General features: G+C 36.2%; 68 protein-coding genes, 6 tRNA genes and 4 pseudogenes (1 of these 78 cut by a window edge). 38 read left to right on the plus strand and 40 right to left on the minus strand.

Annotation, left to right across the window (positions count from 1 at the left end):
- Positions 1-1,122 carry the 5' portion of a Re/Si-specific NAD(P)(+) transhydrogenase subunit alpha gene (gene pntA, locus GYX25_RS08755; protein ID WP_174787195.1) on the minus strand. Its footprint begins 411 nt before the window's first position, so the window shows 1,122 of its 1,533 coding nt (coding positions 1-1,122); its start codon is at positions 1,120-1,122; the stop codon falls past the left edge of the window.
- 316 nt (positions 1,123-1,438) lie between these two features.
- Between pntA and mukF the strand changes: the two genes are divergently transcribed.
- Genes mukF through mukB form a run of 3 tightly spaced genes read left to right on the plus strand, consistent with a single transcriptional unit; the run spans position 1,439 to position 7,957 of the window.
- Positions 1,439-2,761, plus strand: coding sequence for a chromosome partition protein MukF (mukF, locus tag GYX25_RS08760; RefSeq protein ID WP_174787196.1), 1,323 nt, complete (start codon positions 1,439-1,441; stop codon positions 2,759-2,761).
- 43 nt (positions 2,762-2,804) lie between these two features.
- Positions 2,805-3,536: a chromosome partition protein MukE gene (gene mukE / locus GYX25_RS08765; RefSeq protein ID WP_174787221.1), complete on the plus strand. Its 732-nt coding sequence runs from the start codon at positions 2,805-2,807 to the stop codon at positions 3,534-3,536.
- A gap of 2 nt (positions 3,537-3,538) precedes the next feature.
- Positions 3,539-7,957 (plus strand): chromosome partition protein MukB, encoded by a 4,419-nt coding sequence (gene mukB / locus GYX25_RS08770; RefSeq protein WP_174787197.1) that lies wholly within the window; start codon positions 3,539-3,541, stop codon positions 7,955-7,957.
- Between the two features lie 177 nt (positions 7,958-8,134).
- On the opposite strand, the gene GYX25_RS08775 is transcribed toward mukB, so the two are convergent.
- From GYX25_RS08775 to secG, 3 genes are all read right to left on the minus strand, one after another.
- Positions 8,135-8,296, minus strand: coding sequence for a hypothetical protein (locus GYX25_RS08775; RefSeq protein ID WP_174787198.1), 162 nt, complete (start codon positions 8,294-8,296; stop codon positions 8,135-8,137).
- 120 nt (positions 8,297-8,416) lie between these two features.
- A tRNA-Leu gene (locus GYX25_RS08780) sits at positions 8,417-8,502 on the minus strand.
- A 7-nt stretch (positions 8,503-8,509) separates the two neighbouring features.
- On the minus strand, positions 8,510-8,884 hold the full coding sequence (gene secG, locus GYX25_RS11325) for a preprotein translocase subunit SecG (protein WP_091348745.1): 375 nt from the start codon (positions 8,882-8,884) through the stop codon (positions 8,510-8,512).
- Between the two features lie 313 nt (positions 8,885-9,197).
- Here secG and thiI point away from each other — a divergent pair, with 313 nt between their 5' ends.
- The 5 genes from thiI to GYX25_RS08810 all read left to right on the plus strand — a co-directional run bounded on the left by thiI (position 9,198) and on the right by GYX25_RS08810 (position 15,380).
- The gene (gene thiI / locus GYX25_RS08790) at positions 9,198-10,646 is read left to right on the plus strand and encodes a tRNA uracil 4-sulfurtransferase ThiI (RefSeq protein WP_091348748.1); all 1,449 of its coding nucleotides are present in this window, start codon (positions 9,198-9,200) and stop codon (positions 10,644-10,646) included.
- Positions 10,647-10,769: 123 nt separating this feature from the next.
- On the plus strand, positions 10,770-11,492 hold the full coding sequence (locus GYX25_RS08795) for a response regulator (RefSeq protein ID WP_091348751.1): 723 nt from the start codon (positions 10,770-10,772) through the stop codon (positions 11,490-11,492).
- A 28-nt stretch (positions 11,493-11,520) separates the two neighbouring features.
- Complete coding sequence (cpxA, locus tag GYX25_RS08800) at positions 11,521-12,900, plus strand: envelope stress sensor histidine kinase CpxA (protein ID WP_091348754.1); 1,380 nt, start codon at positions 11,521-11,523, stop codon at positions 12,898-12,900.
- An 18-nt stretch (positions 12,901-12,918) separates the two neighbouring features.
- Positions 12,919-13,404 carry a tRNA (uridine(34)/cytosine(34)/5-carboxymethylaminomethyluridine(34)-2'-O)-methyltransferase TrmL gene (trmL, locus tag GYX25_RS08805; protein WP_091348758.1) on the plus strand — a complete coding sequence of 162 codons (486 nt, stop codon included), beginning with the start codon at positions 12,919-12,921 and terminating at the stop codon, positions 13,402-13,404.
- Positions 13,405-13,724: 320 nt separating this feature from the next.
- Positions 13,725-15,380: a hypothetical protein gene (locus tag GYX25_RS08810; protein ID WP_174787199.1), complete on the plus strand. Its 1,656-nt coding sequence runs from the start codon at positions 13,725-13,727 to the stop codon at positions 15,378-15,380.
- Between the two features lie 1,582 nt (positions 15,381-16,962).
- On the opposite strand, the gene GYX25_RS08815 is transcribed toward GYX25_RS08810, so the two are convergent.
- Together GYX25_RS08815 and gltB are read right to left on the minus strand one after the other, a co-directional pair.
- On the minus strand, positions 16,963-18,375 hold the full coding sequence (locus GYX25_RS08815; RefSeq protein ID WP_174787200.1) for an FAD-dependent oxidoreductase: 1,413 nt from the start codon (positions 18,373-18,375) through the stop codon (positions 16,963-16,965).
- A gap of 13 nt (positions 18,376-18,388) precedes the next feature.
- The gene (gltB, locus tag GYX25_RS08820; protein WP_174787201.1) at positions 18,389-22,846 is read right to left on the minus strand and encodes a glutamate synthase large subunit; all 4,458 of its coding nucleotides are present in this window, start codon (positions 22,844-22,846) and stop codon (positions 18,389-18,391) included.
- 378 nt (positions 22,847-23,224) lie between these two features.
- Here gltB and GYX25_RS08825 point away from each other — a divergent pair, with 378 nt between their 5' ends.
- Positions 23,225-24,406 carry an NAD(P)/FAD-dependent oxidoreductase gene (locus tag GYX25_RS08825; protein ID WP_174787202.1) on the plus strand — a complete coding sequence of 394 codons (1,182 nt, stop codon included), beginning with the start codon at positions 23,225-23,227 and terminating at the stop codon, positions 24,404-24,406.
- A gap of 19 nt (positions 24,407-24,425) precedes the next feature.
- On the opposite strand, the gene GYX25_RS08830 is transcribed toward GYX25_RS08825, so the two are convergent.
- Entirely contained in the window at positions 24,426-25,865 is a 1,440-nt protein-coding gene (locus tag GYX25_RS08830; RefSeq protein WP_091348802.1) for a sigma-54 interaction domain-containing protein, read from the minus strand.
- A 257-nt stretch (positions 25,866-26,122) separates the two neighbouring features.
- Here GYX25_RS08830 and lysA point away from each other — a divergent pair, with 257 nt between their 5' ends.
- From lysA to GYX25_RS08850, 4 genes are read left to right on the plus strand one after another with little or no spacing between them, the layout of a single operon-like run.
- Positions 26,123-27,520 carry a diaminopimelate decarboxylase gene (gene lysA / locus GYX25_RS08835; RefSeq protein ID WP_174787203.1) on the plus strand — a complete coding sequence of 466 codons (1,398 nt, stop codon included), beginning with the start codon at positions 26,123-26,125 and terminating at the stop codon, positions 27,518-27,520.
- 52 nt (positions 27,521-27,572) lie between these two features.
- Positions 27,573-28,979: an APC family permease gene (locus GYX25_RS08840; RefSeq protein ID WP_091348808.1), complete on the plus strand. Its 1,407-nt coding sequence runs from the start codon at positions 27,573-27,575 to the stop codon at positions 28,977-28,979.
- Between the two features lie 25 nt (positions 28,980-29,004).
- Complete coding sequence (locus GYX25_RS08845; RefSeq protein ID WP_091348811.1) at positions 29,005-30,111, plus strand: alanine/ornithine racemase family PLP-dependent enzyme; 1,107 nt, start codon at positions 29,005-29,007, stop codon at positions 30,109-30,111.
- Positions 30,112-30,164: 53 nt separating this feature from the next.
- Positions 30,165-31,559 (plus strand): amino acid permease, encoded by a 1,395-nt coding sequence (locus GYX25_RS08850; RefSeq protein ID WP_091348814.1) that lies wholly within the window; start codon positions 30,165-30,167, stop codon positions 31,557-31,559.
- A 76-nt stretch (positions 31,560-31,635) separates the two neighbouring features.
- Here GYX25_RS08850 and GYX25_RS08855 read toward each other — a convergent pair whose 3' ends face one another.
- From GYX25_RS08855 to GYX25_RS08890, 8 genes are all read right to left on the minus strand, one after another.
- Positions 31,636-32,238, minus strand: a complete 603-nt coding sequence (locus GYX25_RS08855; protein WP_091348817.1) for a MarC family protein — start codon at positions 32,236-32,238, stop codon at positions 31,636-31,638.
- A gap of 145 nt (positions 32,239-32,383) precedes the next feature.
- On the minus strand, positions 32,384-32,734 hold the full coding sequence (rplS, locus tag GYX25_RS08860) for a 50S ribosomal protein L19 (RefSeq protein ID WP_034900792.1): 351 nt from the start codon (positions 32,732-32,734) through the stop codon (positions 32,384-32,386).
- Between the two features lie 33 nt (positions 32,735-32,767).
- The gene (gene trmD, locus GYX25_RS08865; RefSeq protein ID WP_174787204.1) at positions 32,768-33,520 is read right to left on the minus strand and encodes a tRNA (guanosine(37)-N1)-methyltransferase TrmD; all 753 of its coding nucleotides are present in this window, start codon (positions 33,518-33,520) and stop codon (positions 32,768-32,770) included.
- Between the two features lie 16 nt (positions 33,521-33,536).
- Positions 33,537-34,067 carry a ribosome maturation factor RimM gene (rimM, locus tag GYX25_RS08870; RefSeq protein WP_091348823.1) on the minus strand — a complete coding sequence of 177 codons (531 nt, stop codon included), beginning with the start codon at positions 34,065-34,067 and terminating at the stop codon, positions 33,537-33,539.
- A 22-nt stretch (positions 34,068-34,089) separates the two neighbouring features.
- Entirely contained in the window at positions 34,090-34,338 is a 249-nt protein-coding gene (rpsP, locus tag GYX25_RS08875) for a 30S ribosomal protein S16 (protein ID WP_034900786.1), read from the minus strand.
- A 226-nt stretch (positions 34,339-34,564) separates the two neighbouring features.
- Positions 34,565-34,867, minus strand: a complete 303-nt coding sequence (locus GYX25_RS08880; RefSeq protein ID WP_091348827.1) for an AtuA-related protein — start codon at positions 34,865-34,867, stop codon at positions 34,565-34,567.
- A 1-nt stretch (position 34,868) separates the two neighbouring features.
- Positions 34,869-36,206, minus strand: a complete 1,338-nt coding sequence (locus GYX25_RS08885; RefSeq protein ID WP_174787205.1) for an acyclic terpene utilization AtuA family protein — start codon at positions 36,204-36,206, stop codon at positions 34,869-34,871.
- A 20-nt stretch (positions 36,207-36,226) separates the two neighbouring features.
- A complete protein-coding gene (locus GYX25_RS08890; RefSeq protein ID WP_091348834.1) occupies positions 36,227-37,537 on the minus strand; it encodes a CitMHS family transporter in 1,311 nt (436 codons plus the stop codon).
- Positions 37,538-37,912: 375 nt separating this feature from the next.
- Between GYX25_RS08890 and GYX25_RS08895 the strand changes: the two genes are divergently transcribed.
- On the plus strand, positions 37,913-38,800 hold the full coding sequence (locus GYX25_RS08895) for a LysR family transcriptional regulator (protein WP_091348837.1): 888 nt from the start codon (positions 37,913-37,915) through the stop codon (positions 38,798-38,800).
- A gap of 22 nt (positions 38,801-38,822) precedes the next feature.
- Here GYX25_RS08895 and GYX25_RS08900 read toward each other — a convergent pair whose 3' ends face one another.
- The 8 genes and pseudogenes from GYX25_RS08900 to aas form a co-directional block, all read right to left on the minus strand.
- Positions 38,823-39,197 carry a DUF956 family protein gene (locus tag GYX25_RS08900; RefSeq protein ID WP_091348841.1) on the minus strand — a complete coding sequence of 125 codons (375 nt, stop codon included), beginning with the start codon at positions 39,195-39,197 and terminating at the stop codon, positions 38,823-38,825.
- 174 nt (positions 39,198-39,371) lie between these two features.
- Positions 39,372-40,283, minus strand: a complete 912-nt coding sequence (locus tag GYX25_RS08905; RefSeq protein WP_091348843.1) for a PTS system mannose/fructose/sorbose family transporter subunit IID — start codon at positions 40,281-40,283, stop codon at positions 39,372-39,374.
- Between the two features lie 16 nt (positions 40,284-40,299).
- A complete protein-coding gene (locus GYX25_RS08910; protein ID WP_091348847.1) occupies positions 40,300-41,100 on the minus strand; it encodes a PTS mannose/fructose/sorbose transporter subunit IIC in 801 nt (266 codons plus the stop codon).
- 21 nt (positions 41,101-41,121) lie between these two features.
- A pseudogene (locus GYX25_RS11430) lies at positions 41,122-41,664 on the minus strand (PTS system mannose/fructose/N-acetylgalactosamine-transporter subunit IIB); the annotation flags it as partial.
- Between the two features lie 56 nt (positions 41,665-41,720).
- Positions 41,721-42,096: pseudogene (locus GYX25_RS11435) on the minus strand (PTS sugar transporter subunit IIA); the annotation flags it as partial.
- A gap of 146 nt (positions 42,097-42,242) precedes the next feature.
- Positions 42,243-43,154 carry an N-acetylmuramic acid 6-phosphate etherase gene (gene murQ / locus GYX25_RS08920; protein ID WP_091348853.1) on the minus strand — a complete coding sequence of 304 codons (912 nt, stop codon included), beginning with the start codon at positions 43,152-43,154 and terminating at the stop codon, positions 42,243-42,245.
- Positions 43,141-44,328, minus strand: coding sequence for a lysophospholipid transporter LplT (gene lplT, locus GYX25_RS08925; RefSeq protein ID WP_174787207.1), 1,188 nt, complete (start codon positions 44,326-44,328; stop codon positions 43,141-43,143). The genes murQ and lplT overlap by 14 nt, the downstream gene beginning before the upstream one ends.
- Positions 44,329-44,343: 15 nt before the next feature.
- A complete protein-coding gene (gene aas, locus GYX25_RS08930; protein WP_174787208.1) occupies positions 44,344-46,485 on the minus strand; it encodes a bifunctional acyl-ACP--phospholipid O-acyltransferase/long-chain-fatty-acid--ACP ligase in 2,142 nt (713 codons plus the stop codon).
- 187 nt (positions 46,486-46,672) lie between these two features.
- Here aas and GYX25_RS08935 point away from each other — a divergent pair, with 187 nt between their 5' ends.
- A complete protein-coding gene (locus GYX25_RS08935) occupies positions 46,673-47,647 on the plus strand; it encodes an ornithine cyclodeaminase family protein (protein WP_091348864.1) in 975 nt (324 codons plus the stop codon).
- 24 nt (positions 47,648-47,671) lie between these two features.
- Here GYX25_RS08935 and gpsA read toward each other — a convergent pair whose 3' ends face one another.
- The 3 genes from gpsA to GYX25_RS08950 are packed head-to-tail and all read right to left on the minus strand — an operon-like array spanning position 47,672 to position 49,674.
- On the minus strand, positions 47,672-48,685 hold the full coding sequence (gpsA, locus tag GYX25_RS08940) for an NAD(P)H-dependent glycerol-3-phosphate dehydrogenase (protein ID WP_180214371.1): 1,014 nt from the start codon (positions 48,683-48,685) through the stop codon (positions 47,672-47,674).
- A gap of 46 nt (positions 48,686-48,731) precedes the next feature.
- Positions 48,732-49,208, minus strand: a complete 477-nt coding sequence (gene secB / locus GYX25_RS08945) for a protein-export chaperone SecB (protein ID WP_091348870.1) — start codon at positions 49,206-49,208, stop codon at positions 48,732-48,734.
- 25 nt (positions 49,209-49,233) lie between these two features.
- Positions 49,234-49,674 (minus strand): rhodanese-like domain-containing protein, encoded by a 441-nt coding sequence (locus GYX25_RS08950; protein WP_091348873.1) that lies wholly within the window; start codon positions 49,672-49,674, stop codon positions 49,234-49,236.
- Between the two features lie 154 nt (positions 49,675-49,828).
- Between GYX25_RS08950 and GYX25_RS08955 the strand changes: the two genes are divergently transcribed.
- The 12 genes from GYX25_RS08955 (at position 49,829) to GYX25_RS09010 (ending at position 63,767) form a co-directional block, all read left to right on the plus strand.
- A complete protein-coding gene (locus GYX25_RS08955) occupies positions 49,829-50,326 on the plus strand; it encodes a DUF4952 domain-containing protein (protein WP_091348876.1) in 498 nt (165 codons plus the stop codon).
- A 301-nt stretch (positions 50,327-50,627) separates the two neighbouring features.
- Positions 50,628-52,037, plus strand: a complete 1,410-nt coding sequence (gene glnA / locus GYX25_RS08960; RefSeq protein ID WP_091348879.1) for a glutamate--ammonia ligase — start codon at positions 50,628-50,630, stop codon at positions 52,035-52,037.
- A 75-nt stretch (positions 52,038-52,112) separates the two neighbouring features.
- On the plus strand, positions 52,113-53,162 hold the full coding sequence (gene glnL, locus GYX25_RS08965) for a nitrogen regulation protein NR(II) (RefSeq protein ID WP_091348883.1): 1,050 nt from the start codon (positions 52,113-52,115) through the stop codon (positions 53,160-53,162).
- 11 nt (positions 53,163-53,173) lie between these two features.
- Positions 53,174-54,628: a nitrogen regulation protein NR(I) gene (glnG, locus tag GYX25_RS08970; protein WP_091348886.1), complete on the plus strand. Its 1,455-nt coding sequence runs from the start codon at positions 53,174-53,176 to the stop codon at positions 54,626-54,628.
- A gap of 231 nt (positions 54,629-54,859) precedes the next feature.
- Positions 54,860-55,801 (plus strand): siderophore ABC transporter substrate-binding protein, encoded by a 942-nt coding sequence (locus tag GYX25_RS08975; protein ID WP_425337791.1) that lies wholly within the window; start codon positions 54,860-54,862, stop codon positions 55,799-55,801.
- A gap of 11 nt (positions 55,802-55,812) precedes the next feature.
- Positions 55,813-56,769 carry an ABC transporter permease gene (locus GYX25_RS08980; protein WP_091349163.1) on the plus strand — a complete coding sequence of 319 codons (957 nt, stop codon included), beginning with the start codon at positions 55,813-55,815 and terminating at the stop codon, positions 56,767-56,769.
- Complete coding sequence (locus tag GYX25_RS08985; RefSeq protein ID WP_091348891.1) at positions 56,759-57,730, plus strand: iron chelate uptake ABC transporter family permease subunit; 972 nt, start codon at positions 56,759-56,761, stop codon at positions 57,728-57,730. The genes GYX25_RS08980 and GYX25_RS08985 overlap by 11 nt, the downstream gene beginning before the upstream one ends.
- Positions 57,727-58,482, plus strand: a complete 756-nt coding sequence (locus GYX25_RS08990) for an iron ABC transporter ATP-binding protein (protein ID WP_091348894.1) — start codon at positions 57,727-57,729, stop codon at positions 58,480-58,482. Before GYX25_RS08985 ends, GYX25_RS08990 begins: the two co-directional genes overlap by 4 nt.
- A 198-nt stretch (positions 58,483-58,680) precedes the next feature.
- The gene (gene cra, locus GYX25_RS08995; protein WP_091348896.1) at positions 58,681-59,688 is read left to right on the plus strand and encodes a catabolite repressor/activator; all 1,008 of its coding nucleotides are present in this window, start codon (positions 58,681-58,683) and stop codon (positions 59,686-59,688) included.
- A 212-nt stretch (positions 59,689-59,900) separates the two neighbouring features.
- A complete protein-coding gene (gene fruB / locus GYX25_RS09000; protein WP_174787209.1) occupies positions 59,901-61,073 on the plus strand; it encodes a fused PTS fructose transporter subunit IIA/HPr protein in 1,173 nt (390 codons plus the stop codon).
- On the plus strand, positions 61,074-62,009 hold the full coding sequence (fruK, locus tag GYX25_RS09005; protein ID WP_174787210.1) for a 1-phosphofructokinase: 936 nt from the start codon (positions 61,074-61,076) through the stop codon (positions 62,007-62,009). It abuts the gene before it with no gap.
- A gap of 9 nt (positions 62,010-62,018) precedes the next feature.
- Complete coding sequence (locus GYX25_RS09010) at positions 62,019-63,767, plus strand: fructose-specific PTS transporter subunit EIIC (RefSeq protein ID WP_174787211.1); 1,749 nt, start codon at positions 62,019-62,021, stop codon at positions 63,765-63,767.
- A gap of 61 nt (positions 63,768-63,828) precedes the next feature.
- On the opposite strand, the gene GYX25_RS09015 is transcribed toward GYX25_RS09010, so the two are convergent.
- The gene (locus tag GYX25_RS09015) at positions 63,829-64,404 is read right to left on the minus strand and encodes an LOG family protein (RefSeq protein WP_091349035.1); all 576 of its coding nucleotides are present in this window, start codon (positions 64,402-64,404) and stop codon (positions 63,829-63,831) included.
- Positions 64,405-64,552: 148 nt separating this feature from the next.
- Between GYX25_RS09015 and GYX25_RS09020 the strand changes: the two genes are divergently transcribed.
- The 4 genes from GYX25_RS09020 to pflA all read left to right on the plus strand — a co-directional run bounded on the left by GYX25_RS09020 (position 64,553) and on the right by pflA (position 69,583).
- Positions 64,553-64,628 (plus strand) — tRNA-Asn (locus GYX25_RS09020).
- Positions 64,629-65,361: 733 nt separating this feature from the next.
- On the plus strand, positions 65,362-66,210 hold the full coding sequence (gene focA, locus GYX25_RS09025; protein ID WP_238786092.1) for a formate transporter FocA: 849 nt from the start codon (positions 65,362-65,364) through the stop codon (positions 66,208-66,210).
- Between the two features lie 68 nt (positions 66,211-66,278).
- Entirely contained in the window at positions 66,279-68,561 is a 2,283-nt protein-coding gene (gene pflB / locus GYX25_RS09030; RefSeq protein WP_091349038.1) for a formate C-acetyltransferase, read from the plus strand.
- Between the two features lie 242 nt (positions 68,562-68,803).
- Positions 68,804-69,583, plus strand: coding sequence for a pyruvate formate lyase 1-activating protein (gene pflA / locus GYX25_RS09035; protein ID WP_238786093.1), 780 nt, complete (start codon positions 68,804-68,806; stop codon positions 69,581-69,583).
- A 51-nt stretch (positions 69,584-69,634) separates the two neighbouring features.
- Here pflA and rarD read toward each other — a convergent pair whose 3' ends face one another.
- The 10 genes from rarD to recA all read right to left on the minus strand — a co-directional run bounded on the left by rarD (position 69,635) and on the right by recA (position 77,257).
- Positions 69,635-70,528 (minus strand): EamA family transporter RarD, encoded by an 894-nt coding sequence (rarD, locus tag GYX25_RS09040; protein WP_174787212.1) that lies wholly within the window; start codon positions 70,526-70,528, stop codon positions 69,635-69,637.
- Between the two features lie 65 nt (positions 70,529-70,593).
- Positions 70,594-71,886 carry a serine--tRNA ligase gene (gene serS / locus GYX25_RS09045; RefSeq protein WP_174787213.1) on the minus strand — a complete coding sequence of 431 codons (1,293 nt, stop codon included), beginning with the start codon at positions 71,884-71,886 and terminating at the stop codon, positions 70,594-70,596.
- A 153-nt stretch (positions 71,887-72,039) separates the two neighbouring features.
- A tRNA-Arg gene (locus tag GYX25_RS09050) sits at positions 72,040-72,116 on the minus strand.
- Positions 72,117-72,136: 20 nt separating this feature from the next.
- A tRNA-Arg gene (locus GYX25_RS09055) sits at positions 72,137-72,213 on the minus strand.
- Between the two features lie 18 nt (positions 72,214-72,231).
- Positions 72,232-72,308: transfer RNA gene (locus GYX25_RS09060), tRNA-Arg, on the minus strand.
- An 18-nt stretch (positions 72,309-72,326) separates the two neighbouring features.
- Positions 72,327-72,419: transfer RNA gene (locus tag GYX25_RS09065), tRNA-Ser, on the minus strand.
- A gap of 129 nt (positions 72,420-72,548) precedes the next feature.
- Positions 72,549-72,743 (minus strand): carbon storage regulator CsrA, encoded by a 195-nt coding sequence (csrA, locus tag GYX25_RS09070; RefSeq protein ID WP_091349048.1) that lies wholly within the window; start codon positions 72,741-72,743, stop codon positions 72,549-72,551.
- Positions 72,744-72,881: 138 nt separating this feature from the next.
- Positions 72,882-75,515, minus strand: a complete 2,634-nt coding sequence (gene alaS, locus GYX25_RS09075) for an alanine--tRNA ligase (RefSeq protein WP_174787214.1) — start codon at positions 75,513-75,515, stop codon at positions 72,882-72,884.
- Positions 75,516-75,711: 196 nt separating this feature from the next.
- On the minus strand, positions 75,712-76,218 hold the full coding sequence (locus GYX25_RS09080; protein WP_167349326.1) for a regulatory protein RecX: 507 nt from the start codon (positions 76,216-76,218) through the stop codon (positions 75,712-75,714).
- On the minus strand, positions 76,211-77,257 hold the full coding sequence (recA, locus tag GYX25_RS09085; protein WP_091349058.1) for a recombinase RecA: 1,047 nt from the start codon (positions 77,255-77,257) through the stop codon (positions 76,211-76,213). Before recA ends, GYX25_RS09080 begins: the two co-directional genes overlap by 8 nt.
- A 487-nt stretch (positions 77,258-77,744) precedes the next feature.
- Here recA and GYX25_RS09090 point away from each other — a divergent pair, with 487 nt between their 5' ends.
- Genes GYX25_RS09090 through GYX25_RS09100 form a run of 3 tightly spaced genes read left to right on the plus strand, consistent with a single transcriptional unit; the run spans position 77,745 to position 81,226 of the window.
- Positions 77,745-78,989 carry a PqiA/YebS family transporter subunit gene (locus GYX25_RS09090; protein WP_091349060.1) on the plus strand — a complete coding sequence of 415 codons (1,245 nt, stop codon included), beginning with the start codon at positions 77,745-77,747 and terminating at the stop codon, positions 78,987-78,989.
- A 15-nt stretch (positions 78,990-79,004) separates the two neighbouring features.
- On the plus strand, positions 79,005-80,642 hold the full coding sequence (pqiB, locus tag GYX25_RS09095; RefSeq protein WP_091349063.1) for an intermembrane transport protein PqiB: 1,638 nt from the start codon (positions 79,005-79,007) through the stop codon (positions 80,640-80,642).
- Positions 80,642-81,226: a PqiC family protein gene (locus GYX25_RS09100; protein ID WP_091349066.1), complete on the plus strand. Its 585-nt coding sequence runs from the start codon at positions 80,642-80,644 to the stop codon at positions 81,224-81,226. The genes pqiB and GYX25_RS09100 overlap by 1 nt, the downstream gene beginning before the upstream one ends.
- Positions 81,227-81,270: 44 nt before the next feature.
- Here GYX25_RS09100 and pabB read toward each other — a convergent pair whose 3' ends face one another.
- Both pabB and GYX25_RS09110 read right to left on the minus strand, forming a co-directional pair.
- Positions 81,271-83,025: an aminodeoxychorismate synthase component I gene (gene pabB / locus GYX25_RS09105; protein WP_174787215.1), complete on the minus strand. Its 1,755-nt coding sequence runs from the start codon at positions 83,023-83,025 to the stop codon at positions 81,271-81,273.
- Position 83,026: 1 nt separating this feature from the next.
- On the minus strand, positions 83,027-83,602 hold the full coding sequence (locus GYX25_RS09110) for an anthranilate synthase component II (protein WP_091349173.1): 576 nt from the start codon (positions 83,600-83,602) through the stop codon (positions 83,027-83,029).
- A gap of 290 nt (positions 83,603-83,892) precedes the next feature.
- Between GYX25_RS09110 and GYX25_RS09115 the strand changes: the two are divergent.
- Positions 83,893-84,303, plus strand: a pseudogene (locus GYX25_RS09115) (bifunctional D-altronate/D-mannonate dehydratase); the annotation flags it as partial.
- A gap of 168 nt (positions 84,304-84,471) precedes the next feature.
- Here the strand turns inward: GYX25_RS09115 and GYX25_RS11440 are convergent.
- Positions 84,472-84,594, minus strand: a pseudogene (locus tag GYX25_RS11440) (IS3 family transposase); the annotation flags it as partial.
- Between the two features lie 280 nt (positions 84,595-84,874).
- Here GYX25_RS11440 and GYX25_RS11445 point away from each other — a divergent pair.
- The 3 genes from GYX25_RS11445 to GYX25_RS09130 are packed head-to-tail and all read left to right on the plus strand — an operon-like array spanning position 84,875 to position 86,456.
- The gene (locus GYX25_RS11445; protein ID WP_446718919.1) at positions 84,875-85,054 is read left to right on the plus strand and encodes a PAAR domain-containing protein; all 180 of its coding nucleotides are present in this window, start codon (positions 84,875-84,877) and stop codon (positions 85,052-85,054) included.
- A gap of 44 nt (positions 85,055-85,098) precedes the next feature.
- Positions 85,099-86,121, plus strand: a complete 1,023-nt coding sequence (locus GYX25_RS11215; protein ID WP_174787216.1) for a DUF4225 domain-containing protein — start codon at positions 85,099-85,101, stop codon at positions 86,119-86,121.
- Positions 86,122-86,135: 14 nt separating this feature from the next.
- The gene (locus GYX25_RS09130; RefSeq protein ID WP_091349089.1) at positions 86,136-86,456 is read left to right on the plus strand and encodes a hypothetical protein; all 321 of its coding nucleotides are present in this window, start codon (positions 86,136-86,138) and stop codon (positions 86,454-86,456) included.
- Positions 86,457-86,639 lie beyond the last annotated feature (183 nt).

Here is an 86,639-nt window from a genome sequence, read left to right on the forward strand (position 1 = left end):
TTGAATTGGTGGTGCTGGCCACGTTATTTCTTTTTCTTTAACCACTGTTACACCACGGATAACAACATCTTCAAAGTTAATATTAATATTGCCATCTTTTTCTTTAGCTAGCAGTTTTAATAAGTTAACAATGTTTGTACCATAAAGTTGTGATGCTTGAGCTGGCATACGATTAGCTAAATCGGTATAGCCAACAATTTTTACATTATTTTCAGTCTCGAAAACTTCGCCCGGTTTAGTTAATTCACAGTTACCGCCAGTTAATGCTGCTAAATCAACAATAACACTACCTGGTTTCATGGATTCAACCATCTCTTTAGAAATAAGTTTTGGTGCCGGTTTTCCCGGAATTAACGCTGTGGTAATAATGATATCTACATCTTTAGCTTGTTCAGCAAATAGCGCCATTTCGGCTTCAATAAAGGCTGCTGACATTTGTTTAGCATAGCCATCGCCAGATCCTGCTTCTTCTTCAAAATCAAGCTCTAAAAAGTCAGCTCCCATACTGTTAATTTGTTCAGCCACTTCAGGGCGAGTGTCAAAAGCACGAACAATCGCACCTAAACTTACTGCAGCACCAATTGCTGCAAGGCCAGCAACACCAGCACCAATAACTAATACTTTGGCAGGAGGGACTTTACCTGCAGCGGTAACTTGACCAGTAAAGAAACGGCCAAATTGGTTTGCAGCTTCAATAACTGAACGATAACCAGCAATATTAGACATTGAACTGAGGGCATCTAAAGATTGTGCACGTGAAATACGAGGCACACAGTCCATTGCCATAACAGTAATATTTTTAGCTGCTAGTTTTTCTAATAATTCTTTGTGTTGCGCTGGGTAAATATAACTGATGAGAGTTAACCCTTCTTTCATTAACACGATTTCATCATCAGTTGGCGCATGAAATTTCAAAATTAAATCATTTTGCCAAATGTCTTGTGTATTTTGGATTGTGGCTCCAGCATCAATAAAAGCTTGGTCTTCAAAATGAGCAGCATGCCCAGCACCTTGTTCTACAGAAACTGTAAAACCAAGTTTTAACAGTTGTCCAACAGTTTGGGGAGTTGCTGCAACTCTAGCTTCATTGGCTAACCGCTCTTTAGGTATACCGATATGCATTTTGTTACATCCTTACGTTAGTTTATATAGAGTATATTAATTTTAGCATAAATAGGTATCAGTGCGAGTAGGGAATCTATTTTTTATGCAAGAAATAAGATTTTAATTTATTTTGATGATATTTATTAATTAATATTATTATAAGTTTATATTTAAGTAGCCAGAATTTTAATAATACAGTTTAATTCTTTCATCGAATTCCATTACAAATTTACTCTATATTGTTATATAATTGACGCTATTTCTGTTTATACCGTAAACAATGGAAGCTCTACGGTATGTTTCGATTTTGTTCTCGTTGAATTGAGGAACTTTTATGATTGATTTTTCCCAATCAGTGCCGGAACTGGTCTCTTGGGCAAAAAAGAATGATTTTTCGATCACTTTGCCAGTTGAAAGGTTAGCTTTTTTATTGGCTATTGCCGTATTAAATAGTGAACGTTTTGATGGCGAAATGACAGAATCTGAATTGATTGATGCTTTTAGGCATGTTTCACAAATTTTTGAACAAAGTGAAGATACCATCACTATACGAGCCAATAATGCAATTAACGATTTAGTGCGTCAGCGTTTTATTACGCGGTTTGCAAGTGAGATGACTGATGGTTTTTCAATTTATCGTTTAACACCATTAGGGATAGGCATTTCTGATTATTATATTCGCCAGCGCGAATTTTCGACATTGCGCTTATCCATTCAATTATCTATTGTTGCGCAGGAATTAAAACGTGCCGCAGATGCAGCTGTCGAAGGCGGTGATGATTTACATTGGCACCGAAATGTCTTTGCTCCGTTAAAATATTCGGTCGCAGAAATTTTTGATAGTATTGATATCACCCAACGTGTCATGGATGAACAGCAAACCGATGTGAAGCAAAATATCTCGGCGTTATTAAGTCAAGATTGGCAGGCCGCAATTACCAGTTGTGAAGGATTACTTACCGAAACATCGCAAACATTGCGCGAGTTACAAGATACTTTAGCCGCTGCTGGCGATAAATTACAAGCCAGTTTACTTTTGATACAAGATGCAACGCTTGATAAACCTGAACTAGATAAAATTAACAACGTAGTCATGGATCTACAAGGTAAGCTTGACCGCATTATTGGTTGGGGACAAAAAGCCATAGATCTTTGGATAGGTTACGATCGACACGTTCATAAATTTATTCGTACAGCTATCGACTTAGATAAAAACCGTGTATTTTCACAACGTTTACGCAAATCGATTCAAGGATATTTTGATTTACCTTGGTCACTGACTTTTGCTAATGCTGAACGCTTACTTGATATGCGTGATGAAGAGTTAGCGTTACATGATGCCGAAGTGACGGGGGAATTACCATCAGAGCTTGAATTTGAAATGATTGAAGAAATTCAAGAACATATTATTGCGCATATTGAACAAAATTTATTGGTTTTTAAACAAGAGAATAAACCACTTGATATGGGTATTGCCATTCGCAGTTATTTAGCTCAGTTCCCACGTGAGCAGCATTTTGATATTGCAAGGTTATTCATTGATCAAGCTATTCGTCTCGGTATTGCCGAAGATGATCTGCTTGGTATTCCTGCTGAATGGAAACTTATTAACGATTATGGAGCTGAGGTGCAAGCACATGTCATCGACAGATACTAAAGATTTAGAAATAGAACAAACGGCTCATCATCTTGATGATGTCATGGGGCGCATTGCGGCAAGTTCTCAGGCGTCCATAGATAAATATATGCCTGTAAAATTGGCGCAAGCGATTGCTAATCCTATTTTTCCAGAATTGGATAGTTTATTACGTTCAGGCCGTCATGTTGGTATTGATGAACTTGATCATCACGCATTTTTAATGGATTTTCAACTTGAGCTTGAACAATTCTACCAACGTTATAATGTTGAATTAATTCGAGCTCCTGAAGGTTTTTTCTATCTTCGACCTCGTTCAACAACATTAATTCCAAGATCTGTTTTATCTGAACTTGATATGCTTGTTGGTAAGGTTCTTTGTTATTTGTATCTAAGCCCTGAACGATTAGCGCACGAAGGTGTTTTTACCCTACAAGAGCTATTTGATGAGCTAGTTTCATTAGCTGACGAAAGTAAACTACTTAAATTAGTGAATCAACGCTCAACGGGGTCAGATTTAGATCGTCAAAAATTATTTGATAAAGTAAAAACGGCGTTAAATCGATTACGACGACTTGGTATGATTTTTTTTATTGTTGGAAACGACAGCTCACGCTTTCGTATTAACGAAGCTATTTTTCGATTTGGGGCTGATGTTCGTAGTGGTGATGATGCGCAAGAAGCCCAATTACGTTTAATCCGAGATGGCGAAGCAATTAAAATTGAATCGACCTTAATCTTAGATAATGATAACAATGAAGAACAAGATGATGATGTTAATGAGGAGATAGAATAAACATGATTGGACACGGCAAATTTCACTCATTAACTCTGATAAACTGGAATGGTTTTTTTGCTCGAACGTTTGAGCTTGATCAGCTAGTTACAACCTTATCTGGTGGTAATGGTGCAGGTAAATCGACCACGATGGCGGCTTTTGTTACAGCATTGATACCCGATTTAACCTTATTACATTTTAGAAACACCACCGAAGCGGGGGCAACATCTGGCTCACGTGATAAAGGTTTGCATGGTAAGTTAAAACCGGGTGTTTGTTATTCAATGCTGGATGTAATTAATTCTCGTAACCAACGAATTATCTGTGGTGTACGTTTACAGCAAGTTGCTGGGCGTGACAAAAAAGTGGATATTAAACCATTTTTACTGCAAGGTTTACCTGTCGTTATTAGTCCTACAGAATTAGTTACTGAACGTTTAAATGATAAACAAGCACGCATTTTATCGTTGCCAGAGTTAAAAGATAAAGTCGAATCAATGGACGGCATTATTTTCAAACAATTTAACTCGATTACTGATTATCACTCAGTTATGTTTGACTTTGGTATATTACCTAAACGTTTACGTTCTTCATCTGATCGTAGTAAATATTATCGCTTAATTGAAGCCTCGCTGTATGGTGGGATTTCAAGTGCGATTACTCGTTCACTACGCGACTATTTATTACCTGAAAATGGTGGTGTACGTAAAGCTTTCCAAGATATGGAAGCGGCACTTCGTGAAAATCGAATGACATTAGAAGCGATTCGAGTTACACAATCCGATCGTGATTTATTTAAACATCTTATTACCGAGTCGACCAATTATGTTGCTGCTGATTATATGCGTCATGCTAACGAACGTCGAGTGCATATTGAATCTGTACTTGGCTTGCGTCGTGATATGTTTAAAACGCAAGATCAGCTTATCAGCAATCAATACCGCCAAATAGAAACGGCGAAAGAACTTAAAGAATATCAAGAATCGCAAAGCGATTTGGAAACTGATTTACAAGCCGCTAATGATCACCTCAACTTAGCACAAACAGCGCTACGTCAACAAGAAAAAATTGACCGCTATCAAGCAGATTTAGATGACTTAAATTTAAAACTTGAAGAACAAAACGAAGTGGTGCTTGAAGCGAATGAACAGTACCAAGTTTACCGTGATCAGGTCAACGAAACAGAGCAAGAAGTTGATGAAATCAAAACACAGTTAGCGGATTATCAGCAAGCACTTGATGTTCAACAAACACGAGCAATTCAATATCAACAGGCTTTACAGGCATTAAAGAATGCTCAGTCATTATGTCAGTTACCAAAACTAGGTATTAGCAATATCGAAGATCACTTTGCCGTGTTTGATGAAAAGCAAAAAGAGATCACCGAACAAGTTCTTGAACTTGAACAAAAATTAAGTATATCTGATGCCGCCATTAATCAATTTGATCGAGCTTATCAATTGGTCGTTAAATTGGTTGGTGATGTAACTCGTAGTGATTCCTTTGTAGCTGCAAAAGAAGCATTAAGACAGTGGCCATCACAATGTTATCAAGCTGAACAAGCGGAACATTTACAGCTGCAACTTGATGAACTAGAACAACGCTTTTTTGAACAAAAAGAAGCGGAATCATTATTAACACAATTTTGTAAACGTATTGGGCGACAAATTAATTATGATGAGCTTGACGAATTAAAACAAGAGATCGAAACCCAGCTAGATGAGAATGCTGAACGGGCTAACGAATCAAGCGAAAAACGTATTGAATTTAGGCAAGAACTTGAGCAAATTCAATCGAAAATTTCCGATTATCGACAAAAAGCACCACTATGGTTAAAAGCTCAAGATGCTCTAATTGCTTTGCAAGAACAAACAGGTGACACATTTACTCACAGCCAAGCTGTAACACAACATATGCAACAGCTGCTTGAACAAGAACGTGTTCTTGTAACTGAACGCGACCAAATCAATTTTAGGCGTAGCCAGCTTGATGTCCAAATCGAACAACTTAATCAACCAAGTGGTGTGGACGATGGGCGTTTAACTTCGTTAGCTGAACGATTTAATGGTGTGCTACTCTCTGAAATCTATGAAGATGTAACCATTGATGATGCACCTTATTTTTCAGCACTCTATGGCCCTGCAAGGCAAGCTATTGTTGTGCCTGATTTATCATTAGTGAAACAGCAATTAGAAACCCTAACGGAAAGTGATGAAGATTATCCTGAAGATATATACTTTATCGAAGGTGATCCTTCATCATTTGATGATAGTGTTTTTGACTGTGAGGAAATGAATAAATCGGTACTAGTCAAAACAGGCGATCGTCAATGGCGATTTTCGAGTTTTCCAAGTGTACCACTATTTGGTCGTGCCGCGCGTGAAGTTCATCTTGAAAAACTATCGGCTGAACGTGATGAATTACATGAACGTTTTGCAACGCTCTCATTTGATTTACAAAAATTACAACGTATTGAGCAAAATGTTGGACAATTTATAGGACAATATCTTGCTGTTGCTTTTGATATCGATCCTGAAGCGGAAGCACAAAAATTAGCGATAAGACGCACCGAAATTGAGCGTCAATTATCATCTCAAGAAAGCATTGATCAGCAAAACCAACAACAAGTTATTAATTGCAAAGAGCAATTAGTTACCGTCAATAAGCTTATTGCTCAGATGCACTTACTTGCAGATGATGATTTAGCTGATCGGGTGGATGAATTACGTGAGCAATTAGTTGTAGCGCAAGAATCTGCGCAATACGTTAGCCGTAATCGAAATACTGTTTCAGAACTTGAACCTTTAGTGGCAGTTTTACAAAGTGATCCCGAACAAAATGAATCGCTTCGTGAACATTACAACACTGTTAAAGCACAACAACAAACGATTCGTCAACAAGTCTTCGCGTTAACTGAAGTCATGCAACGCCGAGCTCATTTTAGTTATGAAGATTCGGCTGGCATGTTGGGCGAAAATAGTGATTTAAATGAAAAATTACGGTCTCGATTAGAAGTAGTTGAAGTCCAAAGAGCTGAAGCGCGTAGCCAGATGCAACAGTATCAAGATAAATACAACCAATATAACCAAACGCTGGCTTCGCTTAAAAGTGCATTTGATACTAAACGCGATATGCTGCAAGAACTACAAAAAGAGATCGAACAAATTGGCGTAAAAGCTGATGCGATCACTGAAGAACGAGCTCGAATTCGCCGTGATGAAATTCATCAAAAATTAAATAATAATCGCCTGCATTGCACATCGCTTGAAAAACAACTAATTATGTGCGAAAGCGAAATGACACAAATGCAAAAACGCCTTACACAAACACTGCGTGATTATAAGCAACTACGTAAGCAAGTTGTTGAAGCCAAAGCAGGGTGGTGTTTAGTATTACGTTTAGTCAAAGAAAACAGTGTTGAACGGCGTTTACACCGTCGGGAGCTGGCTTATTTAAGTGCTGATGAGTTGCGTTCAATGTCGGATAAGGCATTAGGTTCGTTACGTCTGGCTGTTAATGATAATGAACATTTGCGAGATGTATTAAGACTATCAGAAGATCCAAAACGGCCTGAACGTAAAATTCAATTTTACATTGCAGTTTACGCTCACCTACGCGAGCGAATTCGTCAAGATATTGTCAAAACTGATGACCCTATTGAAGCAATTGAACAGATGGAAATAGAATTATCACGTTTGACCGAAGAGCTAACATCCCGTGAGCAACAATTAGCGATTAGCTCAAAAAGTGTGTCTAATATTATTCGTAAAACGATTCAACGTGAGCAAAATCGTATCCGCTTACTTAACCAAGGTTTACAAGCAGTGGCCTTTGGGCAAGTTAACGGTGTACGTTTAAATGTCAATGTTCGTGAAGCCCACTCTTCACTGCTAGTCGCATTGTCTGATGAAAAAAATGAGCATCAAGATCTGTTTAGTAATAATCGCATAACGTTCTCTGAAGCGTTAGCTAAACTCTATCAACGCTTAAATCCACATATTGATATGGGACAACGTACTGCGCAAAATATTGGTGAAGAGCTACTTGATTACCGAAATTACTTAGAAATGGATGTTGAGGTCAATCGAGGTGCTGATGGTTGGTTACGTGCTGAAAGTGGCGCACTATCAACAGGTGAAGCAATTGGTACAGGAATGTCGATTTTACTAATGGTGATTCAAAGTTGGGAAGACGAATCTAAGCGTCTGCGCAACAAAGATATTTCACCGTGTCGTTTATTATTCTTGGACGAAGCTGCTCGACTAGATGCCAAATCTATTGCAACGTTATTTGAGCTTTGTGAACGGCTAGAAATGCAATTAATCATTGCAGCTCCAGAAAACATCAGTCCAGAAAAAGGCACAACCTACAAATTGGTTCGTAAAGTGATCAATAATCATGAGCATGTTCATGTGGTTGGTTTGAAAGGTTTTGCGTAATTTTCTATTATGTTGTAACGTTTTCGCCGACGAATTGTCGGCGAAATTTTATTTTTAACTGCAAGTAGCCTATTAGTATCTTTTTTTACTAAATTATATAAATAAAACGTTATGATAGCTTAAATAAAAGTGACTACTTGGCTAATCTTGCTGATTAGTTTCTTCTCTCTTGTGCCTTTAGGTTCTTTTAATGTTTTTGACATTTTCAGTCGCTATAGACGCCATTTTACTCATAGTATCCCTTAAGATTTTGCCATCATCAGTTTTAAATGATGCAAGTTGTTCTAGTCCATTTTGATCTACTTCAAAATAGATTGCTTCAACATACGAGCTATACATAAAAGGTATTATTACAAGAATTACAAGCTGCTTTAAGTTGCTGAAATAGTCTTCAAGGCTTTTTATTGCTAGATTTGATGTGCTTTGTTCGGTTTAAAAGAGTATTACTGATTATTGATTTGGTGCCGTGGGCGGGACTTGAACCCGCATGCCCTTAGAGCACTACCCCCTCAAGATAGCGTGTCTACCAATTTCACCACCACGGCGCCGTTTTTATTCTGGAATATCTGATGTCGAATTTTGTTGTACAGGCTGAACAAGTGGCGCTGTTACAGGTACTGTATTGTCTTCGTTTGATTGTGTTGTTGCCGGTACAACATCATCAATGAAGTTAAATTCATTGCTTGAAGTTACACTAGGTTTGCTACCTAAGTTTGACAGTAAGATGCTTATCACAAAAAACAAAATGCCTAATATTGTTGTAGCACGGGTTAAAAAATTCCCACTTCCTGAAGAGCCGAATAAAGTTGCCGACGCGCCTGCACCAAAAGATGAGCCCATATCTGCACCTTTGCCTCGTTGTATTAGAACTAATCCAATAATAACAATTGCAATAATTAAATAGCTTATAATTAAAAATTCGTACATTTCAACCTGTCAATTTTATGTGTTATACAACAGAATTTATTGATGCGAAATATTAGCGAAAGACAGACCAACAAGCAAGTAAAATTTAAGATATAATTGATATGTTTTGAGCATTTATCCCTTTAAATAAGTAAAAACACACTGTTTATAGCTTAAAAATTATCTTTTTATATAATGTATTATTGGTTTATAAAAAAATAAACTTATTGATACTTTCTTCATTTTATAATTTTGCTATTTTCCATAATCAATTGTATGTTTTGGAGGAAAACCAGTATAATAGTGCTAAATTTATATAGTTCGCATTGATTTTATGAAATTTATTGTTAAGCTCTTTCCTGAAATTACCATTAAAAGTGATTCTGTCCGTTTACGTTTTATTAAAATATTAACGAGTAATATTCGCAACATTTTAAAGCATCACATTGAAGATGTTGCTGTGGTTCGTCATTGGGATTTTATTGAAGTTCGCCCGAAAGTTGAAAATAGTGAAGCTCAGATCCTTGAGCTATTAACACGTATTCCAGGTATTCATCATATTCTAGCTGTTGACGAGCTTACCTTTGTTGACGTTCATGACATCTTCGAAAAAGCATTAAATTATTATGCACCACTAATTGAGAATAAAACCTTTTGTGTGCGAGTCAAACGCCGAGGAAAACATGACTTTACTTCAATTGATGTTGAACGTTATGTTGGCGGTGGGCTTAATCAACACGTTGTATCGGCTAAAGTGAAATTAACTCAACCAGACATCACCGTTAACCTTGAAATCGACAATGACAAATTACTACTAGTCAAAGGGCGACATGCTGGAATTGGTGGTTTTCCAACAGGTACACAGGAAGATGTGTTGTCGCTTATATCGGGTGGTTTTGATTCTGGTGTATCAAGTTACATGTTAATGCGTCGCGGTAGCAGGGTGCATTATTGCTTTTTTAATCTAGGAGGGAAAACTCACGAAATCGGTGTTAAACAGATGGCTCATTATTTATGGGAGCGATTTGGAAGTTCGCATAAAGTACGTTTTATAGCCATTGACTTTTCTGATGTTGTGGGTGAAATACTTGAAAAGATTGATGATGGGCAAATGGGGGTTATTTTAAAAAGAATGATGATCCGTGCCGCATCGAAAATTGCTCAACGTTATAATGTCGAAGCACTTGTCACAGGCGAAGCATTGGGGCAAGTATCGAGCCAAACACTAACTAATTTACGATTAATTGACAATGTAAGTGACACATTAATTTTACGTCCACTTATCACGCACGATAAAGAAACAATTATCAATCTTGCACGTCAAATAGGCACCGAAGACATTGCTAAAACAATGCCAGAATTTTGTGGTGTCATATCCAAAAGCCCAACGGTTAAAGCTATCAAAGAAAAAATTGAAGCTGAAGAGTTGAATTTTGATTTTGCTGTTTTAGATAAAGCGGTTGAAAATGCTGAAAATATTGATATCCGCGAAATAAAAAAACAAACAGACACCACAATAACATCTGTCGAAACAGTCACAATGCTTAATGCAGATCATGTTGTTATCGACATTCGCTCTCCAGAAGAGCAAGAGGATAATCCACTCATATTGAACGACATTGATATCAAACTTATTCCATTTTATAAGTTAGCAACGCAATTTGGTGATTTGGATCAATCAAAACAATATTTGTTATATTGTGAACGCGGCGTTATGAGTAAATTACAAGCACTTTATCTAATTGACCAAGGTTTTAATAACGTCAAAATATTTCGCACATAAAACTTAACAATAATTTACTATATTATTGGTATTTTTTACATATATAATGGGACGTTATATATGAGTTGTATTGGTTATTAAGGTAAAAAAGTAGCAAAAATGTATTATATAAAGAGGCCTGTAATGAGTAGTAAATTACTTGTAGTTGATGATGATCCAGAAATTGCTTTATTATTACGCGAATTACTTGAATTAGAGGGATATCAAGTTGAAGTAGCTAATAATGGTATTGAAGCTTTAGAAAAGTTTGACAGCACAATAGATCTCATCTTACTTGATATTATGATGCCTGAAATGAATGGACTTAGTGTATTATCTCAACTTAGAAGTAGGTTTACAGTCCCTGTTATATTTTTGACGGCTAAAGATAATGAGTATGATAAAGTTATTGGGCTTGAACTTGGTGCTGATGATTACATCTTAAAACCATTTAATGATAGAGAGCTTATTGCTCGGATCAATGCGCTTTTACGTAGAACCCATTGGGATAATATCGTTGATGATGACTTAGACAAGCAGAATCAATATACTATTGATAAACTGAATGTAAATCGGAAACAACAATCAGTCTATTTTGATAACAAATATATTGAATTAACGGGCACGGAGTTTCAAGTATTGCTTAAACTACTTGAAAACGCAGGTAAAATAATATCGCGCGATACATTAAGTGAAACCGTTTTAGGCAAAGAGTTTATTCCACTTGCTCGATCGATTGATGTTCATGTTTCTAATTTACGAAAAAAACTTCCGCCTAGGAGCGATGGTTTGCCTTGGATTAAAACATTGCGTTCTAAAGGCTATTTATTTGTCATTGATCAAACTGATGATTTGTTGCAAGGATAAGATAATATTTAAATGAAGGTCAGCTAAAATGTGGCTTTTTGATCGCCTAACAATCAGAATTTTTACTATATTTTTGCTGACTATAGTTTTCTTTCTTATGTTAATTATGGTGTTACCGAGTCTTGATTCTCGAAATTTGACTTATTTAGCAAATAAAGATAAAGAAAGCGGTAACCTATTAGCCAACCAAATTGAACGTGATCTTGTTAAAATACCTAAAGATAGCTTTCGGTGGTGGATGCGTTTCATTGTTGTCATGGATAGTCATCAAAAACCAGGGCAATCTTTATTTATTGTTACACCTAATGAACAAATCATTACCGCTGAAACTAAAAACATTGATTTAATTAAAAATTTCAGTGAAAAATCGCATAATGTTGCCGATCCAGCAAGAAAAATCTATGATTCCCAAGAAATTATAGGGCCTTTTTTGCTTCATTATGCTAATGCAGAATATCAACTATATATTTTGCAACAAGCCGCAGATACGCAATCTCAATTTGTTAACTTCATTTTTGATCACCCTTTGCTATTATTAACCTTGACTATGCTTGCAAGTTCTCCGTTTTTGCTTTGGTTATCTTGGAGTATAGCTAAACCAGCAAGGCGTTTAAAACAAGTAGCAGATCAAGTAGCAAAAGGGAATTTACAAGAAAGGCCAGAGCTTGAACAAATCGGATCGTCTGAATATAAAGCAACGGGTGCTAGTTTTAACCACATGTTAAGGGAACTAAAGCGAATGCAAGATGTGCAACAGCGCTTGTTTTCTGACATTTCTCACGAATTACGTACTCCTTTAACTCGCCTACAACTTGCGACCTCATTATTGCGACGTAAACAAGGTGAAAGTAGCGAAGTTGTACGAATTAATAATGAAGCATTAAAACTTGATTCAATGATTGGGGATTTGCTCTTATTGGCAAGACAGCAATATGACAATAACGAAATTAGAGAATTTAATAAAATTAATGTACTATTTAAACAAGTGCTTGATAACGCCGCTTTTGAAGCAGAACAAATAGGAAAAACATTTCTAGTCGCAACCCCGCCGACCAACCAAACCATATTATGCTACCCCATTGCCCTATGTAGCGCGCTTGAAAACGTGATTCGTAATGCATTTCGTTATTCAAATAAAGAAGTTATTATCAATTTTACGGTACAACAACAAAAAATAACCATAACCATCGATGACGACGGCCCTGGTGTTTCAGAAAGTGAACTAGATCAGATTTTTAGACCATTTTATCGCACAAGCGAAGCTCGCGACCGCGAATCAGGCGGAACAGGGCTAGGGCTTGCTATTGTCGCTAATGCCATCATCCGCGATCACGGCACTGTCAAAGCAGAAAAAAGTCACCTTGGTGGACTGAGAATTGTGATAATATTACCAATTCATAAATATTAAAAATAGAAGAGAAAAGTTTTGTCCACACTAGCTTTAAACATCGTTTTATTTGAACCCGAAATTCCAGCCAATACTGGTAACATTATTCGCCTATGTGCTAATACAGGCTTTAACTTACATATTATTGAGCCTATGGGTTTTTTTTGGGACGACAAAAAGTTAAGACGAGCAGGACTTGATTATCAAGAATTTGTGGATGTAAAACGCTACAAAAACTTTAACTGCTTTATGGACGAAAACCAAATAGACCTACAAACTCAACTGTATGCGCTAACCACAAAAGGACAAAAACCACATAGCGAAGTCAATTACAAATCAAATGACTTTTTAATGTTTGGTCCCGAAACCCGAGGTTTACCTGCAACCATACTCGACTTATTACCCCAAAACAAAAAAATACGCATTCCCATGCTAGCAACAAGCCGCAGTATGAATTTATCTAACTCGGTAGCAGTTGTGGTATACGAATCGTGGCGCCAATTAAATTACGTAGGTGCAAAATAAAGTATTCACTTTCAAAAAAACTAATTCCATAAAAAATCGGTCAGGAAAGGTATTGATTTTATTAAAGTTTTTATTTGGTGGTTTTTAGCTAAAAACCACCGCCCAACACCCTCCCCCCAAAGCACACACACATAAGCTGACTCATCCTTTAACAAAACTTTACAAATTTTTAACAAAAAAGGTAGCGCATTATTGGTCAAGCGGTTATAATTTAATCGCTTTCAAAGCAAGGGAGTGCTCATTATTAGAGCAGTCATTTATAAAAAATCGAAATAAAACAAAAATTTACTTGACAGGATGATCGAAATGCGTTACCATTTATGGCATATGGCATATGGCATATGGCCTGCCAAACCTACGCCCTAAAACTTTTTAATTTTCACCGTAGTCGAAATCAGACACAATTCTTATTTTCATCAGCGAGGTCATTTCGCGTAGCGAAATCGGAGACGTTTTCGGTAGGGTTATCGCCGAGGTCAAGGCGTTTACCTCTTCTATTTAAATTTTCAGGTTTACCAAGCTTACCAAGCTTACCAAGCTTATCAGGCTTATCAGGTTTACTCAGTTTACTTAGATTATTTAGATTCCTTAAATCGGCGTTGTTCTTTGCGTTGTTGTTCTTGTTGTCGTATTCACAGAGTTCTGTGGCATTAACGGCTTATACATCAAAATATATCGTGGGTAGTGCGCCATATTTAACATTCGACAATGGTCGAACAAAAGCCACATCAACGGATAAATTGTTGTCAATTCGGTTGCAGGATGGTCAGGTAATCACGCCATCTAGTAATACATCAAGTGCAACAAATCCAATCAGTTTGCCGTACGTTGGGAGTAATTTAAGTCATATAGAAATGATAGTCCCATCATCAACTAATTCAGTGAGTTTAAGTGATTTGGTCACAAGGTATAATTATTGGCGAGATGATGATGGAGATGAGCCGGCTGTAAATGGTGTATCGGGGAGTATATCGGTATCGTTTACGGATAAGGATGGCAATACAGTTAGTCGTAACGAAGCATTAAGTAAATGTAAGGCACCTTATAGGGTAAGATTAAGTAGTACAGGGGGATATTTACAGACCCAGTACGGTGTTCCTAGTAGAACTAGTTTTAGTGGAGCTACGGTGGACTATTATATCAATCCGTATGACAGTGGTCCGGTTGTTTGTCACGCAAGGCCGAATCTTAACCGTGGTACAAGCAATCACGCAGGCCCATCTAACATATGGGACCCTAATAAGGGTTTTTTAACTCAGTCTAACGATTCTGCATCTTACGACTTAAACTTTCCAACTACAGGTGCTGATGGATTGTATTTTGATTTGGACATAGGTGGCGTCGATGCAAGTCAGTTGACGTGGTCTGTTGTCACGAATGGTAATATAACAGCTACGGTGACAAGTGTTACACCTAGTGATAGTTGGATTCCTAGTGTTGATAGGGGAAAAGTTGTCGCACGTGTTAGGTTAAGCGGTCCTAGGGCTGATGATACTCAGATATATTCAGATAATCCTAGTCCTTTAACCGTCCCATCTTTGCCACAGAGATTTGAGTTGGTCGGTAGGGATAGAAGAAGTGGTAATGAGGTGAGGTATGGGTTTGTGTTAAAGCAGTGGTTCGTCAATCGGGGTAATAAAACTGGTTCTCAATCTACCCAATCCACTTGGTGTAGTCGTTTGGGTTATCATTTGCCACAGGTTAAGGATTTAACCAATGCAGTCAGAACTGGTAGTAATCCTATTTCTGGCGCCTTGCCATCCTCATCTGATAATTATTACAAGCGTCACATAGGTGCAGGATTTTTCACGGAGTGGGGCGACATGTACGACTACGCTGATGCGGGCTTCGTCAACAGCTTCTACTGGACAGGCGACGCAACAGGTAGCAATGGGTTCTTTGTCTACTCGTACAACGGCTACGTGTTCAGCGGCAGCGTTTCCTACAGTGATTACGCTGTTTGCACCGCACCTTAGTTTTTAGCGTTTATTCCTTAATCCTTGGGCCGCGGGGGCGGTTATGGTGCCTGAGAGGATAATCTAACAAAGAATAACGCCCCCGCGCAAGTTGGGGCATTTCCCTTAGGGTTGCGCTGTTGCGGCGAAGCCACAATCGCGCCGCCCCCGCCGGCGACGCTGAAAGTGTCGATGGCAATTCTAGTGATTACGCTGTGGTGGTTTAAATTCGTGGTCTATTTATAGTACGGCAAGGTTTCGGACGTTTTGACCTTGGGTGAACAAAATAGCCACAGTGACCACGTCCGAGCAAAGGGAATTAAAGCGAATTCCCTTTGCAATCCCACGCTTTGGCTACAGAATGTGGCCTACGGCTACGCTACTCGTATCATCCTGATACTCGCCTCTTCGAGGCCACCTTCGCTATGCTCAGGTGTTCAAATTTGTTCCAGACAAATTTGTCCGACGCCGCTCGGTCTTAACGCACCGGCTATTATCCGTTCCAGACGGAGAATAGCCTCGCCAAACATCCCTGTTTGGCGTGCTAACCTCACTCTGTTGTCGGCACATTCTGACGCCGGAATAAGACAGACAACATAGCCTTTAGTGTTTTTTTGTGAGTTATTTTTGTGTTAAAAAACAATGCAATTACATCCAAAAAGTGGTCAGGAAAGGTATTGATTTTATTGAAGTTTTTATTTTGCTGTTTTCAAGCTAAATCAATCACTTACACAACCTAAGCAAAGCACCGACATCCAACAAATCAACAAAACGACGAATAGCGCCCTAATAACAGCAATTTAACCGCTCCAAACCCTTTTTTTAACGACAATTTAAAATTAAATAAAATCAATAAATTATAAAACACCTCAAAAAAAGGGTTTTCAAAGATGAAATTGTTGTTTATCTTTATACAGCAAGATTTATCAAATCTTAAGCTCTACCTTAACGCCGTATAGGCGGTTTAGAAATCTTCATTTTCATCTAACAATCTAATGCTATCCCTTAACGCCGTATAGGCGGTTTAGAAAATTTACGAGTTTGTAACTGTTCTTCAACATAGCCTTAACGCCGTGCAGGCGTTTAATTAAAATAAATCATATAATTATAAAAACATAATATCTTCCAAAAAAGATGGTTATGTTGTTTGTTTTATTCCGGCGTCAGAATGTGCCGACAACAGAGCGAGGTCAGCACGCCAAACAGGGATGTTTGGCGAGGCTATGCTTCGCCGGGAGCGAATCATAGCCGGTGCGTCAAGACCGAGCGACGGAGGAGGGCAGCCGTAGGCCACATTCTGCAGCCAAAGCGTGGGTTGTCAGGGAATTCGCTTTAATTCCCTGACTCGGACGTGGTCACTGTAGCTATTTTGTTCACCAACGGTCAAAACGTCCGAAACCACCGCACCCAATCCATCCTATTCACCAAAACAAAAAAGGCCCGATTTTCCGCCCAAAAATCGGTCAGAAAATGTATTGATTTTATTAAAGTTTTTTTGTGTGATTTTTAACCAAAAACCCCAAAACCCCATTAAAAAGCCCGCTTATAACAAGCGGGCTTATACTAATATCTAATTTAATTTTAATTTAAACTACAACAACCTTCAAACTTCCAAATAATTCAAAATACCTTCAGCCGCTTTGCGCCCTTCATTAATCGCCGTTACCACTAAATCCGACCCCCGAACGGCATCGCCACCGGCAAAAATTTTAGCATTACTCGTTTGGTAACCGTTAGCTTCTGGCGCAATGATTCGACCTTGTGCATCAAAATCAACCCCTTGTTCTTCCAACCACGGCATAGCATGTGGCTTAAATCCAAATGCCATTACCACTGCATCGGCAGGGAGGACAAATTCTGAACCTTCAATCATGACTGGCGAACGTCGACCTTTTGCATCGGGCTCGCCAAGCTCGGTTCGGACCATTTTTACGCCTGTCACTTGCCCAGTGCTGTTAATTTCAATGCTTAGTGGTTGTACATTAAATTGAAACTGTGCGCCTTCTTCTTTGGCGTTTTTTACTTCTCGCTTTGAGCCTGGCATATTGGCTTCGTCTCGGCGATAAGCACAAGTGACTTCGCTAGCGCCTTGGCGAATCGAGGTGCGTACACAGTCCATTGCCGTATCACCACCACCAAGCACAACTACACGTTTATTTTTCATGTCAATGTAAGGTGCATCTTGGGTTTGTTGATGTTGCATAAGGTGCTTGGTATTGGCAATTAAAAATGGCAATGCATCGTAAACACCATTTGCATCTTCGTTTTCAAGGCCTGCTCGCATTGATTGATAAGTACCTGCACCAACAAATACGGCATCAAATTCATTGATTAGGTCGGCTAATTGCACGGTTTTGCCTACTTCGGTATTTAGTCTGAATTCAATGCCCATTTCGGTAAATATGCGGCGTCGGTTAATGAGTACTTCTTTGTCTAATTTGAAAGCAGGGATACCAAATGTTAGTAATCCGCCAATTTCAGGGTGACGGTCAAACACCACCGGTGTTACACCATTGCGCACTAATACATCAGCACATGCAAGGCCTGCCGGGCCTGCACCAATAATGGCGACTTTTAGCCCTGTTTGTTCAACATTCGATAGGTTGGGTTTCCATCCCATTTTAAAGGCCTCATCCGTAATATAACGTTCAATATTTCCAATGGTAACCGCACCAAATTCGGCATTTAAGGTGCAAGAGCCTTCACAAAGGCGATCTTGTGGACAGACTCGACCACAAACTTCCGGTAGACTGTTGGTTTGGTGCGAAAGTTCTACCGCTTCTAGAATTTTACCTTCGTTAACCAGTTTTAACCAATTGGGAATATAGTTATGTACAGGGCAGCGCCATTCACAATAAGGATTACCACAAGCCAGACAACGATCGGCTTGTGCTTGTGATTGCGAGGCAGAAAAGCCCTCATAAATTTCAACAAATTCAATTTTGCGGATGTTTAACGATTTTTTAGGCGGATCAACACGTTGTAAATCGATAAACTGATAAACATTTTGACTCATTTTCGTGTTCTCCTTACTGTGCTTGAACGCGCAGTTCTGCCGATGAGCGACTGCGGTGTCCAAGTAGTGCTTTGACATCACTGGATTTTGGTTTGACTAGGGCAAATTGTTTAGCAAAATTGGCCCAATTAGCCAAAATATTTTCGGCTCGTGATGAGTGGGTTAGTTGAGCGTGTTCCATAATTAAACCGCGAAGGTGTTCTTCATGAATGGCGTAATTTGCGACGTTTAGCATTTCGACTAGCTCTTTGTTGATGCGTTTGTGTAGTTCGCCATCTTCATCTAAGATATAAGCAAACCCACCTGTCATACCCGCACCGAAGTTGACCCCTGTTTTTCCAAGTATACAAACAATACCGCCTGTCATATATTCACATCCATTATCACCAATGCCTTCAACAACGCTGATGGCACCGGAATTACGTACGGCAAATCGTTCACCTGCTCGGCCTGCGGCAAATAATTTGCCACCTGTTGCGCCATATAAGCAGGTGTTGCCCGCGATGGTTGCTTCATGACTTAAAAATGCCGAGCCTTGCGGTGGGCGAATGACAATGCGTCCACCAGCCATGCCTTTACCAACATAGTCGTTGGCATCGCCAGTTAGGGTTAGATCTACACCACCAGCATTCCATACACCAAAACTTTGCCCCGCCGTGCCGTTGAAGTTTAGCGAGATCGGATCGGTGACTAAGCCTTGATCGCCATATTTTTGAGCAATATAGCCTGATAGGCTTGTGCCAACCGAGCGATCGGTGTTTTGAATGTCAAAATAGAAGCTTTTGCTTTGACGGTTATCAACAAATTGTTGTGCTTGTGTGAGGATCTCTTTATTGAGTACCCCTTTATCAAATGGTTTGTTATCTTCTATGCAGTAAACCGGTTTGCCTTCAAGTGGGGTGGCGGTTTTTAGCAGTCCAGATAGATCTAGTTTTTGTTGTTTCGCAGTGATGCCATCAAGTTCTAATAATAAATCAGTCCGTCCGATTAAATCGACAATTCGACTTACGCCTAGTTCTGCCATCACTTCCCGTGTATTACGTGCAATAAAGCGGAAGTAGTTCATGGCTTTTTCTGGCAGGCCATGATAGTGCTCGCTACGTAATTTTTCATCTTGTGTTGCAACACCTGTTGCACAGTTATTAAGGTGACAAATACGCAGATATTTACAACCCAATGCGACCATTGGACCAGTTCCAAATCCAAAGCTTTCTGCCCCTAAAATGGCAGCTTTGACAATATCGGTACCGGTTTTTAATCCACCGTCAACTTGTAGACGGATTTTGTGGCGTAATCCATTAGCGACTAAGGATTGTTGTGTTTCAACCAGACCAAGTTCCCAAGGTGAGCCGGCATATTTGACCGATGTTAATGGGCTAGCTCCGGTTCCCCCGTCGTAACCAGAAATGGTGATGAGATCAGCATAAGCTTTAGCAACACCAGTTGCAATGGTTCCAACCCCGGGTTCAGATACTAATTTGACCGAAATCATTGCGTTAGGGTTAATCTGTTTAAGGTCAAAAATAAGTTGTGCCAAGTCTTCAATTGAATAGATGTCGTGATGAGGCGGCGGCGAAATCAATGTGACACCCGGTACCGAAAAACGTAATTTTGCTATATACGGTGTGACTTTATCACCAGGTAGCTGACCACCTTCCCCCGGTTTTGCTCCTTGTGCGACTTTAATTTGAATAACATCAGCACTCATTAAGTAACTTGGCGTTACGCCAAAACGGCCTGATGCAACTTGTTTTATGCGCGAGACTTTTATGGTGTTGTAGCGTGCTGGATCTTCACCGCCTTCACCTGAATTGGAGAAACCACCGAGTGTATTCATGGCTTCGGCAAGCGATTCGTGCGCTTCAGGGCTCAGTGCACCAATTGACATGGCGGCTGAGTCAAAGCGTTTGAATAGCGATTCTTCAGGTTCGACTTGTTCCAGTGGAATAGCTGCATCTTTAGGTGGATTGAGCTTTAATAAATCACGTAATGTGGCAATAGGGCGATTATTAACGATATCAGTATAACGTTTGTAATCGTCATAATTGCCATTATTGACCGCTTTTTGTAGTGATTGTACCACATCTGGGTTATAGGCATGATATTCGCCACCATGGACAAATTTAAGTAGTCCACCTTGTTCTAATGGTTTTCTTTTTAACCATGCACTTTTCGATAAGTTAAATTGGTCTTGTGTAAAATCATCAAAGTTAGCGCCACTAATACGGCTAGTGACACCTTGGAAACAAAGCTCAACCACATCTTTATGTAATCCCACCGCTTCAAACAGTTTTGAGCAGCGATAAGAGGCAACGGTTGATATCCCCATTTTAGACATGATTTTGTATAGGCCTTTGTTGATCCCATTGCGGTAATTAAGAATTGCTTCGCGATAAGATTTATTTATTGTGCCATTATCGACCATTTGACCTAAGGTTTCATAGGCTAAGTAAGGGTAAATTGCTGTTGCTCCAAAACCAAGCAGTACTGCAAATTGATGTGGATCACGACAACTTGCGGTTTCAACAATGATATTGGCATCACAACGTAAATTCTTTTCAACTAAGCGTTGTTGTACAGCACCCACCGCCATTGGTGCCGGAATTGGTAAGCGATCGGCTGCGATGTTTTTATCTGATAAAATCAGTAAGACTGTGCCATTACGCACTTTTGCTTCGGCATCACCACATAATTGTTCAATGGCATCACGTAGGCTGCCATCAATGTCATAAGTGATGTCTAATGTTTCTGATTTGTAGTAACGCGACTCTAACTCGGTTAATTGTTGTAAATCAGAATAAACTAAAACGGGATATTTAAATGCCACGCGATGCGCTTGACCTTCTGCTTCGGCAAATACATTCATTTCTCGGCCGATGCTGGTTGAAAGTGACATAACATGCGCTTCACGTAGTGGATCGATAGGCGGATTTGTGACCTGTGCAAATTTTTGGCGGAAATAGTCATAAATTAAACGAGGTCTACTTGATAATACGGCAAACGGCGTATCATCACCCATTGATCCAGTGGCTTCTTGGCCATTTTCACCGAGTACACGAATGCATTGGTCAAGCTCTTCAGCGCTATAACCAAACTGTTTCTGATAAGTGGCAAGTAACGTATCGTCGTAATTGCGTGAACCAATGTTATCATCAGGTAGGTTTTCAAATGGTATTAGCTGTTTAACATTTTTTGCCATCCATTCTTTATAAGGATGACGTTTTTGTAAATCGTTGTCTGTTTCAGACGATTGTAATATGCGACCTTCTTCGGTATCGATAACTAATAATTCACCCGGGCCAACACGACCTTTAGTGACAACTTCATCAGGTTGATAGTCCCAGATACCAATTTCAGAGGCACAGGTAATAAGTTTGTCTGTCGTTATTACATAACGCGCAGGACGTAATCCATTACGGTCTAAATTACATGCCGCATAACGTCCATCTGACATGACAATACCCGCAGGCCCATCCCAAGGCTCCATATGCATTGAGTTGAAATCGAAAAAGGCACGTAGGTCTTCGTTCATGTCAGGGTTATTTTGCCAAGCAGGAGGTACAAGCAGGCGCATAGCTCGTACAATATCCATCCCACCAACAAGGAATAGCTCTAGCATGTTATCTAATGAACTTGAATCGGAGCCGGTGACATTAACAAACGGTGCGGCATCTTGTAAGTCCGGAATGAGGGGCGTTTTAAATTTGTATGAGCGCGCTTTTGCCCATTGGCGGTTACCTTCGATGGTATTGATTTCACCATTATGCGCCAGATGGCGAAAAGGTTGCGCTAATGGCCAACGTGGCACGGTATTAGTTGAGAACCGTTGATGGAATAAACAAATTGCCGTTTCCATGCGGATATCGGCCAAATCTAAATAGAATCGAGGTAAATCTTTAGGCATACATAAGCCTTTATAGATATTGACCTGATTGGAGAAGCTGCAAACGTAAAATGTGTCGTCTTTCACCCGTTTTTCAATTCGACGACGCACCATATATAAGCGGCGTTCTAAATCGATTTTTGTCCAACCGGCAGGGGCGTTGACAAATACTTGTTCTATTTTGGGTAGTGATGATAATGCTATTTCGCCCAGTACGCTTTTATCAATCGGTACTTCACGCCAACCTAGAATAGATAAGGTTTCTTCAGCGAGTTCTTGTTCAACAATCTCGCGGCTTGCTTGTGCTTCTTTTTCGTCTTGGCTTAAAAACAGCATACCAACGGCATAATTGGTCGCTAATCGCCAACCTGCATCTTGTGCTACTAATCTAAAAAAACGGTCAGGTTTTTGTAATAAAAGGCCGCACCCATCGCCTGTTTTTCCATCAGATAAAATGGCGCCACGGTGTTGCATTCTGGCTAAACCGTGAATTGCTGTACGCACCACTTTATGACTTGGTTGCCCTTCAATGTGAGCAATTAGCCCAAATCCGCAGTTATCTTTTTCATGATGCTGGTTATATAACATATCATTGCCTCTAGTTCATCGCTTTTATAATTTGAGAAAGTATAGGCATTAATCCCATATTGGCTATGAAATTAAAGAAAAATCGTATTTTGGTCAAATAAATATTACTTATAAGTCAATCTTTTAATAACTGTTATTGGCGTTATTAATAAAGCTAATAATGGTAATTATTGCTATGATTTTTAATGGTTTTATAAGTCAATACTAGATTTTGGCAATTTTGGTGGATATTTGGGATATAAGTTCTTTTTCTTTTTTGTTAAAAAGTTTCATTAAAATGTTTATTTTAGTATAAAACATATTGCAAAATTCAATGGCTATTAGTGGTGGTTGTATACTGTTATAATTTATTATCTGTGAATTTTTAATATCTCAATTATGCAAACGAAAATTACAATTGTAGGCGCTGGCGCTGCAGGGCTTTTTTGTGCCGGCTTGCTGGGGCAAAAGGGCTATGATGTTACTGTGATTGATAATGGTAAAAAAGTAGGACGCAAAATTTTAATGTCTGGCGGGGGGAAATGTAATTTTACTAACTTGAATATTGAGGCTAAGCACTATTTGTCCCAAAATCCGCATTTTTGTAAATCGGCATTAAAACGTTATACGCAGTGGGATTTTATTCATTTGGTTAATCAATATCATATCGCTTATCATGAAAAAGATCATGGGCAGTTGTTTTGTGATGATTCAGCTCAACAGATTGTGAATATGTTAGTTAAAGAGTGTCAAAAAGGTGGCGTGAGTTTTATGTTGCAAACGCAACTTAATGATATTGAATCTGATACTGAGAAATTTAAATTACATACTTCAAAAGGTTTAATTGAGAGTGATAAAGTTATTATTGCAACAGGTGGATTATCTATGCCTGCGTTGGGTATGACGTCGGTAGGATATAAAATTGCCGAAAAATTTGATCTGCCGGTTGTTGCTGTAAAGGCTGGCTTAGTGCCTTTTACACTGCATAAACCCTTGTTAGAGGTGCTGTCAACGCTGTCTGGTATTTCGGTGCCGGTTGAAGTGTCGAACTCAAAAATTTGTTTTAAAGATAATTTGTTATTTACTCATCGGGGATTATCGGGTCCTGCCATTTTGCAAATTTCAAGCTATTGGCAAACTGGTGAAGCAATTAAGATTAATTTGTTACCTGATAGACAATTCGAAACGGAATTTAAACCATTACTTGAAGCAAATCGCAATCAAAATATAAAAAATTGTTTAGCGCAGATTTTACCTAAAAGACTCATTGAAGCATTAATACAATTAAATTTAGTGTCTGATTTAACAGTGAAGCAACTTACTCCTAAACAGCAACAAAATCTTTATGATACCTTGACGCAATGGTCCATTGTCCCTAATGGTACGGAAGGATATCGTACTGCCGAGGTAACATTAGGTGGGGTAGGTACTGATGCGTTATCATCAAAAACTATGGAGGCAAAAAAACAGCCCAATCTTTATTTTATTGGCGAAGTCGTTGATGTGTCAGGTTGGCTAGGAGGGTATAATTTTCAATGGGCTTGGAGTAGTGCTTTCGCTTGTGCTCAAGCGTTTGATTGATTGTTTTGGGGTGATTAGATTAATCACTAATTACCCCCATTTGAATATGATATTTTTTGACTTTATATTGTAAAGTTGTGCGTGAAATATTTAATATTTTTGCCGCTGTGATAATTTTACCATTGGCTTGGTTTAAGGCATCAATGATAAGTTGTCGTTCATAGTTTTCTACTTGTTGGGTTAAGTTGTTTCCATTTGGTGATGTGTTTTGTGCTATTTTGTCTGGTTTACTGCTGTTCTCGTCCTGATAAAATGAACTATTGAGGTCAAATAGCTCGTCATCAAGTGTGATATGCTGTAATTCACCGGGTTCGCTTTGTAATACCATACTTCTGACTATTGCATTTTCAAGCATCCTGACATTGCCAGGCCAAGGAGCTGATATTAATTGTTGTAGTGCATGTTCACTGATACCGCTGATGATGATATTTATATCGTTTTTATGTTTATCAATAAAATAGCGCGCTAAAACAGGGATGTCTTCTGTTCTGTCGCGTAAAGCTGGGAGCTTTATTAAACCAACGTTTAATCGATAAAACAGGTCGTTTCTCATTTTTCCTGTTTTTAGTAATTCTGCTGGTGATTCGTTCATCGCTGCAACAATACGAACATCAGAATACATTTCTTTATTACCACCTAGTGGCCAATAGGTTTTTTCCTGTAAGAATCGTAATAATTTGCTTTGCATATCTAAGGGCATGGCGTTTAATTCATCAAGAAATAATGTACCACCATTGGCAAGTTCTAAATAACCTTGTCGAGTTTCTGCACCCGTGAATGCGCCTTTTACTGTACCGAATAATGTGCTCTCAATTAGTGTCGTCGGCAATGCGCTACAATTAAGGGATATGAAGGGTTTTTGTCGGCGTTGACTTGTTTGGTGTATTAAACGGGCAAATAGCTCTTTACCTGTACCTGTTTCACCAACAATTAATACAGGAACATCATTTGCACCTAACACATTGGTTTGATCGATAACCTGTTGCATTTTTTGAGAAACAAAAACGATTTCGGGTAATGGCTGTTCTTTGTTTTGGTATAACTTGCTATTTAGGGTAAATACTTGGTCTTGTAATTGCCTTACAGTAGATAAATTTCGTCCTATTTCTATTGAGCCAATAATTTCTTTATTTGTGTTATAAAGTGGCACAGTTGTGTGCATGTAGTCAACAAGCTTGCCGACATGATTGTAATAGCTTTGGTAATTATCTTGATATTCTTTGCCTTGTTGTAGAGCTTGCAGCATGGTGCTGTCTTCTTTTCTCATCTTTGGATAAACTTTAAGTATGGGTTTACCAATAGCTTGTTCCATCGGATAACCATCTAGTTCTGCACTTTCTTGATTATAATAAATATATTTTCCTTCCTTATTGATAATGGCTATTGGTTGATGGATTAGATCAAAAAAATGTTTAAATATATCTAGCGATTGTAATAATTCAGGATCGATTGTCATGATATTAGTGCCCTTTAATTTTGAATTATTTTTTAGATCTTGCTTAGGTTAATTTAAATCCTTTTCAACTCTCACTGGAATGACGGATTTTTGTCATAAAGATATATTTTACACTATATGACTAGTTTTGTTTATGACGATTGTTTTTTAACTTAATGATTATTATTGTTTTTTTATTTGGCATACTGATTGCATTACAGGTGAGAAGCCATTTTTCTTATTCATTATGTTCTTTTATGTATTAATTAACTGGAGGTCATATGTCTGACTCAATTATGTCAAATTATAACAAAATACGTACAGATCTTGTAACTAAAGATCGTCGTTTTAGTGCTGAAAGTGGCAAACTATGTTTTGATGGTATTAATTTAGAAAAGTTAGCCGAAAAATATCCAACCCCTTTTTATGTGTTTTCTGAAAAGGAAATTGATCGTAATGTGCAAGAAATCAAAAATGCATTTAAAGCGCATCCAAACACAAAAATTTTCTATGCGTCAAAAACCTGTTCTGTAATGGGCGTGCTTAAAGCGATTAAAGATGCCGGTATTTACGCAGAAGCCAACTCAATGTTTGAAGTGCGTAAATGTTTAGAAATCGGTTTTTCTGGTAGCCAAATTGTTTTCAATGGTGTTGTTAAAAAACCTGTGGATTTAGAATTTGCTATCCAAAATGATCTTTATATTATCAACGTAGATAGTTTATATGAACTTGATATTATTGATGAAATATCAAAACGTTTGAAAAAAGTAGCAAATGTTTGTGTGCGTGTTGAGCCAAATGTTCCATCAGCAACTCACGCAGAATTGGTAACGGCTTATCATGCTAAATCAGGTATTGATTTAGAACAAGCAGAAGAGACATGTCGTCGTATTTTGGCAATGCCATATGTTCATTTACGTGGTTTACATATGCATGTTGGTGATCAGGTGCCTGAAGCAGAGCCTTTTGCTAAAGCAACGAAGGTTTTAGTTGATGAATCACGTCGTTTAGAAGAAGTGCTTGGTATTAAATTTGATTTAATCAATGTAGGTGGGGGAATTCCTGTTCCATATAAATATGACGAAGAAAATGGTAATCCATTAGAAGATAATATGTATGCAGGTATTACCGCACAAGATTTTGCTGATGCTGTTATTAATGAAGTGCACAAGTGGCGCACTGATGTTGAAATCTGTATTGAGCCAGGTCGTAAAGTAACAAGCTCTGCTGGTGTTCTTGTAACTGAAGTTGCCTGCGAAAAACGTAAAACTAATTACGATTTAGACGGTAATATTGAAGAACATGTTGAATGGAAATTTGTTGATGCGGGTTATAGTGTTTTATCCGATAGCCAACATTTTGATTGGTTCTTCTATGTTTATAATGCCTCTAAAATTAATGAAACACATGATGAATACATCAAATTGGCAGGTCCTTTATGTGATGGGGGGGACTACTTCCATGTCGGTGTTAAAGGTGAAGAATTCTTAATGCCAAAAGATACTCAAATCGGCGATATTGTTGCTTTCCTTGATGCTGGTGCTTATACCATCGAAAGCCAAACTGTTTATAACAATCGTCCTCGTACCTCTGTTGTAATGATAGATAAAGAGGGTAAAGATCGATTGATTCGCCGCGAGGACACTTACGAAGATATGGTTGGGTACGACATATATTAATCATCAATATCTGGGGCATTTTATGCTCCAGATATTATAAAGTGAGGTTATTATGAGTGATTCTAAAGATTCAAGTTTGCTGGGTATTAAAGACATTGTGTTTATGAATGTCATTGCAATACTGAGTTTACGCCAAATTCCGAATGTTGCTCCATATGGCGCATCAGCAATGGTACTTTGGTTACTTGCCGCATTTTGTTTATTCTTTCCATTAGCAATGGTGTGTGGTGAACTTTCAACCGGCTGGCCAAAAGATGGTGGGATTTTTGTGTGGGTAAAAGAAGCATTTGGTAAACGTATCGGTTGGATTGTTGTTGTTTGTTTTTTGTTTTCTTGTGTGCTTTTCTTCCCATTAATGTTGCAATTTGGTTTTACTGCAATAGGGTATATGTTTAGTGCTGATTTAGCTCAAAACCAAGTATTTATTGGTGTTGGTTCTATGGTTGTATTTTGGATTTTGACACTAATGAATATTAGGGGAATGCAATGGACTAAAATTATCAATAGTGTTAGTGCATGGCTTGGTGTATTTATTCCTGCTGCTATTCTTATTGTTTTAGCTATTGTATGGTTGTTAATGGGTCATCCAATGGCAACGAGCTATAGCCATGTTAGTGATTGGATTCCTGATTTAAGCAGTTGGGATACTATCGTATTTTTATCTAGCATGATGTTTGCGTTCGCAGGTCTTGAAGTGGCACCAATGATTGCTGGGCGGACTCGTGATCCTCAGCGTGATTTTCCAAAAGCGATGTTGGTTTCAGCTGTTGTCATTGTTGGTATTTATATGGTGGGTTCATGGGCAATTAATACGTTGTTACCTGCAGAAGATACCGATATTGTTGCGGGTGTTATGCAGGCGATGGAAGCTGCTGCCAATGAATTACATATGCCTTGGTTATTACCTGTTATGGCAATTTGTTTATTCTTTGGTGCATTAGGACAAATTAACTCGTGGTTAGTAGGCCCTATTTATATGTTACAAGAAGCATCAAAAGAAGATAATTTACTTGGTGAACGTATCGGTCGTTTACACCCAGTATATAAAACCCCTGCTTTTGCTTTAATTATTCAAGCAATTATTGTGACTGTGCTTTGTTTTTCAACGTTTGTGTCACCAAGTATTGCTGCGGCATATTGGATGTTAACAGCACTTACAACAATTTGTTATTTTATTCCGTATTTGGTGATGTTTATTGCGTATTATCGTTTACGCTTTACTCAACCTGATGTACCGCGTAGCTTTAAAATTCCAGGTAAGGTTATGCCAATTGTTTTACCTGCATTAGGTTTTTTATCAACGCTATTTGCTGTAATTTTGGTCTTTATTCCACCAGCCCAAATTGATATGGGGGGATATGTTGAGTATATTGCCAAAATAGTGGGTGGTGCTGTGCTTGCTATTGGTTTAGCTGAGTGGATTTATTATCGAGCACAAAAGCGTAACCGTTTGCAGTAGTAACAATATATAGAGGAGTAAGTATATGTACAAACCTATATTAGAAATTGATTTGCGCAAATTAAGAAATAATGCTCGTGTTGAAAAAGAGTTATTAGCTAAACACGGCATTGAAGTGATGGCTGTTAATAAAGTTTTTGATGGCTGCATAGAAACCGCCAAAGCTGTACTTGACGGAGGTATTGATGTGATTGCCGAGTCAAGAACTTACAATTTAAAAAAATTGAAAGAAGCTTTAAATTGTAAAACATGCTTATTGCGTAGTCCTTGTTTAAGTGAAATTAGTGATGTGGTTAAATATGCTGATATTAGCCTAAATAGCGAAAAGCAAGTTATTCAAGCACTTTCTGATGAAGCAGTTAAGCAACAAAAAGTTCATCAAGTTTTATTGATGGTAGATATGGGGGATTTACGAGAAGGTATTTGGTTTGAACATATTGATGAAATTATTGATATGGTTAAATTAATTCTTTCTTTACCGGGTGTTGAGCTCTATGGGCTTGGCACCAATTTTAACTGCTATGGTACCGTTTTACCAACAGTAAAAAATGGAGTAGACTTTTTACATATTGCGCGTAAAGTAGAAGAGTCTTGTAATATTAAAATTAAATATTTATCGGCAGGTAATTGTACAAGCTACCATCTATTAGATAAAGGTATTTGGCCTGAAGGGTTGAATCACTTAAGAATAGGTGGATTGCATGAGTTTGGTATTGAGTATGTAGATATGAAATATCTGGATGAATTTCACCATTCAAACAAACCTGTTGATAAAGCGTGTAGTAATTTGTATAAATTATATGCGCAAGTTATTGAAGTTAATCGCAAGCCAACGGTTCCTGTTGGTGAGTTAGGTGTAGATGCATTTTTAAACAGTAAAACGTTTGTTGATAACGGTACACGCAAACGAGCACTTCTTGCGTTTGGACGGCAAGATGTACCAGCGGAAAGCTGTGTGCCTATCAATGATAAGATTACTGTTTTAGGGCAAACGAGTGATCATACTATTGTTGATATCGAAGATGTTTCTGAAACATTACATGTCGGTGATGTGATCGGCTTTGAACTTGATTACACAGCCTTACTTATGGCTTGCCAAACAAATGGTGTAGAAAAACGGTTTATTTATTAATTGTGTTAGCTGCTGGGCAACCAGCAGTTTTTATTGATTATTAGGCGGTTTACATGACAACATCAGAATCACAAGAAAGCCCTTATCCCAGTAGTTTAAAGAAAAATTTAAAAAATCGTCACCTTTTGATGATTTCTTTAGGTGGTTCGATTGGTACTGGGTTATTTATCGGTATCGCATCTCCACTGAGTACGGTTGGGCCATTAGGAACCATTATCGCCTATTTAATGGCAGGCTGCATAATGCTTTCAACTATGTTATGTTTAGGCGAGCTTTCTTGTGCATTTCCTCATGCAGGCTCTTTTCAACATTATGCGTTAATGTTTATACCCAATCCAATTTGGAGTTATACAATAGGTTGGTTATATTGGTTAAGTTGGGTGTTATCTATGGCTGCCGATTTGACTGCAGCATCAATGATCGCTAACCAAGTTTTTCCTTCCATTCCTATCTATATTTTTAGCCTTTTCATTTTAGTTATCATTACGTCAGTGCATTTAATTTCAGTTCGTGCATTTGGCGAAAGTGAGTATTGTTTTTCAACGATCAAAGTATTTGCGATTATTGCTTTTATTTGTATTGGTGTTTATTTACTTTATCATCAATATACCCAAACACAGGTATTGCCAACATTCAGAACAGAGAGTGGGTGGTTTCCCAATGGTTTTTTTTCAATTTTTGTTTGTATGACTATTGTAACTTACTCATTTCAAGGCATCGAATTAATTGGGAATGCTGCAGGTGAAGCGCAATCTCCTCAATCAGTATTACCTAAAATTATTACTGGCGTTGCTTTTCGTGTTATTTTATTTTATGTTTTAGCTATTGCCGTTTTAGCACTTGTTTATCCATACGGAACAGTACATGATGAAATTAGCCCGTTTGTATGGGTATTTAACCAAGCCGGAATTACATTTGCTTCGTATATGATGCTTTTTGTTATTTTTTGTGCAGCTATATCTGCAGCTAACTCAGCAATTTATGCTAGTTCAAGAATGTTATGGTCTATGGCTCAAGATAATTTGGCACCAAAATATTTTTCAGAAGTCAATCAACGAGGTGTGCCTACAAAAGGCATACTATTTATTGCTATTATTGCATTAGTCTCTTTGTTTTCTAAGTACATTGCAGCAGAAAAGCTTTATATTTATTTAGTCGCAAGCACTGGCCAAGTTGGGTGTTTTGCGTGGATTATTATTGCTTGGTGCCAGTATCAATTTCGTCACGGGGTGAATAGTGGTAAATATCCTAAAGAGATGATTAAGTTCAAATCACCATTGTTTCCTTGGCTTGCTGTCATTTCTATTATTATGAATATTGTTATTATTATTGGAGTGTGGTTTGGCGAGTCGGGTTACTTTATTTTGTTGTCAGAAGTGGTTTTAGTTATCGCTATTCTTATCTCTTACTTTTTTTATAAAAAGCGAAATCCAATCAAAAGTTATTAATGTAATTGTATGTAATCACTTAGCAATATTATTTAAGTGTGATTACATACAATCAGTTTTGAGTTATTGTATTTGGTTATTTTAAAAAGGCGGATATTCCCGTAAACACAACTTGTGCTGCAATGGCAGATATGAGTAATCCTGTTAGTTTTGATAAAATCGCAATGCCTGTATTTTTTAATACTTTTGCAATAGTTTTGGCGCATAACAGCATAATGTAAATTCCCATTGATGCAACAAATAATGAAATAGCGCCAACCGTATTTGATACAATTCCAATTGAGCTTGTCCCCATAACGATGATGGTACCAATAGATGCAGGCCCCATACATAGTGGGATAGCAAGTGGGACAACGCTAATATCATCGTCACTGTTAATTTTGTTTTTTTCTGGCGAATCGTTCATAAGCGAAACTGCAGTAATGAACAATAATGCTCCTGAACCAATACGAAATGCATCAAGAGTAAAACCGAAAACGCTAAACATGGTGTTACCAAAAAAGAATAGTACTATGCCAATGATAAAAACAGAACAAGATGTTTTGAGTGCAGTTTTACGTCGTAGCTGTTCATCATATTGTTTAGTGCCACTTAAAAATGCACTCAGGACAGCTGGTGGCGTCATTAATGCAAATAGTTTTACTGTTGTGGATAAAATAGCAAAAATATAGTCAATCATAGCTCATCTTTTATATTAATTTTTTAAACTACGTCAATTTATCAACGTTATTGCTACGTTGACATTATTTTTATCATATATAAAAACGGTCACCATAAAGGTGACCATCTTAATCTGATATTTTTTATTGATAGCCAATAAAAAGTTAGTTAAGGCGCTCTTTAATTCGAGCTGCTTTACCACGAAGTTCGCGTAAGTAGTAAAGTTTAGCTTGACGTACTTGACCACGACGTTTCACAGTAATTGAATCAACAATTGGTGAGTGAGTTTGGAATACTCGTTCAACACCTTCGCCATTCGAAATTTTACGTACTGTAAATGCAGAATGTAAACCACGATTACGAATCGCAATGACGACACCTTCATAAGCTTGAAGACGTTTTTTGTTACCTTCAACAACCCATACTTTTACTTCAACCGTGTCACCAGGGCGAAAAGACGGGATGTCTTTTTTCATTTGTTCTTGTTCTAATTGCTGAATAATTGCATTTTTCATAATGTTATCTCTTATGCTAGTTACACTGAAATATTAATCGCTTTGTTTATTACTGTATTCATGTTTAAATTCAGCAAGTAAACATTGCTCTTCATCAGTCAGAGCTAGATTTGCAAGAAGATCTTCTCTTCTTAACCAAGTTCGTCCTAGTGATTGTTTCAATCGCCAACGACGAATCGCTTCATGGTGACCAGACATTAACACATCAGGCACCGCCATTCCATCTAACACCTCAGGCCGAGTATAGTGTGGACAATCGAGTAAACCGTTAGCAAAAGAGTCTTCCTCTGCTGATGATTGATGATTTAATACACCAGGAATAAATCTTGCAAGTGCATCAATCATTGTCATCGCCGGTAATTCACCGCCACTTAACACGTAATCCCCAATTGACCATTCTTCATCAATTTCGGTTTGGATAACGCGTTCATCTATGCCTTCGTATCGTCCACAAATTAAAATTAGTTTTTCATTTTGGGACAATTCGCAAACACCTTGTTGGTTTAATTTGCGCCCTTGTGGGGAAAGATAGATTACTTTTGTATCGTCCCCAGCTACTGTTTTTGCCGCATGAATTGCATCTTTTAGTGGTTGTACCATCATTAACATGCCTGGACCGCCACCATAAGGTCTGTCATCAACAGTCTTATGCTTGTCATGCGCAAAATCGCGCGGGTTCCAATAATCTACTGTTAACAGTCCGTTTTTAACTGCTCGACCAGTCACGCCATAACAGGTAATGGCTTGAAACATTTCGGGAAAAAGGCTAATAATGCCAATCCACATAGTTTTACCTTACCAATTAAAAAGCTGGATCCCAATCGACCACAATCGTTTTTGTTGTTAAATCTACTTGTTTAATAAATTGATCTTCAACAAAAGGAATCAAACGTTCTGTTGCTCCAAATGCATCTTTTAGGTTTGCTTTAACAACCAATACATCATTAGAGCCGGTTTCCATTAAATCTGTCACCAGGCCTAAGTCATAACCATTAACTGTTTTGACTCGACAGCCAATGAGATCCTTCCAATAAAAATCACCATTACTAAGTGCTGGTAATTTTTCTGCATCAACAAATACTTCGATATTGGTTAATGCAATTGCTTGATCGCGATCATCAATGCCTTTGAGTTTCACAATCATATCATGATTATGTGGTTTAAAGCTTTCTACGATTACTTCTTGCCATTGCCCAGCACGCTGGATATACCAAGGGGTGTAATCAAAAATGTTATCTGGAAATTCTGTAAACGAAAAAATCCTGAGCCACCCGCGAATGCCGTAGCTTGAACCAAGTTTACCAACAACAATGAGATTCTCAGTATTCATCATTACAGGACTATTAATTACTAAATTAAGCAGCTTTTTGTGCTTGTTTGATCAATGCGTTAACACGATCAGAAACTGTTGCACCTAAACCAACCCAATGATTTACGCGATCAAGATCTAAACGTAATTCTTCTGCTTTACCTTGTGCAATTGGATTAAAAAAGCCAACGCGCTCAATAAAACGACCATCACGTGGGTTACGGCTATCAGTGACAACTACTTGATAAAAAGGGCGCTTTTTAGAGCCACCACGAGCTAAACGAATAGTTACCATAACATCCTCTTAAATTAAAAAATAATCTTTTTTCTGCCCAACACGGACAAAATCAAAGCCCCAGAATTATACTCTTTCTAGCAAAAAGTGCAATGGCTGTTTCTTATCAATACCAAGTAGTAGCTTAAAAAGTGTATTTATTGAAAATAGAATAAATCAAAATCCCAACAACTAACTTTGTTGGGATTTTGAAGTCATAATATACAATATAAATATAGGAAAAGCGCTATTCTATATCCATATCCATCAATGCAGCACTAAGGCCTTTACCATGCATATCAAGAGCTAAAGAACGTGTAACGCCACCGCCTAATGCTTCGTACATGACAAAATTTAATGCACCAATACTAGGTAGTTCATAACGAATTACTTTTCCTTTTACCGTATCTGAAAAGAATTCTTTTACTTTATCAGCGGTTACTGTGGCCTTTAGTTTTTCATAGTTATTGATGTCATAAGCAATGACAGAAATGTTTGATATATTTCCTTTATCTCCAGTTCTTGAATGCGCAAGCTGTCTTAGTTTCATTTTATACCTCCAAATAGCCGATAACAGGTTTGACGAGTGTTCGTTCAATCAGTGTCGAGTCCATAGCAATAATCTCTTTAACTGATTTATAAGCTCCTCCTCCAGCAGCTGGACCATTGGTATAGAGTGCTTCAACTTCGTTACCTATTAAGTTTGCATCAGACTTACTTTTAAAACGTCCTGCAACACGAACTCTGACTTCATAAGGTTTGCTTGCTTGAGATAGTTTACTTCCATGTAAAGAGTTGACTCCAATAAGGTCAAAACGTAATTCATCGGCATTTACCCCAATGATTGATAAGCGTTCTTTGACTATATCAAGTGCTAATTGACCGCGATCTACTGCACCAGGACCTGCATAGCTCATTTCCCCTTCGCCAATAAAACCATCTAGGTAACCAACTGATACTTTTAATGTTTTAGTTTGCTCTCTACCCGTAGCACCGGTTACTGCGACTTGATCTTTTGCGATTTCTTTGAAAGTTACTTTTGAAAAATCGGCGACGACATCAGGGGTAATATAATATTCAGGATTATGTATTTCATATAGCATTTGTTCTTTACAAGTATCTACATTAACACAACCACCAGATTCAGGAACTTTGGTAATAAATGCTTCACCATTTTCGTTTATTTCAGCAATAGGAAAGCCTAAACGAGCAAGTCCTTGTACATCTTTGTAACCTGGATCAGCGTAATAACCGCCAGTTATTTGACCTGCACATTCGAGTAAGTGCCCAATTAAAGTGCCTTTACCTAATTTATCCCAGTCAGTTAATGACCAACCAAATTCGTAAATCATTGGTGATAAAAATAGGGATGGATCGGCAACTCGTCCAGTAATAACAATATCAGCACCAGCTTTAAGTGCATCAACTAATGCTTCACAACCCAAATAGGCGTTAGCCGAGACGATTTTTTTATCGGATTCGGAAACTTTTTTGTTAATATCATCAAGTTTAAGGTCTTGTTCAACAACAGATTGATAAACATCATCACCCTCAACAATAGCAATTTTTAATCCAGCTAAACCTAGCGATTGAGCAATCGATTGGATTGCTTTTCCTGCTGCTTGTGGATTAGCCGATCCCATATTGGTGATAATTTTTATTTTATTTTGAACACAAAGTGGCAATACGGCACGCATTCTTGCTTCAAGTAATTCATTAAACCCAGCATTTGGATTAGTCTGTTTTTGTTTTTGACCTATTGCAATAGTTCGTTCTGCCAAGCATTCAAAAACTAAATATTGAATTTGTCCTTTTTGTGCTAACTCTACGGCCGGTTCAATACGATCGCCAGCATAACCAGCTCCACAACCAATTCTTATTTTTTTCATAATTAAATACCTCTTGTAATTTAAATCGGAAATACGCCAGTTACAACACAAGCAACAGTCATGATGATACTTGCTAACCATAAAACTGGAATACTAAATTTTTGATGATCAGCTAAATCTACACCAGCAAGGCTGACAAGTAAGAATGTGGCAGGCGTTAATGGACTAACAGGGAAACCAGTTGTCATTTGTCCCATAATAGAGGCTTGAGCAACTTGAATACTTGGGATACCTAACATTTCAACCGTATTAGCAACGACTGGCATAATACCGAAATAATAAGAGTCAGGATCGAAAATAAGGCTTAGTGGCATTGAGACAATACCAGTGATAAATGGTACATGGCTAGCAAAATGTTGAGGAATAAAGTTAACTGCAGATTCAGACATTGCTTTAAGCATACCAGAACCAGTCATAATACCAGTAAATGCTCCTGCTGCGAATAAAATACTTGCCATCATTAGTGCGGCTTTTGCATGGGCATTAATGCGTTCAGACTGCATTTTGACATTAGGGTAGTTGATCATCAATGCTAGTGTTAATGCAATCATAAAAGCAACAGTTGGGGAGATACGTGTAAATACCATGGTAGATAAAACAGCAACAACTAGGCCGATATTAACCCAAAATAAATGAGGACGACGAAGTTTTTTCTCTTCTTCTGTTAATTCTTTTTCATGATGTGAAACATTGCTATTAGCAAGCATCCCTTCTTTAGTTAGTCCTAGACGCTTTTGTTCCTTTTTACCCCAGTAATAGCCCATAAATATCATAAATGTAAGTCCAACTATTTGAGCTGGAATAAGTGGTACAAAAAGATCATGAGTCGAGATATTTAATGCGCTAGCAGCACGGATCATTGGTCCTGTCCATGGTAAAAAATTGACACCAGCACTCAATGCGGTAATACCTATGAGCATACGTTTATCCATACCTAGTTTTGTGAATAAAGGTAACATAGTGGGGATCGTGACTAAAAAGGTTACAGCTCCATTACCATCTAAGTGGGCAATTAATGCTAGGATACCTGTGCCAATAATAATTCTGATAGGGTTAGTGCCAACAAAACGTAATATACGTTTTATAATTGGATCAAACATTCCCGCATCAGTAATAACACCAAAAAAGGTAATTGCAAATACAAACATAGCGGCCATAGGGGCAAGCTTTGTTATCCCTGCTACAATATATTTTGGTGTTTCTAAACCCGAACCAGCAATTAAAGCGCCAATCGTGGGAATAATAATTAATGCTACAATGGGCGACATTCGCTTTGACATTATGCAATAAAGCATAACGACAATAGTTAATATGCCTGTAAGTGCTAACATAGATGCTCTCCTTATTCAAATAAATTTGCCATATAATACATAACTCAAAAGCAAACAATTATTTGAATAAGATATAAATATAGTTGTAATGAAAATAAGTCGCCATTTATTTGAAATACAAATAAGTACAGCATTTAACTAAATATATTTTTTTGATTAAAGTTTTTGTTATTCATATAGTTATTTTTTTCTTAAAAATTTTTTAAATTTTTACCTAAACGTGGGTCACAAAAAATAAAAATTGATTTTGATAACTTGTTAAAATAAATAAAAAATGTGATAGAGTTTTGTTATGGCGATAAATTAGCATTTAAATAAAAATGATGGATTCTTTTTATAATGCTGGCAAATTATGAGAGATAAATTAATTATAATATGAATATATCTATCAAACAGTTACGTGCGTTTTTGGCTTTGGCGGAAATGGAGAATTTTACTAAAGCTTCGGAGTTAGTCAATTTGTCCCAACCAGCTTTTAGTGCCCTTATTGCTACATTAGAACAAGAAATTGGCTTTAGGTTATTTGATCGGGATACAAGAAAAGTTCAGCTTAATTTTGATGGATTTTATTTTATCGAATTAGCTCGTAATCTTGTCCATAGTTATGATAATACCATTGAAAACATTAAACGTTATGCGAATGGTGAAGAAGGTTGTATTACTGTCGCTGTTCTACCTTCTTTAGCCGTGAAATGGTTGCCTGAAGTAATCGCAAAATTTTATGTAGAAAATCCTGAAATCAGGGTTAAAATTTTAGATACTCAATGGGATAGGTGTTTACATGCCATTATTGATAATTCAGCTGATATTGCCATTGCAGCAGGGACACCAACGTTAAAGGATATTCAAGCTGAACTTTTATTTTCGGATGACTTTTATTTAATTTGTCATAGACAAAATGAGTTAGCCAAAAAAGATTCTGTTCAATTAAAAGATTTGGAAGGTCAGCAATTTATTGCATTTTCCCAAGGTACAAGCATTCGACTTTATACAGATCAACTAACTCAATTATATAATATTCAATATACTATGGAGGTCAGACAATTAACTACTATGATGGGTTTGATTGCTGTAAACCAAGGCGTTAGCATCACTACAGGGTTAACGTTGTTTCAGTTTGAACATGATAATATTGCTATTATTCCCTTTAAAGACCTTTCATTAAAACGAGCAGTATATTTGATTAAGAAAAAAGAAAGGCAGCTATCTCAACAGGCCGAAAAACTCTATAATTTTATTAAGAAAAATAATATTAAAGATTAACCAATAATTTTTGGGGTATACATTATTTTTTTGTTTTTTTCTTTATAAAAGCCCGTTTTAGAACATCAAAGAAACTAAGTGATCTGACCATTTTTTGCCCGTCAACATAAACTCGAATAGCTTTTAATACTTTTTTGGGTTCTTTAGATGCAAAGGTGAAAGTTCCATTTTTCTTGGTCTGAATAGAATAACGGGGAATCCATTTGCCACCTAACAGGACTGATGCAATAACATAATCAATTTCATCCCATGGTATTTGAATATATTTACGAGGATCATGCTGGTGGTAAAACTCAAAGGCTTTGTCACCGATCATTATGTTACCATACTCTGAAAAACCAACGAAAGCAGTTGCTTGAATGGTTAAGTCTACTTTAGTGTTTAATGATTGAGCCATTATTATCCATAAGTAAGTTTGTGTTTTGTAAATTATACTACTATTTAAACCATAACGTGGGTTGAAAATAGCTACTTTATTGAGACGTTATAATAAGATGACGATATATAAAAAGCACTATATATTAAAATATAGTGCCTTTTAAGAAAATTTTATAAAACGTTATGCTTTGCTTTATAAAAGGCCTATTACATGGCCAACTACACCCACAATAAATAATCCAAGAATAATTAAAATAGGTGATACTTTTTTGCGAAGTAACCACATACATAAGAAAGTTAATAGTAATGGTACTAATCCTGGTATCAACTGATCCAAGTTATTTTGTAAGGTGGTGACCTTTTCTTGGGTTAGTGATAATCCGCTTTGCATTTGTTGTAACGCTTTTTGAATGCCTTGTGCACCTATTGGTAATGTATTCCAATCAATAAACGCACCGTTATCTAATTTTACAGTCGAAACAACTGGTTGGAATTTTATTGATACCCACCTTTGTACTAAGGCAGCGAGGATAAACATCCCTAAAATAGAGGCTCCTTTAGTAATTTTTTGCAGTAAACCGCCTGATAAATTATCAGTAATTTTAGAGCCTGTACGATAACCAAACTCTTGGGTATACCACATAAAAGAACATCGAATAATATTCCATAATAAAAAGAATAAAATAGGGCCAATGTAATCACCAGTTATTGCTAATGAAGCTCCCAGAGCTCCAAGCATTGGTCGAACGGTAAACCAGAATACAGGATCACCGACTCCCGCTAATGGTCCCATCATTCCCACTTTTACCCCTTGAATAGCAACATCATCAACGGCAGCGCCATTGGCTCGTTCTTCTTCAAGAGCAAGTGTTACGCCTAGCACAGGTGAAGCTAAATATGGGTGGGTATTAAAAAATTCTAAGTGGCGTTTTAGTGCTGCTGAACGATCTTCTTTAGTGGTATATAATTTTTTGATAGCAGGAATCATTGAATAAGCCCAACCACCATTTTGCATACGTTCATAATTCCAAGAACCTTGAAGGAAAGTTGAACGCCAAGCAACAGCTAAACGATCTTTTTTGCTTAATTGAATTCTATCAGTCATTTTTTTCTCCAAGTTTCTAGTAATCATTTAAAATGTCATCAAGTGGGTCACCTTTAGTACCACCATTTGATGAATTGCCGCGTTCAGAAAGATTGAGATAAATCAATGCTAATGCAATACCTAATGCACCGAGTGCAATTAGTGTAAGTTGTGATATGGCCGCTACAACAAAACCAATAATGAAAAACGGCCATACTTCGCGGTTTGCCATCATGTTGATTACCATTGCATAACCGACAGCAACAACCATTCCACCACCAATAGCCATCCCCGTTGTTAGCCATTCAGGCATAGCATCTAGTGCGCCTTTAACTGCTTCAGCAGGAATAAATAGTAACGCTGCTGCTGGAATTGCGATTCTTAAACCTTGTAAACAGATACCTAAAATTTGTAGTAATTCAATTTTTCGTAAATTGCCTTCTTCTGCTGCTGCATCCATCATATGTACTAACGGGACGGCAATGGTTCGAACTACCATAGTTAAAAATAGCCCTGCAACTGCTAAAGGAATAGCAATAGCAATGGCGGTAGATACACCAGCAACGCCTTGTCCACCTAGTACTAAAATAATAGACGAAGCAATAGAGGCGAGTGCTGCATCAGGTGCAACAGCAGCCCCAATATTAGCCCAACCAAGAGCTATCATTTGCAATGAACCACCTAGTACAACGCCAGCTTCTAAATTACCTGTCACTAGTCCAATTAACGAACAAGCAACCAAAGGTTGATGGAATTGGAACTGATCTAAGATGCCTTCCATTCCTGCTAAAAAGGCGATAAATATCACCAAAATAATAGCAACAATTGATAATGTCATAATATAACCCCTATAAATAAACTAATTTTTTTGTTCAGCTAATTCTTCTTTCGCTTTTTTTAGTAATTCGTCCATATTGCTATTAGAATCGTTAGGTACTTTGCGAACATCAAATTTCACATTTTTTTCTTTCAATTTTTCAAATGTTTTGACATCTTCAGCATTCATTGATAGTACTTTATTTACCATAACCTTACCTACTGAATGTGCCATTGATCCCACATTAATAACATTAATATCGACACCACCTTCTATAGTCCTTAGGACATCTTCTGGGTTTTCAAATAGTAATAATGCCTTGGTATTGCCAAAACGAGGATCGCGAGAAACCTCAATAATTTTTTTGATAGGAACGACATTCGCTTTTACACCAGGAGGTGCAGCTTCTTCAATGAGTTTTTTTCTTAACTCATCTTTGGATACTGAATCAGAAACAACGATAATACGATTAGGGTTGGTTGATTTAGTCCAAGCGGTAGCAACTTGCCCATGCAATAAGCGAGAATCTATACGTGCTAATACAATTTTCATTTTTCCATTACCCAGTACAGTGCCTTCTGGAATGGTTGATGATTGTTTAGTTGATTGAGTGTTGGCAGTTGGTGTGGCCACTGTTGTGCGCACGCCTTCTTTGGCTGGCTCAATAATTGCTGCTGCAATTTCTTTTGCTGTTTCCATCGAAAATCGAGAAGAATAAGCTTCAATTAGCATGGGTAGATTTAATCCTGCTACAATAGCCCAATTACTATGTTCTCCGCACAAATTGTTAGCTTGATTAAATGGTGTTCCTCCCCATAAATCGACTAAAAAAAGTATTTCATCTTGATTATCAAATGTAGCTATTGCTTCAAGCATTCGTTCTTTCAAACTTTCTGGACTATCACTTGGATGCAAGGTAACTGCTTTAACATTTTCTTGTTCTCCAAATATCATTGTTCCTGATTGTAGAATACCTTCTGCAAACTCACCATGAGTTGCAAGGATAATTCCAACCATATAACTACCTCCTAATTTTTATATTAATTACATAATATAAAGCCTATAAAATAAAAATACCTAGTTATTTTACACTACAAATAAACTAAGAAATATGTGTTTATTACATTTTGGTAAAAAAATTAGGCTTTTATTGTTCATTAAAGCTAATCTTGCTTGGTTTGTAATGCTTGACGAATAAAGCCTTGTTCTTTGATAATTTTTTGTTTTGCCTGCTCTGCATTTATACCTAAGAGAATCATTAAAATTGCAATTTTACAGTGTTTTTGGCTTTGCTCTAATGCTTGAATAGCAATTTCCCTACTACAATTGGTGGCTTGCATGACTATTGATATTTGTCGTTCAATGAGTTTTGCATTGGTTGCTTCGACATCGACCATTAGATTGCCGTATACTTTGCCTATTTTAATCATGCTGGCTGTGGTTAGCATATTTAATACTAATTTTTGTGCAGTTCCGGCTTTCATTCTTGATGATCCAGTAATTATTTCAGCACCGACAATAGGGGTGATTGCTATATCTGCTATGTTGATCATCGGGGCTTTAAGATTGCAGCATAAACTTATGACAGTTGCTCCGATTGATTTGGCATATTGCATACCGCCTATTACATAAGGTGTGCGCCCACTAGCTGCTATGCCGACTAAAATGTCGTTTGAGCTAAAATGAATATTTTTTAAGTCATTAACTGCTAATTCGGGGTTGTCTTCAGCATTCTCAACTGCTTTAAAAATAGCTTGTTTCCCTCCAGCAATTAATCCAATAACTTGTTCATGCGGAGTACCATAAGTTGGTGGGCATTCACTTGCATCTAAAATACCTAATCGACCAGAAGTCCCAGCACCGATATAGATTAATCGCCCTTGATTTGAAAACCTTTGACTAATTGCATCAACAGCTTTTGCTATGTTTATTAGTTCTTTTTCAACAGCAAGTGCGACTTGCTTATCTTCATTATTGATGATTTGAAGTATTTCCAACGTTGAACAGTCGTCTATTTTTTCACTATTAGGGTTACGACTTTCAGTTAACATACCAGATAGGTTAATTTGTTGCATTTTTTCTTAATCCTAACCATAATAAAAATATCACTATAGCAAATAAACTACCAAAGCCAACACCGATAGTAATAACTGATAACTTACTGTATATAGCTAATGTATAAAGTCCTAGCATTAGCATCATTGCTGTATATTCGCTTAAGTTTTGTACCGAAATGATACTGCCGGAACTGACTAAATCTTTACCTATTTTTTGAATAAAAGCATTCAATGGTACTAAAAAGAAGCCACCTAATGCCCCAATAATAATAAGTAAAATATAAGATGAAATGATATTGCTTTGCAATGTGAAAGCGATTACTGCTATGCCCATCAGTATCCCCGCCGGTATGCAGCGTAATGTGTTGTTGATCGAAATAAATGTACTTGCCAGTCCAGCTCCAATAACAATGCCAATAGCGACAATGGCGTTTAGATTTGTTGGCGTTGCATTGTCGTGTATGTTCAAAATAGCGGGAACCCAGCTAATTAACAAAAATCGTAAAGTAATACCCGCTCCCCAAAACAAGCTAGTACCTAATAATGCGACTAAAACAGGCTTATTGGTGAAGATGATTTTAATTGTGTTCGCAAAATCTTTGACCATACCCATAAATTGCCATTGAATATTTTGTCGTGCGGTAGGTAATTTAGGAATAAAAAAGTTAGCAATAATTGCTAGCCCATACATTAATACACAAATCAATATAGATATGCTTACATTAAGATCGGCAATATGACCACCCGCTAGCGAACCAAGTAAAATTGCCGCAATGGTCGATGCTTCAATTAAACCATTTGCTTTAACCAAATTATCGCCCGTGGTGAGTTCGCCTAAAATCCCATATTTAGCTGGAGAGTATGCGGCTGCCCCTATGCCAATTAAAAAATAGCCAATAAAAGGACTAATGTTTAAACATATACAACTAGCACCGAGTAATTTCATACTATTTGAAATCATCATAGCCTTGCCTTTTGACATGCTGTCAGCAAATTGACCAACAAAAGGGGAAAGAATGATGAATGGCAGCACAAAACTAATTTGTAATATTGATCGGCTCCAAGCTGGATAATGTAGATTTTTGATGAAAGCTAAAATAGCAAAAAAGATGGCGTTATCGGCAAATGCTGAAAAAAACTGCGCTAGCATGGTTGCAACCATGCCTTTGTTTAAAAGAGAATATTGATTCATTTGGCATCCTTTTATTTATTCGTCAGCCATTTTTCGTAGAGTAATAAAGTCGATTTTACCTGTACCAAGTAGTGGTAATTCTTTAACTACACGGATATCACGAGGAATAGCTAATGCAGGAATACCAAGTTCTTGAGACACTTGGTTAAGTTGCTCTCGATTTAATTTTGTTGAAGTAGTAAATAGAACAATAGCTTCTCCTTTTGCTGCATCGGCTTTAACTGTTGCGCCGTGCATGGCATCAATATCGACTTTTTTTGCTAAGGCTTCAACACTTTCTAATGAAACCATTTCTCCCGCAATTTTAGCAAATCGTTTTAAGCGTCCTTTAATTGTGACAAAGCCTTCGTTATCAATAGCAACGATATCGCCGGTGTCATACCAACCTTTTTCGGAGTTCCCATGTTCATCGATTGCAATTGGTTCTTCAAGTTTGCCTGGATTTTCAATACGTAAATAGCCTTTCATCACATTAGGGCCTTTAACTTGCAATTGACCTCCCTCAATAATACCTGGCACATGAATTAATCTTGATGTCATGCCTGGCAATAATCGACCTACAGTACCGGCTTTAAACGCCATTGGAACATTAAGTGCCACTACGGGGGCACACTCAGTAACACCATAGCCTTCTAAAATACGGATACCATATTTATCTTTCCATTGCTCGCGTACTGTGTCTGATAATTTTTCTGCACCAGCAACAACATAGCGTAAACGCATAAAATCATATGGATGTGCGTAACGAGCATAGTTTGCTAAGAAAGTTGGCGTACCAAATAAGACAGTGCAATTTTGATCATAAATTATTTCAGGCACCATACGATAATGTAATGGATTTGGATATAAAAATGTGCGACTACCAGAAAACAGCGGTAAAAATAATCCGGCAGTAATACCAAAAGCATGGAATAACGGTAGTGCGGACATAAAGCGATCAGCCGGAGTTGGATCGATAACAGTTCGAATTTGCTCAACATTAGCAAGCAAACTACCATGACTATGAGCAACACCTTTAGGATTACCTTCTGAACCCGACGTAAACAACACGAGAGCCTCATCATCACTTGATTGAGAGCGTTTAACCAAACGAGGGATATACTGATGAACTGCAACATAAAGTTTATCGGTAAGAGTTAGACTGTTACGTAGATCTTCAAGAAAACACCATTTAACATCTTTTATTTGTTCCAGAAGATGATCAAGTTTCCCTTTTTGAATAAATTTGCGTGAAGTAATGATAGTTTTAATTTCAGCAGCTGCAATTGCACAAGTCAGCCCTTTGGTACCAGCAGTATAATTGAGCATAGCTGGAATTCGGTTTTTAACCGATAAACCAAAAATTGTTGCAACGGTAATGGTTGCATTAGGTAATAAAACGCCAACACGTTCTTTTTTCTGAGTTATTTTAGCAACAATACAGCTAACACCAATGATTTGTTTTAATAAATTACGATAAGATGCTTCATGAGTTGTGGGGTCTTGGACCATTCGCGATTTGACACCATAGCGGACTTGCGCTTCAAGTAATGCTTCAAATAGAGTTAATTTGGGGCGACTTGCCATACGTGCATTCATCATAATTTGATGAAGTTTTTCTCCTGCAATATAACGTTTTTCACTAGCTTTAGGCGCATCTGGCATTGTTATAGATGTCGGCTCAAGTACATGAATAGTTATTTTAGGAAATAAACGACGTTTAAATAATCCTTTTAAACGACTGGTTAAAGTAAATTCAGCTCCTTCAATCCAGACAGGTACAATCGTTGCTTGAGAACGAGCTGCAACAAAGGCAGCACCATCGTAAATTTTCATTAATGAGCCAGTTATAGTAATTCTTCCTTCAGGGAATATGACTATTGGACGGCCTTTTTCAACTTCGCGAACTAATCGTTTGATTGCCATTGGGCTTAGTGGATCCATTGGCACAAAGTCGACATAACGCTTTGCTAAGCGGACTAACCAGTGATTAATATAGCCAGCATAAATAGCAAATACTGGTCTTACAGGTAAAAATAATCCGATTAGGATACCATCAAGGAAAGATACATGGTTAGGAGTGATAAGAAGTCTATCTTGTTTTAAATTGTCAAGATTACCATGAATTCTGACATGAAATAAAACCTTTAAAAAAAATTTTAATATTTTAAATAACATCCGATTTCTCAATTATCATGCAAAATTGCACTCTGTAATAATAGTGAAAATACATAAAATATACAACAAAGACTATTTTTTTATATAAAACAAATTGTTAAAATTTAATTAATAATGATTCTTGATTTAAAAAATAGATAATAGATACTAAGTATGGAATAAATATAAAAGCGAGTAAGGAACAAAAATGCTCATTTTAACAGCTAAAGATATTGAACAGTTTTATACCATGAAAGATGCGATATCAGCAGATAAGGAAGCTTTAAAAATTTACACTCAAGGGAACTGTGATGTTCCATTGCGCATCAATTTTGATATGCAGAAAGGCCAATGTTTGTTTATGCCAGCACATATTCAAGGTAGTGATATTGTGGGTATTAAGATTGTCTCAGTTTTTCCTGACAATCCTAAATTAGGCAAGCCATCAGTGCCTGCTCAAGTTTTAATGTTAGATCCACAAACAGGTGAAGTTTGTGCTATGTTAGATGGTACTTTTGTAACACAGCTCCGTACAGGGGCCGTTCAAGGTGCGGCAACTGATTTATTGGCGCGTAAAAATGCTATTCGTGCAGTGTTGATTGGTACTGGTGGGCAGGCGATATCCCAACTAGAAGCGATGCTAACTGTGCGTTCGCTGACTGATGTTGCTATTTTTGATATTGACACTCAAAAAGCAAAACAATTTGCGAATGATATGAAACAACGTTTCGCTCATTTTTCGACTAATCTTTATTTTTCACAAAATTTGGATGAAGACATTAGTCAAGCCGATATCATTACTTCGGTTACAACATCAAAAGTTGTTACGTTTAATGGTGATAAAGTAAAACCCGGTACACATATTAACGGTGTCGGTGCTTATACACCAGAAATGCACGAAATTCCAGAAAACATTGTTGAAAAGGCTAACATTCGCGTACTAGATACCAAAGCGGGCGTGTTTGCTGAAGCCGGGGATATTATTGACCCAATTCAACAAAAATTAGTATCAAAAGATGACTTTTTCGAATTGGGTGATTTAGTGAAAGCTCCTGCTCTATGTCGTCAAAATGATGAGCAAATAACGTTATTTAAAACAGTTGGAACAGCAGTACTAGATGTGTATATTGGTTACGATATTTATCTTAAGGCAAAAGAAAAGGGAATAGGTACTTATTTATAATAAAACAATAAGTTAATTGTAAACTTAACTTTTAAGTTCTGCTTTTTGTGAACGTCCAAGTAATGCCATCGCTGCTTGTTTAGGATCTTTATGTTCATAAAGGACCTGATAAATTTGTTCAGTGATTGGCATATCAACATGATGTTTTTGAGCTAGTAGCCAGACTTCTTTGGTATTATTACGTCCTTCGACAACTTGAGCAATGGCATCTTGGGCTTCCTGAATTGATTTATTTTGACCAAGTAAAATTCCAAAACGGCGATTACGAGACTGATTATCTGTACAAGTTAAAACGAGATCGCCTAGCCCTGCCATTCCCATAAAAGTTGCAGGGTCTGCACCTAATGCTGCTCCTAATCGCATCATTTCAGCAAGGCCACGAGTAATTAATGCTGTTCTAGCATTGGCACCAAAACCAAGACCATCAGATAATCCAGCACCAATGGCGATAACGTTTTTGATTGCACCGCCAAGTTGTACTCCAATAAAATCTCCGCTGCTATAAACACGGAAACTTTTACTACAATGAAATAAATGTTGTAATTCTGTTAAAAAGTTCTTATCCGTTGATGCAACAGTTACCGCAGTGGGTAACCCTGATGCCACTTCTTTGGCAAACGTTGGACCAGAAATAACGGCTAATGAAATTTGATTACCTAAAATTTCTCTTGCGACATCTTGCAATAATCGTCCTGTATTGACTTCAAGTCCTTTTGTTGCCCAGACTATTTTAGAGTCTTGTCGTAAAAATGGCTTGATTTGAGTTAGAATACTTGCAAAAGCGTGACTTGGTACCACAACAAGTAAAATAGATGCAGCTGAAACAGCTGTTTTTAAATCGCTTTCAATTTGTAGCAAATCAGGAAAAGGAATATCAGGTAAAAATTGTTTATTTTGCCTATCATGCTGCAAAATGGCCATTTTATCAGGGTTATGACCCCATAATAAAGTTGAGTGGCCATTTCGTGCCAGTAAAATAGCTAAAGAGGTTCCGTAAGATCCTGCGCCAATTACTGTAACTGCAGCATTTTTTTTCATAATAATCCAATAAACTTATCGTTAATTAACTAAAATATAATAATTATTATTGTAATGTTTCAGTAGATTTGGCTTGTTGTTGCTGTTGTTGAAGATAATTAATAAATAATGCTTCAAAATTTACTGGCTCTAAATTTATTTGAGGGAATGTCCCTTTATTGACTAAACTCGAAATGACCTCACGTGCGTAAGGGAATAAGATATTTGGACAATAGGCACCAACACAATGTTGAATTTGACCTTCATCAAATCCAATAAGTGAAAAAATACCCGCTTGAGTCACTTCACAAATATATACTACTTCGTCTTGTTGTTTTACTGTTACAGTGACGCGAAGCGCAACTTCATACACATTTTCACTTAACCCTTGTGAAGATGAATTTAATTCGATATTTAATTCTGGTTGCCATTGTTTTGTAAAAATTTCAGGAACATTATTAGTTTCAAATGAAACATCTTTAGTATAAATACGTTGAATAGCAAACTGTGTTTCAGGTTGTTGTGTATTGTTTTGTTCTGTCATGATAAAGCCTTATTTTAAAATTATATTATTTTCTAACTAATGGTAAATTTTCGCCATTCCATCCAGCAATCCCGTCTTTTAAAGTAAAGACATTTAAAAAACCTTGTTTGACAAGTATTTCACCTATACCTGCTGATGATAAACCATTTTCATCAATTAAAATAACGATGTTTTCTTTAAATTTTTCAATTATTTTTGCACTCGCATTTTTAATATCGATAGGTAAAACATTGTGAGAATCAGTGATATGTCCTTTTTTAAAGCTATCTGCAGAACGAATGTCAACAATAACAGCTCCTTGCTTATTAATCATATGGATTGCTTGAGCATTATTGATAATTTTAACTTTAGATAGCTTACTTTTAATGGTTAGTACAATGATTGCAATAAACAGCACAATCCAACCTAATGAAAGCAAAAGATGATTTTTTATAAAAGGTATAATTTCGAGTGTAATAAATTCCATACTTGTATGATTACCTAATTTTTTTCAATTTTAAGGTGAGATTATAACGATAATGCGTAATGAAATATAGTGCCAATAATTGAAAAATTGCTTTATAGTGAATTGTTTTATTTTAAAAGGTTATAAAATGTGTTGGATATAAGGAAAAATTTTGATGCAATTTAGAGTGCCTATCTTACTATTTTTATTATTTTTTTTTGTTTCTTCTGTGATTGCTAATGGTAATTACGATGTAGTTTTAGAGCAAGTTAGTGGTGAAAAACATGCTTCACTTATTGAACCTTCGAGTTATGATCCAGATTTGACTTGCCGTGATTTTTTACGTGAATTTGATGATGCTGCACCGGATTATTTTCAATATGAACGTTGTGATGTTGATGATTATGGGCAAACAAGATCGATTGAAGCCATTTATAAAATAGAAGGGAAAGATGCAAAACAAGCTCAAGAGTATTTAACTCAGAAAATGGGAATGACTGAACTAAAGTTGGTTTGTTGCCATTGGGAAATGGGCGGTCAGAATGTAACGATAATTAATCCAAAAGATAATATGTACTATTATGTTGTATTGGTTTCAGAAGAAACCATTGAACATGATCGGGATAAGGTAACATTTTACTTAATTGTCTCTGGTGATAGATCTCCAGTGTAGTTTTGGGAGTATTATTCGGCAAGTGATCTGCAGCATGGTAATTTATCATCAATTCAAGTGTAAATATTGTCGATTTAGACGATTAAACGACTGTGAAAGTATGATGAATTATTTTGGTGCATTAAGTTGGTGCTTATCTAACCATTATGGTGCAACATTAAGATCTATGTTACTATTTGTGATACTTGCTTCATGAATGCACCGTTGAAAAATTGGCATTATATTTGCATAGATTATAACAGTTTGGCAAAAATGCCTTAAAAACTGAACAATTATTATTTGTCCTTAATGGAGAAGATACATGTCTACACAAAAAGTTTTAACACTAATTAAAGAAAACGACGTTAAGTTTGTTGATTTGCGTTTTACTGATACTAAAGGTAAAGAACAACACGTAACAATACCTGTTAGTCAAATCGATGCTGATTTTTTTGAAGATGGTAAAATGTTCGACGGTTCATCGATTGCAGGGTGGAAAGGGATTAATGAGTCAGATATGGTGTTAATGCCTGACGCTTCAACAGCCGTAATCGATCCATTTTTTGAAGATACAACGTTAAACCTTCGTTGTGATGTATTAGAGCCAGCAACTTTACAAGGGTATGATCGTGACCCTCGTTCAATCGCTAAACGTGCCGAAGAGTATCTAAAATCATCAGGTATTGCTGATACTGTGATTTTTGGGCCTGAACCAGAATTTTTCTTATTTGATGATGTCCGCTTTGGTTCGCCAATGTCTGGTAGTTTTGTGCATATCGATGATATTGAAGCGGCTTGGAACTCTGGTACAAAATATGAAGAAGGTAATAAAGCGCATCGCCCTGGCGTAAAAGGCGGATATTTTCCACTTCCACCCGTTGATTCCTCGCAAGATATCCGTTCTGAAATGTGTTTAATTATGGAGCAACTTGGCTTAGTGGTTGAAGCCCACCATCATGAAGTTGCTACTGCGGGGCAAAACGAAATTGCCTGTCGCTTTAATACGCTAACTAAAAAAGCTGATGAAGTGCAAATCTATAAATATGTCGTACAAAATGTGGCACACGCTTATGGCAAAACAGCGACATTTATGCCAAAACCAATGTTTGGTGATAATGGTTCTGGTATGCACTGTCACCAATCATTAGCGAAAGATGGCGTAAATTTATTTGCTGGAGATAAATATGCGGGTCTTTCAGAAATGGCATTATTCTATATTGGTGGTATTATCAAACATGCAAAAGCCATCAATGCATTTACTAACCCTGCAACTAACTCTTATAAACGTCTGGTTCCGGGCTATGAAGCGCCAGTTATGCTTGCATATTCTGCTCGTAACCGTTCTGCATCAATTCGTATTCCTGTTGTGACTAGCCCTAAAGCGCGTCGTATTGAGGTTCGTTTCCCAGATCCAGCAGGTAATCCATACTTATCATTTGCTGCTCAGTTAATGGCTGGTTTAGATGGTATTATTAATAAAATTCACCCTGGCGATGCGATGGATAAAAACTTATACGATTTACCACCAGAGGAATCTAAATTAATTCCTCAAGTCGCTGGTTCGCTTGAAGAGGCACTTAATGCATTAGATGCAGATCGTGAATTCTTAACACGTGGTAATGTCTTTACTAATGATACTATTGATGCATATATTGATTTAAAACGTCAAGATGTTGATCGTGTACGTATGACACCACATCCAGTTGAATTTGAGTTGTACTATAGCTTATAAATTATTTTTTATATAACTTAGCGTGTTACCCACCGCTTGTTAGCGGTGGTTTCTAATCAGGACGGAAATCCAACGATGACATTTAATAATGAATCTGATGCTAATCTTGTTCTTGATTCTATGATTACAAGTATTTTATTACTTGATACAAAGCTCAATATTCTCTATGCCAATACTGCAGCACAGCAGTTATTAGCACAAAGTTCTAAAAAACTATTAGAAAGTTACTTTCCTGATTTATTAGGGTATTTCTCGTTAGATATTGATTTAATGCTCAGTGCATTAGCTCAAAATCAAGGTTTTACAGATAATGAAGTTAATTTAGTTATTAATAATGAGCTACATATTTTATCGCTGACAGCTCAGCTGTTAGTTAATGGTCGGATTTTGATTGAAATGGCGCCGTTAAATAATCATAAACGCCTTAGCCAAGAACAATTACAACAAGCTCAACAAAGTGCCGCTCGTGAATTAGTTCGAGGACTTGCTCATGAAATTAAAAATCCATTAGGTGGGCTCAGAGGTGCGGCTCAGTTATTATCACGAGAGTTACCTAAAAATGAATTGCAAGATTATACAAAAATCATTATTGAACAAGCAGATAGATTACGTAATCTTGTAGATAGATTATTAGGTCCGCAACAACGCTTGCAACAAAAAGAACAAAGCATTTATCAAGCAATAGAGCGTATTTATGCTTTGCTATGTTTGGAAAAGCCTATCAATATTGAAATTTTACGCGATTATGATCCAAGCTTACCTGATTTTATCCATGATTCGGAACAAATAGAACAAGTAATTTTGAATATTGTCCGCAATGCTTTGCAGGCCATTGGTTCGAATACTGGCACTATTACTATTAAGACAAGAACGGCTTTTCAGGTTACTTTACATGGACAACGTTATCGGTTATGCGCTCGTATTGATATCGAAGATACAGGACCGGGTGTGCCAGTTCATATTCAAGACACTTTATTTTACCCTATGGTTAGTGGATATAAAGATGGTACGGGTATTGGTCTTTCGATTGCTCATAATATTGTTGATCAACATTGCGGTAAAATCGAATTTAATAGTTGGCCTGGGCATACAGTGTTTTCTGTCTATTTGCCAATTAAGCAGTGAGGTAAGTTAATATGAATGTTTGGATTGTTGATGATGATAGTTCAATTCGTTGGGTATTAGAAAAAGCATTAACTCATGCTCATTTCAACTGTGTCAGCTTTTCAACTGGTCAAGAAGTGATGGACGCTTTGATTACTTATGCTGAAAAGCCAGCGGTATTAATTTCAGATATCAAAATGCCGGGGATTGATGGTTTAACATTGCTCCACGATGTTAAAGAAAAATTGCCTCATTTACCTGTTATTATTATGACTGCACATTCGGATCTTGATGCAGCAGTAAATGCCTATCAAAAAGGTGCTTACGATTATATCCCAAAACCCTTTGATGTGGACGAAGTTATACAACTGGTTGAGCGTGCAATTTTGCAAACTCAAAGCAACAAAACTAGCAATAATACAACAGCAAAAGCATCAACAGGTATTATTGGTGAAGCCCCTTCAATGCAAGAGGTCTTTCGTATTATTGGTCGATTATCTAAATCATCAATTAGTGTATTAATTAATGGTGAATCAGGAACAGGTAAAGAATTAGTTGCTAAAGCACTACACACTCACAGCCCACGTTCACAATCCCCTTTTATTGCGTTGAATATGGCGGCTATTCCTAAAGATTTGATTGAGTCTGAGCTTTTTGGGCATGAAAAAGGTGCATTCACAGGTGCTGCTCAAATTAGACATGGACGCTTTGAACAGGCTAATGGTGGTACTTTATTTTTAGACGAAATTGGTGATATGCCGCTTGATGTTCAAACTCGGTTATTAAGGGTGCTTGCTGATGGGCAGTTTTATCGTATTGGTGGTTATTCGCCCGTTAAAGTTGACGTGCGTATTATTGCTGCTACACATCAAGATTTGGATGCAAGAGTCAGGGAAGGAAAATTTAGAGAAGACTTGTTTCACCGTTTAAATGTTATTCGTATATTACTTCCACCTTTACGCGATAGAGCACAAGATATTCCAAAACTTGCTGAACATTTTTTACATACAACGGCAAAAGAGCTTGGGGTAGAAAGTAAAATACTAAGCCCAGAAGCATTAGATGTATTATGCCAATTTAACTGGCCTGGTAATGTCCGACAACTTGAAAACACCTGTCGTTGGATTACAGTAATGTCTTCAAATAAAGAGGTTTTTGTTCAAGAGTTACCGCCAGAGTTGTTGCAGTTATCAACAACTAAAACGATTGACAATAATGAACATATTGCATTGCCTGCTAGTCACTTGCCACAACAACAAACAGACTGGAAACTGTTACTAGAACAATGGGCAAAACAAGCACTCACAAATGGTCAAACTGGCATTTTAACTGAAGTAATACACGATGTTGAATGTATCTTATTAAAGAGTGCACTCAATTTTACTCGAGGTCACAAACAAGATGCCGCTCATCTATTAGGATGGGGGCGCAATACATTAACTCGTAAGCTTAAAGATTTATCAATTTCTCTAAATCAGGAATTTTAACTATTAATATTCACTATGCTACCGAATAAATCGGTAGCTTTTTTATTCTATTTATTATCGTTTTACTTCTATTTAGCTGTCCTTTATTGCATATTATGATTTTAAACGCTTAAAGTTCATTGAACCTTATATCTTTTTTAGTTACAATCTTAACGTAAATGATAATTATTATAATTATCATTTTTGGATTTTTATTCAGGCTGATAATTAGGAGTTATAATGTATTCATATATTAAAGCGAAATTAGTAATTTTATTTACGGTCTTACTTGTTTTAGTTGGATGTGACAATAAAAAAGAACAGCAACCATCTGTAAAAACGGTTACCATTGAACATTCTCAAGGCAAAACTGAAGTACCTGACAACCCTAAAAAAGTTGTTGTTTTTAATACTGCAACGCTTGATATTATGGATGCATTAAATATTCCAGTTACAGCAGTGCCTCAATCAGATGTACATTACCCAACTTTCTTATCCAAATATGACAGTAAAGAATATACTAATGTGGGTACTTTATTTGAGCCAAATTATGAAGTTTTAAGTTCAATTCAGCCTGATATTATTATTGCTGGCGGTCGAGCCAATGATGCCTATAATAAATTAAATGATATTGCTCCAACAATTTCGTTAGATATTGATTACAATAATTTTTTAGGAAGCATAACGCAAAGAACCCGACAATTAGGTGATATTTTTCATAAGCAAAATGAAGCTGATAAGTTATTGGCTGATTTTAATCAAAAAATAGAGCAGCTAAAACAAAAAACAAGCACAGCAGGAAGTGCATTAGTTATCATGGTTAATGGTGGAAAAATGTCTGCTTATAGCGAAAAATCTCGTTTTGGTTTTGTATTTGATGTATTAGGATTCAAACCAGCAACAACTTTCCAAGAAGCAGGCCGTCACGGTAATGCTGTTACTTCAGAATTTATCTTAAGTGTTAATCCAGAATGGTTATTTGTTTTAGATAGAGATAATGCAATTGGTAATAAAGAGGCACAATCAGCACAGCAAGTATTGAATAATGAATTAATTAAAAAAACCTCAGCATGGCAGCACAATCATATTGTTTATTTAGATTCAACATCGATCTATATTTCTGGCGGTATTCAAACTTATAGTCATTTAATGGATCAAATAGATGTCGCTTTGCAAACTGAACTAGCCCATTAATGTAAAGCATGATTAAATCTTTTTATTTTATTGCAGGTATTTTTACTTTATTGCTCATGACTGCAATAAGTTTGTTTATTGGTGCTGGGAATATGACGCTATTGGACTTATGGTCTGATAGCAACATGCGCGAAATTTTCTTTGTTAGCCGTGTACCTAGAACGGTTGCTTTATTATTAGCAGGTAGTGCCATGAGTGTTGCTGGGTTAATAATGCAACTGTTAACCCAAAATCGATTTGTTGAACCTTCTTTAGTTGGCACAACACAATCAGCAAGTCTTGGCTTATTAATTATGATGGTGTTAGCTCCTAGCGCCAGTGTTATGACTAAAATGACTGTTGCCAGCTTATTTGCTATGGTCGGCACGATGGCTTTTATGATAATTTCTCGCAAAATCATTTTTAAATCAGCACTGATGGTGCCTCTTGTTGGTATTATGTTTGGAGCTGTTATTAGCGCAGTTACTACATTTTTTGCTATGTACTTTGATTTGCTACAATCGCTAGGAGGGTGGGAATCAGGTGATTTTTCAGGTATTTTGCAAGGTCGTTATGAGTTATTATGGCTAGTTGGCGGATTAACGATAGTTGCTTGTTGGAGTGCAGATCAATTTACCGTTGTTGGCTTAGGTCGAGATTTTTCGATCAATGTTGGGCTTAATTATCGTCGAGTCATGTTGACAGGGCTTATTGTTATTGCATTAATCGGTGGTATTGTCGTTGTTGTTGTCGGTGTTTTACCCTTTCTTGGACTAATTGTACCAAATATTGTTAGCTTATTATTTGGTGACAATGTTCGTAAAACCATTCCATGGATCTGTTTATTTGGTAGTGGGCTGGTTTTAATTTGCGATATCATTGGACGGATAATTCGCTATCCTTTTGAAATCCCTGTGAGTGTTATTCTTGGCGTAGTCGGCGCTATTATTTTTTTAATATTATTGAGTCGAAAACGCCATGTTAATTAATCAAAAACGTTATCTTTCAAGTCAAAAAAGAGTCTTTGGGTTATTTATTATTGCGTTAATTTGTATTACTTGTTTTATGACGATAGGACTTAAAGGTAATATTGGCTACATTTTGATGCATCGAACTTGGATTATGCTGACAATGATTTTAGTAGCTTTTTCGGCAGCAACATCAACATTACTTTTTCAAACTATCACCAACAACCGAATATTAACTCCCTCTATTATGGGATTTGAATCGCTATTTGTATTGATACAAACTATTGTGATCTTTTTTATTGATACACAAGGTATTCCTTATATTGGTATGATTGGTAGATTCATTTTTGAATCACTTTTATTAGTCTTATTTTCACTATTTTTGTATCGAGGATTATTTACTAAGCTCAAGCAAAATTTACATCTGGTATTATTAATCGGTATCATTTTAGGAACATTATTCCGCAGTTTATCTAATCTATTACAGCGTTTAATGACACCGTCCGAGTTTGCGATATTACAAAGCCGCATTTTTGCAACCTTTACGCGTGCTGAGCCGATATTGATCGTCTTTTCATTAGTGATTGCTGTTATCATCGGTTTGTTTTTATGGCGAATGCGATATCAGTTTGATGTTTTGGCTTTAGGGCGTGATAATGCGATAAATTTAGGTATTGATTACCAAAAAAGTATTACGATTATTTTATTGTTAGTCTCTGTTTTAGTTTCAATATCGACGGCATTAGTTGGGCCTTTTACTTTCTTAGGGCTTTTAATTGCTAATTTAGCTTATAGTGTTAGTGGATCAAGCCAACATCGTTTTTTACTTCCTACTGCTTTTTTATTAGGTGTTATTTTTCTTGTTGGTGGGCAGATGTTCTTAGAGCGGATCTTAAATATGGTTGGTGCATTGTCTATTGTGATTGAATTTATTGGCGGTTCATTGTTTATCTTCTTATTATTGAAAAAGGTGCCGATGTGATAGAAATTGATAATATTAGTAAAAACTATCAAACAATACCTGTATTAAAAAACGTCAACGCGACAATCTCAAAAGGCGGCATTACTGCCATCATCGGTCCAAATGGAGCAGGTAAATCGACATTATTATCGATCGTAAGTCGACTTTTGCTTGCTGATGAAGGACAAGTTAAAATTCAAAATATGGATGTTGTGAACACGCCAAGCGATAAGTTGGCCACCTATTTATCCGTATTAAGACAAGAAAATCGTTTTACCAGCAGATTGACTGTTTTTGAATTAGTTGGATTTGGGCGTTATCCTTATAGCAAAGGGCACTTAACTGCTGATGATTATGAATATATCCACCGAGCTCTTGAGTTTTTAGAACTTACGCAATATAAAGATCGCTTTTTAGATGAGCTTTCTGGTGGGCAAAGGCAACGTGCTTATGTTGCCATGGTGCTATGCCAAGATACGGAATATGTATTACTTGACGAACCACTTAATAACCTCGATATGAAACATGCTGTCGCAATGATGAAGCAACTGCGCCGTGCTGCCGATGAACTAGGTAAAACAATTGTGATCGTTATTCATGATATCAACTTTGCATCTGTCTATTCAGACTACATTTTAGCCATGAAAAATGGCGAACTGGTATATCAAGGTAACCCACAACAGATTATGGATGCTACTATTTTACAAGATATATTTGATACACCAGTCAAAATTGAAAATATTTATGATCAAAATATTGCTATTTATTACTAATGATTAATATGTTTATCATTATGGATAGGATTTAGATATTAACTAAATTTTATTTTTGGGGGATTAATCATTTTTATCTTTAGGCTTTGTTATAAAACATGAAGTCAAGCTAACTTATTGAGTAAAATTATAATTATTATTTACAAATTATTTTGATTCAGGTTAAATAACTAACTATATTTTAGTTGGGATAGCGTTATGAAATTAGAACAAATCGCACTTTTAGCTGGTGTTTCAAGGACAACTGCAAGTTATGTTGTTAATGGAAAAGCCAAAAAGCACCGCGTTAGTGACAAGACAATCGAAAAAGTGATGGCGGTGGTCAAACAGTATAATTACCGACCTAATGCAGTGGCAGCAGGGCTTAGAGCAGGTAAAACACGAACTATCGGCATCATTATTCCCGATTTGGAAAACAACAGTTACACTCGCATCGCCAATTATTTAGAACAATTAGCCAGAAAAGAAGGATATCAATTATTACTGGCATGTTCAAAAGATAACCCACAAATCGAAAAAGAATGTGTCAAGCATCTTCAACAACGTCGTGTCGACGCATTACTAATTTCATCGTCATTCGTTTCTAATCAAGATTGTCTTTTTTATGATGACTGGCAAAACGAAAAAATCCCTCTATTTGCGCTAGATAGGATATTGTCTACATCGAAATTTAGAAACATTGTTGGTGCAGACAAACAAGACTCAAAATCGCTAGCTCAAGCATTCAATAACTTTGTACAAGATTCTGTCGTATATATCGGGGCATTACCCAATTTATCTGTTAGTCAACTTCGTCTAGATGGTTTTAACGATATCAAACTTAATCATTGCAATAAAGTTGATTTTTTATATGCAAATAATTATAGTCGTCACGATGCTGATTTTGCCTTTAGTCAATGGCTAGAAAGCCATGCAATGCCCAATGGTATTTTTACAACTTCTTTTTCTTTATTACAAGGAACCATTGATGCAATTTTAAGAAAATTTAAACGTTTGCCCGAAACCTTAACAATTGCTACTTTTGGTGATAATGAACTGTTAGATTTTTTGCCATGTAAAGTAATATCACTTTCACAAGATCATAAAGAAGTTGCTAGTGTCACAATAAAACTATTTTTAAATTATTTGCATAATCAAAACTATCAATCTGGTACCACAATAATCCCAAGACGCTTAATTTATCGGGGCAGTTTGGGTCGTGAATAAATTGATAAATAACAATTTTATTATTTATTTTAAAATAGTTTAAATAAAAACAAGATCCAGATCACAAATAAATTATTAATAGATATAATTTATTTGATAATTAATGTTAATCAATTCATTATTGCTGAAACGATTCAATAAGGTTAGTTAAAGGATTTGCTTTTGTGTGAATTTTTAAATCAGCCTACATTTAACCCTGAGGTATTTATGATATGTTTCATTTAGTTAAAGAGAATATTCATTTAAATGAACAAGCCACTAATAAAACTGAAGCGATAAAAAAAATTGCTGCAACCTTAACTAGTGCAGGATTTGTTGAACAAGGTTATGTCGACGGAATGCTTGAACGAGAATCTCAAGCTGCTACCTATCTGGGTATAGGTATTGCTATTCCTCATGGTACAACCAAAACTCGCCATTTAGTCAAAAAAACAGGGGTGCAAGTTTTTTGCTTCCCGAATGGTGTTGAATGGGGAGATGAGGGGGAAAAAGCCTATCTTGCAATCGGTATTGCTGCCAGTTCTGATGAACATTTAGAATTGCTTCGACAATTAACCCATATACTTAGTGCAGATGGTGTTGAAGAACGAATTAAAAAGATCCAAACTACCGATGAAGCCATTGCCATTTTAACTGGCAAAGCAAGTGCTCAAGACAGCCAATTTACTATTGACTCGTCAACATTACTACTTGATATCCCCGCGGATAGTTTAGCTATGCTGCAGGCATTGAATGCCTCGCGTTTAAAACAACAAAATGCGGTAAATGCAACTTTTATTGCTGACGTGTTAGACAGCAAGCCAAATTACCTTGGAAGCGGTGTTTGGTTAAATGATAGCAAAAATGGCAATATAAAAAATGCCATTGCCATTAGCCGTACAACTAGCAATCTAAACGAAATTGGAAATCCGGTTAAATTACTTATCACAATGTCTGTTGTTGATGATGCTATTTCTGACGTTGTCAGTAATATTGCCTCTTTAGTTTACAATCAAAAACTAGACCAACTAGTATCAGCCAATGCTGATAAAATCATTAATTTGTTGCTTTCTGAGCAGCAGGTATCATCCTCAAATTCTGCACCACAGACAAGCTCAAATAACGACGGGCTCACTTGTGAATTTATTGTTCCTAACGAAAACGGCTTACATACTCGGCCATCGTCGGTTTTAGTTAAACTCGTTAAAGAATTTAACTGCAAAGTGACTGTTGCTAATTTAGACGGTAAAGGTGAACCAGTAAGTGCAACGAGCTTAATGAAAATTGTTGCACTAGGTGCCAAAAAAGGCAGTCGATTACAATTTACCGCCGTTGGCGACGATGCCGAACAAGCGCTTGAAGCAATTGGAAAAGCGATTGAAAGCGGTTTAGGTGAGGGTGTTTAAATGACTTATCGTATTGCAACAATCACATTAAATCCTGCTTATGACCTTTTAGGTTTTTGCCCAAAAGTGGAGCTTGGTGATGTTAATTTAGTTCAAACTAATGCGTTACTTGCTGCTGGTAAAGGCATCAATGTTGCTAAAGTTTTGTCGGATTTAGATGTTCAATTAACCGTTGGTGGTTTTTTAGGTAAAGAAAACCGTGATGGATTTAATTTATTATTTAAATCATTAAATGTGGTTGATAAATTTGAAACAATTGACGGTCGTACACGTATTAATGTCAAATTAACCGAAGAAAATAGTGAAGTGACCGATCTAAATTTTTCTGGCTTTACTATCAGTGAGCAAGACTGGCAAAGCTTTGTAAAAAACTCGCTTGAATGGTTAAAAGACATTGATATGGTTGCTATTAGCGGTAGTTTACCTGCTGGAGTATCACTTGATAAATTTACAAATTGGATGGAACAAGTTAAAGCGATTTGTCCAAAAATTGTATTCGATAGTAGTCGAGATGCATTGGTAGCAGGATTAAAAGCAAAACCATGGTTAATCAAGCCAAATGATAAAGAGCTTGAAATGTGGATTGGTCGCAAATTATCTACATTGGATGAAGTAAAAAAAGCTGCTATGGAATTAGTTAATGGTGGCGTAGACAATGTCATTATTTCGCTTGGAAGTAAAGGTGCATTATGGGTCACTAAAAATGAAGCATGGTTAGCAAAACCGCCTAAATGCCAAGTAGTTAGCACTGTGGGGGCCGGTGATTCAATGGTCGCTGGTTTAATATATGGTTTAATCACTGAGCAATCAATTAAAGACACTTTAGTATTTGCATCAAGTGTTGCGGCTTTATCGGTTGGACAGGCTGGTGTGGGTATCGCTGAACGCCAAGCTATAAATAATATGCTAGAAAAAATTGAAATAATTGCTGCATAAGGAGTATTCATGAATATATATATTATTGAAGGTAGTCATGCAGGTCCAGTTAATGGACGTTTAGCTAAAGCTGAATTAGCTCTAGCGGCAAATGCCTTAAATTTAAACGTAGTTGATAGTGCTGGATCAGCAGATGTTATTGTCGCTGTCGGTTCGGGAACCATTAGTGATAAATCAGTGATAGGTAAAAAAGTTTATGTTGTTGAAGACTTAAATCAGCTTTTTGCTAATCCAAAACAGATTTTAACTGATGCACAAAGTAAAGCTAGTGTTTATGAACAATCTGCTAAGGTGGCACCGACATCAACGTCAAGTCATGGTGTAAAACGCATTGTTGCTGTTACTGCTTGTCCAACAGGAGTTGCACATACCTTTATGGCGGCAGAAGCGATTGAAGAAGAGGCCAAAAAACGGGGATGGTGGTGTAAAGTTGAAACCCGTGGTTCAGTTGGTGTAGGGAATGAATTAACACCAGAAGAAGTCGCTTCTGCTGATGTTGTTATCGCAGCTTGTGATATCGATGTCGACTTAAGCAAATTTGCAGGCAAAAAACTTTATCGCACTAAAACAGGCCCAGCTTTGAAAAAAACTGCGCAAGAATTTGATAAGGCATTTGAAGAAGCAACCGTGTATCAACCAAGTGCTAATGCTTCGGTAGCTAAGTCTAATAAAGAAAAAAAAGGATTTTATCAACACCTTTTAACGGGTATTTCGTACATGTTACCAATGGTTGTAGCTGGCGGTTTGATTATTGCTCTATCATTTGCATTGGGTGAATTTAAAGATGTATTAAAAACGGTGAAAGTCTTAGAAAATGGCGTCGAAGTAGTAAAAGAAGTATTAGTAAACGAACTTGTTGGGGAGCCGCACTTAAAACTGATTGGCGATGAGGCTTTCTCTCTCATGGTACCGTTGTTAGCAGGATATATTGCCTATTCAATTGCCGATAGACCGGGTTTAGTACCAGGACTTGTTGGTGGTTTACTTGCGGTATCGACTCAAGCAGGCTTCTTAGGTGGTATTTTTATTGGTTATTTTGCTGGTTATTTAGCAATGTGTATTTCCAAATATTTACCATTACCAAAAACACTTGAGGCGTTAAAACCGATCCTAATTGTACCACTATTTGCGACATTAATAACCGGTTTAGTGATGCTGTTTATTTTTGGTGCACCTATCGCATGGTTAATGGCTTCCTTGGATTCATGGCTAAATTCGATGAATTCAAATCCAAATACTGCTGTGATTTTGGGGGTAATTCTAGGGGGAATGATGTGTACTGATATGGGAGGACCTATCAATAAAGCAGCGTATTTATTCGGAACCACATTAATTTCATCACATCAATATATGCCAATGGCTGCAGTTATGGCTGGAGGTATGGTTCCACCGCTAGCTATGGGATTAGCAACACTTATTGCACGCAAAAAATTTGCTAAAACTGAACAAGAAAGTGGTAAAGCTTCATTGGTATTAGGTTTATGCTTTATATCTGAAGGGGCAATTCCATTTGCCGCTCGTGATCCATTGCGCGTTATCCCGTGTTGTATTATTGGTGGTGCTATCACTGGAGGTATGGCGTTAGCCTTTGGTTCTCAGCTAATGACTCCACATGGAGGTTTATTTGCTTTAGCGATTCCTGGCGTGGTTAAACCAGTAGTCGGCTACCTGTTATCTATTGTTGCTGGTTCTGTTATTGCAGGTGTGGCATATGCATTTATTAAAAAACCAGAATCAGAATCTACAACCGTAGCTTAATATTGATAATATAAATAAAAAATGCCATCAAATGATGGCGTTTTTTATCATCAATAATGCATTATTTTTTTACCCAACGCTGTAAGTCTTTAGGAATAAAGTGATCTATTTGTTGTAATATCAATTGAGGATCTTCCGAAACTATTAATGTTTTATAAAAACTATCTCGAACAAACCCTTCGTTCACAGCATGTTGTAAAAAACTGAGCATAGGCTGCCAAAATTCAGCTGGATTAAATAAAGCCACCGGCTTTTCGTGATAACCGATTTGCATACCCGTCCAGACTTCAAAAATTTCTTCTAGCGTACCTGTTCCGCCTGGCATAGCAATAAAACCATCGGCAAGCTCAGACAGTCTTGCTTTGCGCTGATGCATATTGTCCACCACTTCTAAACGAGTGATTCCGTGGTGAGCTGTTTCGGCTTTAACTAAACGTTCCGGGATGATGCCAATTACCTCGCCTCCATGAGCCAAGACTGCATTAGCAATAATCCCCATTAAGCCTTTATTACCACCACCATAGATTAAACGCCTATGTTGCTCAGCTAACATTTTACCTAATTGTTCAGCATGAGCACGATATTCTGGACGATTTCCTTCACCAGCGCCACAAAAAACACAAATATTTTTTTTCATCAATTTTATTCTACCTTTTATATTACTTACCTATTATTTTAACACAGTAATCACAGAATTTGCTTACAAGCTGAGCAGTTGATTCTGTTTGGTGTTTTAGAGATTGACATTGTTGTTATAGATAGTTAATATTCTGCCTGTTGAGTGTTCCTCCATAGTTCAGTCGGTAGAACGGCGGACTGTTAATCCGTATGTCACAGGTTCAAGTCCTGTTGGAGGAGCCAATTGTCGAATACTTAGAAACCTGCTTATAAGCGGGTTTTTTATATCAATAATATATGTATTGATTCCTTTTATTGTTGTAACAAATGCGCTTAAACCACATTTAATTAGGTATGTATATAATTTATATATCATTATTATAAAAATATATTTGGAGATATATAAGTTTAGTGGTAGCTTTTTAACATTTTTACATAAAATCAAATTCAAATTCAAAATATGCGATAAACGCCAGAGGCTCAGATGGTAATTATGCATATTCCGTCAACACAAAAAAACAAAAAAGCTACGGTGCTAAATCAAAATTATGGTTGATCTGTAGTATTTTAGGATTAATTTATCATTAATACCAGAACCGAAAATCTACCGTTTATCTAAATTAAACCAGCAAAAGTAATTCAAAGTTGTGTTAAGCAATAACTTCCCCTAGAACCCATTAATAAGTGTGAGTTTATTTCTCTGCTAAAAGAGGTGCCTTTTTGTAAAAGGTATTTGATAAATATGTTGATTTTATTTGTTTTTTTATATTTTTTGTAAAAAAATGAACGTTTCCAAATCAAAAAATTCTACTTTTTCCTAGAAAAATCCCCTATGAAATTTTTATTATTAGCAACTTCTTTAATAAACAGCGTTTTTTTTATTTTTAAAATTTTTTCATAAAAAAAACGTGATCTGCCTCAATTTTTGAGTATACTATGCGTCTCATAAAACCCTAGTTTTTTTGAGGATGTTAGTTTGAGTACCGATAAACTTGTAGATTCCTATTCTCCCGCACAAATGACCCAAATTGCCGAAGATATTGGTAATTACAAAGTAAATAAACCCCTATATAGCACAGTTTTATCTGCGATTCTTGCAGGTGTTTTTATCTCTATTGCTTTCGTGTTTTATATTACCGTAACAACAGGAACCGCAACTGTTGCTTTTGGTTTAGCAAAATTGGTCGGTGGTATCTGTTTTTCATTGGGACTGATGCTGGTTGTTTGTTGTGGTTCAGACTTATTTACTTCAACCGTATTAACCATTTTACCTAAAATGACTCACAAAGTGAGTTGGGCAAAAATGATCCGTAATTGGATTTTTGTCTATATCGGTAACTTTATTGGTGCTATACTGTTTGTCACAGTTATTTGGTTTTCTGGTCAGTATATGGTTGCTAATGGTTTGTGGGGATTGAATATTTTACAAACTGCTGATCATAAGCTACATCATACCTTTATTGAAGCTGTGTGTCTTGGTTTTCTCGCTAATTTAATGGTTTGTTTGGCTGCTTGGATGAGTTATGCTGGACGTAGTTTACTCGATAAAATGCTCATTATGGTATTACCTGTCGCCATGTTTGTTGCCAGCGGTTTTGAGCATAGCATTGCAAATATGTTTATGATTCCAATGGGCATTGTCATTAACAATTTTGCTTCTCCTGAATTTTGGCAAGCTGTTGGTGCATCACCAGATGCATTTAAAGAGCTAACAGTAACGCATTTTATATTTAACAATTTGATTCCAGTTACAATAGGGAATATTTTAGGTGGTTTGGCTGTGGCGCTACCTTATTGGGCTTTATATTTACGTAAGCCGCATTGATTTTATAATATTTACCCTCATATATAAGAGGATAAATAGATATTTTTGTAAACCTGAGGTGAAAAACTATGAGTAATTTAAACGAAGTACAAGCAGCTGCTTGGAAAGGCTTTAAAGATGGTGATTGGCAAAATAATGTTAATGTCCGCGATTTTATTCAAAAGAACTACACGCCATATGAGGGCGATGAGTCTTTCTTAGCTGGCGCAACTGAAGCGACAACTAAGTTATGGGATAAAGTAATGGAAGGCATTAAAATTGAAAATGCTACCCATGCCCCTGTGGATTTTGATACAAGTGTTATTTCGACAATTACTGCTCATGATGCAGGTTATATTGAAAAAGATTTAGAAAAAATTGTTGGTTTACAAACTGAAAAACCACTAAAACGTGCAATTATTCCGTTTGGTGGTATCAAAATGATCGAGAATTCTTGTAAAGCTTATAACAGAACTCTTGATCCTTTAGTTAAAAAAATCTTCACAGAATATCGTAAAACACATAACCAAGGTGTTTTTGATATCTATACCCCAGATATTCTTCGTTGTCGTAAATCAGGTGTTATCACTGGTCTTCCTGATGCTTACGGTCGTGGTCGTATTATTGGTGATTACCGTCGTGTTGCTCTTTACGGTATCGACTACTTAATGCAAGATAAATTTGCACAATTTAATTCATTACAAGCAGATTTCGAAAACGGTGTTGATTTAGCAATGACTATGCAACGTCGTGAAGAAATCGCAGAACAACATCGTGCGCTTGGTCAAATTAAAGAAATGGCCGCTAAATATGGTTACGATATTTCAGCACCAGCTAAAACAGCACAAGAAGCAGTGCAATGGACTTACTTCGGTTATTTAGCTGCGGTTAAATCACAAAATGGTGCAGCAATGTCATTAGGTCGTACGTCGACTTTCTTTGATATTTACTTCCAACGTGATCTTCAAGCAGGATTAATTACTGAAAAAGATGCGCAAGAAATTGTTGACCATTTCGTTATGAAATTACGTATGGTTCGTTTCTTACGTACTCCTGAATATGATGAGTTATTCTCTGGCGATCCAATTTGGGCAACTGAATCTATCGCAGGTATGGGGGTTGATGGTCGTACTTTAGTTACTAAGACTTCTTTCCGTTTCTTAAATACTTTATATACAATGGGTCCATCACCAGAACCTAATATGACTATCCTTTGGTCTGAAAAATTACCAAGTGGATTTAAAGAGTTCGCATCAAAAGTATCAATTGATACTTCATCATTACAATACGAAAATGATGATTTAATGCGTCCTGACTTTAATAATGATGACTATGCTATTGCATGTTGTGTAAGCCCAATGATTGTGGGTAAACAAATGCAATTCTTTGGTGCGCGTGCAAACCTTGCTAAAACACTTCTATACGCAATCAACGGCGGTGTGGATGAAAAATTAAAAATGCAAGTTGGTCCTAAAGAAGCGCCAATTACTGATGAATATTTAGATTTTGATACAGTATTTGCACGTTTAGATCACTTTATGGATTGGTTAGCAAAACAATACGTAACAGCATTAAACGCTATTCACTACATGCATGATAAATATAGTTATGAAGCATCATTAATGGCATTACATGATCGTGATGTGATTCGTACTATGGCATGTGGTATTGCCGGTCTTTCTGTTGCTGCTGACTCACTTTCTGCGATTAAATATGCAAAAGTAAAAACTATTCGTGATGAAGATGGTTTAGCGACTGACTTTGAAATCGAAGGTGAATATCCACAATTTGGTAACAATGATCCACGAGTCGATGATATTGCTGTTGATCTAGTTGAACGTTTCATGAAGAAAATTCAAAAACTTAAAACTTATCGTAATGCAATTCCTACTCAGTCAGTATTAACTATTACTTCAAACGTTGTTTATGGTAAGAAAACTGGTAATACTCCTGATGGTCGTCGTGCTGGTGCACCATTTGGACCGGGTGCTAATCCAATGCACGGACGTGACCAAAAAGGTGCGGTGGCTTCATTAACCTCTGTTGCTAAATTACCATTTGCTTATGCTAAAGACGGTATTTCTTATACTTTCTCTATCGTTCCAAATGCATTAGGTAAAGATGATGATGTGCGTAAACGTAATTTAGCCGGCTTAATGGATGGTTACTTCCATCACGAAGCAACAATTGAAGGTGGTCAACATCTAAATGTTAACGTATTAAATCGTGATACATTATTAGATGCAATGGAGCATCCTGAAAAATATCCACAGTTAACCATTCGTGTTTCTGGATATGCGGTACGTTTCAATTCTTTAACTAAAGAGCAGCAAAATGACGTAATTAGTCGTACATTTACGCAAGCAATGTAATTGAGTTAATTAATTATTAAAATAGCGTCCTTAAGGGCGCTATTTTTTTATCAAGATTAAAAGAATATTGGTGTCCACTTTTATTAAATATCAATATGATGATAATAATTGAATACTGTTGATATTTATTCGGTATAATTAAACAAAATATAATTAGCGTCGATTAATATAATTGGTGTAAGCCAAATGCTATCGGCGTTAAAATTATTAAAAGCAATATGGGCAATGATTAGAGATTATCTATGGAACAACAAAATATTATTATGACAACCAAATCACCTATTAAAGGCCGCATTCACTCTTTTGAATCCTTTGGTACTGTTGATGGCCCTGGAATTCGCTTTATTGTTTTTTTTCAAGGTTGTTTAATGCGTTGCTTGTATTGCCATAATCGTGATACTTGGGATTTAAAAGAGGGAAAAGAAGTCACTGTTGATGAATTGATGAAAGAAATTGTTTCTTACAAGAGTTTTATTATGCCTAATGGTGGTGGCGTGACGGCTTCTGGTGGTGAGGCAACGCTACAAGCTGAATTTGTTACAGAATGGTTTAAAGCTTGTCATCAAGAGGGTATTAGCACTTGTTTAGATACAAATGGTTATGCAAGACAGCTCGATCATGTTGTTGATGAACTTTTAGACGTTACTGATTTAGTTATGCTTGACTTAAAACAAGTCAATGATGAAATTCATCAAAAATTAGTTGGTGTTCCTAATAAGCGGGTTCTCGAGTTTGCCAAATATTTACAAAAAATCAATAAACGAACTTGGATACGTTATGTGGTTGTTCCCGGATGGACCGATGATGATAATTCAGCGCATTTGCTTGGTCAATTTATTCACGGGATGGACAATATTGAGCGTGTAGAATTGCTTGCTTACCATAAAATGGGGGCATATAAATGGGATACACTTGGCGATGAATATAAGTTGGAAGGGGTTGAAGCTCCACCAAGAAAAACGCTTGATAGAATCAAAGGCATCATAGAAAGTTATGGCCATTATGTCACTTTTAGTAAATAATAAATCAGCTGTTTGACACAAGGCACAATGAATTGTGCCTTTTAGTATCCATTAAATTCTTTTGCGTTTTATTGTTCGCATAACAAAAATCCCACCCTCCAAAGCTAGAATGCCAACCGATAGCCAAATAAATCCATATGACAAAATATGCTTTGATGAGACTGTTTCATGCAAAAATACTATTGAAATAATTGTCAGTAGTATGGGTTCTACATATCCCAATAAACCAAATAATCCCATGGGTAGTAAGCGACTTGCAACAAAATACATAGCAAAAGCTACAGCAGTGATGATGCCTAACATAGGTATATAAATATGGAAATGAGAAAGATCACTGATTATTTTGTCTAAACGATAGTTTAAAGCACAATATACTAGGCACCCTAGGAAGATAAACAAAAAGTCAGAAAAGGTGCCAGAAATGCCATCTATTTGCAATTTGCGCCTTATTATGAAGTATATTGGGTACCCCAGAGCAATAACACAGGTTTCCCATGAAAATGCTCCTGTAATGTAGATTTCAATAGTAACGCCTAATACAGCTAGTCCGACGGCTATTTTTTGCAAAAAACTGAGCTTTTCTTTATAAACGATCTGTCCAGAAATTACCATTGCTAATGGTAATAAAAAATAGCCTAATGAGGCGGATAATCCATGCCCATTAAGTGGTGCCCAGATAAAAATCATCATCTGTATTGTGAGCAAAAACGAAGAAAATAATAACCCCAATAAAAGAAGAGGTTGTTGTTTTATTCGACTAAATAGTGCTGTTATAGCTGACCATTGTTTTCCTGCAATGATTAATATAACTATTGCAGGAAATGAGGTTAGTAATCGCCAACAAAAAATATCAACAACAGATAAGGGATGTAACAAAACTGGATAGTAATAAAGTAACCCAAATAAACATGATGCAAGTATTGAAAGTGCTACACCTTTTATCATTTTTCCACCGTTGTTAATAAAAAAGCGCTAACAAGTAGCGCTATTATATACATTAGAAGGCGTGTTTATTTAATAAACTCAACACCATTCATATAAGGTACTAAAACTGATGGAACTTTAATTGAACCATCTGCTTGTTGATAGTTTTCCATAATTGCAACCAGCGTTCGACCAACAGCTAAACCAGAACCATTCAGTGTATGGACTAAATATGTTTTATTGTCAGCTTTATTGCGATAACGAGCTTGCATGCGTCGAGCTTGGAAATCCCACATATTTGAACAAGAAGAGATCTCTCTATAGGTATTTTGAGCTGGTACCCATACTTCAAGATCATAGGTTTTACATGAACCAAAGCCCATATCACCAGTACACAGTACAATTTTTCGGTATGGTAGTTCAAGTAATTGTAATACTTTTTCTGCGTGAGCAGTTAACTCTTCTAGTGCTTTCATAGACTCTTCAGGCTTAACAATTTGAACCAATTCTACTTTATCAAATTGATGCATACGAATTAAGCCGCGAGTATCTTTACCATAAGATCCCGCCTCTGAACGAAAGCAAGGAGTATGCGCTGTCATTTTTAATGGCAATACACTTTCATCAAGAATTTCATCGCGTACAAGGTTAGTGACTGGCACTTCAGCGGTTGGAATTAACGCATAATTGCTACTGTCTGCTTCTTCATCAAGTGGTTTAGTATGAAATAAATCACCGGCAAATTTAGGTAATTGTCCTGTACCAAAAAGTGTTGTTTGGTTTACAAGATAAGGCACATAAATTTCGGCATAGCCGTGTTGTTCGGTGTGTAAATCTAACATAAATTGGGTGATAGCACGATGTAAGCGTGCTATTTGTGATTTCATAACCACAAAACGAGCACCTGTTAGCTTTACGCCAGCTGCAAAATCAAGCCCACCAAAACGTTCACCTAATGCAACGTGATCTTGAACTGGAAAATCAAACGTTCTTGGTGTACCAAAACGTGATATTTCGACATTATCGTTTTCATCTTTACCATCAGGTACAGAATCATCAGGAATATTCGGGATAGAAGAGGCAATATCTTTAATTTGATTGAGTAACGTATCAAGCTCTATTTTTGCGCTATTAAGTTTTTCACCAAGTTTGTTAACTTCTTCACGTACAGCTGTGATATCTTCACCACGAGCCTTTGCTTGACCTATAGCTTTTGAGCGAGCGTTACGCTCAGCTTGCAAGTTTTCTGTTTCAACTTGTAATACCTTGCGCTTTTCTTCTAGATGACGAATAGCATCAACATCTAATTTAAATCCACGACGCGCTAATTTATTAGCGACAAGATCCAATTCATTTCGGAGTAAATTTGGGTCCAACATACATAATATCCATTATTAATTAGGGAATCTCTTTCTACTTCGTTGTTATTCTAATATAGATAACAGAACATATAAATCAAAAAGTAGATTGATTTATTGATATTAAAATTTGTGAGCTTAGTATACTAGAATTATATCGGGATTCAACCTAAATGGCGCACCCGAAGGGATTCGAACCCCTGACCGCTCGGTTCGAAGCCGAGTGCTCTATCCAGCTGAGCTACGGATGCGTGTAAGTTCGTTAAAAAAATGGTGCATCCGAAGGGATTCGAACCCCTGACCGCCCGGTTCGTAGCCGGGTACTCTATCCAGCTGAGCTACGGATGCGTTTTGAATTTATTAAAATGGTGCATCCGAAGGGATTCGAACCCCTGACCGCCCGGTTCGTAGCCGGGTACTCTATCCAGCTGAGCTACGGATGCATATTTTAATTTTTTAAATGGCGGTGAGAGAGGGATTCGAACCCTCGATGCAGCTTTTGACCGCATACTCCCTTAGCAGGGGAGCGCCTTCAGCCTCTCGGCCATCTCACCAAAGCATTATGACTTTGCTCAAACAACAAAATCATAATGTGTGGCGCACATATTACTTTTTACAAAAAATAAGTCAAACATTTTTTTATTTATACGTGCTGGTTGTTTATTTACTGCCCAATATTACCCTCAGGACTTGGGCAATTCATCGTTTATCTCTTGTGGCTGATGAATTCTGTTATATATTTCTTCTCTATGAATAGAAACTTCTTTAGGTGCATTAATACCAACTCTGACTTGATTGCCTTTTACGCCCAAGATGGTAATAACTACATCATCACCAATTATTAGTGTTTCACCTACTCTCCTAGTTAAAATTAACATTAGATCTCCTAATATCAGTTAAGTATATATCCAAACAATTTTAAGATATAGCTTCGTTAGCCTCCATCTATAAAATAGAAGATGGAATTTTAAAGAAAAACTCTAATATTTAATTATTAAACATTTGAGTATATATGGCTAACTTGCTTGTAATTTGCTACTGATTTCTTTTTTCACCGAAGATAACGCTTCTGGTAACGCTGAGAGATCCGTTCCTCCTGCTTGAGCAAAATCAGGCCGCCCACCACCTTTACCACCTATCTTTAATGCTAATTGAGAAACTAATTCGCCTGCTTTAACTATATTGACTAAATCATCAGTTACACCAGCAGCTAAATTAATTTTACCATCATTAACGGCAGCTAAAATAATTACACCTGTTTTTAATTGATTTTTAAGATCATCAATCATTGTCCGTAATAATTTTGCTTCGACGCTATCTAGTTTAGCAATAAGCAAATTTTTGTTATTGATTGTTTCACATTGATTAATCAATTGTGCACTTTCTTGGCTAGCTTTTTGTGCTTTTAATTGTTCAATCGTTCTTTCAAGCAGTTTAGTTTGATCAAGCAATTGTTCAATGCGTGTTATAACTGTAGATTTGTCACTTTTAACTAATTGTCCAATTTCAGTTAATAAATTGGATTCGTTATGTATCAGATCTATTGCATTTTGTCCAGACGTTGCCTCGATACGGCGTACACCCGATGCAATGCTTGACTCTGTTATTATTTTAAATAAACCAATATCGCCAGTTCTATCTACGTGAGTACCACCACAAAGTTCAATTGAAAAATCGCCCATTGTTAGAACTCTAACAATATCTTCATATTTTTCACCAAATAAAGCCATAGCGCCTTTATCTTTAGCCTTATCAATAGGCATTAGCTCAATATCTACTGGTAAATTACGACGAATTTGTTGATTAACTAAGTTCTCTATTTCAATAATTTGTTCTGGTGTAATAGCTTGATTATGTGAAAAGTCAAAACGCAGATAGGTATCATTAACTAAAGATCCTTTTTGATGAACATGGTTACCTAAAACACGTTGTAAAGCCGCTTGTAATAAATGTGTAGCAGAATGATTACGGCGGATACGTTCGCGTAACTCGATATCAATAGCTGCAGTGATATTATCGCCAATTTTTAAAGAACCTTTAATTAGTTTTCCTAAATGGCCAATACTTTTACCATATTTTTGGCTATCAAAAACGCTAAATTCAAGATTAGCTGCAGTTAATAAACCTTTATCACCAATTTGACCACCTGATTCTCCATAAAATGGTGTTTTGTCTAAAACGACGATAGCTTCATCACCAGCACTAATATTTTCAACCTTCTGGCCATTTTTAAATATAGCAATAACTTTTCCTAAGGATTCTGTTGCCTGATAGCCTAAAAACTCAGTTTTATCATCAAGTTTAATAACATTGCTATAATCGACATTAAATGAGCTTGATTCGCGAGCTCGTTTTCTTTGCTCTTCCATGCAATGATTAAAACCAGCTTCATCAATAGTAATATTTTTTTCGCGACATACATCAGCAGTTAAATCTAGCGGGAAGCCGTAAGTATCATAAAGTTTAAATGCAACATCACCAGGTAATATTTGACTGCTTAGTTTTGCTAGTTCTTGATCAAGTAAAAATAATCCGCGTTCTAATGTTTTTAAAAACTGTTCTTCTTCGATTTTGAGCGCGTCTTCAACTAATTTTCGATTAGTTTCTAGTTCAACTGCTGCACTTCCCATCACATCAATTAATGGTTTAACAAGCTTGTAGAAGAAAATATTTTTTGCACCTAGCATATGTCCATGGCGTACAGCACGTCGAATAATACGTCTTAAAACATAACCTCGACCTTCGTTTGAAGGTAATACTCCATCCGAAATTAGAAAAGCACAAGAACGGATATGATCAGCAATAACGCGTAGAGATTTGCTTTCTAAATCTTTAGTTTGAATAATATGAGCTGCATCATTAATTAATTTTTTGAATAGATCTATTTCATAATTAGAGTTGACATGTTGCAATACTGCTGCAATGCGTTCTAGTCCCATCCCAGTATCGACCGATGGTTTAGGTAATGGTTCCATTGTACCGTCAGGATGGCGATTAAATTGCATAAAGACAATGTTCCAAATTTCTATAAATCGGTCACCATCTTCTTCAGCGCTACCTGGAGGTCCCCCCCAAATATGATCTCCATGATCATAGAAAATTTCGGTACAAGGACCACAAGGCCCTGTATCTCCCATCTGCCAGAAATTATCTGAGGCATACGGGGCACCTTTATTATCACCAATACGAATTATGCGTTCTTTAGGTATACCTATTTCTTTTTCCCAAATTGTATAAGCTTCGTCATCTGTTTCATAAACGGTAACGGTTAATTTATCTTTAGGTAGATTAAACCACTTTTCGCTAGTTAACAATTCCCATGCAAAATGTATTGCATCATGCTTAAAATAGTCGCCGAAACTAAAGTTACCTAACATTTCAAAAAAAGTATGGTGTCGGGCTGTATAGCCAACATTGTCTAAATCGTTATGTTTACCACCAGCACGCACGCAACGTTGTGATGTCGTTGCTCTAGTATAAGAACGCTTATCAATACCAAGAAATACATCTTTAAATTGATTCATTCCAGCATTAGTAAATAATAATGTTGGGTCATTGTGTGGAACAAGGGAACTACTTGCGACAACTTCATGTCCTTTGTCACGGAAAAAGTCAAGAAAATTTTGACGAATTTCTGCTGTGCTTTTCATTTATGCTTCCATATAAAACGATAGATGTTTAAATATAGTAATATACCTGTTACAACAAAAGTTGAAAAGTAAATATTCTTATATTGGGGTGGAGCTAATTAGTACTACAAGTAAATAAGGAAAAAGAATTAGTGAGCTTTTATTTGTAATCGGTTTTACTAAATTGTATATATTGTATTCTAGATATTATGACTATTTAAGTCAATAAATTGTATACTGTTTTAATATCATCTTGCGTATAACCTCTTGTCATTAAAAATTGAATACCTTTTTGTTTTTTATTGTTATTTTTAGAATCAATTTGTTTTAGCTTTTTTATCAATTGTTCATATGCTAGATTAGTCCAGTCGATATTAGCCATTTGCAATAGTTGTTGAGTTAAATCAACTGATAAACCTCGTTGTTTGAGTTCCATTGCAATTTTATATTTTCCATAACCTTTATTTGCACGCATAACAATATATTTTTCAATATATTGCTCATCATTAATCCAATTTTGATTAATACAATGCTCAATTACATCCCGTATTTCTGTTTTTAGTTTGGCTAACAGGTCATGATATTCTTCATCTGTACATCGTTGTTTATTTGCAAAAAAAAATGTTATTTTTTGGCTTAGCTCATACGAAGAGTGATCACGCTGTGCAAGTAATTGCACAGCTTTATTTAGGATTAATTTATTGAGTTTTTTCTCATTATTCAATGCTTTCATCCTCAGATGAAATATTTTCGTCATCAGCCGTAAAAACAGCCGGACTATTTAGTAATAAATCACGTAGTTTGATTTCTAGTTCTTTAGCAATTTCTGGATGTTCTTGTAAGAACTTAATTGAATTAGCTTTACCTTGACCCACTTTTTCGCCATTGTAGCTATACCATGCGCCAGCTTTATCGACCAATTTGTGTTTGACTCCTAAATCAATTAGTTCACCTTCTTTTGAAATCCCACAACCATACAAAATTTGGAATTCAGTTTGTCTAAATGGTGCGGCAACTTTGTTTTTAACCACTTTTACTCTAGTATCACTACCAATAATATCTTCGCCTTCTTTTACTGAGCCAATACGACGAATATCAAGACGAACAGAGGCATAAAATTTAAGTGCGTTACCACCGGTTGTTGTTTCAGGATTACCAAACATTACACCAATTTTCATACGAATTTGGTTGATAAATACAACTAAACAATTAGCATTTTTGATGTTTGCAGTAAGTTTACGCAAAGCTTGTGACATTAAACGAGCTTGTAATCCCATGTGAGAATCGCCCATTTCTCCTTCAATTTCAGCCTTTGGTGTTAAAGCGGCAACGGAGTCAACAATAATCACATCAACGGCACCAGAACGAACCAAAGCATCACAAATTTCAAGTGCTTGTTCACCAGTATCAGGTTGAGAAACTAATAGATCATCAACTTTTACACCTAATTTCGCAGCATAAATTGGGTCGAGAGCATGTTCAGCATCAATAAATGCACAAGTTTTACCTTCTTTTTGAGCTTGTGCTATAACCGATAAGGTGAGTGTTGTTTTACCCGATGATTCTGGTCCAAAAATTTCAACGATTCGGCCCATTGGTAAGCCGCCAATACCTAATGCAATATCTAGACCTAAAGAACCAGTAGATACCGCGTCCACATCTAACGTTTGGGTATCCCCTAAACGCATAATTGAACCTTTACCAAATTGTTTCTCGATTTGACTTAATGCAGCGGAAAGTGCGCGTTGTTTATTTTCGTTCATATTATAAAATTCCAATGAGTTAGGATATGGATATATTATACTGTATTATTATACAGTATCAAGTTTTTTTATACACAAACAGTCAATTAGTTATGGGAGCTTATTCACAGTTTTTTTACCAATAGTCCATTTGGTGTAATAGTTGAAACTAACAGATGGTGATGAAATATTAATATTCAAGATTAAATTTATTGGATTATTCTATTCATTTTATGATTATAATACTCAAACAATTTTAAACCAATAATGATTGTTTAAATATAAATAAGAAAAGCGGTGTATTTTATAAAAATTGTTATATATAACATCTAATAATAATCAAATTTTACTAGTTTAATTCAGCAATACTTACAAAAAATTCAATTTGACAAAATGAGATTTGAAGTGTTTTTAACCTAATTTTATTTATTTAAATATTTATAATTAATTGTAATATTAATTACAAATATTTTTATAGGTTAAAATGTACATCAAATAAAGGAAAATAATGATTATTGATAGACAACATTATGTTTTATGCTCACACTGTGATTTGGTCATCGAATTATCGGATATAACGGTAGGGCATAAAGCTGTGTGCCCGCGTTGTAACGCAACATTAGCTAAAAATAATAGTAATATGAAGTTTAGCGCAGTTATGTATGCAATATGTTCATTAATTATGATTATTGTAGCTTGTGGTTTTATCTTTATTGATATTCGTATTGTGGGTAATTTCATCGGTGTTAGCGTATTAGATATTCCTAAAACTCTTTTTTCTGATAATTATAGCTATATTTCAGCGCTTTTTATCTTGTTTGTTTTACTTTTTCCTATATTTAATTTATCGATTATTGTTTTGCTCTGTTCCAAACTACAGTTAACAAAGTATCGTAAACGAGATTTGCTTGTTGTTTATGAAAAGTGTCAACATTGGTGTATGCCTGAAATATTTCTTACTGGTATTTTGGTTAGTTTTGTTAAATTAATGAGTTATGGCAGTATTGGTGTGACAGGCACATTTTGGGCATTCTGTCTATTTGTCTTTTTTTATATAAAGTCTTTAGTGATTTTTTCTCCAGAAACAATTTGGAATGAAATTCATCGTAGTAATTTTGCTACCGATACACCCAAAGTCGGTAAAACAGGCATTTGTCAAAATTTAAAACTATGCAAATGCTGTCAGGCTATATTGCCAGTACATTATGTAAAATGTCCAAGGTGTAAACAAAAAAGCAATATCCGAGATCGTGATAAAATACAATGGACCCTAGCCTTATTGGTTACTTCATTAATTCTTTACATTCCCGCTAATTTATTTGGAATTATGATAACGGTTGTATTTGGATCGTCATCAACCTCCACTATTATGGATGGTGTTATTTATATGTGGCAAGCCGGTGATATACCTGTTGCACTTGTCATTTTTATTGCTAGTGTTGTTATTCCAATTTTAAAGATTATTTCACTTAGTTGGCTTTGTTATTTTGCACTAGCAGTAAAACGAAAAAATAAACAACATTGCTTAAGAATGAAAAGATTGTACACTGCTGTTGAGTTTATTGGTAAATGGTCAATGATTGATATATTTGTTGTTGCTGTTATTTGTTCTTTAGTTAGAAATCAGCAAATGATGGGCGTTTACCCAGATATTGGTGTTACATTTTTTGCAACTGTCGTTATTATCACGATGATTGCATCACAAAAATTTGATCCTCGGTTAATTTGGGATCGTCCGAAAAATAGAAAATAAATCAATAGGAACAATATGGCAACATCAAGTAAATTAGCAAAAATAATTAAAATTAGAGCTATTTCAGCAATATGGATTATTCCCATTGTTACTGCAATTGTGGGTATTTGGATAATCTATGCCCATTTTGCCGATAGAGGTATCTCATTTACATTGCTTGCAAAAGACGCAAATGGCATTATTGCCGGAAAAACGGTAATTAAAAACCGGAGTGTTGATGTTGGTATAGTTGATGAAGTGACTTTATCTGATGACTACAAGCAAGTAGTAATAAAAGGTCGTATTTATAATGACATGGCTCCGCTACTTAAAAATGATTCAATTTTTTGGGTTGTTAAACCTGAAATTGGTCGTGATGGAGTAACTGGACTAGGCACTATTTTATCGGGCGTTTATATAGAATTAGTTGCGGGAAACGATACACATAGTTTTCAACATAAACCTTTCGTGCTTTCGGATACGCCACCATTGTCTGACCCAAGTATTAAAGGGATTCGTTTAAATTTAGAAAGTGAGCAAAATGGTGTGATCCCTCGAGGTGCTTCTGTTATGTTTCATGGTTATCGTGTAGGTAATGTTGAGACCTCAGAATTTGATATTGAAGCGCGTAAAATGAAATATCAAATATTTATTACAAAACCTTACGATGTACTAGTAACACAAAATGTTCGTTTTTGGAAAGAAGGTGGAATAAATTTAACACTTTCATCTCAAGGTGCAAGCCTAGATGTTCCTTCTTTAGATGTGTTAATGTCGGGCGGAATCAGTTTTGATTTACCTGATGGCTCTAAATTAGGTGCTCCTGCCGAACAAAATGCAGTTTATAAATTATATGAAGATAAAAAAGCTATTAAAGATTCACAATATACTGAATATAAAGAATTTCTTGTCATGCTTTCTGATTCTATATCTGGATTATCAGAAGGTGTACCCGTTGAATATCATGGTATTAGACTAGGTACAGTATCTAAAGTACCATTTTATACTGCAGAAATGTTAGAAAAATCATCAATTTTAAATAAAAGAGTGCCAATATTAATTCGAATTGAACCAGATCGCTTGTCTGAATTAGTTGATGAAAAAATTGATATTGCCGCATTGATTATGAAAGAACAAGAAAATGGATTAAGGGCTTCGTTAAAAACATCAAACATGTTCACAGGTGCGATGTATATAGACCTTGATTTTTATCCTGATTTGAAAAATAAATTTGATCCAAAAATGGCAAAACAGTTTGGTTACGATACTATTGAGGCGACTTCAACTGGAATTGCGCAAATTCAATCAAAAGTTATGCAATTATTAGATAATTTTAATAATTTGCCTATTAATAATACGGTATCACAGCTTAATCAATCGCTTGCTTCAAGCCAACGCTTAATGGATTCATTAAATCGAGTCATGGCAAGCAAAGAGATGCAGAATATGCCAAAAGATCTACAAAAAACATTGCGCTCATTAAATGAAACAATGAAAGAATTACAACCAGGTTCTGAGCTCAACAATCAAATGAAAGAGAGTTTACAAAAAGTGCAACAGATGATGGATGAACTGACTCCATTACTCAATACGCTTAATGATAAGAGTAATGCACTAATTTTTTCTGCTCCACCGAAGAAAGATCAAGAACCTCAAGCAAAAGGTAAAAAATAATGAACAGAATATATAAAAAGTTACTTATAGCTATATTTATACCATTATTTACCATATTAGTGGGTTGCTCAGCTAGCAATCCAAGTAAAAGTTATTTTCAACTCACTAGCAATTTACAGATTCCTGTATCGCAAAATATGAAAACCACGAATCAATTTATTTGGATTGAGTCAATTGATGTGGCGAGTTTTTTAAATAAACCTGGCATTGTATTACAAACCGATAATATCAAATATGAAACAGCCACCAACCATTTATGGATATCGACGCTATCTCAGCAATTACAAGACAGATTAACGCAGGATTTAACTGCTATGTTACCCAATTATTTAGTGTCCAGTAAATCAATTACAACACCAACAATAACGGTAAAATTATTTATAGATGGCTTTTATGGTAGTTATACGGGAGATGCGGTGATTAAGGGGCGATGGGTTGTTACTGACAATAAAAATAATATTGAAACAAAACCATTTGAACGCCATGTTCCTTTAGCAACCAATGGCTATGATGCTTTAGTTAAAGCGCTATCGAAAGGATGGCAAGATGAAGAGCTAGACTTTGCAAACTCAATAAAACATTAGTGTTACACTGACATTCCGTCAGCGTGCTGACGGAATGTCTAAACTTAAATGGCAATAGATTTTAGCGACAATTTGAATTGATTAAAAACTTTATCATCAATGTCTACCCATTTACGAACACTATTGATAAAAGCGATTTTTTCGGCATTTACCAGATCATCTTTTAAAATCGTTTTTTCTAACAATTGATTGTGAGCCAAATAAAATTGCCGCATGGTTCCTGCTAATAATCCCGATTCTTTTTTAGGTGTCACCCATTGATCATTAATCAATAGCGCAAGGTTACCATTAACAAACTCAGTTATCTCATTGTATTGATTGAAATTAATATATTCTTTTCCTACAGTTAAATCTGGGAAGTGCTCACGATTGGAAGTTTTATGATATAAATACACATTTTGGGTATTAACACATTGTGTTGCCAGATTAATTTCATTAATTTTCATTGGGTTATTAATTATATCTTGGCTAATGGTATAGTACCCATCTTTTTGCTGTAAAATTCTCACTTTATAAAGGTTGTTAGGCATTGAATTTGCTAACTTAATAAGTTGCATCTTAATTGCATGAATGTCACAGTTAAAATCAAAATAATTAGCTGATTGAGCAAGTCTGCTTAAATGTTCATCTAATAATAAAAATTGCCCTTTTTCAAGCAACAATGATTCAATAATATATTTTGGGGTAGAAATAGTGCGATTCAAAATGGCTGTTTTCGCTAAGATCTCACTATATTCGTCTTGAGATGTTGAATCCCAAGTGATCCCACCACCAACACCATAGCTCATCTGTTGATTGTGTATGGTTAATGTACGAATTGGGATATTAAATATAGCTTTATTCATATAAGGTTCAATATAGCCAATTGTTCCACAGTAAACCCCCCGTGGTGAGTTTTCAATATCTGCGATAATTTGCATGGTACTGTTTTTTGGGGCACCGGTAATTGAGCCACAAGGGAATAGGGCTTGAAAAATTTGATATAAACTGACATCTTCCTTCATTTCAGCTTGAATCGTTGACGTCAATTGCCAAACGGTTGGATATTTTTCCGCTGAAAATAATTTAGGCACTGTCACCGTTCCTGGTTTTGCAATGCGACTTAAATCATTACGCAACAAATCAACAATCATCATGTTTTCAGCTTGATTTTTTTCAGAAAACAACAACTCTAATTGTCGTTTATCTTGTTGATTATTTAAGCCGCGTGCGGTTGTTCCTTTCATTGGTTTTGTCGTAATAATGTTATTGTCTAACTTAAAGAATAATTCCGGTGAAATCGATAAAATATGATAATCGTCAAACTCAAGATAAGCGCAATAATCTGCCTGATTGTTTTTTTGTAGAAAGTGGTAATAATCAATAGCGCTTTCATTAAATGGTGCGGTAAATTGAATAGTATAGTTGGTTTGATAAGTATTGCCTGATTCAATTTGTGATCGAATAAAGTCAATTTTTTGATTATATTCATCTCTTGATGTATCGCTTTTTAAATCAAAGCTTGGCGGTGTATAATCATTGAGTTCTACTTGTTTAACGATAGAAAAATGATCAAAAATACCAAATAACAATAGTGGTATACCTTGATGGACATCATTATTATGTTTTGTTTTATTTTCACTATTTAACCCCGTTGCACTTTCATAAGCGAGATACCCAGCCGCATAAAAACCTTGTTGGGTAAATTTTTCGATTAAATCGAATTGTTGTTGAATTGTCGAGTAATCATTCGATCTTAAAATGGCGATAGGATTGCAAAAATATTTATGCTGACCTTCAAAATCTATATAAATTTTCATATTAAGATTGCTCATGGACAAAATTATTAATCATTTGTAAACCTGATTCGGTTTTTATCGCTTCAGGGTGGAATTGAACTGACTCAATGGGTAACGTTTTATGACGTAATCCCATAATCAACCCTTGATTGTTTCGAGCGGTTACAATCAGGTGAGAATCTTTTTGTGAAAAATTATCACATGCAATTAATGAGTGATAGCGAACCACTGAAAGCGGGTTTTTGACTCCTTCAAATACCCCCTGACTATCATGCGTTATTTCATCGACTTTACCGTGCATCGGTATTGGTGCTTTGGCAATGCGGTAACCATAATATTGTGCAATGGCTTGATGTCCTAAACAAATTCCCAATATCGGGCAAATATGAGCAAATTCAGCAATCACAGCAAGTGATATTCCTGCATTAATTGGTGCCCCTGGGCCAGGAGAAATGATAATTTTAGAAAAGCTTAGTTCTTTTATTTGTTCGATTGTTAGTTGGTCATTTTTGATAACTTTAACTTCGGCGCCAACTTGGCATAAATAATCGCTAATATTAAATGTAAAAGAATCATAATTATCTATTAATAATATCAAAATACAGTCCATTAATTACAAAGCACATTGATTTAAACACTGGTAACTGTAACAGTTAAAATCCAGTCGTAACTGGTTTTATTATACCGTTAATACACTGAAAAGAAGAAATCATTACGGTTTTACCTTCTTTTTATCCCTCTTTTATACTTAAATACTATATTTTATGAAACTTTTTTACAAAAAACAGTTTTTCTGTGATTGATTTTACAAAAGCATACAACTCTACTTGTATGGTAGTATTTATGTTGTTATTTTAATAACGTCTAAATTTACGCAAGAGGTATTGAATGAAAATTATAAAAGCAGATGTTTTTGTATGCAGTCCAGGAAGAAATTTTGTCACATTAAAAATCACCACAGACGAAGGAGTTTATGGTGTTGGTGATGCAACGCTTAATGGACGTGAATTAGCTGTAGCTTCTTATCTTAAAGATCATCTGTGCCCTCAACTCATTGGGCGCGATCCGCATCAAATAGAAGACATCTTCCAATATTTCTATAAAGGCGCCTATTGGCGTCGTGGTCCTGTGACTATGTCAGCTATTTCGGCCATTGATATGGCTCTGTGGGATATTAAAGGAAAATTAGCAAACATGCCTCTTTACCAGCTATTAGGTGGTGCATCACGCACAGGCGTTATGGTTTACTGTCATACCACTGGTGCAAGCATTGAGGAAGCACTAGATGATTATGCTAAACAGTCAGTAAAACAGTTAGAAAAAATTTTTTAAAGCATTATTAACAAAACTAACATAATTAATAAAAGCAAAGTGTAATTACCTGCAAGGGCGTTACACTTTTCACTTGTACTCCAATTTAGTACAAATAACCTTTCTATATTTATATCATTGAAATAGCAACACATTTCAAACAAAAAAATTAAGGGGTAAGTGTTTTTTAAATTCAACGGAAGGCAAGTAGCCTAACGAAGAATGTAATCGTTTATGATTGTACCAATAGGCATAAGCCGAAAAAGCGCGTTGTAACTCAGCCGTTGAGTTTAAGCGATTAACTCTTGTTCTTGTGGACTGCGATTATCTTTTGTTTTAAATGAGCCGCTTTGGCTTGTTTGCGTTATCCAACGGTCCAAAGCTGATTAGGTATTGTAAATAAGTTATTGTGTTATTTTTCGGTAAGTTAAAATAAATTTACTGCTATAAAAATCGCATGACTACAGTTTTTCCGTTGGTTTTTTAATTTATTTGATATAGAGTTAATTGTTTAAAGTTTGTTAAATGGAAATATTGTAATGAGTAAAAAATTGCTGTAATGGGTGATGATACTACAGCCAGTGGTAAAGTTATTTCGTCGTCAGTTCTAGCTTTTAACCATCTCGATGCTATAGCCTGTTTAGGGGATTATGCTTCATGTCCTAAGTGTAAAAGTTCTGGAAAAATTATTGAGGCGACTGATAAACTAATATTATTGCTCGTGGTTGTCGGCCTATAGGTGTTAATCGAATTATTGCAACCAAAATTCTGATATTTGTTGATGTGGCAACCCCCTATTATACAAATAAGTCAAATCCTATTAATAATACATTTTCAACAATCGCTCAAAATGATATTCACACACAAATTAATTCATTAGTAGCATCAAATGAAGATAAAACAACGATTCGCCTTGACGCTCAAAATTTACTTGATTGTGCGCATGAAGTTTGTGAAAAACACCTTTACCATGATGATATAAAACAAGATTTTATTGATGATATTAATAATTTTGCCACGCACATTGTAAATCAAGTCGAAAGCGGAGCGATGAGTTATGAACAAGGCTCAGAAGCGATAAAATCTGAAGAAAAGAGTTTATGGGATCAAAGTATTCACTGGATAGGTCGGGGACTAAGTGTTTTAGGTGGTGCAGGCTTGATGGTGACGGGGGTTGCAATGTGCACAACTGGTATGGGTTGTATACTTGGCTCATATGTAGCAGCGCATGGAGTTAATAGTATTCAAGAAGGGATAACCGATGAAGATGGTTTTTTAAAATCAGTGTATCAAAATGCGGCGGTAGGATTAGGAATGTCTAAAGAGGCCGGTTCTTTGGCTTATGATTTAGTTGATATCGGTATATCCGTACATGGTAAACTTAAATTAGTTCCTAAAATAGATAAAAGTTTTGCAATTAATCAATTTAATCGCGCTAATTCAGCAAAATTCAAATTATTTCATTATGGTAGAAAGGATTTGACACGAGCATATAGACAGATGAATAAATGGTTGTTAGGTTCTGAAATATTTAGTGATGGTATATCATTATATGAAATTTATCAAGAGGCTGAAAATATATTAGTTAAAGATAATGAAAGTAGTGAGACAAATTTATATATTTCAAAACCAGAAAAGATTGATAATATAGAGAAAATTGTAGATAGTTGTACAATAGTAATACGTGTTACAGGTAGTGAATCTGATGTAGATGACCAACCTAATTACTCGTTGTGTACGCGCTTGGATGGTACTACATATCGGCAATATTTTGATGGCCATATTGAAGAAGGTTCTATTGAATAACAGGAATAACACAGATGATTATATTGATTTACATTGCGTATTACTTTTTCTCTATTTTGCCTATTATTATTACTTATCGCTTTAGAAAATATACAATAAGTGATTATCAATATAATAAAAAGTTGAAATGGCAAAGGTGCATTATGTTGGTTTTTAATTATGTTGCTGCAGCTGTTCAAATTATAATTGGATATGAACTTAAACGTATCGCTCGTTCTAATGAAGATTATGGTCCTCTTGCATTATCAGCATATATATTTCTAATTATTTATCTTTTTCCAATATCCTGGTTAGAAAGCCCAAAAGAGTATTTAAAAAAGAAAAAATGGAAATAATAATGAATTTAGTGAAGTTAGCTTTCCACCATTAACAACTAGAGAAATAACATAGATGATTATATTGATATACATTGCGTATTACTTTTTCTCTATTTTGCCTATTATTATTACCTATCGCTTTAGAAAATATACAATAAGTGATTATCAATATAATAAAAAGTTGAAATGGCAAAGGCGCAT

This window comes from Gilliamella sp. ESL0254 (genome assembly GCF_013344985.1).
Lineage (GTDB): Bacteria > Pseudomonadota > Gammaproteobacteria > Enterobacterales > Orbaceae > Gilliamella > Gilliamella bombicola.

Coding starts and splice junctions, on each gene's coding strand:
- mukF (WP_174787196.1), top strand. CDS start 1,439: ATGATTGATTTTTCCCAATCAGTGCCGGAACTGGTCTCTTGGGCAAAA.
- mukE (WP_174787221.1), top strand. CDS start 2,805: ATGGGGCGCATTGCGGCAAGTTCTCAGGCGTCCATAGATAAATATATG.
- mukB (WP_174787197.1), top strand. CDS start 3,539: ATGATTGGACACGGCAAATTTCACTCATTAACTCTGATAAACTGGAAT.
- GYX25_RS08775 (WP_174787198.1), bottom strand. CDS start 8,296: ATGTATAGCTCGTATGTTGAAGCAATCTATTTTGAAGTAGATCAAAAT.
- secG (WP_091348745.1), bottom strand. CDS start 8,884: ATGTACGAATTTTTAATTATAAGCTATTTAATTATTGCAATTGTTATT.
- thiI (WP_091348748.1), top strand. CDS start 9,198: ATGAAATTTATTGTTAAGCTCTTTCCTGAAATTACCATTAAAAGTGAT.
- GYX25_RS08795 (WP_091348751.1), top strand. CDS start 10,770: ATGAGTAGTAAATTACTTGTAGTTGATGATGATCCAGAAATTGCTTTA.
- cpxA (WP_091348754.1), top strand. CDS start 11,521: ATGTGGCTTTTTGATCGCCTAACAATCAGAATTTTTACTATATTTTTG.
- GYX25_RS08810 (WP_174787199.1), top strand. CDS start 13,725: ATGGCATATGGCATATGGCATATGGCCTGCCAAACCTACGCCCTAAAA.
- GYX25_RS08815 (WP_174787200.1), bottom strand. CDS start 18,375: ATGAGTCAAAATGTTTATCAGTTTATCGATTTACAACGTGTTGATCCG.
- gltB (WP_174787201.1), bottom strand. CDS start 22,846: ATGTTATATAACCAGCATCATGAAAAAGATAACTGCGGATTTGGGCTA.
- GYX25_RS08825 (WP_174787202.1), top strand. CDS start 23,225: ATGCAAACGAAAATTACAATTGTAGGCGCTGGCGCTGCAGGGCTTTTT.
- lysA (WP_174787203.1), top strand. CDS start 26,123: ATGTCTGACTCAATTATGTCAAATTATAACAAAATACGTACAGATCTT.
- GYX25_RS08840 (WP_091348808.1), top strand. CDS start 27,573: ATGAGTGATTCTAAAGATTCAAGTTTGCTGGGTATTAAAGACATTGTG.
- GYX25_RS08845 (WP_091348811.1), top strand. CDS start 29,005: ATGTACAAACCTATATTAGAAATTGATTTGCGCAAATTAAGAAATAAT.
- GYX25_RS08850 (WP_091348814.1), top strand. CDS start 30,165: ATGACAACATCAGAATCACAAGAAAGCCCTTATCCCAGTAGTTTAAAG.
- GYX25_RS08855 (WP_091348817.1), bottom strand. CDS start 32,238: ATGATTGACTATATTTTTGCTATTTTATCCACAACAGTAAAACTATTT.
- rplS (WP_034900792.1), bottom strand. CDS start 32,734: ATGAAAAATGCAATTATTCAGCAATTAGAACAAGAACAAATGAAAAAA.
- trmD (WP_174787204.1), bottom strand. CDS start 33,520: ATGTGGATTGGCATTATTAGCCTTTTTCCCGAAATGTTTCAAGCCATT.
- rimM (WP_091348823.1), bottom strand. CDS start 34,067: ATGATGAATACTGAGAATCTCATTGTTGTTGGTAAACTTGGTTCAAGC.
- rpsP (WP_034900786.1), bottom strand. CDS start 34,338: ATGGTAACTATTCGTTTAGCTCGTGGTGGCTCTAAAAAGCGCCCTTTT.
- GYX25_RS08880 (WP_091348827.1), bottom strand. CDS start 34,867: ATGAAACTAAGACAGCTTGCGCATTCAAGAACTGGAGATAAAGGAAAT.
- GYX25_RS08885 (WP_174787205.1), bottom strand. CDS start 36,206: ATGAAAAAAATAAGAATTGGTTGTGGAGCTGGTTATGCTGGCGATCGT.
- GYX25_RS08890 (WP_091348834.1), bottom strand. CDS start 37,537: ATGTTAGCACTTACAGGCATATTAACTATTGTCGTTATGCTTTATTGC.
- GYX25_RS08895 (WP_091348837.1), top strand. CDS start 37,913: ATGAATATATCTATCAAACAGTTACGTGCGTTTTTGGCTTTGGCGGAA.
- GYX25_RS08900 (WP_091348841.1), bottom strand. CDS start 39,197: ATGGCTCAATCATTAAACACTAAAGTAGACTTAACCATTCAAGCAACT.
- GYX25_RS08905 (WP_091348843.1), bottom strand. CDS start 40,283: ATGACTGATAGAATTCAATTAAGCAAAAAAGATCGTTTAGCTGTTGCT.
- GYX25_RS08910 (WP_091348847.1), bottom strand. CDS start 41,100: ATGACATTATCAATTGTTGCTATTATTTTGGTGATATTTATCGCCTTT.
- murQ (WP_091348853.1), bottom strand. CDS start 43,154: ATGCAACAAATTAACCTATCTGGTATGTTAACTGAAAGTCGTAACCCT.
- lplT (WP_174787207.1), bottom strand. CDS start 44,328: ATGAATCAATATTCTCTTTTAAACAAAGGCATGGTTGCAACCATGCTA.
- aas (WP_174787208.1), bottom strand. CDS start 46,485: ATGTTATTTAAAATATTAAAATTTTTTTTAAAGGTTTTATTTCATGTC.
- GYX25_RS08935 (WP_091348864.1), top strand. CDS start 46,673: ATGCTCATTTTAACAGCTAAAGATATTGAACAGTTTTATACCATGAAA.
- gpsA (WP_180214371.1), bottom strand. CDS start 48,685: ATGAAAAAAAATGCTGCAGTTACAGTAATTGGCGCAGGATCTTACGGA.
- secB (WP_091348870.1), bottom strand. CDS start 49,208: ATGACAGAACAAAACAATACACAACAACCTGAAACACAGTTTGCTATT.
- GYX25_RS08950 (WP_091348873.1), bottom strand. CDS start 49,674: ATGGAATTTATTACACTCGAAATTATACCTTTTATAAAAAATCATCTT.
- GYX25_RS08955 (WP_091348876.1), top strand. CDS start 49,829: ATGCAATTTAGAGTGCCTATCTTACTATTTTTATTATTTTTTTTTGTT.
- glnA (WP_091348879.1), top strand. CDS start 50,628: ATGTCTACACAAAAAGTTTTAACACTAATTAAAGAAAACGACGTTAAG.
- glnL (WP_091348883.1), top strand. CDS start 52,113: ATGACATTTAATAATGAATCTGATGCTAATCTTGTTCTTGATTCTATG.
- glnG (WP_091348886.1), top strand. CDS start 53,174: ATGAATGTTTGGATTGTTGATGATGATAGTTCAATTCGTTGGGTATTA.
- GYX25_RS08985 (WP_091348891.1), top strand. CDS start 56,759: ATGTTAATTAATCAAAAACGTTATCTTTCAAGTCAAAAAAGAGTCTTT.
- cra (WP_091348896.1), top strand. CDS start 58,681: ATGAAATTAGAACAAATCGCACTTTTAGCTGGTGTTTCAAGGACAACT.
- fruB (WP_174787209.1), top strand. CDS start 59,901: ATGTTTCATTTAGTTAAAGAGAATATTCATTTAAATGAACAAGCCACT.
- fruK (WP_174787210.1), top strand. CDS start 61,074: ATGACTTATCGTATTGCAACAATCACATTAAATCCTGCTTATGACCTT.
- GYX25_RS09010 (WP_174787211.1), top strand. CDS start 62,019: ATGAATATATATATTATTGAAGGTAGTCATGCAGGTCCAGTTAATGGA.
- GYX25_RS09015 (WP_091349035.1), bottom strand. CDS start 64,404: ATGAAAAAAAATATTTGTGTTTTTTGTGGCGCTGGTGAAGGAAATCGT.
- pflB (WP_091349038.1), top strand. CDS start 66,279: ATGAGTAATTTAAACGAAGTACAAGCAGCTGCTTGGAAAGGCTTTAAA.
- pflA (WP_238786093.1), top strand. CDS start 68,804: ATGGAACAACAAAATATTATTATGACAACCAAATCACCTATTAAAGGC.
- rarD (WP_174787212.1), bottom strand. CDS start 70,528: ATGATAAAAGGTGTAGCACTTTCAATACTTGCATCATGTTTATTTGGG.
- serS (WP_174787213.1), bottom strand. CDS start 71,886: ATGTTGGACCCAAATTTACTCCGAAATGAATTGGATCTTGTCGCTAAT.
- csrA (WP_091349048.1), bottom strand. CDS start 72,743: ATGTTAATTTTAACTAGGAGAGTAGGTGAAACACTAATAATTGGTGAT.
- alaS (WP_174787214.1), bottom strand. CDS start 75,515: ATGAAAAGCACAGCAGAAATTCGTCAAAATTTTCTTGACTTTTTCCGT.
- recA (WP_091349058.1), bottom strand. CDS start 77,257: ATGAACGAAAATAAACAACGCGCACTTTCCGCTGCATTAAGTCAAATC.
- GYX25_RS09090 (WP_091349060.1), top strand. CDS start 77,745: ATGATTATTGATAGACAACATTATGTTTTATGCTCACACTGTGATTTG.
- pqiB (WP_091349063.1), top strand. CDS start 79,005: ATGGCAACATCAAGTAAATTAGCAAAAATAATTAAAATTAGAGCTATT.
- GYX25_RS09100 (WP_091349066.1), top strand. CDS start 80,642: ATGAACAGAATATATAAAAAGTTACTTATAGCTATATTTATACCATTA.
- pabB (WP_174787215.1), bottom strand. CDS start 83,025: ATGAAAATTTATATAGATTTTGAAGGTCAGCATAAATATTTTTGCAAT.
- GYX25_RS11445 (WP_446718919.1), top strand. CDS start 84,875: ATGGGTGATGATACTACAGCCAGTGGTAAAGTTATTTCGTCGTCAGTT.
- GYX25_RS09130 (WP_091349089.1), top strand. CDS start 86,136: ATGATTATATTGATTTACATTGCGTATTACTTTTTCTCTATTTTGCCT.